Origin of the sequence: Streptomyces amakusaensis (assembly GCF_039532665.1) — a bacterium.
Taxonomy (GTDB): domain Bacteria; phylum Actinomycetota; class Actinomycetes; order Streptomycetales; family Streptomycetaceae; genus Streptomyces; species Streptomyces amakusaensis.
In genome coordinates, this window is sequence record NZ_BAAASB010000001.1 from 57,672 (window position 1) to 171,502 (window position 113,831).

At 72.5% G+C, this 113,831-nt stretch carries 98 protein-coding genes, 2 tRNA genes and 1 riboswitch (2 of these 101 cut by a window edge); of the genes, 40 read left to right on the top strand and 60 right to left on the bottom strand.

Going from position 1 to position 113,831, the window contains the following annotated elements; genetic code table 11:
* Together ABD371_RS00235 and ABD371_RS00240 are read right to left on the bottom strand one after the other, a co-directional pair.
* Positions 1-897, bottom strand: the 5' portion of a protein-coding gene (locus ABD371_RS00235) for a glycosyltransferase family 2 protein (protein ID WP_344471281.1). The gene continues 393 nt to the left of window position 1, outside the view; the window shows 897 of its 1,290 coding nt (coding positions 1-897); it begins with the start codon at positions 895-897; its stop codon lies beyond the left edge, outside the window.
* Positions 898-990: 93 nt separating this feature from the next.
* Entirely contained in the window at positions 991-2,067 is a 1,077-nt protein-coding gene (locus tag ABD371_RS00240) for a GNAT family N-acetyltransferase (RefSeq protein WP_344472127.1), read from the bottom strand.
* Positions 2,068-2,567: 500 nt separating this feature from the next.
* On the opposite strand from ABD371_RS00240, the gene ABD371_RS00245 reads away from it, so the two are divergent.
* The 9 genes from ABD371_RS00245 to ABD371_RS00285 all read left to right on the top strand — a co-directional run bounded on the left by ABD371_RS00245 (position 2,568) and on the right by ABD371_RS00285 (position 11,808).
* Positions 2,568-4,463 carry an ATP-binding protein gene (locus tag ABD371_RS00245; protein ID WP_344471284.1) on the top strand — a complete coding sequence of 632 codons (1,896 nt, stop codon included), beginning with the start codon at positions 2,568-2,570 and terminating at the stop codon, positions 4,461-4,463.
* Positions 4,460-4,906, top strand: a complete 447-nt coding sequence (locus ABD371_RS00250) for a roadblock/LC7 domain-containing protein (RefSeq protein WP_190126973.1) — start codon at positions 4,460-4,462, stop codon at positions 4,904-4,906. Before ABD371_RS00245 ends, ABD371_RS00250 begins: the two co-directional genes overlap by 4 nt.
* Positions 4,903-5,262 (top strand): DUF742 domain-containing protein, encoded by a 360-nt coding sequence (locus ABD371_RS00255; RefSeq protein ID WP_190126972.1) that lies wholly within the window; start codon positions 4,903-4,905, stop codon positions 5,260-5,262. The genes ABD371_RS00250 and ABD371_RS00255 overlap by 4 nt, the downstream gene beginning before the upstream one ends.
* On the top strand, positions 5,240-5,995 hold the full coding sequence (locus ABD371_RS00260; protein ID WP_344471291.1) for a GTP-binding protein: 756 nt from the start codon (positions 5,240-5,242) through the stop codon (positions 5,993-5,995). The genes ABD371_RS00255 and ABD371_RS00260 overlap by 23 nt, the downstream gene beginning before the upstream one ends.
* The gene (locus ABD371_RS00265; protein ID WP_381735133.1) at positions 5,992-7,365 is read left to right on the top strand and encodes a cytochrome P450; all 1,374 of its coding nucleotides are present in this window, start codon (positions 5,992-5,994) and stop codon (positions 7,363-7,365) included. The genes ABD371_RS00260 and ABD371_RS00265 overlap by 4 nt, the downstream gene beginning before the upstream one ends.
* 74 nt (positions 7,366-7,439) lie before the next feature.
* Positions 7,440-8,648: a cytochrome P450 family protein gene (locus ABD371_RS00270; protein WP_344472131.1), complete on the top strand. Its 1,209-nt coding sequence runs from the start codon at positions 7,440-7,442 to the stop codon at positions 8,646-8,648.
* A gap of 110 nt (positions 8,649-8,758) precedes the next feature.
* Complete coding sequence (locus ABD371_RS00275) at positions 8,759-9,877, top strand: glycosyltransferase family 39 protein (RefSeq protein WP_344471294.1); 1,119 nt, start codon at positions 8,759-8,761, stop codon at positions 9,875-9,877.
* 52 nt (positions 9,878-9,929) lie between these two features.
* The gene (locus tag ABD371_RS00280; protein WP_344471297.1) at positions 9,930-10,853 is read left to right on the top strand and encodes a phosphotransferase family protein; all 924 of its coding nucleotides are present in this window, start codon (positions 9,930-9,932) and stop codon (positions 10,851-10,853) included.
* 88 nt (positions 10,854-10,941) lie between these two features.
* Positions 10,942-11,808 carry an SDR family oxidoreductase gene (locus ABD371_RS00285; protein WP_344471300.1) on the top strand — a complete coding sequence of 289 codons (867 nt, stop codon included), beginning with the start codon at positions 10,942-10,944 and terminating at the stop codon, positions 11,806-11,808.
* Between the two features lie 5 nt (positions 11,809-11,813).
* Here the strand turns inward: ABD371_RS00285 and hutI are convergent, their stop codons facing one another.
* The gene (gene hutI / locus ABD371_RS00290) at positions 11,814-12,989 is read right to left on the bottom strand and encodes an imidazolonepropionase (protein WP_344471303.1); all 1,176 of its coding nucleotides are present in this window, start codon (positions 12,987-12,989) and stop codon (positions 11,814-11,816) included.
* 203 nt (positions 12,990-13,192) lie between these two features.
* Between hutI and ABD371_RS00295 the strand changes: the two genes are divergently transcribed.
* On the top strand, positions 13,193-14,326 hold the full coding sequence (locus ABD371_RS00295; protein WP_344471306.1) for a methyltransferase domain-containing protein: 1,134 nt from the start codon (positions 13,193-13,195) through the stop codon (positions 14,324-14,326).
* Here ABD371_RS00295 and ABD371_RS00300 read toward each other — a convergent pair.
* Positions 14,319-14,774, bottom strand: coding sequence for an NUDIX domain-containing protein (locus ABD371_RS00300; protein ID WP_344471308.1), 456 nt, complete (start codon positions 14,772-14,774; stop codon positions 14,319-14,321). The two genes, ABD371_RS00295 and ABD371_RS00300, sit on opposite strands and share 8 nt — an antisense overlap.
* A gap of 125 nt (positions 14,775-14,899) precedes the next feature.
* Here ABD371_RS00300 and ABD371_RS00305 point away from each other — a divergent pair, with 125 nt between their 5' ends.
* A complete protein-coding gene (locus tag ABD371_RS00305) occupies positions 14,900-15,091 on the top strand; it encodes an ATP-binding protein (protein ID WP_344471310.1) in 192 nt (63 codons plus the stop codon).
* 496 nt (positions 15,092-15,587) lie between these two features.
* Here ABD371_RS00305 and ABD371_RS00310 read toward each other — a convergent pair whose 3' ends face one another.
* The 5 genes from ABD371_RS00310 to hutU all read right to left on the bottom strand — a co-directional run bounded on the left by ABD371_RS00310 (position 15,588) and on the right by hutU (position 20,445).
* On the bottom strand, positions 15,588-15,899 hold the full coding sequence (locus ABD371_RS00310) for a hypothetical protein (protein WP_344472133.1): 312 nt from the start codon (positions 15,897-15,899) through the stop codon (positions 15,588-15,590).
* Complete coding sequence (locus ABD371_RS35805; protein WP_381735137.1) at positions 15,892-16,116, bottom strand: hypothetical protein; 225 nt, start codon at positions 16,114-16,116, stop codon at positions 15,892-15,894. The genes ABD371_RS00310 and ABD371_RS35805 overlap by 8 nt, the downstream gene beginning before the upstream one ends.
* Positions 16,117-16,217: 101 nt before the next feature.
* Positions 16,218-17,570, bottom strand: coding sequence for a formimidoylglutamate deiminase (locus ABD371_RS00315; RefSeq protein WP_344471313.1), 1,353 nt, complete (start codon positions 17,568-17,570; stop codon positions 16,218-16,220).
* On the bottom strand, positions 17,561-18,751 hold the full coding sequence (locus tag ABD371_RS00320) for an allantoate amidohydrolase (protein WP_344472135.1): 1,191 nt from the start codon (positions 18,749-18,751) through the stop codon (positions 17,561-17,563). The genes ABD371_RS00315 and ABD371_RS00320 overlap by 10 nt, the downstream gene beginning before the upstream one ends.
* Positions 18,752-18,786: 35 nt before the next feature.
* Entirely contained in the window at positions 18,787-20,445 is a 1,659-nt protein-coding gene (gene hutU, locus ABD371_RS00325; protein WP_344471316.1) for a urocanate hydratase, read from the bottom strand.
* Between the two features lie 121 nt (positions 20,446-20,566).
* On the opposite strand from hutU, the gene ABD371_RS00330 reads away from it, so the two are divergent.
* The 3 genes from ABD371_RS00330 (at position 20,567) to ABD371_RS00340 (ending at position 23,945) form a co-directional block, all read left to right on the top strand.
* A complete protein-coding gene (locus ABD371_RS00330; RefSeq protein ID WP_344471318.1) occupies positions 20,567-21,877 on the top strand; it encodes a type III PLP-dependent enzyme domain-containing protein in 1,311 nt (436 codons plus the stop codon).
* 76 nt (positions 21,878-21,953) lie between these two features.
* Positions 21,954-22,430 carry an SRPBCC family protein gene (locus ABD371_RS00335; protein ID WP_344471320.1) on the top strand — a complete coding sequence of 159 codons (477 nt, stop codon included), beginning with the start codon at positions 21,954-21,956 and terminating at the stop codon, positions 22,428-22,430.
* A gap of 144 nt (positions 22,431-22,574) precedes the next feature.
* Complete coding sequence (locus ABD371_RS00340; RefSeq protein WP_381735140.1) at positions 22,575-23,945, top strand: APC family permease; 1,371 nt, start codon at positions 22,575-22,577, stop codon at positions 23,943-23,945.
* A 9-nt stretch (positions 23,946-23,954) separates the two neighbouring features.
* Here ABD371_RS00340 and ABD371_RS00345 read toward each other — a convergent pair whose 3' ends face one another.
* From ABD371_RS00345 to ABD371_RS00355, 3 genes are all read right to left on the bottom strand, one after another.
* Positions 23,955-24,515, bottom strand: coding sequence for a hypothetical protein (locus tag ABD371_RS00345; protein WP_344471323.1), 561 nt, complete (start codon positions 24,513-24,515; stop codon positions 23,955-23,957).
* A gap of 98 nt (positions 24,516-24,613) precedes the next feature.
* Entirely contained in the window at positions 24,614-26,668 is a 2,055-nt protein-coding gene (locus ABD371_RS00350; protein WP_344471326.1) for a sigma-70 family RNA polymerase sigma factor, read from the bottom strand.
* Positions 26,665-26,994, bottom strand: a complete 330-nt coding sequence (locus tag ABD371_RS00355) for a YciI family protein (protein ID WP_344471328.1) — start codon at positions 26,992-26,994, stop codon at positions 26,665-26,667. The genes ABD371_RS00350 and ABD371_RS00355 overlap by 4 nt, the downstream gene beginning before the upstream one ends.
* A gap of 154 nt (positions 26,995-27,148) precedes the next feature.
* Here ABD371_RS00355 and ABD371_RS00360 point away from each other — a divergent pair, with 154 nt between their 5' ends.
* Positions 27,149-27,829, top strand: coding sequence for a DUF998 domain-containing protein (locus tag ABD371_RS00360; protein WP_344471331.1), 681 nt, complete (start codon positions 27,149-27,151; stop codon positions 27,827-27,829).
* Between the two features lie 45 nt (positions 27,830-27,874).
* Here the strand turns inward: ABD371_RS00360 and ABD371_RS00365 are convergent, their stop codons facing one another.
* Positions 27,875-28,714, bottom strand: coding sequence for a MurR/RpiR family transcriptional regulator (locus ABD371_RS00365; RefSeq protein WP_344471333.1), 840 nt, complete (start codon positions 28,712-28,714; stop codon positions 27,875-27,877).
* A 105-nt stretch (positions 28,715-28,819) separates the two neighbouring features.
* On the opposite strand from ABD371_RS00365, the gene ABD371_RS00370 reads away from it, so the two are divergent.
* Complete coding sequence (locus ABD371_RS00370) at positions 28,820-29,254, top strand: hypothetical protein (protein WP_344471335.1); 435 nt, start codon at positions 28,820-28,822, stop codon at positions 29,252-29,254.
* Positions 29,255-29,590: 336 nt separating this feature from the next.
* Here ABD371_RS00370 and ABD371_RS00375 read toward each other — a convergent pair whose 3' ends face one another.
* On the bottom strand, positions 29,591-30,979 hold the full coding sequence (locus ABD371_RS00375; RefSeq protein ID WP_344471337.1) for a cystathionine beta-synthase: 1,389 nt from the start codon (positions 30,977-30,979) through the stop codon (positions 29,591-29,593).
* Between the two features lie 142 nt (positions 30,980-31,121).
* Between ABD371_RS00375 and ABD371_RS00380 the strand changes: the two genes are divergently transcribed.
* From ABD371_RS00380 to ABD371_RS00390, 3 genes are all read left to right on the top strand, one after another.
* Positions 31,122-32,126: an SGNH/GDSL hydrolase family protein gene (locus ABD371_RS00380; protein WP_344472139.1), complete on the top strand. Its 1,005-nt coding sequence runs from the start codon at positions 31,122-31,124 to the stop codon at positions 32,124-32,126.
* A gap of 109 nt (positions 32,127-32,235) precedes the next feature.
* A complete protein-coding gene (locus tag ABD371_RS00385) occupies positions 32,236-33,456 on the top strand; it encodes an acetyl-CoA C-acetyltransferase (protein ID WP_344471339.1) in 1,221 nt (406 codons plus the stop codon).
* 453 nt (positions 33,457-33,909) lie between these two features.
* Entirely contained in the window at positions 33,910-34,764 is an 855-nt protein-coding gene (locus ABD371_RS00390; protein ID WP_425575797.1) for a hypothetical protein, read from the top strand.
* A gap of 54 nt (positions 34,765-34,818) precedes the next feature.
* Here the strand turns inward: ABD371_RS00390 and ABD371_RS00395 are convergent, their stop codons facing one another.
* Positions 34,819-35,145 carry a hypothetical protein gene (locus ABD371_RS00395; protein WP_190122151.1) on the bottom strand — a complete coding sequence of 109 codons (327 nt, stop codon included), beginning with the start codon at positions 35,143-35,145 and terminating at the stop codon, positions 34,819-34,821.
* 99 nt (positions 35,146-35,244) lie between these two features.
* Here ABD371_RS00395 and ABD371_RS00400 point away from each other — a divergent pair, with 99 nt between their 5' ends.
* Positions 35,245-35,475, top strand: coding sequence for a DUF4287 domain-containing protein (locus ABD371_RS00400; protein WP_190122152.1), 231 nt, complete (start codon positions 35,245-35,247; stop codon positions 35,473-35,475).
* Between the two features lie 82 nt (positions 35,476-35,557).
* On the opposite strand, the gene ABD371_RS00405 is transcribed toward ABD371_RS00400, so the two are convergent.
* The gene (locus ABD371_RS00405) at positions 35,558-36,439 is read right to left on the bottom strand and encodes a Bax inhibitor-1/YccA family protein (RefSeq protein ID WP_344471347.1); all 882 of its coding nucleotides are present in this window, start codon (positions 36,437-36,439) and stop codon (positions 35,558-35,560) included.
* 275 nt (positions 36,440-36,714) lie between these two features.
* A tRNA-Leu gene (locus tag ABD371_RS00410) sits at positions 36,715-36,797 on the bottom strand.
* 548 nt (positions 36,798-37,345) lie between these two features.
* Between ABD371_RS00410 and ABD371_RS00415 the strand changes: the two genes are divergently transcribed.
* On the top strand, positions 37,346-38,116 hold the full coding sequence (locus ABD371_RS00415; RefSeq protein ID WP_344471349.1) for an ABC transporter ATP-binding protein: 771 nt from the start codon (positions 37,346-37,348) through the stop codon (positions 38,114-38,116).
* Between the two features lie 48 nt (positions 38,117-38,164).
* The gene (locus ABD371_RS00420; protein WP_344471351.1) at positions 38,165-40,717 is read left to right on the top strand and encodes an ABC transporter permease; all 2,553 of its coding nucleotides are present in this window, start codon (positions 38,165-38,167) and stop codon (positions 40,715-40,717) included.
* Between the two features lie 79 nt (positions 40,718-40,796).
* Here the strand turns inward: ABD371_RS00420 and ABD371_RS00425 are convergent, their stop codons facing one another.
* The 15 genes from ABD371_RS00425 to ABD371_RS00495 all read right to left on the bottom strand — a co-directional run bounded on the left by ABD371_RS00425 (position 40,797) and on the right by ABD371_RS00495 (position 58,694).
* Entirely contained in the window at positions 40,797-42,074 is a 1,278-nt protein-coding gene (locus ABD371_RS00425; RefSeq protein WP_344471353.1) for a class I SAM-dependent methyltransferase, read from the bottom strand.
* Positions 42,075-42,350: 276 nt separating this feature from the next.
* Positions 42,351-43,733, bottom strand: coding sequence for an NAD(P)/FAD-dependent oxidoreductase (locus ABD371_RS00430; RefSeq protein ID WP_344471355.1), 1,383 nt, complete (start codon positions 43,731-43,733; stop codon positions 42,351-42,353).
* Positions 43,734-44,064: 331 nt separating this feature from the next.
* The gene (locus ABD371_RS00435; RefSeq protein WP_344471357.1) at positions 44,065-44,982 is read right to left on the bottom strand and encodes a Ppx/GppA phosphatase family protein; all 918 of its coding nucleotides are present in this window, start codon (positions 44,980-44,982) and stop codon (positions 44,065-44,067) included.
* 26 nt (positions 44,983-45,008) lie between these two features.
* The gene (locus tag ABD371_RS00440; RefSeq protein WP_190122271.1) at positions 45,009-45,539 is read right to left on the bottom strand and encodes a DUF501 domain-containing protein; all 531 of its coding nucleotides are present in this window, start codon (positions 45,537-45,539) and stop codon (positions 45,009-45,011) included.
* A gap of 76 nt (positions 45,540-45,615) precedes the next feature.
* Positions 45,616-46,086 (bottom strand): FtsB family cell division protein, encoded by a 471-nt coding sequence (locus ABD371_RS00445; RefSeq protein WP_344471360.1) that lies wholly within the window; start codon positions 46,084-46,086, stop codon positions 45,616-45,618.
* A gap of 168 nt (positions 46,087-46,254) precedes the next feature.
* The gene (eno, locus tag ABD371_RS00450; RefSeq protein WP_190122273.1) at positions 46,255-47,535 is read right to left on the bottom strand and encodes a phosphopyruvate hydratase; all 1,281 of its coding nucleotides are present in this window, start codon (positions 47,533-47,535) and stop codon (positions 46,255-46,257) included.
* A 258-nt stretch (positions 47,536-47,793) separates the two neighbouring features.
* Complete coding sequence (locus ABD371_RS00455; protein ID WP_344471362.1) at positions 47,794-48,543, bottom strand: transglycosylase family protein; 750 nt, start codon at positions 48,541-48,543, stop codon at positions 47,794-47,796.
* Positions 48,544-48,546: 3 nt separating this feature from the next.
* Positions 48,547-48,720, bottom strand: a riboswitch (cyclic di-AMP (ydaO/yuaA leader).
* 257 nt (positions 48,721-48,977) lie between these two features.
* Positions 48,978-50,087, bottom strand: a complete 1,110-nt coding sequence (locus ABD371_RS00460; RefSeq protein ID WP_425575798.1) for a transglycosylase family protein — start codon at positions 50,085-50,087, stop codon at positions 48,978-48,980.
* Between the two features lie 128 nt (positions 50,088-50,215).
* Positions 50,216-51,505 (bottom strand): cytochrome P450 family protein, encoded by a 1,290-nt coding sequence (locus tag ABD371_RS00465; RefSeq protein WP_344471366.1) that lies wholly within the window; start codon positions 51,503-51,505, stop codon positions 50,216-50,218.
* Positions 51,506-51,577: 72 nt separating this feature from the next.
* A complete protein-coding gene (locus ABD371_RS00470; protein WP_344471368.1) occupies positions 51,578-52,552 on the bottom strand; it encodes a nucleoside triphosphate pyrophosphohydrolase in 975 nt (324 codons plus the stop codon).
* Positions 52,553-52,821: 269 nt separating this feature from the next.
* Positions 52,822-53,475, bottom strand: coding sequence for a SurA N-terminal domain-containing protein (locus ABD371_RS00475; RefSeq protein ID WP_344471370.1), 654 nt, complete (start codon positions 53,473-53,475; stop codon positions 52,822-52,824).
* Between the two features lie 78 nt (positions 53,476-53,553).
* Positions 53,554-53,994 (bottom strand): GtrA family protein, encoded by a 441-nt coding sequence (locus ABD371_RS00480; protein ID WP_190122278.1) that lies wholly within the window; start codon positions 53,992-53,994, stop codon positions 53,554-53,556.
* Between the two features lie 126 nt (positions 53,995-54,120).
* The gene (locus tag ABD371_RS00485; protein WP_344471373.1) at positions 54,121-55,623 is read right to left on the bottom strand and encodes a protein kinase domain-containing protein; all 1,503 of its coding nucleotides are present in this window, start codon (positions 55,621-55,623) and stop codon (positions 54,121-54,123) included.
* Positions 55,620-56,414, bottom strand: coding sequence for a hypothetical protein (locus ABD371_RS00490; protein ID WP_344471375.1), 795 nt, complete (start codon positions 56,412-56,414; stop codon positions 55,620-55,622). Before ABD371_RS00490 ends, ABD371_RS00485 begins: the two co-directional genes overlap by 4 nt.
* Before the next feature lie 159 nt (positions 56,415-56,573).
* Positions 56,574-58,694 carry an N-6 DNA methylase gene (locus tag ABD371_RS00495; protein WP_344471377.1) on the bottom strand — a complete coding sequence of 707 codons (2,121 nt, stop codon included), beginning with the start codon at positions 58,692-58,694 and terminating at the stop codon, positions 56,574-56,576.
* 213 nt (positions 58,695-58,907) lie between these two features.
* On the opposite strand from ABD371_RS00495, the gene ABD371_RS00500 reads away from it, so the two are divergent.
* Both ABD371_RS00500 and ABD371_RS00505 read left to right on the top strand, forming a co-directional pair.
* The gene (locus ABD371_RS00500) at positions 58,908-59,744 is read left to right on the top strand and encodes a DUF4352 domain-containing protein (protein WP_344471379.1); all 837 of its coding nucleotides are present in this window, start codon (positions 58,908-58,910) and stop codon (positions 59,742-59,744) included.
* Positions 59,745-59,947: 203 nt separating this feature from the next.
* Positions 59,948-60,097 (top strand): hypothetical protein, encoded by a 150-nt coding sequence (locus ABD371_RS00505; protein ID WP_344471381.1) that lies wholly within the window; start codon positions 59,948-59,950, stop codon positions 60,095-60,097.
* Between the two features lie 31 nt (positions 60,098-60,128).
* Here ABD371_RS00505 and ABD371_RS00510 read toward each other — a convergent pair whose 3' ends face one another.
* The 4 genes from ABD371_RS00510 to ABD371_RS00525 form a co-directional block, all read right to left on the bottom strand.
* Positions 60,129-60,845 carry an HNH endonuclease family protein gene (locus ABD371_RS00510; RefSeq protein WP_381735595.1) on the bottom strand — a complete coding sequence of 239 codons (717 nt, stop codon included), beginning with the start codon at positions 60,843-60,845 and terminating at the stop codon, positions 60,129-60,131.
* 137 nt (positions 60,846-60,982) lie between these two features.
* Positions 60,983-64,513, bottom strand: coding sequence for a transcription-repair coupling factor (gene mfd / locus ABD371_RS00515; protein WP_344471383.1), 3,531 nt, complete (start codon positions 64,511-64,513; stop codon positions 60,983-60,985).
* A gap of 219 nt (positions 64,514-64,732) precedes the next feature.
* Complete coding sequence (locus ABD371_RS00520; protein ID WP_344471385.1) at positions 64,733-67,309, bottom strand: ABC transporter permease; 2,577 nt, start codon at positions 67,307-67,309, stop codon at positions 64,733-64,735.
* Entirely contained in the window at positions 67,306-68,094 is a 789-nt protein-coding gene (locus tag ABD371_RS00525; RefSeq protein ID WP_344471387.1) for an ABC transporter ATP-binding protein, read from the bottom strand. The genes ABD371_RS00520 and ABD371_RS00525 overlap by 4 nt, the downstream gene beginning before the upstream one ends.
* A gap of 365 nt (positions 68,095-68,459) precedes the next feature.
* On the opposite strand from ABD371_RS00525, the gene ABD371_RS00530 reads away from it, so the two are divergent.
* Positions 68,460-70,205 carry an MFS transporter gene (locus tag ABD371_RS00530; RefSeq protein ID WP_465270043.1) on the top strand — a complete coding sequence of 582 codons (1,746 nt, stop codon included), beginning with the start codon at positions 68,460-68,462 and terminating at the stop codon, positions 70,203-70,205.
* A 3-nt stretch (positions 70,206-70,208) separates the two neighbouring features.
* On the opposite strand, the gene ABD371_RS00535 is transcribed toward ABD371_RS00530, so the two are convergent.
* The 3 genes from ABD371_RS00535 to ABD371_RS00545 form a co-directional block, all read right to left on the bottom strand.
* A complete protein-coding gene (locus tag ABD371_RS00535) occupies positions 70,209-71,096 on the bottom strand; it encodes a coiled-coil domain-containing protein (RefSeq protein WP_344471389.1) in 888 nt (295 codons plus the stop codon).
* A 187-nt stretch (positions 71,097-71,283) separates the two neighbouring features.
* Positions 71,284-73,674: an SUKH-4 family immunity protein gene (locus tag ABD371_RS00540; RefSeq protein ID WP_344471391.1), complete on the bottom strand. Its 2,391-nt coding sequence runs from the start codon at positions 73,672-73,674 to the stop codon at positions 71,284-71,286.
* A gap of 7 nt (positions 73,675-73,681) precedes the next feature.
* Complete coding sequence (locus ABD371_RS00545; protein WP_344471393.1) at positions 73,682-74,725, bottom strand: SMI1/KNR4 family protein; 1,044 nt, start codon at positions 74,723-74,725, stop codon at positions 73,682-73,684.
* A gap of 239 nt (positions 74,726-74,964) precedes the next feature.
* Between ABD371_RS00545 and ABD371_RS00550 the strand changes: the two genes are divergently transcribed.
* The gene (locus ABD371_RS00550; RefSeq protein WP_344471395.1) at positions 74,965-75,486 is read left to right on the top strand and encodes a YwqJ-related putative deaminase; all 522 of its coding nucleotides are present in this window, start codon (positions 74,965-74,967) and stop codon (positions 75,484-75,486) included.
* Positions 75,487-75,496: 10 nt separating this feature from the next.
* A complete protein-coding gene (locus tag ABD371_RS00555; RefSeq protein WP_344472145.1) occupies positions 75,497-75,991 on the top strand; it encodes an SUKH-3 domain-containing protein in 495 nt (164 codons plus the stop codon).
* Between the two features lie 162 nt (positions 75,992-76,153).
* Here the strand turns inward: ABD371_RS00555 and ABD371_RS00560 are convergent, their stop codons facing one another.
* Positions 76,154-77,473: a sensor histidine kinase gene (locus tag ABD371_RS00560; protein ID WP_344471397.1), complete on the bottom strand. Its 1,320-nt coding sequence runs from the start codon at positions 77,471-77,473 to the stop codon at positions 76,154-76,156.
* Between the two features lie 208 nt (positions 77,474-77,681).
* Here ABD371_RS00560 and ABD371_RS00565 point away from each other — a divergent pair.
* The 6 genes from ABD371_RS00565 to ABD371_RS00590 all read left to right on the top strand — a co-directional run bounded on the left by ABD371_RS00565 (position 77,682) and on the right by ABD371_RS00590 (position 82,437).
* A tRNA-Gln gene (locus ABD371_RS00565) sits at positions 77,682-77,753 on the top strand.
* A 110-nt stretch (positions 77,754-77,863) separates the two neighbouring features.
* Positions 77,864-79,309: a bifunctional UDP-N-acetylglucosamine diphosphorylase/glucosamine-1-phosphate N-acetyltransferase GlmU gene (gene glmU, locus ABD371_RS00570; RefSeq protein ID WP_344471399.1), complete on the top strand. Its 1,446-nt coding sequence runs from the start codon at positions 77,864-77,866 to the stop codon at positions 79,307-79,309.
* Positions 79,310-79,422: 113 nt separating this feature from the next.
* Entirely contained in the window at positions 79,423-80,400 is a 978-nt protein-coding gene (locus ABD371_RS00575; RefSeq protein WP_190122294.1) for a ribose-phosphate diphosphokinase, read from the top strand.
* A 241-nt stretch (positions 80,401-80,641) separates the two neighbouring features.
* The gene (locus tag ABD371_RS00580) at positions 80,642-81,229 is read left to right on the top strand and encodes a 50S ribosomal protein L25/general stress protein Ctc (RefSeq protein WP_344471401.1); all 588 of its coding nucleotides are present in this window, start codon (positions 80,642-80,644) and stop codon (positions 81,227-81,229) included.
* A gap of 88 nt (positions 81,230-81,317) precedes the next feature.
* The gene (gene pth / locus ABD371_RS00585; RefSeq protein WP_344471403.1) at positions 81,318-81,917 is read left to right on the top strand and encodes an aminoacyl-tRNA hydrolase; all 600 of its coding nucleotides are present in this window, start codon (positions 81,318-81,320) and stop codon (positions 81,915-81,917) included.
* Positions 81,918-81,981: 64 nt separating this feature from the next.
* Entirely contained in the window at positions 81,982-82,437 is a 456-nt protein-coding gene (locus ABD371_RS00590; RefSeq protein ID WP_344471405.1) for a hypothetical protein, read from the top strand.
* 105 nt (positions 82,438-82,542) lie between these two features.
* Here the strand turns inward: ABD371_RS00590 and ppc are convergent, their stop codons facing one another.
* Complete coding sequence (gene ppc / locus ABD371_RS00595) at positions 82,543-85,272, bottom strand: phosphoenolpyruvate carboxylase (protein WP_344471407.1); 2,730 nt, start codon at positions 85,270-85,272, stop codon at positions 82,543-82,545.
* A 217-nt stretch (positions 85,273-85,489) separates the two neighbouring features.
* Here ppc and ABD371_RS00600 point away from each other — a divergent pair, with 217 nt between their 5' ends.
* A complete protein-coding gene (locus ABD371_RS00600) occupies positions 85,490-86,485 on the top strand; it encodes an acyl-CoA desaturase (protein ID WP_344471409.1) in 996 nt (331 codons plus the stop codon).
* Positions 86,482-87,168, top strand: a complete 687-nt coding sequence (locus tag ABD371_RS00605; protein ID WP_190122300.1) for a TetR/AcrR family transcriptional regulator — start codon at positions 86,482-86,484, stop codon at positions 87,166-87,168. Before ABD371_RS00600 ends, ABD371_RS00605 begins: the two co-directional genes overlap by 4 nt.
* A gap of 61 nt (positions 87,169-87,229) precedes the next feature.
* Here the strand turns inward: ABD371_RS00605 and ABD371_RS00610 are convergent, their stop codons facing one another.
* Positions 87,230-88,072 (bottom strand): trans-aconitate 2-methyltransferase, encoded by an 843-nt coding sequence (locus tag ABD371_RS00610; RefSeq protein WP_344471413.1) that lies wholly within the window; start codon positions 88,070-88,072, stop codon positions 87,230-87,232.
* 73 nt (positions 88,073-88,145) lie between these two features.
* On the opposite strand from ABD371_RS00610, the gene ABD371_RS00615 reads away from it, so the two are divergent.
* Positions 88,146-88,643 carry a MarR family winged helix-turn-helix transcriptional regulator gene (locus ABD371_RS00615; RefSeq protein WP_190122302.1) on the top strand — a complete coding sequence of 166 codons (498 nt, stop codon included), beginning with the start codon at positions 88,146-88,148 and terminating at the stop codon, positions 88,641-88,643.
* On the opposite strand, the gene ABD371_RS00620 is transcribed toward ABD371_RS00615, so the two are convergent.
* The 9 genes from ABD371_RS00620 to ABD371_RS00660 form a co-directional block, all read right to left on the bottom strand.
* Positions 88,602-89,381 carry a LuxR C-terminal-related transcriptional regulator gene (locus ABD371_RS00620; protein WP_344471415.1) on the bottom strand — a complete coding sequence of 260 codons (780 nt, stop codon included), beginning with the start codon at positions 89,379-89,381 and terminating at the stop codon, positions 88,602-88,604. The genes ABD371_RS00615 and ABD371_RS00620 overlap by 42 nt on opposite strands.
* Before the next feature lie 328 nt (positions 89,382-89,709).
* Positions 89,710-90,816 carry a galactokinase gene (gene galK, locus ABD371_RS00625; RefSeq protein WP_381735307.1) on the bottom strand — a complete coding sequence of 369 codons (1,107 nt, stop codon included), beginning with the start codon at positions 90,814-90,816 and terminating at the stop codon, positions 89,710-89,712.
* Positions 90,813-91,796 (bottom strand): UDP-glucose 4-epimerase GalE, encoded by a 984-nt coding sequence (gene galE, locus ABD371_RS00630; protein WP_344471417.1) that lies wholly within the window; start codon positions 91,794-91,796, stop codon positions 90,813-90,815. The genes galK and galE overlap by 4 nt, the downstream gene beginning before the upstream one ends.
* Complete coding sequence (galT, locus tag ABD371_RS00635) at positions 91,793-92,836, bottom strand: galactose-1-phosphate uridylyltransferase (RefSeq protein WP_344471419.1); 1,044 nt, start codon at positions 92,834-92,836, stop codon at positions 91,793-91,795. The genes galE and galT overlap by 4 nt, the downstream gene beginning before the upstream one ends.
* Before the next feature lie 323 nt (positions 92,837-93,159).
* Entirely contained in the window at positions 93,160-93,834 is a 675-nt protein-coding gene (locus ABD371_RS00640) for a helix-turn-helix transcriptional regulator (protein WP_344471421.1), read from the bottom strand.
* A gap of 262 nt (positions 93,835-94,096) precedes the next feature.
* A complete protein-coding gene (locus ABD371_RS00645; RefSeq protein ID WP_344471423.1) occupies positions 94,097-95,827 on the bottom strand; it encodes an outer membrane protein assembly factor BamB family protein in 1,731 nt (576 codons plus the stop codon).
* Between the two features lie 64 nt (positions 95,828-95,891).
* Positions 95,892-97,886, bottom strand: coding sequence for an outer membrane protein assembly factor BamB family protein (locus ABD371_RS00650; RefSeq protein ID WP_344471425.1), 1,995 nt, complete (start codon positions 97,884-97,886; stop codon positions 95,892-95,894).
* 246 nt (positions 97,887-98,132) lie between these two features.
* Positions 98,133-99,191: a methyltransferase gene (locus tag ABD371_RS00655; protein WP_344471427.1), complete on the bottom strand. Its 1,059-nt coding sequence runs from the start codon at positions 99,189-99,191 to the stop codon at positions 98,133-98,135.
* A gap of 90 nt (positions 99,192-99,281) precedes the next feature.
* On the bottom strand, positions 99,282-100,022 hold the full coding sequence (locus tag ABD371_RS00660; RefSeq protein ID WP_344471429.1) for a TioE family transcriptional regulator: 741 nt from the start codon (positions 100,020-100,022) through the stop codon (positions 99,282-99,284).
* A 78-nt stretch (positions 100,023-100,100) separates the two neighbouring features.
* On the opposite strand from ABD371_RS00660, the gene ABD371_RS00665 reads away from it, so the two are divergent.
* Complete coding sequence (locus tag ABD371_RS00665; RefSeq protein ID WP_344471431.1) at positions 100,101-101,285, top strand: erythromycin esterase family protein; 1,185 nt, start codon at positions 100,101-100,103, stop codon at positions 101,283-101,285.
* 3 nt (positions 101,286-101,288) lie between these two features.
* Here the strand turns inward: ABD371_RS00665 and ABD371_RS00670 are convergent, their stop codons facing one another.
* The gene (locus tag ABD371_RS00670; protein WP_344471433.1) at positions 101,289-101,999 is read right to left on the bottom strand and encodes a maleylpyruvate isomerase N-terminal domain-containing protein; all 711 of its coding nucleotides are present in this window, start codon (positions 101,997-101,999) and stop codon (positions 101,289-101,291) included.
* 108 nt (positions 102,000-102,107) lie between these two features.
* On the opposite strand from ABD371_RS00670, the gene ABD371_RS00675 reads away from it, so the two are divergent.
* On the top strand, positions 102,108-102,647 hold the full coding sequence (locus ABD371_RS00675) for a heme-binding beta-barrel domain-containing protein (RefSeq protein ID WP_344471435.1): 540 nt from the start codon (positions 102,108-102,110) through the stop codon (positions 102,645-102,647).
* Between the two features lie 24 nt (positions 102,648-102,671).
* Here the strand turns inward: ABD371_RS00675 and ABD371_RS00680 are convergent, their stop codons facing one another.
* Positions 102,672-103,274, bottom strand: a complete 603-nt coding sequence (locus ABD371_RS00680; RefSeq protein WP_344471437.1) for an ABATE domain-containing protein — start codon at positions 103,272-103,274, stop codon at positions 102,672-102,674.
* Positions 103,275-103,364: 90 nt separating this feature from the next.
* Between ABD371_RS00680 and ABD371_RS00685 the strand changes: the two genes are divergently transcribed.
* Entirely contained in the window at positions 103,365-104,165 is an 801-nt protein-coding gene (locus ABD371_RS00685) for an MBL fold metallo-hydrolase (protein ID WP_344471439.1), read from the top strand.
* 15 nt (positions 104,166-104,180) lie between these two features.
* Here the strand turns inward: ABD371_RS00685 and ABD371_RS00690 are convergent, their stop codons facing one another.
* Complete coding sequence (locus ABD371_RS00690; protein ID WP_344471442.1) at positions 104,181-104,600, bottom strand: SCO4402 family protein; 420 nt, start codon at positions 104,598-104,600, stop codon at positions 104,181-104,183.
* Positions 104,601-104,866: 266 nt separating this feature from the next.
* On the opposite strand from ABD371_RS00690, the gene alaS reads away from it, so the two are divergent.
* The gene (gene alaS / locus ABD371_RS00695) at positions 104,867-107,530 is read left to right on the top strand and encodes an alanine--tRNA ligase (RefSeq protein WP_344471444.1); all 2,664 of its coding nucleotides are present in this window, start codon (positions 104,867-104,869) and stop codon (positions 107,528-107,530) included.
* A gap of 152 nt (positions 107,531-107,682) precedes the next feature.
* On the opposite strand, the gene ABD371_RS00700 is transcribed toward alaS, so the two are convergent.
* The 6 genes from ABD371_RS00700 to rsmA all read right to left on the bottom strand — a co-directional run.
* Complete coding sequence (locus tag ABD371_RS00700) at positions 107,683-109,494, bottom strand: ABC-F family ATP-binding cassette domain-containing protein (protein ID WP_344471446.1); 1,812 nt, start codon at positions 109,492-109,494, stop codon at positions 107,683-107,685.
* 264 nt (positions 109,495-109,758) lie between these two features.
* Positions 109,759-110,163: an Ig-like domain-containing protein gene (locus ABD371_RS00705; RefSeq protein ID WP_344471448.1), complete on the bottom strand. Its 405-nt coding sequence runs from the start codon at positions 110,161-110,163 to the stop codon at positions 109,759-109,761.
* 199 nt (positions 110,164-110,362) lie between these two features.
* Positions 110,363-110,884 (bottom strand): RICIN domain-containing protein, encoded by a 522-nt coding sequence (locus ABD371_RS00710; protein ID WP_344471450.1) that lies wholly within the window; start codon positions 110,882-110,884, stop codon positions 110,363-110,365.
* A gap of 185 nt (positions 110,885-111,069) precedes the next feature.
* Positions 111,070-112,608, bottom strand: coding sequence for an alpha/beta hydrolase (locus ABD371_RS00715; protein WP_344471452.1), 1,539 nt, complete (start codon positions 112,606-112,608; stop codon positions 111,070-111,072).
* Between the two features lie 245 nt (positions 112,609-112,853).
* Positions 112,854-113,795, bottom strand: coding sequence for a 4-(cytidine 5'-diphospho)-2-C-methyl-D-erythritol kinase (locus ABD371_RS00720; protein ID WP_344471454.1), 942 nt, complete (start codon positions 113,793-113,795; stop codon positions 112,854-112,856).
* Positions 113,792-113,831, bottom strand: partial view of a 16S rRNA (adenine(1518)-N(6)/adenine(1519)-N(6))-dimethyltransferase RsmA gene (gene rsmA / locus ABD371_RS00725; RefSeq protein WP_344471456.1) — the final stretch only. 818 nt of this gene lie beyond the right edge of the window; only the last 40 of its 858 coding nucleotides appear in the window; the start codon falls outside the window, past its right edge; it ends in the stop codon at positions 113,792-113,794. The genes ABD371_RS00720 and rsmA overlap by 4 nt, the downstream gene beginning before the upstream one ends.

The following is a 113,831-nucleotide window of genomic DNA, read 5'->3' on the forward strand; positions in this document are numbered from 1 at the left end:
GCTGACGAAGGCGTAGAGGTCGTCGCCGCCCCGGGCCGGGGTGCCGGTGCCGGTCGCGGGGTCGAAGCCGCCGGTGTCGCGCAGGGCGCGGGCGCGGAAGGCCATGTTCGCCCCGGAGCCGAAGCTGCCGGCGGTGAAGGGGAAGAGGGGTTCGTCGGCGGGCGGGGCGGCCGGGTCGTAGGTCTTGGGGGTGAAGCCCTTGGCGAAGCCGCCGTGGCTCTCCAGCAGGATCTGGGCGGGGGTGCCGAGGCGCGCGGGCAGGATCAGTCCGGTGGCGCAGCCGAGACCGGGGTCGGCCGCGAAGGGTTCGGTGAGCGCGGTGAGCCAGTGCGGGTCGGCGATCACGTCGTCGTCGGTGAAGGCGAGGATCTCGCCGTCGGCGATCGCGATGCCCCGGTTGTGGGCGACGGCGAGGCCGGGGACGTCCTCGCGGACGTAGCGGACGCGGCCCGCGTACTCCTTCTCGACCAGGTCCCTGGTGGCCGTGGTGGTGGGCGCGTTGTCGACGACGACGATCTCGTAGTCGGGGTGGTCCTGGGCGAGCAGCGAGTCGAGCGCCCGGGCGAGCCGCTCGGCGCGTTCGCGGGTGGCGACGACGACGGAGGTACGGGGCGGGGGCGGCGGGGGTACGGCGGAGGCGGGGGCCGCCTCGGGGGTGCGGGCGAGCAGGGCGCGGGCCTCGGCGGCCACGGCGTCCGCCGGGGCGCGGCCGGGCGGGATCCGGCAGACGAGGGTGGCGACGGGCCGGCCCCGCAGCCGTATCAGCGCGTAGACGTCGCCGCCGTCGATCTCCGCGCCGTCCGCCAGGGCGGGGCCGAAGGCGAGGACCGCGCCCTCGGGCCCGTCCAGGTCGAGTTGGGCGACCTGGAGGGGGCCCGGCTTCGGTGGGTTGTCCATGTGATGGTTCCTCGGGTGTGTGAGCGACGCCGGGCGGCCGGTCCCGGCCGGGGGGACGGGACCCGGGGGCCGGAACCCGGGGGACGCCCGCCGTCAGCCGGCGCGGAGTCTGCCGATGTGGTTCAGGGTCCGCCGGGCGTATCCGGCCAGCCTGGGCCGGTCCCGTACGAAGCGGTGGACGCGGCGGGCGGGTTCGCGGCCGGCCCAGTGGAGCGCGGCCCCCACGCCGGGCCGGGTGGCGGAGCCCTCCTGGACGGTGAGCCGTCCGGTGCTGAGCGAGTCCTTGTAGCGGGCCGGGCCCCGGCCCAGGTCGAGGAGGTGGGTACCGGCGGCGGCCGAGGCCTGCGCCATCCGCAGCAGCAGGATCAGCCCCGGCGAGTAGCGGGCGAACTCCGGGTCGTACGCCGGGAACCAGTAGGCGAGCACCGTGCGGGAGCGGAGCCCGAAGTGGGCGGCGACGGGGCGGTCCGCCGCGTACAGCACGGAGAGGACGCCGGAGCAGCCGGGGGCGGTGCTCCCGTGGAGCAGCCGGGCCAGCTCGTTGATCCACCCCTTGGCGAAGCGGTCGCCCCGGCCGGTGCGGCGGTACTGGGCCGACTTCCACTCCATGAGGGTGCGCAGGACGGCGGGGTCGCGCTCGTCGTGGACGAACCGGACCGTGCCGCGCTGTCTTTCGAGCCGGCGCTCCTTGGCGCGGGTGGTGCGCAGAAAGGCGGGCGAGGAGGCGCGCAGGGCCCGCTCGTAGGCCTCGTACCCCTCGCGGAGGTCGAGCACCGGGGAGTCGAAGCTCTCGGCGGCGGCGGGGGCGAAGAGGTCCTGGCCCGCTTCGAGGTGGTCGAACCGCCAGGTCGTCAGCGAGGAGGCGGTGAGCAGCTCGCGGGCGGTGAGGCCGAGGCCGGGGGCGAGGATCGCGCCCTGGCAGTCGGAGACGCCGATGCCGATGGCCCGGCCCCGGCCGAGCGGGCCGCGCTCGTGGGGGAAGTAGCCGACGGGCTCCCCGCCCCGGCGGAGCACGGCGACCCGGGCCTCGGGTCTGACCCGGCCCACGGCGCGGGTGAACTCGGGTTCCATGAAGGGGCTGGCGGGGGCGCCGGAGCGGGCGCGCAGCAGCCGCCAGGCGGTCAGGTCCCGGTCGGCCAGCGCGGCGGGTGCGACCACCTCGACCCGCACTCCGCCCCGGAGCCGGCCGTCGCCGGCGTGCACGCCGCTCACTGTGAACCCCCGACCCCGGTCTTCTCCGAGCCCCGCCCCATTGCCCGGCATTCCCGGTTTCCCCGCTGGCGACGGTACCGGTCCGTACCCCGGCAGGGTAGGGAACCCCGGCCAACTTGTGGCGAATTCATGGAGATCCTGAGACCTGTGGTGCTGATGGTGCAGAAGTGACGGATGGGAATCAGCAGGAACGGCCGGGGAACACAGCACATTCTCAGGCGACTTGGCCATCCCACATTCGAACGAGGTCCGTTGATCGTAGGATTCGGACTGCTCTCCCTTTCCCCCCGGGAGTCCGGCACGACTTCCGATTCCGTGTCCCGTGACCGTGCCCCGAGGGGCTCGGCTGTTCCGCAAGTCCTCGTGAAAGGCTCGGTCTTCGTGGTCGTGGTCTACGTCGTGGTCCCCTCGGACCCCAGGTCGAGCAGGCCCCCTCGACCCGGCGGATCGGGGCCCTCGTGGTGAACGGAAGGGGTGCCGGAGCCGAACCGGGCGACAGAGGCCCCTCCCCCTGGTGGCCGGCGGCGGCCCTGGCCGCCGTCGCCGGAGCGACGGCGCTCGCCGACCAGTACACCCGGGTGGGGCTCCGGCAGATCCTCGCCTGGGCCTGCGCCGCCAGTGCCGTGCTGGCGCTCGGCTGGGCGGTGGCCCTCGCCCGGCAGCTGCGGGCCGAGCGCGCCCGTGGCGCCCGGGACCGCCGCACGGCCCGGGCCCGGGCCGCCGAGGTGACCCGGCTGGCCACCGTGCGGCTGCCCGCGATCGCCGAACTGCGGCGCGCGGGGAAACGACTGGACTCCGCGCCCGGCCCGCTCGCGCCGGCCGCCGACACCGGCGAAGAGTTCGCCCGGGCGCTGGAGACGGTCGTGACGGCGCTCGGCTCGGACGAGGCGGTGCGCAGGGAGCGGGTGCTGCGCGACTCCGTGCAGGCGGCCTTCGAGTCCGTCGCCCGCAATATGCACGCCATGGCCACCGTCCAGCAGCAGGTGCTGGACCGGGTGGAGCGGACCATCGAGGACCCCCGACTGATGGCCGAGGTGATGAAGGCCGACCACGCCGCCGCGCAGATGACCCGCAAGGCGCAGACCCTGCTGGTGATGTGCGGGATCTGGCCCGCCCGGCGGGAGACCCAGCCCGTCTCGCTCTACGACTGCGTCCGGGGCGCCCAGTCCCGGATCGTGGAGTTCAACCGGATCGAGGTGCACGGCGGGCAGACGCTGTACGCGGTGCCGCCCGTCGTCGAGGGGCTGATGCACGCCATCGCCGAACTCCTGGAGAACGCGACCGTCTTCTCCCCCTCGCGCACCCAGGTCGTGGTGACCGTGCGCGAGGTGGGCGCGGGCGCGGTGGTGGAGATCGACGACGCCGGGCTGGGCATGCCCGCCGACGTGCTGCGGCAGTCCACCGCCCGGCTGCGCGACGAACTCGACCTGGCCGAGCTGGGCGCGGTGCCCCGCCTCGGGCTCGCCTGCGTCGGCCGCTGGAGCCGGGAGCTGGGCTTCGGCGTCGAACTGACCGGCACCTCGGCCTACGGCGGCACCCGGGCGGTCGCCTTCGTCCCGTACCGGCTGCTCACCGAGCCGCTCTCGCACTTCTCCGGCTCCGGCCGGCGGCGGAGCGAGCTGCCCGGGCGCACCGCCCGCAAGCGCGCCGCGCCCGGCGGGGACGGACCGGGGTACGCGTACGAGAACTCCGGCGCCGGCTCCGGCGCGCACCGGCTGACGGACGACCGCTCCGGCACCGGCCCGGGTCCCGCCCGGGACACACCGGCCGGAGCCGGTCCGGGTGCGGGTCCGTACCGGGACACCACGGTCACCGTCTCCGGCGGACGCCGGGACGGCGGCGAACGGGACCCCGGGGCGTACGCCGAGGGGTACCGGGGCACGCCCGCGCCGCCCGGGGCCCACTCCGACACACCGCAGCACTCCCTGGCGGACCAGGACCTGGACCAGGATCTGGGTCTGGGTCTGGACCTGGAGCCGGACCAGCGCCGGGAGGCGGAGACCGGGGCCGCCCCCCGGACCGCCGAACGGCAGGGCCCGGCCCAGCACCATCCGGCCCGGCCGCCGGGCGGGGCCGCGCCCGGCGCGCTCCCCCGCAGGCGCAGCCGCCGGGGGGCCGCCGTGGAGGCCGCCGCCCAGACGGCGCTGACCCCCCAGCCGCCCGCCGCGCCGCAGCTCCCCGCCGACCGGCCCGCCTGGACGCCGGAGGCCGCGCGGGCCTCGGTCGCCAGCGTGGTGTCCGGCTCCCGGCGCGGCCGTGCGGCCGTGGCCCACGAGGACCCCGACCCCGACCCCGTACCCGACCGCGCACCCCACACCGACCACACCGACGCGCACCATGGAGGCCGGCCGTGACCGGGACCATCACCAGACTTCCCGACCTGGGCTGGATGCTCCGCCCCCTGACCGAGATCCCCGGCGTCCGGCACGCCGTGGTGGTCTCCGAGGACGGGCTGCGGCTCGGCCACGCCTCCGCCGAGCGGCTCACCGGGCCGGTCTCCTCGCTCAGCGTGGCCGAGGCCGAGGCGCTCTCCGCCGCCTGCGCCGCGATGACCATGACCGGGCGCTCCACCGCCGCGCTGCTCTTCGGCCGGGGCGCGGGCGTACGGCAGCTGATGCTGGAGTCCGAGCACGGCTTCGTCCTCTTCACCCATGCCGGAATCGGCGCGCACCTGGGCGTCGCCACCGACACCGAGGCCGATGTGGGGCTGGTGGCGCAGCAGATGCAGCTGCTGGTGGCGAAGATCGGCGCGCATCTGAGCAGTCAGCCGAGGGATCCGGTGACCGACTCCTCATGACGGACCGTCCGGAGGATCGGACCCCTTCGGCGGTACGCCCGTATGTGATCACCAGAGGGCGCTCGGACACCGGCGGCGAGCCGCTGGCCTGGGAGACCCTGGTGATGGCGACCGACGCGGCGTTCCCGCCGTCCCTCCAGCCGGAACACCACAAGATCCTGACCCACTGTCAGGGCCTGCTGTCGGTAGCCGAGGTGGCGGCGCATCTCGGCCAGCCACCCTCGGTCGTCCAGGTGCTGCTCTCCGACCTCGTCGCATGGGGGCTGATCGTGATCCGTCCGCCCATTCCCCCGGCCGAACACACCGATGTGACCATGCTCAGAAAGGTCCTCCATGGCCTCGAAAGCCGTCTCTGACGACCCGGACCGGGCGTCGGGACAACCGGGCCCGCACACGGGGCGGACCCGGGACACCCCCGGCCCCGGCACCCAGCCGGGGAAGTATGTGAGCGCCGGAGTCGTGGGCGCGGCGAAGATCCTGGTGGTCGGCCCGCTCGGGGTCGGCAAGACGACGCTCATAGGCACCGTCTCGGAGATCAAACCGCTGTCCACCGAGGCGATGATGACGCAGGCGGGGGCCGGGGTGGACACGGTGCTCACCCCGGGCAAGACCACCACCACCGTGGCGCTGGACTTCGGCCGGATCACCATCGACGGCGCGCTGGTGCTCTATCTCTTCGGCACCCCCGGCCAGCAGCGGTTCCTGCCCGCCTGGCGGGATCTGGCCAAGGGCTCGCTCGGGGCGCTGGCGCTGGTCGACACCCGCGATCTGGCCGCGTCCTTCGACGCGCTGGGCAATCTGGAGGATCTCGGGCTGCCGTTCGCCGTCGCGGTCAATGTCTTCCCCGGCAGCCCCCAGTACACCGAGCACGAGCTGCGGGCGGCGCTGGATCTGCTGCCGGACACCCCGCTGGTGGCCTGTGACGCGCGGAATCTGCGCTCCTCGGTGCAGGTGCTGATCGCCCTGCTCGGCCATCTCATCGACATCGCTCCCCCGGAGGCGCACGGCCTCGCGCCCGCCCAGGCCCAGGCCCAGGCGTCCGCTCCGGCTCCCGCACCCGCCGGCTCCACGGCGACGGAGTCGCTGTGACCGGGCCCCCGCACACCGCGCCGCACGCCCCCGGCGCGCCCCGGAACGGCGGCGGCCACCGGCTGGCCCCGACCGCGCTGTACGGGCCGGACCTCGACGGCGACGCCATGCCCGCGCTCTACGAGCGGCTGCGGCGGGCGCACGGCCCGGTGGCCCCCGTCACCATCGCCCCGGGCGTCGGGGCCTGGCTGGTGATCGGCCATCGTGAGCTGCTCCGGCTCACCCGCGACGAGCAGGACTTCTCCCACGACCCGCGCCGCTGGAGCCTGCTGCGCGAGGGCCGGGTGCCGCCCGACTCCCCGATCATGCCGATCATCGGCTGGCGTCCGGCGCTCCTCTTCGCCGACGGACAGCAGCACCGGCGGATGCGCACGGCGGTCTCCGAGGCCCTCGACGAGATCAACGGCCATCAGCTGCGCCGTACCGTACGCGCCGCCGCCGAGGAGCTGATCGCCTCCTTCGCCGGCCGCCGCGAGGCCGACCTCGTCCCGGAGTACGCCCGGAAGCTCCCGGTACGGGTGATCATCGGGCTGCTCGGGCTCGACGAGCCCACCGGACAGCTGCTGGCACAGGCGATCACCGGGATGGTCGTCGCCAACGCCGACTCGGTCAACGCCAGCCGGCGGATGAACGCGATCCTCCAGACCCTGATCCAGCAGAAGCGGCAGCGGCCCGGCGACGACGTCACCTCGGCGCTGCTGCGGCACCCGGCCGCGCTCACCGACGAGGAGGTGCTGCACAACCTGGTGGTGATGTTCGTCGCCGGACAGCAGACCACCGTCAACTGGATCTCCACCACGCTGCGGATCCTCCTCTGCGACCCGGCGTTCCGCTCCTCGCTCGCGGTCGGCCATCTCAGCGTGGACGACGCGCTCGACCTGGTGCTCTGGCGGCATCCGCCGACCCAGAACTTCCCGGCCCGCTACGCCACCCGGGACCTGGACTTCGGCGGCCAGCGCGTCCGCACCGGGGACATGCTGCTGCTGGGGCTCGCCGGGGCCAACCAGGATCCCGCCGTGCTGCCCGAGGACGGCACCCCGGTGATCGGCAACCGTTCGCATCTGGCCTTCGGCGCGGGTCCGCACGCCTGCCCGGCGCAGGACCCGGCCCGGCTGATCACCCGTACCGCCGTGGACACCATCCGCCACCGGCTGCCCGATCTGGAGCTGGCGGTGCCCGAGTCCGAGCTGTCCTGGGTCAAATCGCCCTGGAGCAAGGGGCTCGCCGCGCTGCCGGTGCGCTTCACCCGGCCCCAGCTGCCGCCGCCCGCCCGGCCGGACCTCCTTGTGTCGGGGGAACCGCTCACGGCGGCGAAGTGCCCGGCCGGAGCCGTCTCCCGTCACGACTCACCGCCAGGAGAGCCGAGTTGAGCCAGACCCCGGAGAGTTCCCGCACCACCGCTTCCGCTTCCGCTTCCGCCGCCGCACCGCCGCCACCGCACCGGATGGACCCGGGCGGCGGCTGCCCGCACGCCGCCAACGCCCGGCTGCTCGCCGCCGGGCGCTCCGTCGCCGAGGTGGTGCTGCCGGGCGAGGTCCCGGGCATGGCGGTGCTGGGCCACGAGGCGCTCAAGGACTTCCTCTCCCGGCCCGAGGTCGCCAAGGACCCCCGGCACTTCACCGCGCTGCGGGAGGGGCGGATACCGAAGGGCTGGCCGCTGCACACCTTCGCCACCGTCCCCGGGATGACCACCGCAGACGGCGAGGACCACCGCAGACTGCGCTCACTGGTGACCAAGGCCTTCACCGGCCGCCGGGTGGCGGCCCTGCGCCCGGGCGTCGAGAAGGTCACCGCCGGGCTGCTGGACGGCCTCGCGGCGGCGGCGGAGAACGGGGACGGCGTGGTCGACCTCCGCGAGAACTTCGCGCTGCCGCTGCCGCTGAGCGTGATCTGCGCCCTCCTCGGGGTGGCCGACGCCCATCAGGAACGGCTGCACCATCTCTCCAACCAGGTCGTCAGCACGGTCATAACGCCGAAGGAGGCGATCGCCGCCAACCAGGAGCTGGTGGCACTGCTGAGCGCGATCGCGGCGGACCGCGCCGAGCACCCCGGCGACGATCTGACCAGCGCGCTGATCGCCGCCCGCGAGGAGGACGGCGACCGGCTGAGCCAGCGGGAGCTGATCGGCACCCTGCTGCTGACGATCGTCGCCGGGCACGAGACCACGCTGAATCTGATCGGCAACGCGGTACGGGCGCTCTGCGCCGACCGCGAGCAGCTCGCCGCCGTCCGCTCCGGGCGGGCGGGCTGGGCCGATGTCGTCGAGGAGACGCTGCGCTGGGACAGCCCGGTCAGCTACTTCCCCTTCCGCTACCCCACCGAGGACATCACCGTCGACGGCACGGTGATCCCCCGGGGCACCCCCGTCCTCGCCGGCTACTCGGCGGCCGGCCGGGACCGGGCGGCCCACGGCCCCGACGCCGACCGCTTCAACGTCACCCGGGCCGACGGCCCCCGCCATCTGTCGCTGGGGCACGGCGCGCACTACTGCCTGGGCGCGCCGCTGGCCCGGATGGAGGCGGAGATCGCCCTGGAGAGTCTCTTCACCCGCTTCCCCGAACTGGAGCTGGCGGTCCCCGAGGCCGAGCTGCCCCGGCACGCCAGCTTCGTCGGCAACAGCGTCAGCGAGCTGCCGGTCCGGCTGAGGCCCTGACCCGGCGGGCCCCTCGGCGGCCGGGGAGCGGTCGGTAGGCTTGAGTCTCACGTCTCACGTCTCACGCCCGCGCCCCGGTCACCGCCGGACCCGTACGAGAAGGATCCGGCATGCCGTCGTCCGCTCCGGAGGCGCTCCGGCGCGCCCGTCCCGCGCTCCTCCTCTACCTCGGCGTCCGCGCGCTCTGTCTCGCGGTCCTCTTCCTCTGGTCGTCCCTCGCGGGCCGGGACGCCCGGGTGCTGCTCGCCGAACGCTGGGACTCGCTCTGGTACGTACGCGTGGTCGAGCACGGCTACGACTTCACGCTGACGGCCCCCGACGGCCGGGTCCTCTCGGACATGGCCTTCTTCCCGCTGCTGCCGTGGCTGGAGCGGGGCGTCTCCGCGCTCACCCCGCTCGGCCCGCCCGACGCGGGCCTGCTGGTCAGCGCGGTCGCGGGGCCCCTGGCGGCCTGGGGGATCTTCCGGCTCGTCGCCGAACTCCACGGCGAGCGCCCGGCGCTGTTCACGGTCGCGCTCTGGGCCGCGCTGCCGGTCGGGATCGTGCAGTCCATGGCGTACAGCGAATCCCTCTTCGTCGCGCTCGCGGCGTGGGCGCTGTACGCGACGGTGCGCGGGAACTGGCTCGCCGCCGGGGTGCTCGCCTCGCTCGCCGGGCTGACCCGGCCGGTCGGTCTCGCGGTCGCGGCGGCGGTGTGGGTGACGGCGCTGACGCTGTGGCGGCGCGAGGGCGCGCCGCGCGGCCGGATGGCGCTGGGCATGGCGCTGGCCCCGCTGGGCGCGGCGGGATACATCCTGTGGGTGGGGGCGCGCACCGGGAGTCTCCTCGGCTATCTCGATGTGCAGGCCGAGTGGGGCAACGGCTTCGACGGCGGGCTGGCCTTCGCCCGGTTCGCCGGCGGGCTGCTCGCGGGCCCGGGGTTCCTGGGCGGGGTGGGACTGCTCGCCGGGGTGGCCCTGGTGATCTGGCTGTACGCGAAGGGCGTGGCCCAGCGCCAGCACCTCGCCCTCCTCGTGTACTGCGGGATCGTGGTGGTGCTGGCCCTGGGCGCGTCCGGCTACTTCGGCTCCAAGCCCCGGCTGCTGCTGCCCGCCTTCCCGCTGCTGATCCCGCCCGCCCTCGCCCTGGCGCGGGCGAGGCCCGCCACGGCCCGTGCGGTGATCGGGGGCGCGGCGGCGGTCGCGGCGGTGTACGGGGCGTTCTGGCTGAACGGCTCGGGTCCGCCGTAGTACGTCATCAACTCCGTTGCCGCGGCCCGGCGGGCGGCCTACGGTCCTCACCATGCTGCCTGTGGTGGAGACGGACGCCCAGGGGGACGCGGTGGTCCCCGACGAGAGCGTGATGCGCCCCGGGGCCGAGGAGCTGTGCGCCCGGCTGGGGTTCGCCGGGGCCCGGCTGACGCGTTTCCCCGAGGGGACGCAGCCGGTCTACGCGGTGGGTGAGGCCCATGTGCTCAAGCTCTTCCCCGGGGCGTCGGCCTCCGACGCCGTCACCGAGACCCGCGTACTGGAGCACCTCCAGGGGCGGCTGCCGGTCCCCACCCCTTCGGTGGCCGCCTCCGGGGCGTATGTCAACGGCTGGCGGTACGTGCTGATGTCCCGGCTGCCCGGCACCGGCCTCGCGGCCGTCTGGGAGCGGCTGCCGGCCGTGGACCGGGAGCGGATCACCGCCGAGGCGGGCGAGACCCTCGCGGCGCTGCACGCGCTCGATCCCGAGCCGCTGGCCGACGTTCTCGGCCCCGGCGACTGGGGGGCCTTCCTCGACCGCCGCCGGGCGGCGGCCGTCGAACAGCAGCGCGCCCGGGGGCTGCCCGCCGCGCTGCTGGAGCGGATCCCGGCCTTCCTCGACTCGGTGGCGCTGCCCAGGAGTCCGCGCCGCACGCTGCTGCACACGGAGTTCATGCGCGAGCACTTCCTTCTCGACCCCGGAGCGCGGCGGCTGAGCGGGCTCTTCGACTTCGAGCCCGCGATGATCGGCGACCGGGCGTACGATCTCGTCGCCGTCGGCCTGTTCCTCACCCGGGGCGACCCGGGGCTGCTGCGGCGCTTCCTCTCCGCGTACGGCGAGAGCTTCGAGCCGGCCGTGCTCCTCGCGTACACCCTGCTGCATGTGTACAGCGATCTGCCCTGGTATCTGCGGGAGGTGCCGGTCCCGGCGGGCGCGGACCTCCCCACGATCGCCGAGGTCTGGTTCGGCACCGGTTGACCGGCGGTCCCGGGGCGCGTTCGCGGGGCGGCTGGACGAGACTCTTCCCGTACGCGTGGATCGTCCACCGAGGAGAGCGGAAGCAGCCATGAGCCCAGCCATCGCCGTCACCGGAGCCAGCGGACGGATCGGCGGGCGGATCGCCCGCCGCCTCAGCGCGGCGGGTCTCACGCCCCGGCTGCTGGGCCGGGACCCGAAGCGGCTGCCCCTGATCGAGGGGAGCGCGCTCGCGCCGCCCGCCGCGTACGGGGACGGGGAGGCGATGCGGCGGGCGTGCGACGGTGCGAGCACACTGTTCCTGGTCTCCGCGCGGGAGGCCCCCGAGCGGGTGAGCGATCACCGGACGGCGGTGGACTCGGCCGTCGCGGCGGGGGTGGAGCGGATCGTGTACGTGTCCTTCCTGGGGGCCGCGCCGGACGCGACCTTCACCTTCGCGCGCGACCACTGGCACACCGAGGAGCACATCCGCGCGTCCGGGGCGCGGCACACCTTTCTGCGGGACAGCTTCTATCTCTCCTCGCTGGCCCAGATGGCCGGGGCGGACGGGGTGATCCGGGGCCCGGCGGGGTCGGGCCGGGTCTCCGCCGTGGCGCACGACGACATCGCCGACGCGGCCGTCGCCGTACTCCTCTCCGACGAGCACGACGGCCGCACCCACGATCTGACCGGCCCGGCGGCGCTCACCCTCGCCGAGGCCGCCGCCGAGCTGAGCCGGTTCGCCGGGCGCGAGATCGTCTACCGGCCCGAGACCCGGGACGAGGCGTACGCCTCCCGGGCCGGGTACGGGGCCCCGTCGTGGGAGCTGGCCGGCTGGGTCACCTCGTACGAGGCCGTCGCGACCGGCGAGCTGTCCGCCGTCTCGGACGCCGTGCCGAGGCTCACCGGCCGTCCGGCGACGAGCTTCGGGGACTTTCTGCGCGGGGCCCCGGAGGCGTACGCGCATCTCCTGCCCTGACCGGCTCAGACGGCTCCGCGGCCTCGCCGCCAGACGTCCGTCACCAGGGGGACGCCGGGGCGGTAGGCGAGGTGGACATGGCTGGGCGCGTCCAGCAGCGCCAGGTCCGCCCGGGACCCGGGGGTGAGCCGTCCGATGTCGGTGCGGCGCAGGGCGGCGGCCCCGCCGGCGGTCGCGGACCAGAGGGCCTCGTCGGGGGTCATGCCCATGTCCCGTACGGCGAGCGCGAGACAGAACGGCATGGAGGAGGTGAAGGAGGAGCCCGGGTTGCAGTCCGTGGAGAGCGCGACGGTCACCCCCGCGTCCAGCAGCCGCCGGGCGTCCGGCCACTCGGCGCGCGTGGAGAACTCCGCGCCGGGCAGCAGGGTCGCGACCGTGCTCCCGCTCGCGAGCGCGTCGACGTCGGCGTCGGTGAGATGGGTGCAGTGGTCGGCGCTGGCCGCCTGAAGCTCCACGGCGAGCTGGACCCCGGGCCCGTACCCGAGCTGATTGGCGTGCACGCGCGGCGTCAGCCCCTTCGCCCGGCCGGCGGTGAGAACGGCGCGGGCCTGGTCCCCGTCGAACGCGCCCTTCTCGCAGAAGACGTCGACCCAGCGGGCGTGCGGGGCGCAGGCGTCGAGCATCTCGCCGGTGACGAGGGCGACATAGCCGGCCGGGTCGTCGGCGAAGTCGGGCGGGACGATGTGCGCCCCGAGATAGGTGACCTCCTCCGTGTGACGGGCGGCGATCTCCACGGCGCGGGCCTCGTCGTGGACGGTGAGGCCGTATCCCGACTTGGTCTCGAAGGTGGTGGTGCCCTGGCGCAGCGCCTCGCCGAGATGCCGCAGGAGGTTGGCCTCCAGGGCGGCGTCGGAGGCGGCCCGGGTGGCGGCGACGGTGGTGCGGATGCCGCCGGCCTCGTAACGGCGGCCGGACATCCGGGCGTTGAACTCCTCGGTGCGGTCACCGGCGAAGAGGAGGTGGGAGTGCGAGTCGACGAAGCCGGGGATCGCGGCGCGTCCGCCCGCGTCCCGGACCGTGTCGGCGGCGGGGGCGGACCTGGCGGGGCCGACCCAGGCGACCGTCTCGCCCTCGATCAGCAGGGCGGCGTCGCGGACGAGGCCGAGGGGGGATCCGTCGCCCAGCGCCGGGTCGTTGGTGACGAGAGAGCCGATGTCGGTGATGAGGGTGGTGGTGCTCATGGGTTCCTCTCCGGGGGTCGGCGGGCGGGCCGTCCGCCACACGGTACGGGCGTCCCCGGGGGCTCGGGCGGCCCGGGGCCGGGCCCATCGTGCTCCCGTGTCACCCGGATGGCCGTCTACCCCGCCGGTGTCACCGTGCGCCACCATGTGCTCACAGGCCTCTGTTGAAGGGGAAAGCACATGCGCGAGCACGAGAAGTAGCGGTGGCGGCCCTCTTCGCCGAGCGGCATCGGCGTCTCGCGGAGGCGATGGACCGCTGCGGCGCCTGGCCCGGGCGCTCGCCGTGGGTCCGGGAGGCGATGGACGCCGTGCCCCGCCATCTGTTCGCCCCGGACCGGCTGTGGCGGCCGGACGGCGGCGTGTTCGCGCCGGTCGACCGGGAGGTGGATGTCTGCCGGTGGGCGGAGGCGGTCTACCCGGACCCGGAGACGCCGACCGTCACCCAGGTCGTGGCGGGCCGGGAGGCCGCCGGGCTGCCCTGTCAGGGGGTGGTGGCGGACATGCTCGACGCCCTGGGGCCCAAGCCCGGTCAGCGGGTGCTGGAGCTGGGCACCGGCACGGGCTGGACCGCCGCGCTGCTGGCCCATCGCACCGGCCCGGACCGGGTGACCAGCGTGGAGGTGGACGCCGGGCTGGCCTCGGCGGCCCAGAAGCGGCTGGAGACGGCGGGGGTCCGGGTGGCGGTGGAGCTGGGCGACGGCACCGCCGGGCATCCGCGCTCCGCGCCGTACGACGGGGTGATCGCCGCCTACGCGGTGGACCGCATCCCCTGGGCGTGGGTCGCCCAGACCCGGCCCGGCGGCCGGATCGTCACCCCCTGGGGGCGGCTCGGCCATGTCGCCCTCACCGTCGCCGGGGACGGCCGCTCCGCGAGCGGCTGGGTGCGCGGGCTGGCCCGCTTCCCGCCGGCCCGGGGCACCCGCCCCGCCCTGGAGGACTTCGCCCTCCTCCGCGCCGCCCGCCCGGAGTGCGCCGAACGCTCCTGGGAACGGGATCCGGGCGCGCTGCGCGAGGACCGCCACCTCCGGTTCGCCCTGCGGGTCGCGCTGCCCGACGTACGCATCGCCGCCCGCGCCGACGGCCCCGGCGAGGTCACCGCCCAGCTCCACGACGGACGCTCCTCCTGGGCCACGCTCTCGGTCCGGCCCGGACAGGCCCCGACGGCCCTTCAGGGCGGCCCGCGCCGGCTCGCCGACGAGCTGGAGCAGGCCTGGGACGGCTGGCTGGAGGCCGGGAGCCCGGATCTGCACGAGTTCGGGCTGACCGTGGAGTCCGCCGACTGCCAGTACGCCTGGGCGCTGGACCAGGAGACCGGTCCGCGCTGGCTGCTCAGCTGACGCCTTCTCCCAGAATCAGTCTCCGGTGCGCCTCCTGGAGCCCTTCCGGCAGCTCGTCCGGGGTGAACCACCCCGCCTCCAGGATCTCGAAGGAGTCGATCTCCATCGTCCCCCCGATCAGCTCCGCCTCATAGACCACTTCCATCCGCAGCCTGAACCCGCTGTTGAGCACCACCAGCCCCTTTGTTCGCACGTCCAGCCCCGTCTCCTCCTTCACCTCCCGCACCACCGTCTGCCCGAACTCCTCCCCCTTGTGCGCGTATCCACTCGGCATCCCCCACTCCCGCCCTTCGGGCCACAAGCGGTGCTTGAGCAGCAGCACCCGTCCCTCCCCGTCCCGGACGATCCCGGTCACCCCCACCATGAACGTCGCCTGCGTCAGCCACAGCACCCGCCACTGCCAGACCCCTCGCATCCCCCGCCACGCACGCGCCACCAGCCTCTTCATCCCCGTACCCCTCCCCAAGTCACCCAGGGCTCACGGGAAACCGCCCGGCCCACGGCCACCATGGCCCACGGGCCGCCCGGGGCCCAAACGGGGCTGCTGTCCGGCCTGGGCCGAGTGGGGCGCTCATGGCGGGTGCCCCTTCACCGGCCTTGCGCGCGGCGGCAGGTGAGAGCGAGGTCCACGGCCGGGGACTGATCCTGGTCGACGCGCTCGCCTCCCGGTGGGGCGCCGAACGGGTCGTCACCGGGAAGCGGGTCTGGGCCGAGCTGGACATCCCGCCGAAGAGCCGCGAGCAGCCCGGGCGGCACGTGCTGTGACCGGGACACGGAATCGCCGGGACGACCGGGAGTGGAGCACGGGCATGTGCTGGCTCTACCGCCGCATGTCCGAGATACCCGTGCTGTGGCTCGGGCCGGTCACCGCCGCACCCCACCCGGTCGTCACACGCCTCGGCGAGGACTTCCTCACCCAGACCTACGGCCGCACCTACCGCTTCCTCGGGGAGCGGACCGGCACCGGTCGCCATCCCGTCGTGAACGTGGACGACGCGTGGGAAGTCCGGTCCATCCTGGAACTGACGGCCCCAGGCGTCGAAGCCGGGTACGAGACCAGCGGACGGACGCGCACCGCCTACCTGGTCCACCCCGACGGGTCCTGGGCCAGAGCCTCCGCCGAACGGACCCGTCCGCCCACCGTCCACCAGGGCGGGCCTCAGCGACTGTGGGACACCGTGGAACGCATCCGTACATGGCTGCTCTCCGAGGGCGGACTGCCCCTACTACGGGCGCACCCTAGCTCCGGGGCCGGGGAGTCTCAGGGCGCGTCGGCGAGCGGGGGCGGCGCGGGGAGGACGGCCGGGGTCGCCATGTCGTTGTCCTCCAACTGGATCTCGTCCAGTTCGACGCTACGGACGAGCACCCCGGGCAGGTCCACGAATCGGCTCAGCGCGTCCGCGATGGCCTGAGTCAGGGTCTCGGCCTCGAAGGAGCAGCTGAACCGGGAGTAGCCCGGCCCCTCCACCAGGTTGATGCGCCCGTCGTGGAAGCTGGCCAACTCCGTCAGGGTGTCGTCCTGCTCTTCGGTGAGAGCGTCCTGAAGGACCAGGCTGAAGTACCAGTTACGCACAGTTCTCATGCCTCCGCGTGAATCGATCAATGTCCTTGGCTTCTTCGCTCGGATTCTGCGGGGTGCAGACCACTGTGTACTTGTCGTTGCACGGACAGCACACGACGCATCCCCAGCGGTGCCCCTTCCCTGTATGGATCACCTTGAGCCCCGCCGCCTCCGCCCTCCTCAGCGCCGCTTCCACATCCTTCTTCTGATGCCGATCACCGATTCCCACGACCGTATGTACTACTCGTCACCCGCGAGGAAGGTACGGAGACGAAAGCAGAACCGCCCGATCGAGCTACCGCACGGCGGCGGGTCCCGAACGCGAGGCCCCTACCCCCGCAGCGCGGCGATCGACGCCGCCAGTTCGCCCGGGACGTCCGGGATCAGGGTGTGGACGCCGGAGGAGACGATGCGGCGGCCGGCGACGACGACTTCGCGGATGTCGGGGGCGGAGGCGGCGAAGACGGCGGTTTCGGCGGCGAGGCGGGGGAGGGGGCCGGCAGTGCGGACGGAGGTGAGGGTGAGGGTGGTGAAGTCGGCGGGGGCGCCGGGTTCGAGGCGGCCGGCCTCGGGCCAGCCGAGGGCGGTGTGGCCGGTGGCGGTGGCGGTGCGGAGGAGGGAGGCGGCGGTCCAGTGGCCGCGGGTGCGGGAGCGGAGGCGTTCGTCGAGTTCGAGGGCGCGGGCCTCTTCGAGGAGGTCGATCACGGCGTGGCTGTCGCTGCCGAGGCAGAGCGGGGAGCCGGCGCGCTGGAGCGCGACGGCCGGGCCGATGCCGTCGGCGAGGTCGCGTTCGGTGGTGGGGCACATGCAGACGCCGGTGGCGGAGGAGCCCAGCGCCCGGATGTCCTCGTCGGTGAGATGGGTGGCGTGGACGGCGGTCACGGTCGGCTTCCAGAATCCGGCGCGCGCCAGGAGGCGGGCGGGCGTTGTGCCGTACACGGCCCGGCAGACCTCGTTCTCGGCGGGCTGCTCGGAGAGGTGGACGTGGACCGGCAGTCCGTCGGTGCGCTCGGCGAACCGCTCGTACCCGTCGGCCTCGGCGAAGGCGCGTACGGAGTGGATCGCGGCCCCGATCCGGGCGTGGGGGCGGGGCGTGAGCCGGGAGAAGCGCTCGTACCAGGCGTCGGCCGTCCCGTCGCCGAAGCGGAGCTGGGGGCCTTCGAGGGGCTGGTGGCCGTCGCGGGTGAGGCCGCCGCGGAGGTAGGCGGTGTCGAGGAGGGTGATCCGGATGCCGGCGTCGGCGGCGGCGGCGATCAGGGCCTCGCCCATGGCGTTGGGGTCCTCGTAGGGCACTCCCCGGGGCCCGTGGTGGAGATAGTGGAACTCGCCCACGACCGTGATCCCGGCGAGGGCCATCTCCGCGTACACGGCGCGGGCGAGGCGGTGGTACGAGTCCGGGGTGAGCCGGGACGCGAACTGGTACATGAACTCGCGCCAGGTCCAGAAGGTCCCGGTGCCGACCTGGACGGTTCCGCGCAGGGCCCGGTGGAAGGCGTGCGAGTGGGCGTTGGCGAGGCCGGGGATGGTGAGGCCGCGCAGGATCTCCGCGCCGGGCGGGGGTGTGTCGGTCCCGGTGCGGACGGCCGCGATCAGGCCGTCGCGCACCTCCAGCAGCACCCCGGGCTCGACATGGGTCTCCAGCCAGGCGTGTTCGGCCCAGTACGAGCTTGTCGTCAGCGGCATGCGAGGCCCTCCAGTACGTCGGCGAGCGCGATCACCCCGGCGAGGCAGTCGTCCTCGGCCGCGGACTCGGCCGGGGAGTGCGAGACGCCGGTGGGGTTGCGTACGAACAGCATGGCGGTGGGGACGGCGGCGGAGAGGATTCCGGCGTCGTGTCCCGCGCCGGTGCCCAGGACCGGGACCCGGCCGCCGAGCAGCCGGTTCAGCTCGTCGCGCAGGGCGTGCTCGAACTCGACGACGGGGGTGAAGGACTCGCGTACGACGGTGAGGTCGACGCCGTCGCGGGCGGCGCGGTCCCGGGCGGCGCGCTCGACGGCGGCGACGACGGTGTCGAGGGTGGCCTGGTCGGCGGCGCGGGAGTCCAGCCAGCCCCGGACCAGGGAGGGGATCGCGTTGACCCCGTTGGGTTCGACGGAGACCTTGCCGAAGGTGGCGAGCGCGCCGAGGAGTTCGGCCTCGCGGCGGGCGGCGAGGACGGTCTCGGCGTAGGTGGGCATCGGGTCGCGGCGGTCGGCGAGCCGGGTGGTGCCCGCGTGGTTGGCCTCGCCCGCGAAGTCGAACCGCCAGCGGCCGTGCGGCCAGATCGCGGAGGCGATGCCGACGGCGTCCCCGGAGAGGTCGAGGGCGCGGCCCTGTTCGACGTGGAGTTCGACGAACGCGCCGATCCGGGCGAGCCGCTCGGGGTCGGGGCCGATGGCGTCGGGGTCCTGTCCGGCGGCCTCCATCGCCTGTGGGAGGAGGACCCCGTCGGCGTCGCGGAGGGCGTGCGCCTGCTCCCGCGTGAGCCGGCCCGCCGTGAGCCGGGAGCCGACGCAGGCGACGCCGAAGCGGGCCCCCTCCTCGTCGCCGAAGTTGGAGACCGCGAGCGGGCGGGTGGGGCTCACGCCGCGCCGCCGGAGTTCGTCGAGCGCGGCGAAGGCGGAGACGACCCCGAGCGGCCCGTCGAACGCGCCCCCGTCGGGCACGGAGTCCAGGTGGGATCCGGTGACGACGGCGTCGCCCGCGGCCGGGTCGCCGAGCCAGGCCCACTGGTTGCCGTTGCGGTCGGTCTCGTACGAGAGCCCCCGGGCCAGCGCCTGGTCCCGGAACCAGGCCCGGCAGTCGGCGTCGGGTCCCGACCACGCGTAGCGGCGGTAGCCGCCGGTGGTGGCGTCCCGGCCGACGGGGGCGAGTTCCCGCCACATCTGGTGGAAGGAGGCCCCGGGGAGGCTTTCGGCGTTCACGCGCCCTCCCGCATCGGGATGCGGACGCCGCGCTCGGCCGCCACGGCCTCGGCGGACTCGTATCCGGCGTCGACGTGCCGGATGACGCCCATGCCGGGGTCGTTCGTCAGGACGCGGCGGATCTTCTCCCCGGCCAGCGGGGTGCCGTCGGCGACGGTGACCTGACCGGCGTGGATCGAGCGGCCCATCCCGACGCCGCCGCCGTGGTGGATCGAGACCCAGGAAGCGCCGGAGGCCACGTTGACCATGGCGTTGAGGAGGGGCCAGTCGGCGATCGCGTCGGAGCCGTCGAGCATCGCCTCGGTCTCGCGGTACGGGGAGGCCACCGAGCCGCAGTCGAGGTGGTCGCGGCCGATGGCGAGGGGGGCGGCCAGCTCGCCGGAGGCGACCATGTCGTTGAAGCGCTCGCCCGCGCGGTCGCGCTCGCCGTGGCCGAGCCAGCAGATGCGGGCGGGCAGCCCCTGGAAGCGGACCCGCTCCCCGGCGAGGGTGATCCAGCGGCGCAGCGACTCGTTCTCGGGGAACAGCTCCAGCATGGCGCGGTCGGTCTTGGCGATGTCGGAGGCCTCGCCGGAGAGCGCGGCCCAGCGGAAGGGGCCCCTCCCCTCGCAGAACAGGGGCCGGATGTACGCGGGGACGAAGCCGGGGAAGGCGAACGCCCGCTCGTACCCGGCGAGCTGGGCCTCGCCCCGGATGGAGTTGCCGTAGTCGAAGACCTCGGCCCCGGCGTCCTGGAAGCCGACCATGGCCTCCACATGGCGGGCCATCGACTCGCGCGCCCGCAGGGTGAATTCGGCGGGCTTCTCGGCGGCGAAGGAGGCCATCTCGTCGAAGGCGATGCCCGCGGGGAGGTAGGAGAGCGGGTCGTGGGCGGAGGTCTGGTCGGTGACGATGTCGACGGGTGCGCCCATCTCCAGCAGCCTGGGGAGCAGTTCGGCCGCGTTGCCGAGGACGCCGATGGAGAGCGGGCGGCGGGCGTCGCGGGCCTCGACGGCGAGGGTGAGGGCGTGCTCGGGGGAGTCGGCGCGGACGTCGAGATAGCCGTGCTCGATGCGCCGCTCGATCGCGCGCGGGTCGCAGTCGACACAGACGGCGACGCCGTCGTTCATGGTGACGGCGAGGGGCTGCGCGCCGCCCATGCCGCCGAGTCCCGCGGTGAGGGTGATGGTGCCGGCCAGGGTTCCGCCGAACTTCTTGGCGGCGACGGCGGCGAAGGTCTCGTAGGTGCCCTGAAGGATCCCCTGGGTGCCGATGTAGATCCAGGAACCGGCGGTCATCTGCCCGTACATCGTCAGTCCGAGGGACTCCAGCCGCCGGAACTCCTCCCAGTTGGCCCAGTCGCCGACCAGGTTGGAGTTGGCGATGAGCACGCGCGGGGCCCACTCGTGGGTCTGCATCACGCCGACCGGGCGGCCGGACTGGACGAGCATCGTCTCGTCCTGCTTCAGGGTCCGCAGGGTGCGCACCATCGCGTCGAAGGAGCGCCAGTCGCGGGCCGCCTTACCGGTGCCGCCGTAGACGACCAGCTGGTCGGGGTGTTCGGCGACCTCGGGGTCGAGGTTGTTCTGAAGCATGCGCAGGGCGGCCTCCTGCTGCCATCCCAGGGCGCTCAGTTCCGTACCTCGCGGGGACCGTACGGGGCGGGGTCCTGACATGGGCGATGCCTCCTCGCGGCGGCGCGCCGCCAGTGTTGGGTCAGCTATTCACATCCTGATCGCATGAATACTCCTAGTCAACAGATGCGCCGGGCGCGCCCCGGGTGGTTGGCTGAGGCATATGACTGTCGAACGTCGGAATCAAGCCGTACGAGCCGCTGTCGCACAGGGGCTTCTCACCGAGGAACAGCCGGTCACGGCCCTTCTGGACGTGGCCGGAATCCGGGAGTCCGCCGCCGCGCTGCGGGCGGCCTTCGCCGCCGTCACCGACGCTCCCGTGCTGCACGCCTTCGCCGTGAAGGCGACCCCGCTGGTGCCCGTGCTCGCCCTGCTGAACGCCGAGGGGATCGGCGTCGAGGTGGCGAGCCCCGGTGAACTGGCGCTGGCGCGCGCCGCCGGGGTGCGCCCCGAGCACACCGTCCTCGACTCCCCCGCCAAGACTCCGGCCGAGCTGCGCGAGGCGCTCGCCCTCGGGATCGCCGTCAACGCCGACAACCCGCAGGAACTGGCCCGTATCGACGCCCTGGCGGCGGCCGGGACCGCGTCCCCGATCGGGGTGCGGGTCAATCCGCAGATCGGCGCGGGGTCGATCGGCGCGCTGTCGACGGCGACCGCCACCTCCAAGTTCGGCGTCGCCCTGCGGGACGAGGGCGCGCGCGAGTCGGTCGTACGGATGTTCCTGGAGCGGCCCTGGCTGACCCGGCTGCACACCCACTCCGGCTCCCAGGGCATACCCCTGGCGCGGATGGCCGAGGGCGTCGGCGCGGTGTACGCGCTGGCCGAGGAGATCAACGCGGCGGCCGGGCGGCAGCAGATCGAGACCGTCGACATCGGCGGCGGGCTCCCGGTGAACTTCGCGTCCGAGGAGACGACCCCCACCTTCGAGGAGTACGCCCGGCTGCTGAAGCGGGAGGTCCCGGGGCTGCTGGACGGGCGGTACGGACTGGTCACCGAGTTCGGGCGGTCGCTGCTCGCCAAGCACGGCACGGTCCTGGCCCGGGTCGAGTACGCGAAGGTGTCCGGCTCCCGCCCGATCGCGGTCACCCACGCGGGCGTCCAGGTCGCCACCCGTACCGTGTACGACCCCGTCTCCTGGCCGCTGCGGATCGCCGCGTACGACGCGAAGGGGCGGCCGAAGACGGGGGCCGAGACGGTGCAGGACATCGCGGGGCCCGCCTGCTTCGCGGGCGATCTGCTGGCCGAGGGGCGGTCGCTGCCGCTGCTGGAGCAGGGCGACGTGGTGGCGGCACTGGACACCGGCGCGTACTACTTCACCGCCCACTACGGCTACAACAGCCTGCCGAGGCCGGCGGTGCACGGCTTCGCGGTGAGCGCGGACACGGTTGAGTTCTCGCTGGTGAGAGCCGCGCAGAGCACCGAGGAGATCGTGGCCGAGGCGGGCGGGGACCGGGCGGGCGCGCTGCTGGGGTGAGCGCCGGGGCGGGCCCCGGGGGCTGCGGGGCGGGCTCCGGGGGGCGATTGTCGGACCCGGCTGCTTTCCTGGAGTCATGGCGAACAGAAGCGTGGTCGTCGAGCGGAGGATCGCGGCCCCGGCCGAGCGGGTGTGGAGCGCGCTGACGGATCTGGAGCGCGCCCCGGAGGTGCTGAGCGGCGTGGAGTCGGTCGAGCTGCTCTCGTCGCCGGGGGCCTTCGGCGTCGGCACCCGCTGGCGCGAGACCCGGCGGATGCTGGGCACGTCGGCCACCGAGGAGATGTGGGTGACGGCGAGCGAGCCGCCGCTCGGCTATGTGGTCGAGGCCGAGTCGCGGGGCGCGCGCTATGTCTCGGACTTCGCCCTGCGCCCGGCCGGTCCCGAGGCGACGGACGTCCGGATGACCTTCACGGCCCGGCCGCCGGGCGGCGCGGCCGGGCTGCTGGCGAAGGTCTTCGGCGCGCTGGGCGCGCGGGCGGTGGCGAAGGCGATCGCCCGGGACCTGGCGGACGTGGCGGCGGCCGTCGAGGGGCGGTCCCCGCCGGCCCGATAAGGCCGGGCGGGCCGGAGTCCCGGGCCGGATGTGTACAGAACGGCCGCATTACCCGCACATCCTGCCGGGCATCACCCCGGGCCGTCCGGGCAGTCTCCTCCTCCTGTACCGCGGTATGCGCCGCAGCCGACCAGGGAGAGCCTTTTGACCGCCACCACCACCGCCGACCGCACCTCGGACGAGCCCGAGGGGGACGGGCCGCTCAGCCGGGCCATCGGGCCCAAGCTGCTGATCCTCTTCGTCATCGGCGACATCCTGGGCACCGGCATCTACGCCACCACCGGCAAGGTCGCGGGCAAGGTGGGCGGCGCGCTGTGGCTGCCGTTCGTCATCGGCTTCCTGGTGGCGATCCTGACCGCCGCCTCCTATGTGGAGCTGGTCGGCAAGTACCCCAGGGCCGCCGGGGCCGCGCTCTACACCCAGAAGGCGTTCAAGGTCCCCTTTCTGACCTTCATCGTCGCGTTCATGGTGATGTGCTCGGGGCTGGCGTCCGCGAGCGCCGCCGCCCGCGCCTTCAGCGGTGACTACTTCCTGGAGTTCACCGACGCCGTCCCGTCGACCCTGATCGCGGTCCTCTTCATCGTCGCCCTCGCCGCGCTCAATCTGCGCGGGGTCTCGGAGTCGGTGAAGACCAATGTGGTGCTCACGATCGTCGAGCTGACCGGACTCGCGATCATTCTGTCGATCGGCGCGTGGGCGGTGCTCTCCGGCGGCGGCGACACCTCCCGGCTCACCCAGTTCGAGGCCGAGGGCACCGGATACGCGCTCTTCACCAGCGTGCTGGGCGCCACCGCGCTGGGGTTCTTCGCCTTCGTCGGCTTCGAGGACTCGGTGAACATGGCCGAGGAGACCAAGGATCCGGTGCGCACCTTCCCCCGGGCGATCTTCATCGGTGTCGCCGTCACCGGGACGATCTACGTACTGGTCGCCCTGGTGTCGTCGATGCTGGTCGACCACCGGACGCTGGAGAGTTCCAGCGGACCGCTCCTGGAGGTCGTCAAGGCGGGCGGCGTCGGCTTCCCGCCCCAGCTCTTCGCGCTGATCGCGCTGTTCGCGGTCACCAACTCCGCGCTGATCAACATCATGATGGCCTCCCGGCTCTGCTACGGCATGGCCAATGAGCGCATCCTGCCCAAAGCCATGGGCCGGGTGCTGCCCAAGCGGTGCACCCCGGTCGTCGGGATCGTCTTCGTCTCGGTGCTCGCCATCGGGCTGGTGCTGACCGGCGAGATCGAGGGGCTCGGCGACACCACCGCGTTCCTGCTGCTCTGTGTGTTCGCCGTGGTCAACATCGCCGTGCTGGTGCTGCGCCGGGACCCGGTGGCGCACCGTCACTTCCGTACGCCCACCGCCCTGCCCGTCCTCGGCGCGATCACAGCGCTGGTGCTGGCCAGCCCGCTCGCCGAGCGGGACGCCGAGGTCTACATCCGGGCGGGGGTGCTGATCGCCATCGGCGTCGGGCTGTGGGCGGTCAACAAGGCGGTGATGAAGGCGCGCGGGGAGGAGACCGCCTGACGACAGACCCTAGCGGCGGCGGGCCCCGCCGGGGGCGGCGTCGCCCGCCGCGATGCCGGTGGTGACGAAGGCCTCGACCGCCGGGCCGACCGGGCCGGCGGAGAGCCGGTCGGCGCTCACCCAGAGGAGCTTCTCCGTGTCCCGCTCCCGGTGGCCGAGCCGGACCGCCTTGGCCCAGAGCCCGGCCCCGGCCCCCGCGAGCAGCATCCCGCCGGCGGCGGGCAGCGCGAAGGAGGAGGCCACGGCGGCCAGGAAGGCGATCAGATAGTGCCAGCGGCGGGCCCGCCGCCGGGTGTTCAGGGTGACCTTGCGGTCCTGGAGGAAGTCGCCGCGCCCGGCGCGGACGGCCCCCTCGGCGAGCCGGGTGTAGCGGCCGTGCCGTGCCAGCGCCGTGACGACGGCCGTCACCAGCAGCAGCGCCGCCCCGGTCAGCACACCGATGCGGCGTCCGGTGAGCCCCGGCAGCAGCACCCCGATCCCGGCGGCCACCACTCCGAGCCACCACAGGGGCGCGGCCCCGGCTCGTACCACCACCGCCACCCGCGCCAGCGAACGCGCACCGCGAACCATGTGCGTACTCCCTCTCCGTACTCCGTGCTCCATGGACGGACTCCACGACCGGACTCCATGACTGGACTCCCTACCGGTCTGTCCCGTCGCGGGCGAGGTTATCCGCGCTTTCTGAATGCCGTCTGAGTCCGGTGGGACCCGGTGCCGAGCCGGCGGAGGGTCCAGCCCTCTCCGGCCGGGTCGAGTGGGCCGGTGGTGTGCTTGAAGAGGTACTCGGCGCGCTCGTAGGAGAGGCGGCCTCGGCCGGTGTCCGGGCAGAGGTCGCGGCTGTCCGGGCGGCGGGCCGGGCCGGGGCGGCGGTCGGTGAGGAAGAGCGGGCCCCGGGTGCGGTCCGCGATCAGCCGCGGCAGCAGAAGGGCCGTGGCCGCGCGCCAGTTCACCCACCCGGATGCCGTACGGGCCCGGCGGTCGGTGAGGTCCAGATCCCCGATGTCGAGGGCGAGGACCGTGGTGATCGGGGCGCCCGATTCGTGGAGCAGCCGCCACAGGGTGTGCTCCCGCAGCGGGAGTCCGGGCCGGGACCAGAGGCTTTCGAGCAGCTCGGAGGGGATCGGGCGGGCCCGGGACGGGGTCTCGGCGCGGCGCTCCAGCCCCGCCGCGAGGTCGCCGAGCGAGGCCTGGGCGGCGAAGGAGCGGACGGCCGAGCGGTGGCGGTTCCAGGTGGTGGCCGCCGCGCCGCCCCAGGCCAGGGCGAAGACACCGGCGATGTCGTCGGCGGTGATGCCGGAGACGGGACGCCGGTCGCCGAGCGCGGTGCGCAGCCTGCGCAGCGTCTGGCCGTAGGAGCGGGCCGTGGCCGGGTCCATCGTGTCCTGGGCGAGGAAGGCGTCCGCCGCCTCGGCGAGGGTGGGGCCCTGTGGGGCGGCCGTCTCCAGGGCCGCCGCGCGGCCCAGCAGGAAGGCGCGTTCGGCGGTGTTGTGGGTGAGGGCTGCCGCGCGCTCGAACTCGGGACGGGCCTCGGCGTACCGGCCCAGCTTCATGAGCAGGTCGCCCCGGGCGGCGGGAAGCAGGTGGTAGTCGCGCAGCGCCGGGTCGGTGGTGAGGGTGTCCATGAGCGCGAGACCGGCCTCGGGGCCCTGGGCCATGGAGAGGGCGACGGCGCGGTTGAGGCGTACGACGGCGGTGGGAAGTTGCGCCTCCAGCGTCTCGTAGAGGGCGGCGATCTGCTGCCAGTCGGTGTCCTGGGCGGTGGCGGCGCGGGCGTGGGTGACGGCGATGGCGGCCTGGAGGAGGTACGGGCCCGGCGGGCGGCCCCGCTGGGTGTCGCGGGCGCGGAGCATCGCGGCGAAGCCCCGGCGGATCAGGAGCGGGTCCCAGCGGCCCCTGTTCTGTTCATGGAGCCGGACCGGTTCGCCCGAGGGGCCGGTGCGGGCCGCCGAGCGGGACTCCTGGATCTCCAGCAGGGCGACCAGGGCGTGGGCTTCGGGCTCCTCGGGGGCGAGTGCGGCGAGGAGGCGGCCCAGGCGCAGGGCCTCCAGGGTGAGGCCGGGGCGCAGCAGGTCGTCCCCGGAGGTGGCCGAGTACCCCTCGTTGAAGATCAGGTAGATGACTTCGAGGACGGAGGAGAGGCGTTCGGTCAGTTCCGCGCCGTCCTCGGGGAGTTCGAAGGGGACGCGGGCCTCGGCGAGGGTGCGTTTGGCCTCGGCGATGCGGCGGGTGATCGCGGTCTCGGGGAGGAGGAAGGCGCGGGCGATCTCACCGGCGGTCAGACCGCCGACGAGCCGGAGGGTGAGGGCCACCCGGGCCGCGGTGGGCAGCACCGGGTGGCAGGAGAGGAACATCAGCCGCAGGGCGTCGTCCTGCTCCGGTTCCAACCGGTCGGGTTCCGGCCGGTCCGGGGGGTGCCGGTGCTGTTCCTGGGCGATTTGGTGCTGTTTCTCGTCCAGGCGGCGGGCTCGGCGGATGTGGTCGACGGCGCGGCGTTTGGCGACGGCGGTCAGCCAGGCGCCCGGGTTCTCCGGGACGCCTGAGCCGGGCCACTGTTCGAGGGCGGTGACGAGTGCGTCCTGTGCCAGTTCTTCGGCGAGGCCGACGTCGTGGACCATCCGGGTGAGTGCGCCGATGATCGTGGCGGACTCCTGTTTCCAGACGGCGTCGACGGTGCGGTGCGGGTCGCTCCGGCGGGGCCCGTTGGACGTACTCGCACCGGTCACGGGCCGAAGACCTGCTGGATCACGCTCTCGCCGTCGCCGACGATCCGGCGGAAGCGGCGGGCCAGTTCGACGGCCTCCTCCTCCGAGCGGACCTCGACCAGGGCGAACCCGGCGACCGCTTCCTTGGCCTCGGTGAAGGGGCCGTCGGTGACGGTGATCTCGCCGCCGGAGGAGATCAGGCGCACTCCGAAGGGGGCGAGTCCGCCGGTGGCCAGCAGGACGCCGGAGGCGGTGAGCTCCTCCACGAACGCGCCCATCTCGGCGAAGAGCTTCTCGTCGGGGGCGGCGGCGTTGTCGGTGGCCTTGGTCGTCATCAGGTAGCGCATGGGGTTCTCCGTCTGCTCGGTGGGTGACTGCCTGCTCTGCCCACACGTCGAACAGCCTATGTGACAGGGAATGGCGGCGTTCCCTGTCACATCGCCCGTTCGATGTGAGGGCGAGAGCAGGCAAGCCCCCCGAGCCGAAGAGGAACCGATCGACATGACCACCGCCACCGCCACCGCCACACACGCCGCCGCCACCGCCCCGGCCGCTCGGGTCTCGACCCGCACGCTGCTGGGGCTCTCCGCCGCCGCCGGGCCCCTGTGGGCCGTGGTCTCCCTCACCCAGGCCGCGGCCCGGGAGGGGTTCGACATCACCCGCCATCCGCTGAGCGCCCTGAGCAACGGCTCGCTCGGCTGGCTTCAGATCGGAAACTTCCTGCTGGCCGGGGTGTTGACCGTCCTCGGGTCGATCGGGCTCCGCCGGGTGCTGCGGGGCACCCCCGGAGGGATCTGGGCACCGCGGCTGGTCCTGCTCAGCGGCATCGGCCTGATGGCGGCCGGGGCCTTCGTGATGGACCCGGCGGACGGTTTCCCGGCCGGTGCGCCGGAGGGGATGCCGACCGCGATGACCTGGCCGAGCTATGCGCACATGGCCGCCGGGACGCTCACCTTCACCTCGCTGATCGCCGCCAACTACGTCCTCGGCCGGCACTTCTCCCGGGCCGGGGAGCGGGGACGGGCGATCGCCTCACGGGTCGCCGGGACCGCGCTGCTCCTCGGCAACGGGTGGGCGATGAGCGGAGGGACGGCCGGGACGCTGACGCTGGCGATCGGCGCGATCACCGCGATGGTGTGGGTGTCGGCGGTGGCCGCGCGCCACCGGTCGCGGGAGGTCTGACCCGTACCGGCTCCGGCACGGAACACGGCGGCCCGGGACCTCTCGTCAGTCGGCGAAGAGGCCCCGGGCCGCCGCCGCCGCGTCGAACTCCTCCAGCCGGGCCTGGGCGTCCGGCAGTTCGTCGCACATGGCCTCCAGCAGCACCCGCCCCAGCAGCATCGGCGCGCACACGGTGTCGAAGGAGAGCCCGGTGCCGACGGCCGCCGGGATCAGCAGATCGCTCTCGCCCGCGACCGGGGCGAACGCCGAGTCCGCGACCGTCACGACGGTCAGCCCGGCGGTACGGGCGTACGCCAGCGCCTCCACGACCTCCTTGGGGTGCCGGGGCAGCGCGAAGCAGAGCAGCGCGCTCGCGCCCGCGCGCCGGGCGGCGTCGATGCGGTCGGCGAGCAGGGTGCCGCCCTCGTCCAGCAGCCGTACGTCCGGGTGGACCTTGGCCGCGAAGTAGGCGAAGCCCCGGGCCTGGGCGGCGGCGGCGCGCAGCCCGAGGACCGGCAGCGGGCGGGAGGCGGCGAGCAGCCGGCCGGCGCGTTCCACCGGGGCGGGGTCGGCGAGCAGCTCGGCGAGCCGGCGCAGATTCTCGATCTCGGCGCGCACCGCCTGCTGGTACTCGTTGGGGATGTGCTCGGCGGGCTCGGCGGCGGCGGGCGGCGCGAGCTCGCGGAGGTGGCGGCGCAGGGCGGGGTAGCCGTCGAAGCCGAGCGCGACGGCGAAGCGGGTGACGGAGGGCTGGCTGACCCCGGCGACCTCGGCGAGTTCGACGCTGGAGAGGAAGGGGACGTCGGCCGCCCGGCGCACCATGCTGTGGGCGATCCGGCGCTGGGTGGGGGTCAGCCGGTGCCCCTCGAACAACTGTTGCAGTCGTGCGGCAGGGCTGTCGCTCACGCCGTCCACCTCGTCCTTCTCCTCTCCCGGAGGGTGGGGCCAGCCGCCCCGGACCGGGGGGCTACCCCTACTGACGCCCGCGCCGGGCGGACGTAGCGTACCCGTATGGAAGCCCGTGACCAGGAGCTGAAGAAGGAATTGGACGCCACCCTGCATGCCCGGCGCGAACTGGGCGAAGAGTACGAGTCGGCTCTCGTGGAGTCCTTTCTGAGCAAGGTGGAGCAGCGGATCGACGGCGTGGTGGACCGGCGGACCCGCCGTCAGCTCGCCGAGAACCGGACGGCGGTGGCCCGGGGGACGCGCTCGCCCCGGCAGCCCGCCGGCTCCGACTCCGGCTTCGGCGAACGTTTCGGCTTCGGCGTGGTCTCGCTGATCCTGGCCGTGCCGCTCTCGGCGATCGGCGTGGTGAACGCCGGGCTGCCGGGGCTGATCGTCACCTGGGCGGGGATCGTCGGGGTGAACGTGGCGCACTCCTCGGGAGGGCTGTCCCGGCTGTTCCGCAAGGAGGAGCGGAGGGACTCCGACTCCTGGATGGACTGAGCCGCCCGGCCGGAGGCGGGTGACGCGGGGACCGCCGCACCCCCGGCCGATGGCCGAAGGGCGGGACGGCGGCGGTCCCCGCGTGGGACGCGCTCCCGGGTCAGGACCGGTCGCCACGTCCGAGACGCCCAGGGGACCGGGAGCCGCTCCGGAGATCCAGGACGCCGTTCAGGGCGTCGGGCGAGGGCCCCCGCCAGGGCCCCCAACCGACACCCATCACTCTGCCGACCTCGTGTTAAGCCCGTGCTGCGCCCGCATGACATGCGCGTACCGATCGCGCGAAGCGCGTCCGGCACGGGAACGGGAACGGGGCCAGGGCCGGTGCCGGTGCCGGTGCTACTTGCCGCTGTTCGCGAGGAACGCCAGCAGGTCCTGGCGGCTCACCACGCCCTTGGGCTTGCCCTCCACCAGCACGATCGCCGCGTCGGCGGTGCCGAGGACGTTCATCAGATCGCCGACCGGCTCGCCGGAGCCGACCTGCGGCAGCGGGGCGCACATGTGCTTCTCCAGCGGGTCGCCGAGCGAGGCGCGCTGGGTGTAGAGGGCGTCCAGCAGCTCCCGCTCGACGACCGAGCCGATGACCTCGGCGGCCATCACATCGGGGTGTCCCGCGCCGGGCTTGACGATCGGCATCTGGGAGACGCCGTACTCGCGCAGCACCGCGATCGCGTCGCCGACGGTCTCCTCCGGGTGCATGTGCACCAGGCTGGGGATCGCGCCGCCCTCCTTGTGGCTCAGGACGTCGGCGACGGAGGCGGACGGGCCGGAGTCGGAGAGGAAGCCGTAGTCCGCCATCCACTCGTCGTTGAAGATCTTGCTGAGGTATCCGCGCCCGCTGTCCGGGAGCAGGACGACGACCACGTCGTCGGGCCCGAGCGGCTCGGCCACCCGCAGCGCGGCGACCACGGCCATCCCGCAGGAGCCGCCGACGAGCAGGCCCTCCTCCTTGGCGAGCCGGCGGGTCATCTGGAAGGAGTCCTTGTCGGAGACGGCCACGATCTCATCCGTCACCGTCCGGTCGTACGCCGTCGGCCAGAAGTCCTCGCCGACGCCCTCGACCAGATACGGCCGGCCGGAGCCCCCGCTGTAGACGGAGCCCTCGGGGTCCGCGCCGATCACCTTCACCGCGCCGTCGCTGACCTCCTTGAGGTAGCGCCCGGTCCCGGAGATGGTGCCGCCGGTGCCCACGCCCGCGACGAAATGGGTGATCTTTCCCTCGGTCTGGTCCCACAGTTCGGGACCGGTGGTCTCGTAGTGCGAGCGGGGGTTGTTCGGGTTGGAGTACTGGTCCGGCTTCCAGGCCCCGGGGATCTCACGGACCAGCCGGTCGGAGACGTTGTAGTACGAGTCGGGGTGCTCGGGGTCGACCGCCGTGGGGCAGACGACGACCTCGGCCCCGTAGGCCCGCAGCACATTGATCTTGTCGGTGGAGACCTTGTCGGGGCAGACGAAGACGCACTTGTACCCCTTCTGCTGGGCCACGATCGCCAGGCCCACGCCCGTATTGCCGCTGGTCGGCTCCACGATCGTGCCGCCGGGCAGGAGCGCTCCGCTCTCCTCGGCCGCCTCGATCATGCGCAGGGCGATGCGGTCCTTGACCGAGCCGCCGGGGTTGAAGTACTCGACCTTGGCCAGGACGGTGGCCTGGATGCCGGCGGTCACGCTGTTGAGTTTCAGCAGCGGGGTGTTGCCGACCAGACTGATCATCGAGTCATGAATGCGCACAATGTCTCCGGGGTCTCCGTAGTGAATGCGGTCAGAGTATGCGGAGCCGGGCGGGATTGGGCGACGGTCGTAGCGGGGCAGTTAGCTGGGAGACCGGCTTGGTCGGCGAGGAGAGGAGGTCCGGACGGTGTCGAGGGCGAGAGTGGCGCGTCGCATCGCCGCCGGCGCGGCCTACGGCGGCGGAAGTATCGGCCTGCTCGGGGCGGCGACCGTGGGGGTCGTGATCGCGGAGGTCCAGCTGGCGAAGCGCTCGGTGGGCGGCGGTGTGGCACCCCTGCCGCCGCGCGCGGACGGACTGTACGGACTGGCGTTCGGACGGAGTGATCCGCTGCTGCTGGGGATGCTCGGCGACTCCACGGCGGCCGGCCAGGGGGTGCGGCGGGCCGGTCAGACGCCCGGGGCGCTGCTGGCTTCGGGGCTGGCGGCGGTGGCGGAGCGGCCGGTGGAGATGAGCAATGTGGCGCTGCCGGGGGCGCAGTCCGACGATCTGGCGCGACAGGTGACGCTGCTGCTCTCGGACGTCTCCCGGCGGCCGGACATCTGCGTGATCATGGTCGGTGCCAACGATGTCACCCATCGGATGCCGCCCACGCGATCGGTGCGCCATCTGGCCGCGGCGGTGCGCAGGCTGCGTACGGCGGGGGCCGAGGTGGTGGTGGGCACCTGCCCCGATCTGGGCACGATCGAGCCGGTCTACCAGCCGCTGCGGTGGCTCGCCCGGCGGGTGTCTCGGCAGCTGGCGGCGGCGCAGACGATCGTGGCGGTGGAGCAGGGCGGCCGGACGGTCTCCCTGGGGGATCTGCTGGGGCCCGAGTTCGCGGCGAACCCGAGGGAGATGTTCGGGGCGGACAACTACCACCCCTCCGCCGAGGGGTACGCCACGGCGGCGATGGCGCTGCTGCCGACGGTGTGCGCGGCGCTGGGCGTGTGGCCGGAGTCGGACCGGCCGGAGGCGGCGCGGGACGAGGGGATGCTGCCGGTGGCGCAGGCCGCCGTGACGGCCGCGCGGGAGGCGGGCACCGAGGTGACGGGGGCGCGCGCGCCCTGGGCGCTGCTGAAGCACCGCCGCCGCCGGCGGCTGCCCGACTCCGCCGACGCCCCACCGGCCTCTCCCACCCCTCCAACCACCGAGATTACCCCAAAGTGAGCGCTCGCTTAGAATTGAGGCCTGTGTCACACCGCGCGGCTGGTGACCCCGTCCCTACCTACCGGTAGCTTCCCATCGAGTCCTCCGTCCTCACCCTCCTGGAGCCGTGATGCCCGAAGCCGTCATCGTTTCCGCCGCCCGCTCCCCCATCGGCCGGGCCTTCAAGGGCTCCCTCAAGGAGCTGCGCGCCGACGATCTGACCGCGTTCATCGTGCGGACCGCCCTCGACAAGCTCCCCGGACTCGACCCCCGGGACATCGACGACCTCATGCTCGGCTGCGGGCTCCCGGGCGGGGAGCAGGGCTTCAACCTGGGGCGGATCGTCGCCGTACAGCTGGGGATGGACCATCTCCCCGGCTGCACGATCACCCGTTACTGTTCCTCCTCGCTCCAGACCTCCCGGATGGCCATGCACGCCATCAAGGCCGGCGAGGGCGATGTCTTCATCTCGGCCGGGGTGGAGATGGTCTCCCGGTTCGCCAAGGGCTCCTCCGACAGTTCGCCCGACACCCAGAACCCGCTCTTCGCCGAGGCCCAGGCCCGTACCGCGAAGGTCGCCGAGGGCGGGGCGGACTCCTGGCGCGACCCGCGCGAGGAGGGGCTGCTGCCGGACGCCTACATCGCCATGGGGCAGACGGCGGAGAACCTCGCCCGGCTGAAGGGTGTGAGCCGCCGCGAGATGGACGAGTTCGGCGTACGGTCGCAGAACCTCGCCGAGCAGGCCGTCGCCAACGGCTTCTGGGAGCGGGAGATCACCCCGGTCACCACGCCCGACGGCACCGTCGTCACGGCGGACGACGGGCCGCGCGCTGGTGTCACCCTGGAGGGCGTGGAGGGGCTGAAGCCCGTCTTCCGGCCGGACGGCCTGGTGACGGCGGGGAACTGCTGCCCCCTCAACGACGGCGCGGCCGCCCTGGTGATCATGAGCGACACCAAGGCCCGTGAGCTGGGCCTGACCCCGCTCGCCCGGATCGTCTCCACCGGGGTCTCCGCCCTCTCCCCCGAGATCATGGGCTACGGACCGGTCGAGGCCTCCCGCCAGGCCCTCTCCCGCGCCGGGCTGACCATCGGCGACATCGACCTGGTCGAGATCAACGAGGCCTTCGCCGCCCAGGTCATCCCCTCCTACCGGGATCTCGGCGTCGACCTCGACAAGCTCAACGTCAACGGCGGCGCGATCGCGGTCGGCCACCCGTACGGCATGACCGGCGCACGGATCACCGGCACCCTGATCAACAGCCTCCAGTTCCACGACAAGCAGTTCGGCCTGGAGACCATGTGCGTAGGGGGCGGCCAGGGGATGGCGATGGTGATCGAGCGGCTGAGCTGAGACGCGGCTGGGGTTGGGGGTGGCCCGAGGAACGAGGGGCGCACCCGGCCGCAGCGGTGTCGAAACTCAGCGCGACCACCAGCACGAGCGGCTGAGCTGAGACGCGGCTGGGGTTGGGGGTGGCCCGAGGAACGAGGGGCGCACCCGGCCGCAGCGGTGTCGAAACTCAGCGCGACCACCAGCACGAGCGGCTGAGCTGAGACGCGGCCGAGCTGGGCTTCCAGTCGCCCGGAGACCCGAAAACCCAACTCGTGACCGAAACTCCCCCAGGATGTGATCTCTCTCCTGGGGGAGTGCCGTTTCCCCAGGTCAAACCCCTGCTCCGGTAAACAGCAGGCCAAAAGTCCTGTCCCTTTCATGACGTAATGCACTGCCGGGAGAAGTCGGCTCCCCACAAGCTGATGTAGGAAGTCGGAGGTGTCGAATGAAACCGGGAGTACGTCAGTGAGCGCCATGTCTCTTGCCCTGCTGCTGACCACCGCCGCGGCCACGGTGGTGGGAGCCGCCGCCCTGCACGCCGCGTACGGACTCCGCAAGCAGGTCACGGCCCTGCGCACCGAGCTGTCCGCCGCGACCGCCGCCGGGGTCCGCCCCGCCGTCGCCGCCGTGCCGCAGGCCCGTCCCACTCCCGCCGGGGAGATACGCGCGGCCGTCGCCGAGGCCCTCGCCGAGGAGCGGGAGCGCGAGCTGGCGGAGGCGCGCGCCTTCTGGGCCGCGCAGGAGACCCGGGACGCCGCCGACGCCGCCGCCCGGCCGGGCGGGGAGGTCCCGCTGCCGCTGCTGGGCGGCGGCGCGGGCGCTCCCAGTGACGAGCTGCCGTTCTATGTGCCGAGGCAGAGCGACTTCCTGGGGCTGGAGGCGATGGACCTGGACGCGATCGAGGCGCTGGACGAGCCGGCCGACCTCCCGGAGACGACCGGGTTCGCGGAGGACTCCGCCGAGCTGGCCGCCGCCCGCCGCCGGCACCCCTCGCACCCGGACTTCGTCCCCGTGCGGACCTCGGTCGTCACCGACCACGAGCGCACGGTCAGCCGGCTGGAGGAGCTGGCCCTCGCCCACACCGAGCTGACCGATGTGCGGCCGGGCCCGCTGGGCACGCTCGACGTCTATGTCTTCGCGGACGGGACCACGCTCTGCCTGACCCCGGGCCACCGGGAGACCGCCGAGCGGCTCGCCGAGTCGCTGCGCTCCGGTGACGCCCCGGTGCTGCTGGGCGGCTCCAGTGTCTCCGGCGCGTACGCCCTGACCTTCGTCTGCGGCGACGAGGCCGTCTACATCCTCGCGGACCGGGTCATCGCCTCGTTCTGACGCCGCTCCGGGCGCGCTCCGGCGGCCCGCCCGCGCGCTCCGGTGCGCCACCGGCTACAGCCCCGCGCGCTCCGCCGCCGTGCGTACGAGAAGCGCTGCCTCGTCCACCTCCGTCTGCCGGGGGGCCGGGGCCGTTCTCAGCGCTTCGGCCAGATCCGCCGCCGCCACGGTCAGCTGGTCGGCGACGGCGAACACCCCCGCGTCGGGCATGGTCCTGGGCGGCCGGTCCGGGGTCTCGACCCGCTGGGCGCGCAGCGCCAATTCCCTGGCCAGCGCCAGGGCCTCGGCCGCCGCGCCCCGCTGGAGGCGGCTCTGCGGGGCGGCGCGCAGCCGGTCGGCGAAGCGTTCCACTGCCGCGGTGAGATCGGTCGTATCAAGCACACCGCGACCCTATGCGCACCCCGGGGAGTGTTGCCAACGGACGAACGCTCGGGCACGGTGGCGTGAAGGAGCACACGCGCGAAGCGTCCGGAGGCGCCGATGTCCCCAGTCTTCTCCGAAGAGACCCACCGAAATCTGCTCTCCCGAATCCCCCAGTGCACCGGTCGTGAGATCTCCGACTGGCTCCGCGCCGTCGAGGACGGCCCGTCCCTTCTCCGTCTGGAGGAGAAGATCAGCTGGCTCCGGAGCGAGTACAGCCTGTCGTACGGCCACGCCAAGGCGATCGTCCACGAGTACGACCTGCGGCGGGCCGCGCGCAAACTGCTGTAGGCCCGCGCCCCGGGACCCGGGAACGCCGAAGGGCCCGCAGGCGGTGCGCCTGCGGGCCCTTCGTCACTTCAGCCGGTCACCGCTAGTCGTTGCCGGTGATCAGAGACACCAGTCGCAGCATCTCCAGGTAGATCCAGACGAGGGTCATGGTGAGGCCGAAGGCGGCCATCCAGGACTCCTCGCGCGGAGCGCCGTAGGTCAGCCCGTCCTCGACCTGCTTGAAGTCGAGGGCGAGGAAGCAGGCGCCCAGGATGACGCCGATGACGCCGAAGAGGATGCCGAGACCGCCGCTGCGGAAGCCGAGGCCGTCGCCGCCGCCGATCACGGCGAAGAGCAGGTTGACCGCCATCAGCAGCACGAAGCCGAGGCCGGCCGCCATCACGAAGCCGTAGAAGCGGCGGTTGACGCGGATCCAGCGCATCTTGTACGCGATGAGCACACCGGCGAAGACCGCCATGGTGCCCAGGACCGCCTGCGGAACCGCGCCCGCGCTGACGTAGGTGGTGACCGCGCTGGAGATGACCCCGAGGAAGATGCCCTCGAAGGCCGCGTACGCCAGGATCAGCGCCGGAACCGGCTTGCTCTTGAACGCCTGGACCAGCGAAAGGACGATGGCGATCAGCGCGGCGCCGATCGCGATGCCGTACGACTTGCCGATGTTCGCGCTGTCGACGGGCAGCAGGACCCACGAGAGCACAGCGGTGAGGACGACGGTGCCGAGCGTGATCGCGGTACGCGACACGACATCGTCGATCGTCATCACATTGGCGCGCGCGGGGGCCTCGGGGCCCGTGCCGAGCTGGGCCTCGGGCGCGTAAGGGTTGGTCGCGTACGGGTTCGCGGCACCCTGGGCGTAGGGGTTTCCTGCGACGGGTCCCCCGGCCTGCGGCTGCGCGTTGAAGCCCGCGGAACCGTTGTCGCGGCTGAACCCCCGTCGCGAGAAGACCGGGTTGCTGCTCCTCATCTCACTCCTCCATGGCCACCTTGCGCGGCCTTGCGTCAAGAGTAATGCGGGAGCAAAGCAAGCACCCTAGTGCCTGGGGAGGATCTTTCCGGATTGTGACCTGGGATCACGGTTTCGGGTGAAGCCCGTGTGAGGGACCCGACGCCCCGCACCACCCTCCCGGGCGACGGGAAGGCCGGGGGTCCGCCCCGGAGAGGCCGCCGGCCCGGCCCCGGCGAGGAGAGCGCCGTGGTCACCGGTTCGTTCCCGCGGGTGACGCTGCGTATCGATGGTCGTGCCCGGAGCCGGACTCGAACCGGCACGGCCATGAAGGCCAGCGAGGTTTAAGCTCGCCGTGTCTGCATTCCACCATCCGGGCCAGGTGCGTGGCTCCGCGTAAGCACATGACCCTATCCGGGTGATCGCCAGGCCAGTCGGCCGCTGGCCCGATGTTGTCTTATTTTATTGCCGCCTGAAGTGACGTCAGCCCAGGTGACAGAACACCCGGAGGGGGCTGTCCCAGCAGGTGGGCGGTCACGCCGTCAGCCGTGATTGACGGAAATTCGTCGCACCGCGAGTGCGCCGGCCGGTGTGGCGGGGCCGGGCGGGCTGGTCGTCCGCCCTCTATCGCGGTCGCGACCGGGTGCTACCCGGCGCACACCGGGAGCTATCGAAGGCGCACAGAACCCTCACGTGATCTTCGCTGGCTGATCACAGTCTGTTGCCGGTATCCCGTGATCCGGGCCACCGGGCGCGGTGGGCGACTCAGGGGTGCCGTCATACCAAAGGAGGACGGTCGGGCCCGCCGATGCGACCAGAGAGGGCCCCGGGAACGGGCACGCGGGCTGACGATCGGGAGCCGGGGCGCGGCCAGGATGGAGTCAGTCCCCGCACCTCACCCCACCGTGAAAACAGGAGTGCCCCCTCGTGACCACCACGCCCCTCGCACACCGAGCCACCACCGCGGCAGCGCGCGCCACGGATCTGTCCAAGGTGTACGGACAGGGCGAGACCCAGGTGGTCGCCCTGGACCGGGTCAGCGTCGACTTCCGGCAGTCGGAGTTCACCGCGATCATGGGGCCGTCCGGCTCCGGCAAGTCCACGCTGATGCACTGCGTCGCCGGACTGGACACCTTCAGCTCCGGCTCGGTCCGCATCGGCGAGACCGAACTCGGCACGCTGAAGGACAAGCAGCTCACCCAGTTGCGCCGGGACAAGATCGGCTTCATCTTCCAGGCGTTCAATCTGCTCCCCACGCTCACCGCGCTGGAGAACATCACGCTCCCGATGGACATCGCGGGCCGCAAGCCGGACCAGCAGTGGCTCCAGACCGTCATCGACATGGTCGGTCTGCGCGACCGGCTCAGCCACCGCCCCACCCAGCTCTCCGGCGGCCAGCAGCAGCGGGTGGCCGTGGCGCGCGCCCTGGCCTCCCGGCCGGAGATCATCTTCGGTGACGAGCCCACCGGAAACCTGGACTCGCGCTCCGGCGCGGAGGTGCTCGGCTTCCTCCGCAACTCCGTGCGCGAGCTGGGCCAGACCGTGGTCATGGTGACCCACGACCCCGTCGCCGCCTCCTACGCCGACCGGGTGATCTTCCTCGCCGACGGCCGGATCGTGAACGAGATGCTGCACCCCACCGCCGACGGCGTCCTCGACCAGATGAAGGCCTTCGACGCCAAGGGCCGGACCAGCTGATCCCCACCGCCCAGCAGACTTCCGGCTCTCACCCCAGGACTCACTGACATGTTCCGTACCGCCCTGCGCAATGTGCTCGCGCACAAAGCCAGGCTGCTGATGACCGTCCTCGCCGTCGTGCTCGGCGTCGCCTTCGTCTCCGGCACCCTGGTCTTCACCGACACCCTCGGCAACGCCTTCCGCAAACAGACGGCCAAGAGCTTCGACGGCACCGCCGTGGTCATCTCCAGCCCCACCAGCAACAGCGGTGGCGGGATGAGCCAGGACGGCCTCGCCGACGCCACCCTGAAGAAGATCCAGGGCGCGGAGGGCGTCGCCGGAGCCGTCGGACGGGTCTCCGGGTTCGCCGGGGTCGCCGACCAGAAGGGCAAGCTGATCGGCAGCAGCTGGTCCAACACCGGGGCGAACTTCGCCCCCGGCAAGGACGGCGAGGACACCTCGTACGACTTCACCAGGGGCGAGGGCCCGGTGAAGGCCGACCAGATAGCCCTGGACCGGAAGACCGCCGAGAAGGGCGAGTACGAGGTCGGCGACACGGTACGGGTCTCCACCAGCGGACCGGTGCGGGAGTTCACCCTCTCCGGCGTCTTCACCACCGAGGACGGACAGGTCAACGCGGGCGGCAGCCTGGTCCTGTTCGACACCGCCGTGGCGCAGAAGCTCTATCTGAAGCCCGGCCACTTCAGCGAGATCAATGTCGCCGCCGCCCAAGGCGTCTCCGACCAGAAGGTGCTGACCGAGGTCAAGGAGCTGCTGCCCAAGGGCGCCAAGGCCAAGACCGGTGAGGCGATCGCCGATCAGCAGGCCGAGGACATCGAGTCCGGCCTCAAGAATCTGAACACCATGCTGCTGGTGTTCGCGGGCATCGCGCTCTTCGTCGGTATCTTCCTGATCGCCAACACCTTCACCATGCTGGTCGCCCAGCGCACCAAGGAACTGGCGCTGATGCGCGCCATCGGCGCCTCCCGCCGGCAGGTCAAAAGCTCGGTGATCATGGAAGCGACGGTGGTCGGCACGATCGCCTCCGCCCTCGGCTTCCTGCTGGGCCTCGGGCTCGCGGTCGGGCTGCGCTCCGCGCTGAGCAGCTTCGGCGCGGAGCTGCCCGCCGGTGCGCTGATCGTCGCCCCCGGCTCGGTGCTGGCCGCCTTCGTGGTCGGTGTGCTGATCACCGTCCTCGCCGCCTGGCTGCCCGCCCGCCGGGCCGCCCGGATCGCCCCCATGGCCGCGATGGGCAGCGCCCACGCGGTCGCCACCGCCAAGTCCCTGCTGGTGCGGAACACCATCGGCGGCGTCATCACGCTGGCCGGCGCCATCGGGATCGTCTCGGGCGCGGCCACCGGCGGCGGCCAGGGCCGGATGCTGATCGGCGGCGGGGCCTTCCTCGCCCTGATCGGTGTGATCGTGCTGATCCCGCTGCTCTCCCGCCCGGTGATCGCCCTGGTGCGCCCCTCGCTGAGCCGGCTGTTCGGAGTCTCCGGCAAGCTCGCCGCGCAGAACGCGGTCCGTAACCCCCGCCGTACCGGAGCGACTGCCTCCGCGCTGGCGATCGGACTCACCCTGGTCACCGGTCTGACGGTCATCGGCGTCACCCTGAGCCACGCCATCGACAAGGCGACCACGGACAACGTCCGCGCCGACTACATGGTCACGATGGCCAGCGGCAACACCATGGACGCCTCGGTGCTCGCCGCGCTGGAGAAGGCCGAGGGCGTCAAGGCCGTCTCCGGCCAGCAGGCCTTCTTCCTGAAGATCGACGGCGAGGAGCGGATCGTCTCCGCCGTCGACGCCGCCGACGCCCCCGAGGTCTTCCGGCTCGACACGGTCTCCGGCTCGCTCGCCACCCTCGGCGAGGGCCGGATCGCCGTCGCCGAGAAGACCGCGAAGGAGAACGGCTGGAAGACCGGCGACACCCTGCCGGTCACCTTCCACCAGGACGGCGACGACCGTAAGGCCGAGAAGAAGAAGCTGACGATCGGCGCGGTCTACGAGGAGAACGAGTTCATCTCCCCGTTCGTCCTCTCCGCCTCCGTCGTCGCCCCGTACGACTCGACCCCGGACATCCAGGAAGTCTGGCTGACCATGGACGGCGGCGAGAGCGCCGCCAATGAGCAGGCCCTGGTGAAGGCGCTGGGCAATGACCCCGGCATGAACATCATGGACAAGCAGGAGCTGCGCAACTCCTTCGGCGGCATGATCAACCAGATGCTGAACATCATGTACGGCCTGCTGGGCATGGCGCTGATCATCGCGGTGCTCGGAGTCGTCAACACCCTGGCGATGTCGGTCTTCGAGCGTCAGCAGGAGATCGGCATGCTGCGGGCGATCGGCCTGGACCGGGCCAGGGTCAAGCGCATGATCCGCCTGGAGGCGGTGGTGATCTCGGTCTTCGGCGCGCTGATCGGCATCGGGCTCGGCACCTTCCTCGGCTGGGCCATCGGCGAGACCCTGAAGAGCTCCATCCCGGACTACGCCCTGGTCATCCCCTGGGCCCGGATCGGACTCTTCCTGCTGCTCGCCGCGGCGGTCGGAGTGCTGGCCGCCATGTGGCCGGCCCGCAGCGCCGCCCGGCTGAACATGCTGACGGCCATCAAGACGGAGTAGCCGCGGCACCGCGTCGCCCGGGCCCCGCCGGAGAGAGCCGACCGCTCTCCCCGGCGGGGCCTTTCGGTGTGCCGGTGGATCAGTTCCAGGTACGGGCGCGCAGCGGCAGCCCGGCGGCCCCGGTCTCCGGGGTCTTGACGGCCAGGATCTGGTTGACGCCGATCCGGTTGTGTTCGAAGGCGAGCGCGCTGGCGGCCATGTACAGCCGCCAGACGCGGGCCCGCCCGAAGGAGGTGAGACGTACGGACTGCTCCCAGCCCGCCTCCAGATTGGCGACCCAGCGGCGCAGGGTCAGGGCGTAGTGCTCGCGGATCGACTCGACGTCCCGGGCCTCGAAGCCCGCCTCCTCCAGCAGGGAGACGGTGCGGCCGAGGGGGGAGAGCTCTCCGTCGGGGAAGACATAGCGGTCGATGAAGGGGTCCACCCGGTAGGCGTCCTCGTCCTTCTCGGGGCGGCGGGCGATCTGGTGGTTGAGCAGCCGGCCGCCGGGCTTCAGCAGCGCGTGGAGCTGGTGGGCGTACTCCAGATAGCGGACGGCTCCGACGTGTTCCGCCATCCCGATGGAGGAGATGGCGTCATAAGGGCCGTCCTTGACGTCCCGGTAGTCCTGAACACGGATCTCGATCCGGTCGGTGAGCCCGGCCTCGGCGATGCGCTTGCGGGCGTACGCGGCCTGCTCGCGGGAGATGGTGACTCCGGTGACGCTGACGCCGTACTCACGGGCGGCGTGCATCGCCATCGAGCCCCAGCCGCAGCCGACGTCGAGCAGGCGTTCGCCCTCGGTGAGGCCGAGCTTGCGACAGACGAGATCGAGCTTGGCGGCCTGGGCCTCCTCCAGCGAGGTGGTCTCGTCCCAGTAGGCGCAGGAGTAGACCATGGACGGGCCGAGGACCAGCTCGTAGAAGGGGTTGCCCACGTCGTAGTGGTGGCTGATGGACTGCCGGTCGCGCCATTTGGTGTGCAGACCGCCGGTACGGCGCCGGGCCTCCTCCACGGGCGGCCGGGGCGGGGGCAGCGCGCCGCCCAGTCCGATCAGCGTGCGGGCCGCGGTGAGAAGCCGGGGGTCCCGGAGCGGAATAGCACCGTCCGCCCGTTCCCAGATGATGCCGGCGAGCCGGTCCAGGGCGGTGTAGAGGTCCCCTTCCACATCGATGTCCCCGGCGACCCAGCCCCGGGCGAGTCCCAGCTCACCCGGCTGCCACAACAGCCTCCGCAGCGCCCGCCGGCGCCGGAGGATCAGCACCGGCCCGTCCGCCGGTCCCGCCTCGGAGCCGTCCCAGGCGCGCAGACGGACCGGGAAAGGGGTGTTGAGCAGTTCTTCGGCTAAGGTCGCCAGCCGCAGTGCGGCGTCGGCCATGACGCACACCTCCGTGATGATGATTCGCTGCCTCGGGGTCCTGTGCTCCGGTGCCCCGCTCACCGGGGACAACAAGCCGACCACTGTGCGTGCTTCCCGTCTGGACGCGATCTCGCACAGAATTCTGAGCGAGCCCCTCGCACGGCGGTGGCATCCGCGACCGGCCGGGGGGAACGGGCGACGGTTTCAGGACAGGCCCCGGCCCTCGTCGGACATGCCGAAGGGCCGCCCGCACCACGGATGGCGGACGGCCCTTCGAACAGGGTGTCTTGCAGGTCAGGAAGTTTTGGCCTTCTCCGGAGCGGGAGTGGAGACCGGGGCCGGGGCGGGCTTGGCCGCCTCGTAGAACTCCTCGCGCGGCGACTCGATCGCGCCGAGCGAGACGACCTCGCGCTTGAGGAACATCTGAAGAGTCCAGTCGGCGAAGACGCGGATCTTCCGGTTCCAGGTCGGCATCGCCATGCCGTGGTAGCCACGGTGCATGTACCAGGCCAGCCGACCGCGGAGCTTGATCTTCATCTTGCCCATGACGATCATCGCGACGCCCTTGTGGACACCGAGACCGGCGACCGCGCCCTTGTTGGCGTGGCTGTAGTCCTTCTGCGGGAAGCCGCGCATCCCGGAGATGACGTTGTCGCCGAGGAGCTTGGCCTGGCGCAGCGCGTGCTGGGCGTTCGGCGGGCACCAGGCGTTCTCGACACCGGCCTTGCGGGCGGCGAGGTCCGGGACCTGGGCGTTGTCGCCGGCGGCCCAGACGTAGTCGGTGCCCTGGACCTGAAGGGTGGTGGCGGTGTCCACATGGCCGCGGGGGCCGAGCGGGAGACCGTAGCGGGCGAGCGCCGGGTTGGGCTTCACACCGGCGGTCCACACGATGGTGCTGGAGTCGACCTCAAGGCCGTTCTTCAGCACGACATGGCCGTCCACGCAGGAGTCCATCGAGGTCGAGAGGTAGATCTCGACGCCGCGGCTCTCCAGGTGCTCCTTGCCGTACGCGCCGAGCTTCGGCCCGACCTCGGGAAGGATCTTGTCGGCCGCGTCGACCAGGATGAAGCGCATGTCCTCGCGCTTCACATTGTTGTAGTACTTGGCCGCGTCCCGGGCCAGGTCCTCGACCTCGCCGATGGTCTCCGCACCGGCGAAGCCGCCGCCCACGAAGACGAAGGTGAGCGCCTTGCGGCGGACGTCCTCATCGGTGGTGGAGTCGGCCTTGTCCAGCTGCTCCAGCACATGGTTGCGCAGGCCGATGGCCTCTTCGATGCCCTTCATGCCGATGCCCTGCTCGGCGAGGCCGGGGATCGGGAAGGTCCGGGAGATCGCGCCGAGGGCGACCACCAGATAGTCGAAGGGCAGCTCGTACGCGTCGCCGACCAGGGGGGCGACGGTGGCCACCTTGCGGTCCTGGTCGATGGTGGTGACCCTGCCGGTGAGCACCTCGGCCTTGGGCAGCACGCGTCGCAGCGGTACGACGACGTGCCGCGGCGAGATGCTGCCGGCGGCGGCTTCGGGGAGGAACGGCTGGTACGTCATGTACGAGCGCGGGTCGACGACCGTGACGGTCGCTTCGCCGTACCGCATCTTCTTCAGAATGCGGCGCGCCGCGTACAGGCCTACGTACCCACCGCCTACGACGAGGATCCTGGGACGCTCCGTGGTGCTCATGCCATCGAGTATCCACCCCCCTGACAGGGGGTGCTCGTGAGCCCCTTCACAAGAAGTTGGGTACCCCCTGCTACACTACGCGGCCCGCGTGACCGGGATCATGCTTCCGCGAAGGAACCAAAACCCCCGCCACGGGCCGCCGAACCCCCTGTGAGCTGGCCTTTAACCCTTCCTTACAAATGGACCACCGGCCGGGTTCACACCGCCGAAATGTCCCTCGGGCCACTCGGCCCGTCCCGGAGGGGGCCGAATGGCCCACGCGAGGGGGGCTTTCGGCCTCCCACAGCGCCCATCAGGGCTCTTTTCCTTGTGAAGAAGTTCACGAACTTCTTCACCGAGCGATGGACCAGGCGATCCCGTCGAGGATGTCGTGCTCGCTGACGACCACCTCGGACGCACCGGTCCGGTCCATGATCGCGAGGAGGACGAGAGCGCCGGAGACGATGACGTCGACGCGGCCCGGGTGCATGACCGGGATCGCGGCGCGCTCGGCGTGGGTGGCGGTGGTGAGCGCGTGGGTGATCTCGGCGATCCGGGCGCGAGGGATCCGGGCCCGGTGGATCGCGGCCGAGTCGTAGGCGTCGAGACCGAGGGCGATGCCCGCGAGGGTGGTGACCGATCCGGCGAGCCCGACGAGGGTCCGGTCCCCGGTGAGGGGGACGGTCCCGGCGGCGAGATCGAGGGCGGCCCCGATGTCGGCGCGGACGGCGTCCAGCTCGGCGGCGGCGGGCGGGTCGCTGCGGATGTGGCGCTCGGTGAGCCGTACGCAGCCGATGTCCACGGAGCGGGCCGCCTCGACGTGCTCACGGCCGAGCACGAACTCGGTGGAGCCGCCGCCGATGTCCACGACCAGGCGCTCCTCGTCCCCCGCCAGCTCCTTGGTGGCCCCGGTGAAGGAGAACTCGGCCTCCTGGTCACCGGTGATCACCTCGGGCTCGACACCGAGGATGTCCAGGACGCCCCCGACGAACTCCGCGCGGTTCTCGGCGTCCCGGGAGGCGGAGGTGGCGACGAAGCGGAGCCGGTCCGCGCCGTGCTCCTCGATGACCGCCGCGTACTCACGGCAGGCCGCGAAGGTCCGCTCCAGGGCCTCGGGGGCCAGCCGGCCGGTGCGGTCGACGCCCTGGCCGAGCCGGACGATGGTCATCCGGCGGTCGAGCTCGGTCAGGCTCCCCGTCGCGGGGTCGACGTCGGCGACGAGCAGCCGGATGGAGTTGGTACCGCAGTCGATGGCGGCGACCCTGGTCATGCGCGCTCCTTGGGAGGGGTGGCGGATCAGGCTTCGGCGGGCGCGCACGGCGAGACGCACGGCCCCTTGCGCCACCACTCGGGCAGCATCGCGATCGCCTCGTCGCCCAGCGGGTTGACCCCGGGGCCGGCCGCCAGCGAGTGGCCGACCAGGACATGGAGGCACTTCACCCGGTCCGGCATGCCGCCGGCGCTGGGGAAGCCCTGGAGCACGTCGATCTCGTCGCGGCGCGCGATGTAGTCCTCGTGCGCGGCGCGGTAGGCGGCCGCCAGCTCGGGGTCGGTCGCCAGGCGCTCGGTCATCTCCTTCATGACCCCGTTCGCCTCCAGCGTGCCGATCGCCGACGCGGCCCGGGGGCAGGTCAGGTAGTACAGCGTGGGGAAGGGGGTGCCGTCGGGCAGCCGGGGCGCGGTCTCGACGACGTCCGGCAGACCGCAGGGGCAGCGGTGCGCGATGGAGCGCAGCCCGCGCGGCGGGCGGCCGAGCTGTTCCTTGAACGCCGCGATGTCCGCGTCGGTGGGAACGGTGGATTCGGTGTGGGGAGGAGGGGTTTCCATGCCTGCCTTGGCTCTAACAGTCTCTGTGGTTCTGCCCGGCGGTCCGCCGGAGGTGCTGGGGCCGGGTGCCGCGTCGTCAGCGGCGGTCCGCGTCGTCGACGCCGTCCCATACGTTGGAGTACCAGGGGCGGTCGGCCGAACCGTCCTCGGTGCGCCGCTGTTCCGCGACCTCCGGATCGATCATCGTGTATCCGGTCTCGCCGGGGAGCACGTAGTGCAGATGCTCCCGGGCCAGCCGACGGACGTAGAGGTCGTCCTGGAGTCTGGCCTTCTCGTCCCGGAGGCGTTCGACCTGCTCTCTCGCCTCCGCCATCCGGTCGCGCTGCTCGGCCATGTCGCCGCGCTGGGAGACGTACTGCCGCATGGGGTACGCGAGGGCGACCACCAGCGAGCAGACGACGAGGGCGAGGAAGGCCGCGCGTCCGGTGAGCCGGGAGCGGCGGGCCTGCCGCCGGGTCTGGGAGCGGTAGACACGGGCGGCGGTCTGCTCGCCGAGCAGCCGCAGCCTGGTCGCGGTGGAGAACCGGTCTCGGCTCTTCCCGGCCATGTCTTCCGCCTCCCCTGCTCCGCCGCTCCGTCGCTCCGGATGCGGAGCCTCACGTACATACGTCCCCGGACACGGTACGGGACCGCGGCCGGGGACGTGCGTACGACGGGGCGCGGATCGGCTCCCGGAGCGGATCGGCTCGGGTGCGGACCGGGCCCCTGGTGCGGATCAGCCCTTGAAGCGGGGGAACGCGCTCCGGCCGGCGTAGACCGCGGCGTCGTCGAGGATCTCCTCAATGCGCAGCAGCTGGTTGTACTTGGCGACGCGCTCGGAGCGGGCCGGGGCGCCGGTCTTGATCTGGCCGCAGTTGGTGGCGACGGCCAGGTCGGCGATGGTGACGTCCTCGGTCTCGCCGGAGCGGTGGGACATCATGCACTTGAAGCCGTTGCGCTGGGCCAGCTCGACGGCGTCCAGGGTCTCGGTCAGTGAACCGATCTGGTTGACCTTGACGAGGAGGGCGTTGGCCGCGTTCTCCTCGATGCCGCGGCCGAGGCGCTCCGGGTTGGTGACGAAGAGGTCGTCGCCGACGATCTGGACCTTCGCGCCCAGCTTCTCGGTGAGGGCCTTCCAGCCGTCCCAGTCGTCCTCGAACAGCGGGTCCTCGATGGAGACCAGCGGGTAGGCGTCGACCAGCTCCGCGTAGTACTCGGTCATCTCGGCGGCGGTGCGGGACTTGCCCTCGAAGGAGTAGACGCCGTCCTTGTAGAACTCGGAGGCGGCGACGTCGAGCGCGAGCGCGATGTCCTGGCCGGGGGTGTAACCGGCCTCCTTGATCGCCTCGAGGATGAGGTCGAGCGCGGCCCGGTTGGAGTCGAGGTTCGGCGCGAAGCCGCCCTCGTCGCCGAGGCCGGTGGAGAGGCCCTTCTGCTTCAGGACCTTCTTGAGGGTGTGGTAGACCTCCGCGCCCCAGCGCAGCGCCTCGGAGAAGGACTCCGCGCCGATCGGGGCGATCATGAACTCCTGGATGTCCACGTTGGAGTCGGCGTGCGAGCCGCCGTTCAGGATGTTCATCATCGGAACGGGCAGCAGGTGCGCGTTCGGGCCGCCGAGGTAGCGGAAGAGCGGCAGGTCGGAGGCCTCGGAGGCGGCGTGCGCCACGGCGAGGGAGACGCCGAGGATGGCGTTGGCGCCGAGCGAGCCCTTGTTGTCGGTGGCGTCCAGGTCGAACATGGCCTGGTCGATCAGGCGCTGCTCGGTGGCGTCGTAGCCGACCAGCTCGGGGCCGATCTGCTCGATGACGGCGAGGACGGCCTTCTCGACGCCCTTGCCGAGGTAGCGGTTCTGGTCGCCGTCACGAAGCTCGATGGCTTCGAAGGCTCCGGTGGAAGCACCGGAGGGAACGGCAGCACGGCCGGTGCTGCCGTCGTCGAGGCCAACCTCGACCTCGACCGTGGGGTTGCCTCGGGAGTCCAGGATTTCCCGGGCTACGACGACGTCGATGGACGGCACGAGCATCTCCTTATGGGATGTGACGCATGGAATGCAGGGTCTCATTGGCCTTGCGACAAGAGCCTAACCGTCCAGCGGGTCACACCCGGCGGATGCCCGCCCCCCGAGACGGAAGAACCCGCTTTTACCGACTGGTAACGAGACCCTCGACGAATAGCACCCCGGCCCGGCGCGTTCGGGGGAAGCGCGCCGGACCGGGGTGGTCCACTGCCCGGAGAGCGCCTTTTCCCAAAGACGCTCCACAAAGGGAGGGGCGGATCAGCTCAGGTCGAGCAGCTGGCCCGGGTAGATGACATCGGCGTCCTGGACGATGTCCTTGTTCAGCTGGAACAGCTCGCCCCAGCCGCCGTCGACCTTCTCGGCCGCGGCGATGGTGCTGAGGGTGTCGCCGGCCTTGACCTCGTACTCGCCGTCGCCCTTCTGGAAGCCCTGGACCTTGGCGGCGGGCTTCGACTGGGGCTGCGCGGCCTGCGGGGCCGGGGCGGGGGCCTGGGCGCGCTCGGAGCGGGTGGTCGGGACCTCGGCGCGCTGCTGCTGGGGCTGGGCCTGCTGCTGCGGCGCCTGCTGCTGGGGCTGGGCCTGCTGCTTGGGGGCCTGCTTGACCGGGGCCGGGGCCGGGGTGGTGCCGGTGTACGGGGTGTTGGAGAGGCCGACGCCACAGCTCGGCCACGCGCCCTTGCCCTGGCCGGCGAGGACCTTCTCGGCGGTCTGGATCTGCTGGGCCTTGGTCGCCTTGTCGGCGGTGGGGGCGTAGGCGGTGCCGCCGTACGCGGCCCAGGTGGAGGCCGAGAACTGGAGGCCGCCGTAGTAACCGTTGCCGGTGTTGATGGACCAGTTGCCGCCGGACTCGCACTGGGCGACCTTGTCCCACTCGGCGGCGGTGGCCGCGGACGCGGTGCTCGCGCCGATCAGCGGGGCGGCGACGGCCGCGCCGGTGACACCGGCGAACGTGACGACGCGGACAGCCTTGGACGGGCGACGGTGCTTGCCCTTGCCGGAAAACAGCATGGAACTTCTCCTCACCGACGCCTGCGAGGTGAGCTGTCGGGTTCGGGCCAAGTGAGTTGCCCGGCCGCGCGTCCTAGCGCGCGGCTTCACCCCAAGCCGGTTCCCGCCGTCGTCTCCAACGGCCGGTGCCCGGCGCCTACCTGGGTCCCCCGCTCCTGCCTTCGGCGCACTCAAGCGTCGATTCCCTTCGACCGACGGCAGGATTCGGCGTGACGGTCGACGGGGCCCGCGGTGGCGAGCGGTTCGAACCGTAGACGCAGCTCTCCCTGTTGTTCAAAGGAGCACAACGGGGAGAAATCGCCCATCCCATCACTCCGGTACCTGGCGTTTCCGCAGGTCGGGGATGGAATGAGCGATTCCACTTAGCGTTTCGCATCCAATGCGACAAAGAGATGCTTGTCTCATTCGAGCAAACTAGGACAGAAGCGCCCTAACTACCCCTGCTGTGCGGCGAGGTCGAGGCTCTGGCCGGGGTGGATGAGGTCGGGGTCGCCGCCCACCGTCTCCTTGTTCTCCTCGTAGAGGGCGTTCCAGCCGCCGTCGAGCTTCTGTGCCTGCGCGATGGCCCAGAGGCTGTCGCCGGGCCGGACGGTGTACGCGCCGTCCTTCCCCTCTCCGGCCTTCCCGCCCGCCTTCTCCTCCGCCTTCTCTCCCGTGCCGGGCGTCCGGGTGACGCCGTCGCGGGCCGGGGAGTCGCCGCGGGAGACATGGCCGGGGTCGGCCTCGCGCTCGGCGACCGGGTCGCCGGAGGCGTCCGTCCCCTCCGAGGCCGGCTCGCCCTGACCGGCCCGTGCGCCCTGCTCGCCCTGATCGCCCTGCTCGCCTTGTTCGTCGGCGCGGGGCGGGCCGCCCGCGGCCGAACCGGCGTCCCCGCCGGCCCGCTCGCCGGAGTCGGCGGTCCGCTGCGGGGCGGCCGGCTCCTTCGCGGGCTCGCCGCGGTGCTTGCCGGGGCCCTTCTCCTTGTCCTGGCCCTTGGCCGCGTCCTTGACGGCCTCGGCGGCGTCCTTGGCCTTCTCCCGGTCCGCGCCGGGGCCGGTGCCGCCTGCGCGGTCCGCGCCGCTGCCCACGCCCTGGGTCTCGGCGGGGGCCGGAGCGGCGGACTCCGTGGCGGAGCGCTCGGCCTTCTTCGGCTCGGCCGGGGCTGCGGACGGCTCCGAGCCGCCGCCGGCCTTGGTGGTGAGCCCGGCCATCTCGGCGCAGGAGGCCCACGCCTTCGCGCCCTGCGCGGCGAGGACCTTCTCCGCCACGGCTATCTGCTGCGAGCGGCTGGCGAGGTCGGCGCGGGAGGCGTAGTCCGTACCGCCGAACGCCTCCCAGGTGGCCTGCGAGAACTGGAGTCCGCCGTAGTAGCCGTTGCCGGTGTCGGCGCTCCACGCGCCGCCGCTCTCGCACTCCGCGACCCGGTCCCATGTCGTGGACTCGGCCGCGGTGGCCGATCCCGCGCCGAGCAGCGGGATCGCGATGGCGGAGCCCGTCACCCCTGCCGCGACAACGAGGGCCGGGACCTGACGGGGTCGGCGATGTCGCCCATTACCGGAGAGCATGCGGTTGCCTTTCGCCTGACTGCTTGAGACGGGGTGAACGTAGCCGCACTCGAACATGAGTCACAAGTCGATGCAGCGGAGATCACGCGAAAGTCACAATGATGACGGAGTGTCAGTTCAGTGCCGTTTCAACGGCTCCCGAACTCCACCGGCAGGGTGCGCAATCCACGCATAATCAGCCCGCCGCGCCACCTCAAATCGGCCGGATCGGCGGCCAGACGGAGGTCCGGCAACCTTCTGAGCAGGGTCGCGATGGCGGTTTGTCCCTCCAGCCTGGCGAGCGGCGCACCGAGGCAGTAGTGGATGCCGTGGCCGTATCCCAAGTGCTGATTGTCACGCCGGGAAAGGTCGAGAACGTCCGGTTCGTCAAACCGGTCGGGATCCCGGTCGGCGGCGGCCAGCACCACGAGCACGGGGTCGCCCGCCGCGATCCGCTCGCCGCCGATGACGAGATCCTCCGTGGCGAACCGCCAGGTGGCCACCTCCACCGGACCGTCGTGGCGCAGCAGTTCCTCGACACCGGTCTCCAGCAGTCCTGTCTCGCCCGCCGCCAGGGACGCCTGGAGGCGCTCCCGCTCCCCCGGATTGCGGAGCAGTGAGTAGACGCCGTTGCCGATGAGATTGACGGTGGTCTCGAAACCGGCGAAGAGAAGAATGAAGGCCATCGCGGCGGCCTCGTTCTCGGTGAGATGCTCGCCGTGGTCACTGGCCCGGATCAGCCCGGAGATCAGATCGTCTCCGAGGTTCTCGCGTTTGCGGTGAATCAGCTCGACGAGATAGCCGCGCATTTTCTTCACCGAGCGGGCCACACCGCCCCGGGGGCCGCCGCCGTGACGAATCATCATTCCCGCCCAGTCGCGGAAGTCGTCCTGGTCTTCGCGGGGAACGCCCAGCAGGTCACAGATGGCGTAAATGGGCAGCGGAAAAGCGAACTCATGGATCAGATCGGCCTCGCCCCGCTCCAGGAAACCGTCGATGAGCTGATCGGTCAGTTCTTGCACCCGGGGGGCGAATTCGGCCACCGTGCGCGGGGTGAAGGCCTTGGACACCAGCCGCCGCAGCCGGGTGTGGTCCGGCGGGTCGATATTGAGCAGATGAGTCATCAGCTCGGCCTTGCGCTCCCCCGGAATACCGGTTTTCCCCTTGGCGTGCGCGGGCTCGTCGTGGTGCGCCGGATTCTTCGACAGCCGCTGGTCGGCGAGGGCCTGCCGGGCGTCGGCGTAGCGGGTGACGAGCCAGGCCTCGACGCCGCTGGGGAGTTCGGTGCGATGGACCGGGGCGTGCTCGCGGAGCCAGGCGTAGGCCGGGTAGGGGTCGGTGGCGAACTCCCAGCTGAAGAGTTCGGGGACGGGTCCGGGGGCGGGGGCGGATCCGGGGGAGGAGGTGGGGGTGGTGCCGGGGGCGGGGGTGCTGCTCACTCCCCGACGGTATCCGCAGGGCGGGGCCCGGGCCCGCCCGGCCTCCGCCGGGCCGGGCGGGGTGTGTGTGTTCTACCGGGTCGGCTGTCCCTCGGCCGCCCGGATCGCGTCGCGGTAGGCGCGGCCGGCCGCGCGCAGCGCCGTCTCCGGGTCGGTGCCGGACTCCTCCGCGCGTACGGCGAGGGCGAGCAGCTCGTACCCGATGCCCTCACCGGCGGGCGGCGGGACCGTGAGGCCCGCCTTGCGCGCCCGGAAGGCGAGCTTGGCCGCCAGCGCCAGACCGGGCTGGCCCAGCGGGACGCCGTCGGTGACCGAGTCGCGGTCCTTCTCGGCGGCCTTCGTCCGCAGCCAGTGCGCCTGGACCTCCTCGGGGGTCTCGGCACGGGCGTCGCCGAAGACATGGGGGTGCCGGTGGATCAGCTTCTCCACGAGCGTCCCGGCCACGTCGTCCACGGAGAAGGGCTCCTCGCCGTCCTCCTCCGCGATCCGCGCGTGGAAGACGACCTGGAGGAGTACGTCCCCCAGCTCCTCGCGCAGTTCGTCGCGGTCGCCCTCCTCGATCGCCTCGACCAGTTCGTACGCCTCCTCGATGCCGTACTTGGCGAGGCCCTGGTGGGTCTGCTCGGAGGCCCAGGGGCACTCGGCGCGGATCCGGTCCATGATCTGTACGAGGTCGAGAAGCCGGGCTCCGGGGAGGTCGTACGAGCCGGGGAGCAGCTCCAGATCGGGCATGGACTCCCGGCCCGAGCCCGCGAGGCGGGCGAGGCCGTCGGTGAGCGCCCGGTCGCCCTCTCCGGCGGCGAGGACGACGACGGTCGCGCCCCGGGCGCAGGCGTCGACCAGCTCCCGGGCGGTGGGCGCGGCGATCTCGACCTCGACGCCCGCCTCCCGGAGGTAGGGCAGCTGGGGGTGGGCGGCGTCGGCGCACAGCACCCGCCCGGCCGTGCGCAGGGTCTGCCACGCGGGCCAGGACAGCAGTCCCGGGGCGACGCGGTGGCTGGCGGTGAGCAGGACGATGCGGCCGGTGGCGGGGTGTTCTGTGGTCACCCCTCGAACCTACCTCGCGCCCGGCCCCCGGAAGGCCGGGGAGGTGGGGGCGGCTGTGGCCCCCGGCCTGGACGACGGGCGGTCGTGAGGTGGGTTCGGGACGGCCGCTGGGGCCTGTCTGACGGATCAGGCTGGATCAGTGAGCGGGGTCTGGTGCGTGCGATCGCAAGGCGGAGGAAGGAGCCCACGCGGAGCGTAGGCGACTGACGACAACGCGGCGAGCGTGCGTGCCAGGCCCCGCGAGCCCAGCAAGATCCGTAAGAGACGGCCTAGGCGCCGCTCGGCTCGGCGGGCTGGGGCTGCTTGGTGACCTGGGTGATCCAGGGGGCCTTGTAGTCGCCGAGTTCGAGCTTCTGGTCGTTCCAGCTGCCGAAGCGGGGGTTGACGTCGATGTCGAGCGTCTTGGCGGCGGCGGTGAAGGCCGCGTTCAGCCGCTGCTGGCCGTCGGGGCTGCTGGCCGCCCCGATGGACTCGGCGAGCTTGCCGACGAGGATGTCCCGGCGGACCGCTTCGTCGACCTGGCCCGGGGCCACCCCGCGCTGCTGGAGATAGACCGCGGTGAGCTGCTGCTCGCCGCCCGCCTGCTGGGCGAGGACGACCCGGCCGTCCGCGACCTCCTTGCGGGTGGCGGCCACCCCGGCGTCGGCGGCGGCGCGCTCGATCACCCGGCCGACGATGAGGTCGTAGAGCTTGGCGCGGCTGAGCTGTCCGCTGTCCTTGATGAGCTGGGCCGCCTGCGGGGAGTCCTGCTGCGCGGCGCGGACGTCCTTCACCTTCGACTGGACGGCGGAGACCTCGATCCGCTCCCCGCCGACGACGGCGGCGGCACCGGGGTGCGCCTGGTTGCCGCAGGCGGTGAGCAGGGGCGCGGCGGCGAGCAGCGCGGCGGAGACGGTGATCACAGTGCGACGGCGGCGGTGCAAAGGAGCCTCCCGGCGTGATTGTGCTGCGCTTCACAAGCCTGCGGAGTTGATGTTAGGCAGTCCGGGCGGCGCGGGCCACTACTTCGCCGCCACTGATTCGGCCGATACCGGCTCCGCCCGCTCCGGCTCGGCGCTCCGCCGTCGGCCGGGCTCCGGCCGGAGCATGATCGTCCGGGAGAGGAGGAAGGTGATCGGGATCGCGGCGGCGGAGGCGATCAGCGGGGCGTAGCGGCTGCCGAGGCCGAGCACGTCCACCAGGAGGTAGACGCCGGCCGTGGTCACGGCGAAGTTGGCGGCGTTGGTGAGCGGGAAGAGCAGGAACTTCCGCCAGGTCGGACGGGTCCGATAGGTGAAGTACGAGGTCATGAAGAAGGAGCCGACCATGCTCAGCCCGAAGGCGGCGACATGCGCCGCCACATAGGGCAGCCAGTTCAGCAGAAGCAGGTACAGGCCGTAGTACGTTCCCGTGTTCACGGCTCCGACCAGGGCGAATCTCAGCAGCTGACCCCGGACTGTCATCGTCTTGCCAACTCCCCCGTGCGGTTTCCGTGTGTGTGCGTGTGCGGGACGGTCTCCAGCAGCGTGCCACACGCGCCGCCGCCGGGGTGCGGGCCGCGGTGATGCCGTGGTGATCACGGGCTGTGATCACGGGCTGTGGAACTGCCGCTGCCGCTCCAGCTGGCGGCGCACCTCGGCGGCGAGCGGGTGGTAGGGGCCGTACGCCCGCTCCGCGTCGTACAGCAGCGCCTGGTACTGCCGGCCGGCGGCGGCGTGGTCGCCGACGGCGAGGAGCAGCCCGGCGATCCGGCGGCGTACATCGAAGGCGCGGGCCGGGTCGGGGCCGCTCTCGTGGTACGGCAGCAGGGCGCGGTACTCGGCGAGCGCCTCGGCCGGCTCGCCGAGCTGTTCCAGGCACTGGGCCGCGTCGTAGCGGAACTGGAGCGTCTGCGGATCGCCGGGGCCGGCCTCCGCGGTCCGGTCGTCGGCGAGTCTGCGCAGCTCGGGCAGGGCCCGGCGGTACTGGCCGTCGTCCATCAGGGTGGTGGCGTACTGCTTGCGCAGGATTCTGACGACCGGGGAGTGCTCGCCGTGCTCGGCCGCGGCTGCGGGGAGTATGCCGCCGAGGATGTCCACGGCCTGGGTGACTCCGCCCTCGCCGAGCAGACGCTTGACCTCGTCGACGGCGGCGGCGACATCGAGGCGGGGGGTGGCCGGCGGCCGGGCGGGCGGGGGCGCGGCGGCGCGGTCGGGCCAGGGGGCGAAGGGCCGCAGAAAGGGCCGGGTGGGGTCGAGCGGTCCGCCTGCCGCGCCGCGCGCGGGCAGCATCGGGGTGAGCGCCTCGTACACCTCCTGCGCGTCGGCCGGGCGGTGCTGGGGGTCCTTGGCGAGCAGCCGGAGCACCAGCGCTTCCAGCGGCTCGGGTATCTCGGGGCGGAGTCTGCGGACCGGGAGCGGGGGTTCGTAGAGATGGCGGTGGAGGACGCCGAGGGCGGTGGAGCCGGCGAAGGGCACCGTGCCGCTGAGGAGTTCGTGCATCAGCACGCCGAGCGCGTAGAGGTCGGTGTACGGGCCGACCGCGCCGCCCATCGCCTGCTCGGGGGCCATGTAGGCGGGGCTGCCGATGGGCGAGCCGGTGTGGGTGAGACGGGTGGTGTCGGTGTCGATCACGGAGGCGACGCCGAGGTCGAGGACGACGACCGTGCCTTCGGGGGTGACCATCACATTGCGGGGCTTGAGGTCGCGGTGGACGATCGGGACGGCGTGCACGGCGGCGAGCACCGCGCAGAGCTGGGCGGCGACGGAGACCGCCCACTGCCAGGGGTAGGGCTCGTGCTCGGCGAGATGGTCGGCGAGGTCCGCGCCCTCGACGTACTGCATCACGAGATAGAGGTCGTCGCCGTCCTTGCCCGCGTCGTGGACGGTGACCAGCCCGGGGTGGGTGACCTGGGCGGTCACCCGGCATTCGCGGACGAAGCGGCGGCGGATCTCGTCGGCCCCGGTGGCGGCGGCCATCCGGTCGGGGCGCAGCAGCTTGACGGCGACGCGCCGGTCGAGCCGTCCGTCGTAGGCGGTCCACACCTGGCCCATGCCGCCCTGGCCTATGACGGTGGAGAGTTCGTATCTGTCCGCGATGACGCGTCCGTTCACCGCCCCTGCTCCTTGCGGAGGTAGTCGCTCAGCTCGTCGAGTTCGGCGCGGACCTGGTCGATCCGGGGGGTGCCCGCCACCGGCGGCGGGGTGGGCTGCCGCTGGGGAGGGGCGGTGTACGGGGAGGGGGCCGCCGGGATCGGGGGCGGTGTGGCGGCGGTGTACGGGGACGGGGCGGGGGGCGTGGGACGGGCCGGGGGCAGGACCGGGGGCCGGGGCGGCGGGCTCTCGGGGGCGGGCCGGTTCGGCGGGTAGCCGTAGGCGGGGGGCTGGGCGGGCGGATAGCCGTAGCCGGGAGCGGGGGCGGCCGGTCCCGGGGGCGGGTAGCCGTAGCCGGCGGGCGGGTGCGGCGGGGTGGACAGCCCGTGGATCGGGGCGGTCACGGAGTACGGCGAGGGCTGCCCTGCGGCCGCCGGAAACGGCCGCTGGTAGTGGCGGATGTCCGCCACCAGGTAGTGCACCGACACCCCGATCGCCAGGGCGATCATCGTCAGCGCGGCGACGATGTCGAGGGGCGTCATCTCGGCCGGCTCCCCGGACTTCGAGGGTTCGGAGGTGTTCTCCGACTCGCCCAGGACCACGATGATCGCGATCGCCATCACGAAGGTGATTCCGAACAGCACCCAGTCGAGCCGCCGCCCGCGCACGATCGCGAGCCTGAGCATGGCGGCCCAGGAGAGCATGCCGAAGCCGACCAGGGAGAGCGCCACGAAGACCACGCGGAACGTGATGAGAACCGCGGTGCCCGGTCGTCTGTCGGGGGGCTGCGGGGCATAGCCGGGGCCGTGCATTCCTGCTCCTGATGGCCTGGGGACGAGGCTGAGTAGGTGACGAGCGTATACACCGGCGGGGCCAAGGGCCCGTGGTCATAGGGGTCCGATGTCCGGCGTGGCATGTCCCGACTTCCGCCGAGCCGGGGCAGGTCGGCCCCGGCCCCGGCCCGGCGGGGCTCAGCCGGGGCGCACGGTGCCGTCCGCGAGGCCGTCGTAGAGGCCCTGCACCAGCTGCTCGCCGAGTCGGCCGGCGAGGCGCAGCGCGTCCTCGAAGGCGGCGAGTGTCCGGAAGTGCTCGCCGTAGCGGCGCTGTTCGGACGGCGGCAGCCGGGGCAGCTGCAGTCTGCGGACGTCGAGCCGGGTCGCGCTGGAGGCGTAGCTGCTGGCCTGGCGGGTGTTGGCGGTGCCGCGCAGGAATCCGGCGAGGAACCAGACGTCGAGCGCGGCCGGGTCGGGGCGCAGCAGATGGAGGTTGCGGCCGAGGACCGCGCCGGCGGTCGCCTCGTCGATGACGCGGACGACGGAGCCGCCGCCGAGCACGGGGACGACGGCATCGCCGGACTCGACGCGGACGAGTTCGTCCTCGGGTCCTTCGGCGGGGGCTCCGGAGGGGGCCGTGCCGGTGAGGACGTCCTGCTCGGTGAGGACGGCCCCGGGGCCGCTGTGGCCGCCGGCGGCCGGGTGGGCCGTGCCCGCGCGGATCAGCAGGGCGCCTGTCCTGGCCAGTTCACCGACGGTGGTGGCGGGCCAGGGCGCGGGCTGCGCGGGGGCGGGCGGCGGCGGGGTCAGCTCGCCGGCGAGCCGGATGGTGTCGGTGAGCCGCTCGCGGACCCGGAGGAGTTCGTCCGCGCCGACGGCGGAGTCCGGCGACGGGACATGGCGGGCGGGGGCGAGATCCACGTCGTCGTCGAGGAGTTCGAGCACGGGGACGGCGAGGGCGGGTCCGCGGCTCGTCCCTGTGCCGGGGCTGTCGCCGGGCCCGGTGTCCGGGTCGCCGGTCGGGGTGCCGCCCGTGTCGAAGGCGCGCCAGGCGTCGAGCACGGTCTGTTGGAGCGCGGGCCAGTCGAGCCGGTCCCGGCCGCCGGCCGCCGCGGCCAGCTCGGCGGTCTCCACCAGCAGCAGTTCGGGTGCCGGGGCCTGTCCCTGCTCGGGTTTGCGCAGGACCCAGAGGTGGAGCGGGATGCCGTACGGCGGGGCCGCGCCGGCGGGCAGGGCGATGACGGCCCGCAGCGCGCCCCGGCGGAGCAGTCCGGCGCGGACACGGCGGCCGGAGCGGCGGGATGCGGCGGCGGGCGGCATCAGCAGAACGGCGGTGCCGCCGGGGCGCAGCCGGGCGAGGGCGTGCTGCACCCAGGCCAGCTCGGATTCGGTGCGGGCGGGGAAGCCGTACTCCCAGCGGGGGTCGTAGGCGAGTTCGTCGTGGCCCCAGTTGCGCTCGTTGAAGGGCGGATGGCACAGGACGGCGTCGGCGGCCGTGCCGGGGAAGGCGTCGGCGCGCAGGGTGTCGCCGGAGCGGGCGCGGACGTCCGCGTCGGAGCGCAGCGCCAGGCGCAGCGCGGTGAGCGCGGTGAGGTCGGGGTCGGTGTCCTGGGCGTACAGCGCGGCGGGCCGGTCGACCGCGCCGAGCAGGGCCCCGGCCCCGGCGGCCGGATCGAGGACGGTCGCGCCCCCGTGGGGTGCGGCGAGCGCGGCCATGAGGGCGGCGGGTCCCGGCGGAGTGAGGGTGTACTGCCGGAGGTTGGCGTCGAGGAAGCGGCCGAGCAGGAACTCGAAGGTCTGGCGGGGGCCGAGTTCGGCGGCGAGTTCGGCGGCGGAGCGCAGTACGGCGGTGGAGCCGGGTGCCTTGGCGGCCGATCCGGGGGTGGCGCGGGGGAAAGCGGCGTGGAAGAGCCGCGCGCGGTCGTCGCCGAAGCGGGCGGCGAGCACCGCTTCCAGCGCGGTCGGCAGCAGCTGGGCCGTCTCCTCGTCGGGGGCCGCCGCCAGCTCCTGCCAGAGGGCGGGCCTCTCGCGCACGAGCAGCAGGACGCAGCCGGTGCGGATGAGCGCGGTCGCGGTGGTCGCGGGGTGGTCGGCGAGCTGCTGCCAGACGCGTTCGCGGAGTGGGACCTCGGCGAGTTTGCCCTGGTCGCGCAGCCACTGCTCGACCTTGGTGAGGGGGAAGGAGGGGCTGGTCTCGGTGCCGCCGACGGGTTTGGGGAAGTCGGGGTGCCTGCGCCGCCAGTTACTGACGGCGGCCCGTCCGACTCCTGCCAACCGGGCGATCCCGGCGGCGGTCACCTCGCTTGCGTTCTCCGGCATATGGCCGCCTCCGTCATCCGTCGCCGCTGGTCAGAATCCCTTTGTTGTGTCATCGAGCATACCCGTCACACATCGATCCACGACTTCACAGCACACGATTCACTCATTCTTGTGAACCGTGTTGACTCGGTTCACAGCCTCTGTTCTTATTGACCTGTCACCACGGGGGCTCCCCACAGGGCCCGATCACCCGCCATGTCCGGGAGGACACTCATGTCACACGCCGCGCCGCAGCCCCAGTACGACGGAAGCCAGCCCTACGGGCAGCACCCGCAGCAGTACGGACACCACGCCCCGGCCCCCCGGCCGATGCGCAACGGCCTCGGCACGGCCGCGCTGATCCTGGGCATCCTCGGCGTCATCACCGGCCCGATCCCCCTGATCTTCTGGCTGGGCGGCACCCTCGGCCTGATCGCCCTGATCCTCGGACTGGTCGGCCGGGGCCGGGTGAAGCGCGGCGAGGCGAACAACAAGGGAGTGACCACCATCGGCGCGATACTCGGACTCCTCGCGATGATCGGCGCGACCATCGGCGCGGTGATCACCTTCAAAGCCGTGGACGACGCGGTCAACGAACTGGACAACTCCATGAGCGCGAGCAAGGAGCCCGCGTCCGGCTCCGACGGCAAGGACAAGAAGAAGGGGAAGGGGAGCAAGTCCGGAGCCCTCACCGCCGGGGAGACCGCCGTCTACAAGAACGGCCTCAAAATCACCGTCTCCGCCGCGAAGAGCTACTCCCCCAGCGAGTACGCCGCCGGGCACACCGCCGGCAACAAGGCGTACGAGGTCTCCGTGACCCTGGAGAACACCGGCGGCGAGAAGTTCGAGACCGGCCTGCTGACGACCGACGGCCGGGCCGGCGCGGACGGCGTCACCGCCGAGCAGATCTTCGACGACAAGGTCGGCTCCGGCGTCACCGGCACCATTCTCCCCGGCAAGAAGTCCACCGGCCGGTACGCCTTCTCCGCCCCGGCCGGCACCAAGAGCCTCTCGGTCGAGGTCAGCCCGGGCATCCTGCTCGACGCGTCGGTGTGGGAGCTGTCGGTCTGACGACCGCGCCCGGCGAAGGACAGCGCCACCGCGAGGAAGTCCGGCGGGCGGTGACCGACCGAGGGGCCGGTGCACCGCGTCCGGGGCGACGCGAAGATCCTTGACGTCCAGGTCAGACCGGTTTTCCCGCTTGCGCCACCGTGCGGGCCCCACGGTCCGGCAGACCGCCCGTCGCTCAGTCCCCCCGTTCCATGGAGAATCCGATGCCCGTCAGAGCCCTCCTTCCGTCCCGCCGCCGCGAAAACGCGAAGGACGCCGAAGAGCCGAAGAGGGCGGCGGAGCCGGGGAAGAGCCCCGAGCGGATGGAAGCCGATCTGAAGCTGCCCGCCGGGGAAGCGACGCGGCGCGGCTGACCGCCGGCCGCCCGGCGGCGACCGCCGCCCGCTACTCGCACTGGGCGAGCATCGCCCTCTTGTCCGCCGGTGTCACCGGCAGCTCGTAGGCGAGTGCCACCTGAGAGATCCGCACCGCGTAGGAACAGCGGATCTTCTTGTTCGGCGGCAGCCAGGACGCCGGCCCCGAATCGCCCTTGGAGCTGTTGGACGGACCGTCCACCGGCAGCAGATTCAGCGGGTCGTTGGCGATCCGCCGCCGCTTCTCCGCGGACCAGCGAGCCGCACCCATCTGCCAGCTGTACGAGAGGGGAACGACATGATCTATCTGAACCGCGGCGGCCTTCCGCTTGCGCCACTTGATGGAGGTCCCGGTATAGGGGTCGTCCAGGGTCAGTGCGACGACCACGCAGTCGGAGCCGGAGCGGTAAGACAGCCCCCGGCCGTCCCGCGCGAGCAGGTCGTTGCGGGTGTCGCAGCCGTTGCGGGCCAGCGGCACCCCGTCGGCGGTGTCCATCCAGGCATGGCCGAAGCGGGAGCGCTCATACCCCGTCCTCGGTCCGCGTCCCTTGGTCGCCACCTTCTCGATCAGCCGGCGGGCGGCGGCCCGGTCCGTGCCGGAGGTCAGGGGCGCGAGCCCCGGACCGGTGCCCCTGGGGTTGGCGAGCGGGCTGGTGCCGGCCGAGGTGGAGCCCCCGGCCGAGGGGCCGTCGGTCTCGCATCCCACGAGAGCCGCCGCCGTGGTCAGTGCCAGCAGGCAGCCGATGATCGTACGGGGTCGTGGGATCCGGGCTTCGTTCACCTCCGCAGCCTACTGACCAGCGCTCAGAACAGCCGCCACCAGGGCTGATCGAGTACTTCTCCCCGGCCGTCGCGGCGGCCGGGGAGAGCCCGGCGGGCCGCCGGTCAGGATCCGAGGATCGTGGTCAGGAACTCCCCGGTCCAGCCGAGCAGCTCCCGCCCCACCACCGGCTTGCCGCCGATCTTCCCCGTGGTGGGGCGGGGCACCAGCACCTGCTTCGCGGCGGGCTTGATGACCGTGCGCGGGTGGAGCCGCTTGAGCCGCAGCTCCTGAGACTCGCGCAGCTCCACCGGAGCGAACCGGATATTGCTGCCCTGGAGCACGATCTCGCCGACCCCGCAGGCCCTGGCCAGCATCCGCAGCCCCGCCACCAGCAGCAGATTCTCCACCGGCTCCGGCAGCTTCCCGTAGCGGTCGACCAGCTCGTCGCGGACCGCCTTGATGTCCTCCTCGGTGTTCGCGGAGGCGATCGCCCGGTACGCCTGGAGCCGCAGCCGCTCGCCGGGGGCGTAGTCGTGCGGGACATGCGCGTCCACCGGAAGCTCGATCTTGACCTCCAGCGGCGCTTCCTCCTCCACCCCGCCCTCCAGCGAGGCCCGGTAGTCGGCGACCGCCTCGCCGACCATCCGGACGTACAGATCGAATCCGACGCCCGCGATATGGCCCGACTGCTCGCCGCCGAGGAGATTGCCCGCGCCCCGGATCTCCAGGTCCTTCATGGCGACGTACATGCCCGCGCCCATCTCGGTGTGCTGGGCGATCGTCGCGAGCCGCTCGTGCGCGGTCTCGGTGAGCGGCTTCTCCGGCGGGTAGAGGAAGTAGGCGTAGCCGCGCTCACGGCCACGGCCGACCCGGCCGCGCAGCTGGTGCAGCTGGGAGAGACCGAAGTTGTCGCCGCGCTCCACGATCAGCGTATTGGCGTTGGAGATGTCGATGCCGGACTCGACGATCGTCGTGGAGACCAGCACATCGAACTTCTTCTCCCAGAAGTCCACCACGACCTGTTCGAGCGCCGACTCCGACATCTGGCCGTGCGCGGTGGCGATCCTCGCCTCGGGGACGATCCCGCGCAGCCGGGCGGCGGCCCGGTCGATGGACTCGACCCGGTTGTGGATGTAGAAGACCTGGCCCTCACGGAGGAGTTCACGGCGGATGGCCGCGCCGATCTGCTTCTCCTCGTACGGTCCGACGAAGGTCAGCACCGGGTGGCGCTCCTCCGGCGGGGTGGTGATGGTGGACATCTCGCGGATGCCGGTCACCGCCATCTCCAGCGTCCGGGGGATGGGGGTGGCGGACATGGTCAGCACATCGACATTGGCGCGCAGCTTCTTCAGCTGCTCCTTGTGCTCGACGCCGAAGCGCTGCTCCTCGTCGACGATGACCAGGCCCAGGTCCTTGAACTTCGTCTCGGACGAGAAGAGCCGGTGGGTGCCGATGACGATGTCGACCGCGCCGTCCCGCAGCCCTTCGAGGGTCGCCTTCGACTCGGTGTCGGACTGGAAGCGGGAGAGTGCCCGCACTTTGACGGGGAACTGGGAGTACCGCTCGGAGAAGGTGCCGAAGTGCTGCTGCACCAGAAGGGTGGTGGGAACGAGGACGGCGACCTGCTTGCCGTCCTGGACCGCCTTGAAGGCGGCCCGCACCGCGATCTCGGTCTTGCCGTAGCCGACGTCGCCGCAGATCAGCCGGTCCATCGGGACCGTCTTCTCCATGTCCTCCTTGACCTCGGCGATCGTGGAGAGCTGGTCGGGCGTCTCCACGTAGGGGAAGGCGTCCTCCAGCTCGCGCTGCCAGGGGGTGTCCGGGCCGAAGGCGTGCCCGGGGGCGGCCATCCGGGCCGAGTACAGCTTGATCAGGTCGGCGGCGATCTCCTTGACCGCCTTCTTCGCGCGTGCCTTGGTCTTGGTCCAGTCCGCGCCGCCGAGCCGGTGCATCGTGGGGGCCTCGCCGCCCACGTACTTGGTGATCTGCTCCAGCTGGTCGGTGGGGATGTAGAGCCGGTCGCCGGGCTGGCCGCGCTTGGCCGGGGCGTACTCCACGACCAGATACTCGCGGGTCGCGCCCTGGACGGTGCGCTGCACCATCTCGACATAGCGGCCCACGCCGTGCTGCTCGTGGACGATGTAGTCGCCCGTCTCCAGGGTCAGCGGGTCGATCGTCTTGCGGCGGCGGGTCGGCATCCGCTGGCCGTCCTTGCCGGCCGCCTTCTGGCCGGAGAGGTCGGTCTCGGTGAGCACCGCGAGCCTGAGGCCGGGATCGATGAAGCCGAAGTCGATGGAGCCCCGGGAGACATGGACGACGGCCGGGTCGATGGCGGTGAGGCTGGGGGCGAGCCGGGCGGGTACGCCCTCGCCGCTGAGGACTTCGACGGTGCGGGCGGCCGGGCCCTGGGCCTCGGTGACGAAGACCGTGCGCCAGCCGTCGGCGAGCCAGCCCTTGGTGTCGGCGAGCGCCCGCGCCGTGTCGCCGCGGTAGGACTCGGGGGCGTGCATGCCCAGCTTGATCGTGTCGCCCGACAGCTCCTCGTCGGCGGCGAACGGGGAGATGGACCACCACATCATGTCCAGCTCACGGGCCCGGTCCCGGACGTCCGCGATCCCCCGCAGAGAGGCCGCGCCGACGTCGATGGGGGCCTCGCCGCCCCCCGCCGTCGCCGCCCAGGACGCGTGCAGGAACTCCTGGCTGGTCGCGACCAGGTCGGCCGCCCTGGTGCGCACCCGCTCCGGGTCGCAGACCACCGCCATCGAGCCCTTGGGCAGCACGTCCAGCAGCAGTTCCATCTCGTCCACCAGCACCGGAGCGAGGGATTCCATCCCCTCGACCGCGATCCCCTCGGCGATCTTGCCCAGGAGTTCGCCCAGCTCGGGATGGGCTTCGGCCAGCACCGCCGCCCGCCGCCTGACCTCGTCGGTGAGCAGCAGCTCCCGGCACGGCGGGGCCCACAGCCCGTGCTCGGCGACCTCCAGGGAACGCTGATCCGCGATCTTGAAGTAGCGGATCTCCTCGATGTCGTCGCCCCAGAACTCCACCCGCAGGGGGTGCTCCTCCGTCGGCGGGAAGACATCCAGGATCCCGCCGCGCACGGCGAACTCACCGCGCTTCTCGACCAGCTCCACCCGGGAGTAGGCGGCAGCCGCCAGCGCGTCCACGACCTCGTTGAGATCAGCCTGCTGCCCCGTGCGCAGCGCGACGGGCTCCAGTTCGCCCAAGCCCTTCACCTGCGGTTGCAGTACGGAGCGGATCGGCGCGACGACCACCGACACCGGCCCGGCCGCCGGATCGTCCGCCGAGGGGTGCGCCAGCCTGCGCAGCACCGCGAGCCGGCGGCCCACCGTGTCCGAGCGCGGCGAGAGCCGCTCGTGCGGCAGGGTCTCCCAGGAGGGGTACTCGACGATGCCCTCCTCGGGCAGCAGCGAGCGCAGCGCCGCCGCGAGATCCTCGGCCTCCCGCCCGGTCGCGGTCACCGCGAGCACCGGGCGTCCGCCGTCCCGCGCCAGCGCGGCGACCGCGAAGGGCCGCGCCGCGGGCGGCCCGACCAGATCCACATGGGCACGGCCCGCGCCCCGGGCGGCCCGCACCGCTTCGGCGAGCGCGGGGTCGTTGACGACGGCATCGAGCAGACCGTGCAGGCTCATGAAAGGGTTTCCCTCCCGGGAAGGCAGAGCGAGGGGCAACGCGAAGGGCCCGACACGTCTCACGGGCCGGGGTCCTCCAGCGTACGCCCGCCCCCGGACCCCCCGCCCGCCGAACCACACCCGCCGCACCCACCCGAGAAGCTCCGGGAAGCTCGTGGTGAGCTTCCCGGAGCCGGAGCCGGAGCCGGAGCCGGAGCCTCCGTATCCCCTCGGCGGGGGCTATTCGGTGGCGATCGCGTTCAGGACGTTCATGCGGCCGGCGCGGAAGGCCGGGACGAGGGCGGCGAGGAGGCCGACGAAGGCGGAGGCGATGAAGACGGTGGCGATGGTGGGCCAGGGGATTTCGAGGAGTTTGAGGCCTTCGAGGGCGAGGAGCTGTTGGGCGGCGGTGCCCCAGCCGAGGCCGAGGGCGAGGCCGAGGAGGGCGCCGAAGAGGGCGATGACGACGGATTCGAGGCGGATCATGCGGCGGAGCTGGCGGCGGGAGAGGCCGATGGCGCGCATGAGGCCGATTTCGCGGGTGCGTTCGACGACGGAGAGGGCGAGGGTGTTCACGACGCCGAGGACGGCGACGATGATGGCGAGGGCGAGAAGGCCGTAGATGATGTTGAGGAGCTGGTCGATCTGCTCCTGGAGGCCTTCCTTGTAGTCGGTCTGGTCGCGGACCTTGTACTGGGGGTAGTCCGCGAGGGAGGCCTTGAGGGAGGCCTGGGCCTGCTCGGTCTGGCCGTCCTTCGCGGTGGCGAGAAGCATGTAGTCCCGGGGCATGTGCTCGGCGGGGATGTACTTCTCGGCGGTGGCGATGGAGATGTATTTGACGCCCTGGTCCATGGAGCCGCCGTCGGAGGTGATGGCGGTGACCTTGAGCCTGGCGGTGCGGCCCTTCTCGAAGGCGAGGGTGAGGGTGTCGCCGACCTCGACCTTGTGGCGGGTGGCGTAGTCCTCGCCGACGGATATGGAGTCGGCGCGGTAGGCGTCGGCCTGCTCGCCCTCGACCATCTCGCGGCGCAGATCACGCGCGTAGCTGGGGTCGGTGGCGACGATGCTCTCCAGGGCGGTGCTGCCGTCGCCGGTGCTGACCTTGGCGAGGACGTCGCGGGAGCGGGTGATGTGGTCGATGCCGTCGGCCTGGCGCAGGGCCTTCTCGGCCTGGGGCACGATCCGCTGTCCGCTGTCCGACTGGACGATGAAGTCCGCGCCGACGCTGCGGTCCAGCTCGTCGGTGGCGGAGGCGACCATGGACGCGCCGACGACGGAGAGGCAGGCGACCAGGGCGAGGCCGATCATGAGGGCGGCGCCGGTGGCTCCGGTGCGGCGGGGGTTGCGCAGGGCGTTGCGTTCGGCCATCCGGCCGACGGGACCGAACGCACGCAGCACGAGCGCGCCGAGTGCCCGGACGACGAAGCCGGCGAGCAGCGGGCCGATGACGATGAAGCCGAGGAGGCTCAGCAGCACTCCGACGCCCAGGTAGAGGGAGCCTTCGGCGGCCTTCTCGGTCTGGGAGGTGGCGAGCAGGGCGGCGGCTCCCGCGCCGGTCAGCAGGAGGCCGAGGGCGGCCCGTACCCAGCCGGGCTTTCCGTCGGCGGGGGTGCCGGCGTCGCGCAGGGCGGCCATCGGGGAGACCCGGCCGGCCCGGCGGGCGGGCACATAGGCGGCGAGGACGGTGACGACGACGCCGAGGGCGAGCCCGACGGCCGGGGTCGTCCACTTCACCGTCAGATCGTCGGTGGACAGCTCCATGCCGATGGAGCCCATGATCTTCATCAGTCCGACCGCGAGGCCGACGCCGGCCGCGACTCCGGTGAGGGAGCCGACGACGCCGAGGAAGAGGGCCTCGACCAGGACGGACCGGTTGACCTGCTTGCGGCTGGAGCCGATGGCCCGCATCAGGCCGATCTCGCGGGTGCGCTGGGCGACCAGCATGGAGAAGGTGTTGACGATGAGGAAGATGCCGACCAGGAAGGCGATCCCGGCGAAGCCGAGCATGGCGTACTTGAGGACGTCGAGGGACTTGCCGATCTCGTCGCGGCCCTCCTCGGTGGCCTCTTCGGCGGTCTTGATGGTGAGCTTGCCGCCGCCGAGCGCGTCGGCGACGTTCTTCTTGAGGGTCTCGTTGCTCACCCCGTCGGCGGCGGTGATCCCGAGATAGGAGAACCGGCCCTCGGCCCCGAGCAGCGCCCGCTGGGCGGTGGGGGTGTCGAGGTGGAAGATGGCCGCGCCGGGGTTGGTGACCTTGAAGGAGGCGATGCCGCTGATCCTGGTCCTGACGTCGCCGTTGGGAGTGATGGCGCGCAGTTCGTCGCCGAGCTCCAGCTTGTGCTTCTCGGCGGTGTCGGCGTCGACCATGATCTCGGTGGGGCCCCGGGGCGCGTTGCCCGAGGTGATCTCCATGGACTTGAGGTCGTTCTCCGTCCAGTTGCCCACGATGGTGGGCGGGCCGCCGGACGGGCCCACGTCCTTGTTGTCGGCGTTGACGACGGTGACGGCCATGCTGTTGACCGCGCCCTCGGCGAACTTCACGCCCTCGGCCGACTTGGCCTTCTCCAGGGCGGCGGCGGGCAGTGTCGCGGGCTTGCCGCTCCGCTCGGCCGCCTCGTCGCCGTCGCTCTCGGCGGGCCGGACGGTGACATCGGTCGCGGTGACGGCGAAGAGCTTGTCGAAGGTGGTGTTCATCGTGTCGGTGAAGACGAGCGTCCCGGACACGAAGGCCACGGACAGCAGCACCGCCACGGCCGAGAGGGCCATGCGGCCCTTGTGCGCGAAGAAGTTGCGCAGGGAGGTCTTGAAGACGGTCACGAGGTACGCCCCCGGGCGTCGAAGTCCTTCATGCGGTCGAGCACGGCCTCGGCGGTGGGACGGAACATCTCGTCCACGATCCGGCCGTCGGCGAGGTACAGGACGCGGTCCGCGTAGGAGGCGGCGACCGGGTCGTGGGTGACCATGACGATGGTCTGGCCCAGCTCGTCGACGGAGCGGCGGAGGAAGCCGAGCACCTCGGCCCCGGCGCGGGAGTCCAGGTTCCCGGTGGGCTCGTCGCCGAAGATGATCTCGGGCTGGGCGGCGAGCGCCCGGGCGACGGCGACGCGCTGCTGCTGGCCGCCGGAGAGCTGGGTCGGCCGGTGCTTGAGCCGCTCGGAGAGACCGACCGTCGACACGACGCGGTTGAGCCAGGCCGCGTCGGGCTTGCGGCCCGCGATGTCCATGGGGAGCGTGATGTTCTCCAGGGCGTTGAGCGTGGGCAGCAGATTGAACGCCTGGAAGATGAAGCCGACCCGGTCCCTGCGGAGCTGGGTGAGCTTCTTGTCCTTGAGCCCGGTTATCTCGGTGTCGTCCAGGTGGATGGTGCCGGAGGTGACGGTGTCGAGCCCGGCGAGGCAGTGCATCAGGGTGGACTTGCCGGAGCCGGAAGGCCCCATGATCGCGGTGAACTGCCCCCGGGTGATGTCGACGTCGACATGGTCGAGGGCCACGACCCGGGTCTCCCCCGCGCCGTACGCCTTGACGACCTGGCGTCCACGCGCGGCGACGGCCGTGCGCCCTCCGGTGTCCCCGTGCCGGGGAATGCTCACAGCCGTTGTCACGAGATGTCTCCTATTTTCGTTGCCTGTAAGGGTGTTGCCGCGTGCCACTCGAGTCTGCCGACGGGGGCGCTCCGGCGCGCTGGTGCCCGGCGCAGTCTTGAACCGGGGGTTTTCCCCACCCCCCGGTGGTGCGGCCCGTACCCCCGTACACCGCACAGGAACAACGTAAGGAGCCCGCCCCGCCCGGCACGTCGTCCCTCGGGACGAACGCGCCCCGGCCGTTCGCGGGGGGCGCCCCCTAGGGGCTGCGGGCTTCAGGAGGCGTCTTTCCTCGGGGTTCACGCCCTGCCGTCGCGCCGACCTCAAGTGAGAGGGTGTCCCCGGCAGGAATAGGTGCAGGGGGAAAGGGAATTGGCGTGGGGGAGATACCGAAGCTGTCCGTGCCCGGGCCGGCGGCCACCGGGGCGGCGGACGCGGACCGCTCGCGCAAGGCGGTGGTCGCCGCGCTGATGACGACGATGGCGCTGGCCTCGCTCGACGGCACGGTCGTGTCGACCGCCGTCCCGCAGATCGTCGGCGACCTCGGCGGCTTCTCCGTCTTCTCCTGGCTCTTCGCCGGCTATCTGCTCGCCGTCACCGTGACGCTGCCGGTGTACGGGAAGCTCTCCGACACCTTCGGGCGCAAGCCGGTCCTGATCGCCGGCATCGTCCTCTTCCTCATCGGCTCGCTGCTCTCCGCGCTCGCCTGGAACATGGCCTCGCTGATCGCGTTCCGGATCGTCCAGGGGCTGGGCGGCGGGGCGCTCCAGGGCACGGTCCAGACGATCGCGGCGGATCTGTATCCGCTGAAGGAGCGGCCGAAGATCCAGGCCCGGCTCTCCACCGTGTGGGCGGTGTCGGCGGTGGCCGGCCCGGCGGTCGGCGGGCTGCTCGCCACCTACGCCGACTGGCGCTGGATCTTTCTGATCAACCTTCCGGTGGGCGCGGTCGCGCTGTGGCTGATCACCCGCCATCTGCGGGAGCCCGGCCGCGACCGGGCGCGCGCCCGCGCGGCGGCGGCCCTCGCGAAGGAGAGTCGCGCACCCGCCGATAAGCCCTCCGGCACGGAGGTGATCCGCGCGGAGGGTACGAGGGGCCCCGGCGACAGCAGGGGCCCGGGCGGTACGAGCCGCCCCGGGGGTACGAGCCGCCCCGGCGGCACGACGGGGCCCCGCCGTCGTACGCACCGGTCCCGGGCCTCGCAGGCCTCCCAAGTCGACTGGCCCGGCGCGCTGACGATCTTCGGCGCGGGCGCGGCGCTGCTCACCGCGCTCGTCCAGGGCGGCATCGCCTGGCCCTGGTTCTCCGCGCCCTCGCTCGCGCTGCTGGGCGGCGGGGCCGTGCTGGCCGTGGCCGTCGTCCTCGTCGAACGGCGCGCCGCAGAACCGATTCTGCCCGGCTGGGTCTGGCGGCGGCCGGCCATCGCCTCGGTCAATCTGGCGCTCGGCGCGCTCGGGCTGCTGATGATCGCCCCGATGGTCTTCCTGCCGCTGTACGCCCAGTCGGTGCTGGGTCTGGGCCCGGTGGCGGCGGGGTTCGTGCTGTCGGTGATGACCCTCAGCTGGCCCATCACGGCGGCCCTCTCCAGCCGGGTGTCGGACCGGATCGGCGTCCGCCGGACCGCTGTGACCGGCATCTTTCTGGCCGCGCTCTGTCTGGCGGCCTTCCCGCTGCTCCCGCACCCCGCCGCCCCCTGGCAGCCGGCCCTGCTGATGCTGCTGCTGGGCGGGGCGCTGGGGATCTTCCAACTCCCGCTGATCGTCGGGGTCCAGGGAGCGGTCGGCTGGTCGGAGCGGGGCACGGCGACCGCGTCCATACTCTTCTACCGCCAGATCGGGCAGAGCGTCGGCGCGGCGCTCTTCGGCGCGGTGGCCAACGCGGTGCTGGCCTCCCGGCTGGGCGGCGCGGGGGACCTGGAGTCGGTCTCGCGCTCCCTGGAGGACCCGGCCTCCCTCACCGCCGAGGCCGCCGAACGGCTGCGGCTCGCGGTGGACGCGGCGGTCGACCATGTCTATGCCGGGGCGGCGGCCGCCGCCGTCGCCGCCCTTCTCGTCCTGCTGTTCATGGCCCCGCGCCACTTCCCGGTGGCGGCCGACGAGCCGGATCCGGACCCGGCCCCCCGGCCCGCCTGAGCGCTACTCCCCGGCGGGGGCCCGGCCGGTCAGAGCGGCGAGGCTGTCGCTGATGTGGGCCATGTGCGCGTTCATCTCGTCCCGCGCCTCCTCGTGCTCGCGCAGCAGCCGTTCCGTCTCACGGACCGTGCGCTCCTCGCTCATCCGCGCCTGGGCGAGCAGCTCCGCCGCCCGGGCCTCCGCGTCCTCCTGGCCGTGGCGGGCCTGCTCGCGCGCCTCGGAGAGCGCGCGTGCGGCCTCCTCGACGGCCGTCTCTGCGAGGGTGGTCAGCTCGGCGTGGCGGATGTCCAGCTCCGCCTCACGGGCGGCCAGCTCGCGCTCCTGCGACTCCCAGCGCTCGGCCTGCCCCGACTCCAGATCGGCGAGCAGCCCCTCCGCCCGCAGCCGGGTCTCCTGCCACACGGAGAGCGCGTCGGCGCGCCGGACCTCCGCCTCGGAGCGGGCCTGGCCGAGCCGTTCGGCCGCCGCCTCCCCGGCCGTCCCGAGGATCTCCTCCGCGCGCGCGTCGGCGGCGGCCCGGACCCCGTCGGCCTCCTCGCGCGCCGCGTCCCGCAGCCGCCGGCCGTCCTCCTTGGCCGCCTCCAGCGCCGCCAGCGCGTCCCCGCGCGCCGCCGACCGGACCTCGGACGCCTCGTCCTCCGTCAGCGCCAGCAGCTCCCTGGCCCGATCGCTCAGCAACTCGTAGGTCTGCGGCCTCAGCGCGCCGACCACCTCGCGGAGCCGGGCCGCCTCCGCCTCCATCTCCTTGGCGAGCACGGTCAGCCGGGCGGCCCTCTCCCAGGCGTCGTCGCGGTCCTTGGAGACGGCGCTGACATGGGCGTCGGCCGTCTCCATGCGGTAGCCGCGGCGTACGACGGCGAAGCCGTGAGGCGATACCGATTCAGCGCTCATCCTTGGAGTCCCTTTCCAGATCCACAACGATGCATTACGCGATTGTGCTCATATCCTTCCGGATACAAAACAAACGCTCATAACGCGACACTGTGGCATCAGGCAAAAGAAGAAAGCGAACGGGGCGTCCGGTCCACCGTGGTCGTGGACCGGACGCCCCGTGGCGTGTCCGAGGCGGGGCGGCGGGCTACAGCAGGCCGTCCCACATCTGTTCCAGCAGCACAGACCACCAGTTGTCCGGCGAGGACAGCGCCGCCGGGTCCAGCGCCGCCAGCTGCGCCTGGAAGTCGACGGTCCAGCGACCGGCCTGCTCGGGGTTGAGGCCGTAGCGGAACCGCCACATCCGGCCGAGCAGCGCCATGCAGCGCACAAACTCCGGCAGCCCGCTGTTCACGAACTGCGGCGGGGTGGGACGCCCGCCGGGAGCGGCCTCCACCGGCACCGCGACGATGTGCGCGGTCCCGTACTGCACACAGATGGCCCGGCCGAAGTCATTGCCCACGACCAGGTACGAACCCGCGTCGATGGCGGCCTGGACCTGCCGCTGAGCCGCCAGCTCGGCCAGCGTCGGCACCACCGGATGGGCCGGCTGCGCCCAGAAGAAGGGGTTGAAGTCGGCCGGCAGCCCCGCCCACACCAGCGTCGCCGCGACGGTGTCCGGCACCCCCTGACGGGACACGGCCCGCTGGTCGAACCGGAGGATCCCCTGCGGCCCGAACGCCGACACCAGCTCCTGCGCCACCGCCTGCGGCGGGACCGGCGGAGCCTGCTGGACCTGCGGCAGCGGCGCGCGCACCGGGGCGGGGCGCGCCGGGCCGTCGGCGACCTGATGCAATTCACCCTGGTGGGTGATGAGTTGACGCATGCCCTGTTGCCGGCTCGTGTGGTCCGTGCCGTACGGGGCGATGCTGGTGATCCGCGCCTGGGGCCAGGTCTCGCCGATCATGCGGGCGCAGTAGCCGCCGGGCAGCAGACAGGACTCCAGTTCGGTGTGGAGTTCCAGCACCTGCTGCGGCGGCACGTTCATCGCGCGCAGCTCGTGCAGGATCTGCCACTCCGGGTGCGGGGTGCCGGGCGCGGATCTGCGGATGATCTGCGCCTCCGAGCCGTCGGGCGCGCGATAGCGCAGCACGGCCTGGTAGCCGGGGCCGACGGTCGGCACCCCGGGCTGCGGATAGCCGTACGAGGGGGGCATGCCGCCCTGCGACGGCGGCGGCGGCGGCACGGCTCCGGGCACCGGGCCCGGCGGGCCGGGGCGGGGCGGGACCACGGGTCCGCCGGGGCCCGGCCGGACGGGGTCGGCGAAGACCGTCGCCGCCTGGTGCACCCCGCCCGCAGGCGGCGGCCCCGGGGGCGAGGGCGGGGCCGGGGGCGCTCCGGGCGGCTCCGGCGGCGGGCCCGGCGGCCGTCCGGGCTCGGCGGGCAGCTGAGGGCTCAGCTGGGTCGGCTGGTATCCGGCGGCGGGCGCGCCGGGGGCCTCGGGGCCGCTCGGCGGCGGGGTCGCCCCCGGGCGGGCGGGGGGCGCGCCGGGCCCGCCCGGCGGCGGCCCGGGCGGCGGCGGGGTCGTCGGGCCGCCGCGCCGGGGCCGCTGGGCCCTGCTGGTCGCCGCCTCGGCTATGTCGGCCGCCCCGCCGGGGGCGGTCCCGGGCACCGTCTCCTTGAGCGTCGGACGGACCGCCGTGGGCGGCAGTTGACTGCCGCCGGGCATCAGCGCGGTCGGGACGTCCGCGTCCACCGCCGGCTCGGACGGATCGCCGTCGCCCCGGCCGGGCACGGGCGGGGAGAACACGGTGTCCGGCAGGGGTACGGAGACGTCGTCCGCCGCCGCCTCGCTGGTGTCCGTCCAGGACGTCTCCGCACCGGTACGGGGTCCTCCGCCGGGGGCTCCGGAGCCGTCGTCGCCCTCGGCCGGAACCGGAACGGAACCAGAAGTCGCGGACGCGTCAGGCGTCTCGGGGACATCGGGCACCTCGGGCACATCAGGAACAGGCGCAACGGGCGCGTCGGGAACGGGCACACCCGCCGCCGGCGACGGCAGCTCGGCACCCGGGGATCCGGAACCGGAAGAGGCCGGCAGCCCCGCCCCCAGGGAGTCGGACCAGGCCGAGTCGCCGCCGCGCGAGCCGCCGCCCGCCTGGGAGGCGTTGCGCGTCGGCCCGGCCAGCGGCCAGTCGTCCTCCTGCGGCTTGGCCGCCTTCTCGCGTCCGGGCCGGTTCGCCGCCTCCTGGAGCCACTCGGGCGGGGTCAGCAGGAACGACGTCTGATTCTGGTCGATCCGCTGCGGCGGCTCGGCCGGGGCCGCACCCGCCGGGGCGGCCGGAGCGCCGTACTCCTCCTCGTACCGCCTGATCACCTCGCCCACCGGCAGCCCGGGCCACAGCGAGGCCTCGCCGCTGTCCCGTGCTATCACCAGGCGCTGTTCACCGCCGTCCGAGCGGACCCCGCTCTCGCGGTCCTCCGCCCAGACGACGAAGCCGAGGCCGAACTCCCGTACCCGCACCTCGCGGTGCTGATACGGGGGAACGTCGCCGTTGACCCACTCTTCCGCGCGCTCCTGCGCCTGCGCGAAGGTCACCATTGGAGCGTCACTCCTCGCCAGAGACCGGGACGGCGCGCGCGAAGCCGCCGTCCACCATCAGATTCGCCACGGTCTCCAGCTCCGGCGGATTGCCCGCCAGCCGCCGGAGGAAGCCGTCGAAGTCGTCGCCGCACGGCAGCAGCAGCTGATCCACGCGCTGCTGCACATGGAGACCGTCGCGGTCGCGCGCGTCGTCGTAGGCGCAGAACCAGACCGAGCCGATCGCCGCGCCCCTCGCCTTGACCGCCAGGATGCCGCCCTGGACGAACGCGACGCCCAGGTAGTCCTTGGTCAGATGGTCGCGCAGGCACTTGTTGACGTACACCAGATCATTGACGGCCGCCTCGTCGCGGATCGTCAGGAACGGCTGGTCCACCAGCAGCCCCAGCTCCGCGTCGAGCGCCGCGCCGACGGGGGCGCAGCCGCCCGCCGCCTTGAGGAAGGAGCGGTACGCGCCGGGCAGCCGGTAGCCCAACTCCTCCTCCGCGCCGAGCAGCTGCTGCTCGGTGACGGAGAGCGCGCCCTTGGGGAGCCCGAAGTGGACGGGCCGGATCTCCTGGAGCGGGCGGGTGCCGCGCTTGTCGTGGTCGACCTCGGTGGTGGCGAGGCCCGCGTGGTGCCGGAGCAGCGCCTTCACCTCGACCGGGACCAGTTCGAGCCGGCGGGTGCCGCGCACATGGTGCCAGGTCCAGCCGTGCGGGGTGGCGACGGCCGGGATGGTGTCCCACAGCTCGTGCCCGGCGGCGTGCAGCGCCGCGTTGGCCGACACATAGTCGGTGAGGCGCAGTTCGTCGACGCCGAAGCCGGCCGGGGGCTCGGCGATCTCGGCGGCGGCCCGGGCGTACGGCGAGAAGTCCGGGTGGCCGTCGGCGTCCACGCGGACGCCCCGGGGGTGGCGGGAGGCCCGTACCGGGTCCGGGAAGTGCACGGTCTGACCGGCGTAGGCCGCGTTGGGCGGTTTCACGGGTCCGTCCGGCGATATGGGATGTCCCCCGGATCCCGGGGACCGGGGACCGGGAGGCGTCCCCAGGCCTTGCCGATCTGTCGTCATGGCGATCCGCCCCCTGCTGGCTACTGACTGTCCGGGACAGCCTAAGCGGTGGGGCCCCTGGGAGCGCGGGTCATGGGCCGTCCCCGGGCGGGCCCGGCCCGGCGGTCACCAACTGTCACAAACGGGTGACCGAACGCCGACGGCGCGACACGTTTCAGTGACCCAGCTACCGCACACTGCGTCGCATTTGGCAGGCTGTTCATTCACTTCGGGGGAGTGCGGGGAGGGACAAAAGCACCATGCACACAGCGCAAGCAGGTACTCCGGCCACGACGGGTGATCCTCGTCTCAGCTGGAGGGGCGGCGAGGAGGCCGGTCCGCCCACGCTCAGCCACCGGCGGGACGGCATCCTGCCGGCGATCGCGGCGGCGCTCTCCGTACGCGGCGAGACGCTCAAGTCGACCGCCGGGAAGGGGGACCGGGCACCGGTGCTCCACCCTCTCGTACAGGACTTCCTGGACCGGCTCGGCAGCGGCCGGCGGGAGCGTTTCACCGGGCGGTGCCCGGAGGCGATCCTGCTGTCCCGCCATCTCACGGCGGCGGAGGCGGGCCGCTCCAAACGGGCGCGGCGCAAGCCGCTGGCCCTCAGCGAGGCGAAGCGCGCGCTGCGGCAGTCGAAGCTGACGGCGCGCAGAATCCGTGAGGACGGTGACCCGCTGCACGGCAGTTACGCACCGCCCTGCCGTTCCTGTACGGCGATGCTCGACCACTTCGGGGTCCGCGCAGTGGACCCGGCCGCGACGGACCTCACGAATGGCTGAACCAGCAGCGATGCCCGAAAACCTCAGCACCACCCGGTTCCCGGTCGCCGTCGACGCGGCGCTTCAGGAGGCGGGGTGGCGGCCCGGCCGCTGGGACATCAAGCTCGCCGAGCACTGGGCCGACACCCTCCGCGCCTTCGAGTCGCCCGCCGGGCACCGGCACGCGGTCTTCCCGGCGGCGGTGGAGGCCTGGGCCGAGTTCGGGGGGCTGCGGATCGTCGCGCTGGGGCCGGGCCGGCAGACGGCTCCCCCGGTGGTGCGGGTGGATCCGCTGGCGGGGCTGCATCTGGCGAGGACGCTGGCGGATCTGGGGAGGGCGCTGGGGACGGAGGTGGCTCCGCTGGGGGTGGAGGGGGAGGATCAGGCGGTGCTGGCGGTGGACGCCGAGGGGCGTGTCTACAGCATCGACCACACCGGCGACTGGTACCTCGGCCCCGACATCGACCACGCCCTCACCACCCTCGTCACGGGCCTCCAGCCCGTCCGGCTGACCACGGGGGCCTGAGCACAAAGGGTTGAGCCGGCTCCCAGCTCGTTCGGGACTGGTGCCGGACCAGGACAAGGGGTCCAGTCCAGCCCGTTGGGGGCACCCCCTCCCGGGCGAAGCCCAGGGGAGCTTGGGGACGGACCCCCAGCCCACACGGACCCGCGCCCCGCAGGGCCTCCCCTACCCCGTGGGAAGCACCGCCGAGACGCGGAAGCCGCCCGTGTCGGTGGGGCCGGAGACGAAGACGCCGCCGAGGGCGAGGACGCGTTCGCGCATGCCGAGGAGGCCGTTGCCGCCGCTGGGGAGGGCGGGGGAGGCGGGGTCGGGCCGGCCGGGGGCGCAGTTTTCGACCTGCATGGCGACTTCGGCGTCGCGGTGGGCGAGGCGGATGGTGACTTTGGCGCCGGCGGCGTGTTTGTGGACGTTGGTGAGGGCTTCCTGGACGACGCGGTAGGCGGTCTGCTCGACCTCGGGGGCGTACGCGCGGGGGTCGCCCTGGACGGCCAGCTCGACGACCATGCCGGTCTGGCGGGACTGCCCGACGAGGTCCTCCACATCGGCTATGCAGGGCCCCGCCCCGCCTCCCCCGTCCCCGCCCCGGGCGGCGGCAGCGGCGGCGGCGGCCCCGACGGAGGCGAGCGGGACGGGCGCGCCGGTGCGGCGCTCGCCGTCGCCGGTGCGCAGGACGCCGAGCATCTCGCGGAGCTCGGTGAGGGCCTGGCGGCCCATGTCGCCGACGAGCGCGGCGTTCTTGACGGCCTTCTGGGGGTCCTTGGGCGCGACCGCCTGGAGCGCCGCCGCGTGGACGACCATGAGGCTCACCCGGTGGGCGACCACGTCGTGCATCTCGCGGGCGATACGGGTGCGTTCCTCGGTGCGCGCCCACTGGGCGCGCTGCTCGGCGCGGTCGGCGAGCAGCAGCAGCTCCTGCTCCAGGCTGTCGGCGCGCTCGCGCAGGCTCTCCATGAGCCGGCGGCGGGCCCCGATGTAGAGGCCGAAGAGGACGGGCGGGAGGACGACGCCGACCGCGATGAAGCTGGCCATGAGCGGTACGTACCAGTCGCCGGGCTCGGCGAGGTCGGAGGCCCGGACGTCCTGGCCGACCCGCACGAAGCTCACGATGAGGGTGGCGGTCAGCGACATCCCGGCGAGGGTGGCGATGATCCGGCGCGGCACGTCGGAGGCGGCGAGCGAGTAGAGGCCGACGAGGCCCATGAGGTAGCCCATCTCGGCGGGCGTGACCGCCACCGAGACGAGGACGACGGCGATCGGCCAGCGCCGCCGTACGACAAGGACGGACCCCGCGAAGAGTCCGAACAGCACTCCGAGCGGAACGGGCGTCGCGGTCTCGTCCGCGAACCACGCACCCTCGGCAGCGCACTCCAAGGCGGAGAACAGCGCGAGTCCCACGTCCAGCGCGGCACTGCGTCGGCGTCCCCACCACAGCCAGGCCCGGGTGGTCGAACCCGTGGCCTCCCGGTGTGCCCCCGTTGTGGTCATGCGTCTCAGCCTACGGGCGGGCGCGAGTGGTTTTCCCGGTCGCCGCCCGGTCGCCGCCCGCCCGCCGGGGCGGTGTCCCGGGGAGCGCGGGGAAGGCCGCGGGGAAAGACCATGGACAAGTACCGTCGCGAGAGAGGCGGGTGGTACGGCATAGTGTGGGTTGCTGGTCGGAGAGCCAGGTCACCACGACCGGCCCGTCGGCCCGCTGTCCCCCGTGGTGTAATCGGCAGCACAGTGGCTTTTGGTGCCATTTGTCCGGGTTCGAGTCCTGGCGGGGGAGCCCTCGCCCCTCGGCAGTCCTGCCCGGATGCCCGGCCCGCCCTTTATTTCCTCCGGTAAGCACCCCGGTATCCTTCGGATGTCCACCACCCGAAGCCGAAGGGCATTCCCGTGAGCGCCAACCGCCCGGCAGCCGTCGTCGTCCTCGCAGCGGGTGAGGGCACCCGTATGAAGTCGAGGACCCCCAAGGTTCTGCACGACATCTGCGGGCGTTCGCTCGTCGGACATGTCGTGTCAGCCGCCCGTGAGCTGGACCCCCGGCATCTGGTCGTCGTCGTCGGGCACGCGGGCGACCAGGTCACGGCCCATCTCGCCGAGCGTCACCCCGGGATCCGCACCGCCCACCAGGCCGAGCAGCGCGGCACCGGACACGCCGTCCGGACCGCCCTCACGGCGCTGGACGAGGACCTCTCGGGCACCGTCGTCGTCGTCTGCGGAGACACCCCGCTGCTCTCCGGCGACGCCCTCACCGCGCTCGCCGCCACGCACAACGCCGACGGCAACGCTGTCACGGTGCTGACCGCCGAGGTCCCCGACGCCACCGGCTACGGCCGGATCGTGCGGGACGGCGGCGGGGCCGTCACCGCGATCGTCGAGCACAAGGACGCCACCCCCGCGCAGCACGCCATCCGGGAGATCAACTCCGGGGTCTTCGCCTTCGACGGAGAGCTGCTCACCGAGGCCCTCGGCAAGGTGCGCACCGACAACAGCCAGGGCGAGGAGTACCTCACCGACGTCCTGGGGATACTGCGTGAGGCCGGTCACCGGGTCGGCGCTTCCGTGGCCGGCGACCACCGTGAGATCCTGGGCATCAACAACCGCGTACAGCTCGCGGAGGCCCGCAGACTGCTCAACGAGCGACTCCTGGAGCAGGCCATGCTCGCCGGGGTCACCGTCGTCGACCCGGCGTCGGTCCTGATCGACGTCACCGTCACTTTCGAGCCCGATGCCATCGTCCACCCCGGCACCCAGCTCCTGGGCGCCACCCACCTCGGCGAGGGCGCCGAGGTCGGCCCCAACACCCGTCTGAAGGACACCACCGTGGGCGACGGCGCCCGCGTGGACAACTCGGTCGCCGAGTCCGCCGAAGTCGGCGACGGAGCCTCCGTCGGCCCGTACGCCTATCTCCGTCCCGGCACCCGCCTCGGCAGGAAGGCCAAGGCGGGGACCTATGTCGAGATGAAGAACGCCACGATCGGCGAGGGCTCCAAGGTCCCCCATCTGTCGTACGTGGGGGACGCGACGGTCGGCGACCACACGAACATCGGCGCGGCCAGCGTGTTCGTGAACTACGACGGAGAGGTCAAGCACCACACGGTGATCGGCTCCCACTGCCGGACCGGAGCGGACAACATGTTTGTGGCACCGGTCACGGTCGGGGACGGCGTCTACACCGCCGCCGGCTCCGTCATCACCAAGGACGTACCGGCCGGTTCACTCGCCGTGGCCCGGGGCCAGCAGCGGAATATCGAGGGCTGGGTCGCCCGGAAGCGGCCCGGCAGCGCCGCCGCGCAGGCCGCCGAAGCGGTATCCGAACGGGCCACCGGAGAGAACTGACCGGAAACAGGTATGCCGAACTCGGCGTACCGTGATACATGCACACAAATTCGGCTGGCTCGCGTCCCCATCACCCGCGCGGCCAGAGAACACCCCTCTGAGGAGACAGTGCTGTGACCGGGATCAAGACGACCGGCGAGAAGAAGCTGATGCTCTTCTCCGGCCGCGCCCACCCCGAGCTGGCCGAGGAAGTCGCACATCAACTGGGCGTCACCCTGGTGCCGACCAAGGCCTTCGACTTCGCGAACGGCGAGATCTACGTCCGTTTCCAGGAGTCCGCCCGCGGCGCCGACTGCTTCCTGATGCAGAGCCACACGGCTCCCATCAATAAGTGGATCATGGAGCAGCTGATCATGATCGACGCTCTGAAGCGGGCCTCCGCCCGGAGCATCACCGTGATCGTGCCGTTCTACGGGTACGCCCGCCAGGACAAGAAGCACCGCGGTCGCGAGCCCATCTCCGCCCGCCTCGTCGCCGATCTGATGAAGACGGCCGGCGCGGACCGGATCCTCACCGTGGACCTCCACACCGACCAGATCCAGGGCTTCTTCGACGGCCCGGTCGACCACCTCTTCGCGCTGCCGATCCTCGCGGACTACGTCGCCGCGAAGGTCGACCGGAGCAAGCTCACCGTCGTCTCCCCGGACGCCGGCCGTGTGCGCGTCGCCGACCGCTGGTGCGACCGCCTGGGCGCGCCGCTGGCCATCGTCCACAAGCGCCGGGACAAGGACGTCGCCAACCAGGTGACCGTCCACGAGGTCGTCGGCAATGTCGAGGGCCGGATCTGTGTCCTGGTCGACGACATGATCGACACCGGTGGCACCATCTGCGCCGCCGCCGACGCCCTCTTCGCCAACGGCGCGGAGGACGTGATCGTGACGGCCACCCACGGAGTCCTCTCCGGCCCGGCCGCCGACCGCCTGAAAAACTCGAAGGTCAGCGAGTTCGTCCTGACGAACACCCTGCCGACCCCGAGCGAGCTGGAGCTCGACAAGATCACGGTGCTCTCGATGGCCCCGACGATCGCCCGCGCGGTGCGCGAGGTCTTCGAGGACGGCTCGGTCACCAGCCTCTTCGACGAGCAGTTCTGATCCACGTGCCGAAGGGCCGTGTCCCCCGCCCGGGGGCACGGCCCTTCGGCCTGTCCGGGGCGGGCGTCCGTGATCGATTGGGTGCGCGGGGGCGGGCCCGGCTAGACTGTCCGGGTTGCTCGGCGAGGGAGGTCGCACATCAGGTGCGGCGGTCCGTTATCGACGCGCTCTTCGCAGCAGGCGTAGCAGGCCATTCATGGCCGGGTGACCATCAGATCCGTCTGTCTTACGAGGAGTGCACATGTCCGAGGTAAAGCTCGCCGCAGAGGTCCGCAGCGATTTCGGCAAGGGCGCGTCCCGCCGTGTCCGCCGTGACAACAAGGTCCCCGGCGTTCTCTACGGCCACGGTGGCACCCCCGTCCACGTGATCCTGCCGGGCCACGAGCTGCTGCTCGCGCTCCGCACCCCGAACGTGCTGATCGCCCTGGACGTCGAGGGTCGCACCGAGCTGGCCATCCCGAAGGCCGTCCAGCGTGACGCCATCCGCGGCAGCCTGGTCCACGTCGACCTGCTGGTCGTCAAGCGCGGCGAGAAGGTCACCGTCGAGATCCCCGTCCACACCGAGGGCGAGCTGGCCCCGGGCAGCTTCCTGCTCGAGCACGTGCTGAACACGCTGCCGGTCGAGGCCGAGGCCACCCACATCCCCGAGGCCGTCACGGTCTCCATCGCGGGCCTCGAGGCCGGCGCGTCCATCCTCGCCAAGGACATCCCGCTGCCCGCGGGCTCCACCCTGGCCATCGACGAGGACGCCGTCGTCCTCCAGGTCCTGGCCGCCCAGGCCGAGGAGCCGGCCGCCGACTCCGAGGGCACCGAGGGCTCCGAGGCCTGATCCTCGCCCGCTGGAACCTTCTCTTCGGCCGCCGCCCGACACCACACCGTGTCGGGCGGCGGCCGAGTGTCCGGATGGAGACGCTCCGATGACCACCACCGACGTGAACGCCCCCTGGCTGATCGTGGGCCTCGGCAACCCCGGCCCCGACTACGCGGCGAACCGGCACAATGTCGGCTTCATGGTCGCCGACCTGCTCGCGGACCGCGTCGGCGGTACGTTCAAGCGCGCCCCGAAGGCCCAGGCCCAGGTGGTGGAGGCGCGGATCGGCCCGCCCGGACCGGCGAGCCGCCGGGTGGTGCTGGTGAAGCCCATGTCGTACATGAACCTCTCCGGCGGTCCCGTCACCGCGCTGCGGGACTTCTACAAGGTCCCCACCGCGAACATCGTGGCGGTCCACGACGAGCTGGACATCGACTACGGCACCCTGCGGCTGAAGCTCGGCGGCGGGGACAACGGGCACAACGGCCTCAAGTCGATGACCAAGTCCATGGGCCCCGACTACCACCGGGTGCGGTTCGGCATCGGCCGCCCGCCCGGCCGGATGCAGGTCGCGGATTTCGTCCTGAAGGACTTCTCCTCGACCGAGCGCAAAGAGCTGGACTACTGCGTGGACCGCGCCGCCGACGCGGTGGAGGCCCTGATCTCCGAGGGCCTGGAGCGGGCCCAGGGCACGTACAACTCCTGACAACCGAGGCAAGTCCCCGCGACGGGTTGACCGGGCGCACCCCGATGCCCAAGGATCGCGCCCCATGAGTCGCATGCTCCTCCACAGCCGCCGCGCTGCCATGAGTCTGGTCGCGCTGCTGCTGCTGGTCGCGGGCGGCTGGGCCTCGTGGGGCACCGCCCAGCACGTCATGCTCGCGAAGGGCCGTGAGCACGGCACCATCACCGTCGACGGCTGCGGCGAGGAGACCTGCTCGGGCCGGTTCGCCCCGGACTCCGCGGCGGCCTCCCGCCCCGGGCTGACCATCGGCAAGTCGGTCGCCGTGAAGAAGGGCGCGAAGCTCTCCGTCGTGGTGAAACCCGGCACCGACGAGGTCGTGCGCCGGGGCGCCGGCGGGATCTTCCACGCCTGGCTGCCGCTGGGCGGCGCGCTGCTGCTCGCGGCGGTGATCATCGGCGGCGGGGTGGGGCTGCCGAGAGTCGCGTGGACGAGCGCCGGGATCGGCGGCGTGGTCCTGGTGGGCACCTTCGTCACCCTCTGAGCCCCGAGTGCCCCGTACCCCCGTACACGCCACTGCCCGGCGCTCACACACGCGTGAGCACCGGGCAGGGACGGCAGAACAGGGCCGCGCGTAAGGGCTGGGGACTCAGCCGGTGTTGCGCAGACCGGCCGCGACACCGTTGACGGTCAGCAGCAGCGCCCTCGCCAGCAGCGGGTCCGGGCTCTCACCGCGGGACGCCGCGCCGCGCTGGCGGGCCAGCAGCGAGACCTGGAGGTAGGAGATCGGGTCCAGATAGGCGTCCCGGATCGCGAACGTCTGCTGGAGCGCCGGGTTGGCCTCCAGCAGGGTCGCGCCGCCGGTGACCTTCAGGACCTCGCTCACCGTCAGCGCGTGCTCCGCCTCGATCGTGGCGAAGACGTGCTTCAGCTCCTCGGGGACGAGGGTGTCCACATAGTGCCGGGCGATCCGCAGATCCGTCTTCGCCAGCGTCATCTCGACATTGGCGATGAAGTTGCGGAAGAAGTGCCAGCGCTCGTGCATCTCCGCGAGGGAATCGCCGTGCCCGGCCTCCCGCAGCGCCTTGAGACCCGAGCCGACCCCGAACCACCCCGGCACGATCTGCCGGGACTGGGTCCAGCCGAACACCCACGGGATGGCCCGCAGGCCGTCGAGTCCCGCGCCGCTGTCCGGGCGGCGCGAGGGGCGCGAGCCCAGGTGCAGATCGGCGAGCTGGTCCACCGGGGTCGAGGCGAAGAAGTACGCCGGGAGGTCCGGGTCGTCCACCAGGGCCCGGTAGGCGGCGTGCGCCGCGTCCGAGACGGTGTCCATCGCCGCGTCCCAGCCCGCCAGCGCCTCCACCGACTGGCGGGGCGAGGTGTGCAGGGCCGAGGCCTGGAGCGTGGCGGCGACCGTCAGCTCCAGATTCTCCCTGGCCAGCGAGGGGATCAGATACTTGTCGGAGATGACCTCGCCCTGCTCGGTCACCTTGATCTCGCCCTCCAGCGTGCCCCACGGCTGCGCCAGGATGGCGTCGTGCGAGGGGCCGCCGCCACGGCCGACGGTGCCGCCGCGGCCGTGGAAGAGCCGCAGCCGCACCCCGTGGCGGTGGGCCACGTCGCGCAGCCGGCGCTGCGCCCGGTGGATCTCCCACTGCGAGGTGGTGATGCCGCCGAACTTGGAGGAGTCCGAGTAGCCCAGCATGACCTCCTGGACATCGCCCCGGAGCGAGACGAGCCGGCGGTACGAGGGGTCCGCGAGCATTCCGTCGAGGATGACGTCCGCCGCGCGCAGCTCGTCGGTGGTCTCCAGGAGCGGCACGATGCCGATCTTGGCCCAGCCGGCGTGGAGGTCGATCAGTCCGGCCTCGCGGGCGAGGACGGCGGCCGCGAAGACGTCGTCCGCGCCCTGGCACATCGAGATGATGTACGACTCGATGACCTCGGGGCCGAAGCGCTCGAAGGCCTCCTTGACGGTGAGGAAGACCCCGAGGGTCTTCTGTCCGGCCGCGTCCAGGGGCGCGGGGGACGGCGCGAGGGGGCGGCGCGAGCGCAGCTCCTTGGCGAGCAGCTTCTGCCGGTACTCGCGCGGCATGTCGGAGTAGCGCCAGGACTCCTCGCCGAGCCGGTCGAAGAGCTGGCCCAGCGCGTGGTGGTGGGCGTCCGCGTGCTCGCGGACGTCCATGGTGGCGAGCTGGAGGCCGAAGGCGGCGATGGTGCGGATGGTGCGGTCCATGCGGCCGTCGGCGAGGAGGCCGCCCCGGTGCTCGCGCAGCGAGGTCTGGATCAGGGTGAGGTCGGCCAGCAGCTCGGCGGTGCCGAGGTAGTCGCGGCCGGGCTCGTGCGGGGTGTTGCGGGCGAGCCGCTCCCGGGTGTTGACAAGCTTCTGCTGGATGCAGGTGGCCTTGAGCCGGTAGGGCTCCTCGGCGTTGAGCCGCTTGTAGCGGGGGCTGATCTCGGGGAGCCGCTCCAGGTCGGTCTGGAGCGAGGTGAGCAGCTCCTCGGTGGCCCCGGTGTAGCGGATGGAGTTGGAGAGCTGTCCGCGCAGGGAGTCGATCTGCTCCAGCGCGTCGGTGATGCCGTGCTCGTGCTGGAGGATCAGCACCTCGCGGGTGACGGCGGGGGTGACGTTGGGGTTGCCGTCGCGGTCGCCGCCGATCCAGGTGCCGAAGGTGAGCGGGCGGGTGCCGGCGGGCAGTTCGACGCCGACGCGCTCCAGCTCGGCGGCGAGGTCCTCCAGGACGTCGCCGACCGCGCCCGCGTGCAGCTCGTCCAGGTAGTAGATCGCGTTGCGCGCCTCGTCGGCCGGTTCGGGCCGCACCACGCGCAGTTCGTCGGTCTGCCAGATGAGGTCGATGTTCTCGGCGAGCCGCAGGTCGTAGCGCCTGCGGTCGGCGGCGGCGGCCGGCGCGTCGAGCAGGGCGGCGATCCGGCGCAGCTTGTTGAGCACCGAGCGGCGGGCGGCCTCGGTGGGGTGGGCGGTGAAGACGGGCCGGACGTTGAGGTTCCGCACGGTCTCGCGCAGATGCTCGGGGTCGGCGTCCTTGAGCCGGTCGGCGGTGCGGGCGAGCAGGCTGCCCTCGGCGGCCCGGCGCTCGCGCATCTCATGGCCTCGGTGCACCTGCTCGGTGACGTTGGCGAGGTGGAAGTAGGTGGAGAACGCGCGCACCAGCTTGGCGGCGGTCTCCAGATCGGTGTCGCCGAGCAGCTGTGCTGCTGCCTCGCCGTCGCTGCGGGTGAGGGCGCGCACACGCTCGACGAGGTCGAGCAGTTCGGCGCCTTCCTGGCGGACGATGGTCTCGCCCAGGAGGTCGCCCAGTCGGCGGATGTCGGCCCGGAGTTCGGCGCTGGCCGTCGGGGTCTGGTCGGCACTGCTCACAGGTGCGGCTCCTTGCAGTGTTTGAGCACGTCTGGAGGGGTACTGGAGGCTGCGGACCGCGCTGTCCGACGTGACCCAGGATAGGGGCCCGACTCTCCGGGGTTATCCACAGGGCCCTTGCCGTGGGGCGGCGCGCTGACATACTTACGAAGCCGTAGGTTACGGATCCGTAGCCTGGGCGTGGTCATCTCTCTCTCACCCCACAGGGGACCCCACTATGACAACAAGTCCCGAGTTGAAGGACGACGTCCCGGAGTCGGGGGTCGCCGAGCCGGGTGCGGGCGATCTTCCCTTGGCGACGCTCGGCGGTGACAGCAAGCGGTCGATCGAGCAGATCGCCCTGGTGCTGTTCATCGCGGTGCCCTTTCTCGCCCTGATCGCGGCGGTGCCGCTGGCCTGGGGCTGGGGGGTGAGCTGGCTGGACATCGGCCTGCTGGTGGTCATGTATTACATCGGCTGCCACGGAATCACCATCGGTTTCCACCGGTATTTCACGCACGGCTCCTTCAAGGCGAAGCGGCCACTGCGGATCGCGCTCGCCGTCGCCGGGTCGCTGGCGGTGGAGGGTCCGCTGGTGCGCTGGGTGGCCGACCACCGCAAGCACCACAAGTTCTCGGACGCCGAGGGCGACCCGCACTCGCCGTGGCGGTTCGGCGAGACGGTGCCCGCGCTGATGAAGGGCCTGTGGTGGGCCCACATCGGCTGGATGTTCGACGAGGAGCAGACGCCGCAGCACAAGTACGCCCCGGACCTGATCAAGGACCCGGCGATCCGCCGGATCTCCCGCGACTTCATCTGGTGGACGATGCTGTCGCTGTCGATCCCGCCGATCGTCGGCGGTCTGGTGACGATGTCCTGGTGGGGCGCGTTCACCGCGTTCTTCTGGGGCTCGCTGGTGCGGGTGGCGCTGCTGCACCATGTGACCTGGTCGATCAATTCGATCTGTCACGCGGTCGGCAAGCGGCCCTTCAAGTCGCGGGACCGCTCGGGCAATGTGTGGTGGCTGGCGGTGCTCTCCTGCGGTGAGTCCTGGCACAACCTGCACCACGCGGACCCGACCAGCGCGCGGCACGGTGTGCTGCGCGGCCAGGTGGACTCCAGCGCCCGGCTGATCCGCTGGTTCGAGCAGCTGGGATGGGCCTCTGACGTGCGCTGGCCCAGCTCTTCGAGGATCGAAGCCCGTCGCAGTACCACATCAGCCGACACGGCATGATGGAAGACGTGGCGACCGACGGCAGCAGCAGTAATGGCACGGAGAAGAACCGGACGGGCCGGCGGGCCCGCCGGGTGCGGATGACGGGCGCGCAGCGCCGGGAACAGCTGCTGGACATCGGTCGGGCGCTCTTCGCCGACAAGGGTTTCGAGGGCACCTCGGTGGAGGAGATCGCCGCCAGGGCGGGGGTCTCCAAGCCGGTGGTGTACGAGCACTTCGGCGGCAAGGAGGGGCTCTACGCGGTGGTGGTCGACCGCGAGATGCGCCAGCTGCTGGACATGGTGACGGGCGCGCTCACGGCGGGCCATCCCCGGGGGCTGCTGGAGCAGGCGGCGTTCGCGCTGCTGGACTACATCGAGCGGTATACGGACGGGTTCCGCATTCTGGTCCGGGACTCCCCCGTCGCGCAGTCCACGGGCACCTTCGCCTCGCTGATCAGCGATATCGCCACCCAGGTCGAGGACATCCTCGGCATGGAGTTCAAGAACCGGGGCTTCGACCAGAAGCTGGCCCCGCTGTACGCGCAGGCGCTGGTGGGGATGGTGGCGCTGACCGGCCAGTGGTGGCTGGACGCCCGGCAGCCGAAGAAGGCCGAGGTGGCCGCGCATCTGGTCAATCTCGCCTGGAACGGTCTGGACGGTCTGGAGCCCAAGCCCCGGCTGATAGGCCACCGCAAGAGCTGACGGCCGCCCACCGGCCGGGGCCGGGGCCGCCGGAACCGGCCGGGACCGGTCCCGGGATCGGTCAGACGGCCTTCCTGGCCACGGCGAAGATCCGGCGGAACGGGAAGACCGTGCCGTGCGGGCCCGGCGGATAGGCATCCCTCAGCAGGGCGCGGTACTCCCCGAGGAACGCCTCCAGCGCGGCCGGGTCGCTCTCCAGCACGGTGAGCACCGGCCGCAGGGTGGTCCCCTTGATCCAGTCCAGTACCGGGTCCTCGCCGGTCAGCAGCTGGAGATAGGTGGTCTCCCAGACGTCGACCTCGCCGATCCCGCCGTCGGCCCCGGCCCCGAGCCCGGTCAGCCGGTCCAGATAGACGGCCGGCCGCTCGGTGTACGAGCGGCCCTGGTCGCCGCCGAGGCGGTCCCGCCAGCGCGGGGACGCGCACAGCTCCGCGAGGAGGGTGTGGCTGGGGGCGTCGAAGTTCCCCGGGACCTGGAAGGCGAAGGTCCCGCCGGGGGCGAGGCCGTCGACCCAGCGGGCGAAGGAGTCGAGGTGGCCGGGCACCCAGTGGAAGAGCGCGTTGGAGACGATCACGTCGTACGGCTCGGCCGGGCTCCAGTGGACGGCGTCCGCCGTCTGGAAGCCGAGGCTGCCGCCGCCCGGGGTGGGGCCCGCGTACTGCTTCCCGGCGCGGGCGAGCATCTCCAGGGAGTTGTCGAAGCCGGTGATCAGGGCCGCCGGCCAGCGGTCCGCGAGCAGCGCGGTGACATTGCCCGCGCCACAGCCGAGATCGGCGATCCGCAGCCGCCGCCCCTCCGGGGCCGGCGGATCGGGGATCCGGGCCAGCAGATCGAGGAACGGGCGGGTGCGGTGTCCGGCATGGCGCAGATACTGCTGCGGATCCCAGATGGGTGTGGAGGGCATGCGGTCATCGTGGAGGAAGAAGTATCTTGACGTCAAGAGACTTCATGTCGAGGGACCCTCTACACTGATCGTCATGGAGGACGAGGTCGATCGACTGGTCGCAGCTTGGCGCCGCGAGCGCCCGGACCTCGACGTGGAACCACTCGAAGTGCTCAGCCGGGTCTCCCGGCTGGCCCGGCATCTGGACCGGGCACGGCGGCTCGCCTTCTCCGAGCACCAGCTGGAACCATGGGAGTTCGACGTGCTGACCTCGCTGAGGCGCGCGGGCGACCCCTATCAGCTCTCCCCCGGCCAGCTGCTCACGCAGACGCTGGTCACCTCCGGCACCATGACCAACCGGATCGACCGGCTCGCCAAGAAGGGCCTGGTCGAGCGGCTGCCCGACCCCAGCGACCGGCGCGGAGTGCTGGTACGGCTGACGGCCGAGGGCCAGGACCGCGCGGACCAGGCCCTGGCGGGCCTGCTCTACCAGGAGCGGGCGATCCTCTCGGAGCTGTCCCGGGCCCAGCGCGCCGAGCTGGCCGCCCTGCTACGCCAGCTGACCGCCCCGTTCGACAACACTCCCGGTTAGATCGACCGGGCCGACGCCCGCCCGTCTCGCCAGCGCCACCGCCGCCAGTGTGGAGTGCACCCCCAGCTTGCCCAGCACATTCTGCATATGGGTGCGGACCGTGTGCGGGGAGAGGAAGAGGCGCTCGGCGACCGCCTTGCGCCCCAGGCCCGCCACCATGCACCGCAGCACCTCCCGCTCGCGCGGGGTGAGCGACTCCACCAGCCGTTCGCTCTCGGTGCGGTGCTTGCGCGCGGCCGTCAGCTCCCGCAGTACGCCGGTGAGCAGCGCGGGCGGCAGATGCGTCTCGTCCCGCAGCACACCCCGGATGACGGCGAGCAGCCGTTGCAGCGAACAGTCCTTGGCGACCCAGCCGGAGGCCCCGGCCTGGAGCGCCAGGGCGGCCCGGCGCGGATCGTCCTTCTCGGCGAGCACCACCGTACGGACGCCCGGCTGGCTCGATCTGACCCCCGCGACCAGGGATATCCCGTCGACGACCGGGTCCTCCCCGTCGTCGGAGACGGCGCGGGCGACCGGCGCGCGGGCGCCCGGCGGTGCCGCGTTGCCGCCGAGGTCGGCGTCGACGAGCATGACGTCGAAGTTGCGCCCCTCGGCGATCCCCCGCTCCAGACATCGCACGGCGGCGGGACCGCTGCCGGCCGCCGCCACATCGACGTCGGGCTCGGCCGCGAGAGCGGCGGCGAGCGATTCGGCGAAGATTCGGTGGTCGTCCACCACCAGGACCCGGATACGGACCACAGACACCCCCTGGCTCGGAGAGCGGACCGACGCGGGTACGCCGCCCGGGAGAAGGGAGAACGCCGTTCGTCCGGCCGCCGCCGCACTGTGGCTGAACAACCCGCCCCGGGCGTCGTACCCGATGGTTCTCGCCCCCTGATCAACACCGGCCCCCACCGGTGCTGAGCATCAGCGTACGGGCGGTGGACGGGAGGGGAAGCCTATTTGCAGAACTGATGGCTCACGGTGTTCACGGTGTGCCAAAAGTTTCACAGTGAGACGGAAATCGACATTGATCGACGGCTCCGAACACGGCGCACCGCCTCGCCGCAGGGGGAACGGCCGCCGGTCAGGAGAGCCGGCGCGCTCCGGCGGCCGGTGCGGCGGCGAAGATTTCCGGTCTGCGAAAACTCGCCTCCGCAAACGCGCGCTCCACCGATCCGGCCACCCGCTCCCGCGCGGACGCCTCCACGAGCGCGATCGCGGAGCCGCCGAACCCCCCGCCGGTCATCCGCGCCCCGAGCGCCCCGGCGGCCAGCGCGGCACGGACCGCGAGATCCAGTTCCGGGCAGGAGACCGCGAAGTCGTCGCGGAGCGAGGCATGGCCCTCGGTGAGCAGCGGGCCGATCGCCCGCGCCCGCCCCGCCTCCAGCGCCGCCCGCACCCGCTCCACCCGGCCGTTCTCGGTGACCACGTGCCGGGTCAGGGCGCGCTGTACGGGGTCGGTCAGCCGGGCCAGGGCCCCGGGCAGCTCCTCCGGGGGTATCTCCCGCAGCGAGCCGAGGCCCAGCGCCGCCGCCGCCGACTCGCAGCCGGCCCGGCGCTCCCCGTACGCGCCCGCGCTGTGGGCGTGGGTGACGCCGGTGTCGATCAGCAGCAGGACGAGTCCGTGCGCCGCCGGGTCGAAGGGGATCTGACGGCGGGAGAGATCACGGGTGTCGAGATACAGGGCGTGTCCCTCGGCGCAGCAGGCGGAGGCCGTCTGGTCCATGATCCCGGTGGGCGCGCCCGCGTACGCGTTCTCGGCGCGACGGCAGATCAGGGCCATCTCCTGCCGTCCCAGCCCCACCCCGTACAGCTCGGTGACCGCGAGCGCGGTGACGACCTCCAGCGCGGCGGAGGAGGAGAGTCCGGCTCCGGCCGGGAGGGTGGACTCGTAGTGGAGGTCCGCGCCGCCCACCCGGTGGCCGGCCTCCCGCAGCGCCCACAGGACGCCGGCCGGGTAGTCGGTCCAGCCGCGCGGGCCCCGGCCGGGGGCGAGGGCGTCGATCCGCAGCTCGACCGGGCCGCCCGGGGCGTCGGCGGAGTGCAGCCGGAGGATCCCGTCGTCCCGCCGGGCGGCCGTCGCGACCACGGTCCGCGACAGGGCGAAGGGCATCACGAGCCCGTCGTTGTAGTCGGTGTGCTCGCCGATCAGATTGACCCGGCCGGGGGCCTCCCAGACGCCCTCGGTCACCGGGGGATCCCGGCGCTCCGGGCGCTCCGCGCGCTTCGGGCGAACTCCCAGGCGTCGGCGACGATCCGGGTCAGCTCCGGCCGCCGGGGCCGCCAGCCCAGCCGGTCGCTCGCGGCCTGGGCGGCGGCGACCAGCACCGCAGGGTCGCCCGGACGGCGGGGGGCGAGCGCCTGCGGCAGGGGGTGGCCGGTGACGTCCCGCACGGTCTCGATGACCTCGCGCACCGAGAAGCCCTGGCCGTTGCCGAGGTTGCAGATCAGATGCTCGCCGGTCCTCGCCGCCGCCAGCGCCAGCAGATGCGCCTCGGCGAGGTCGGCGACATGGATGTAGTCGCGTACGCAGGTGCCGTCGGGCGTCGGATAGTCGTCGCCGTAGACCGAGATCGACTCGCGCAGGCCGAGGGCGACCTCGAAGAGGAGCGGGATGAGGTGCGACTCGGGCTGGTGGCGTTCGCCCTGGCCGCCGTAGGCCCCGGCCACATTGAAGTAGCGCAGCGAGATCGCGGCCAGTCCGTGGGCCGCCGCCTCCCCGGTGAGCATGTGGTCGACGGCGAGCTTGGTCGCCCCGTAGGGGTTGGTCGGCACGGTCGGGGCGGACTCGGTGACGGGGGCCCGGTCGGGTTCGCCGTAGGTCGCGGCCGTGGAGGAGAAGACCAGGGTGCGCACCTCCGCGTCGCGCATCGCGGCGAGGAGCGCGAGGCTGCCGCCGACATTGTTCTCCCAGTATTTCTCGGGGCGCGCGACGGACTCGCCGACCTGCGAGAACGCGGCGAAGTGCAGGACCGCGTCATAGCTCGGGCAGAGCCATTTCGAGGCGTCGCGCACATCGCCCTCGATGAACTCGGCGGCGGCCGGGACGGACTCGCGGAAACCGGTGGAGAGATTGTCCAGGACGGTGACCCGGTGGCCCGCCTCCAGCAGATGGAGCGCCACCACACCGCCGATGTATCCGGCCCCGCCGGTCACCAGGTATTTGCTCATTCGCTCGCTGCCTCTCGCAGTCGGGCCGCCGCCGCCTCGGGCGGCACATCGTTGATGAACACGCTCATGCCGGACTCGGAACCCGCGAGAAACTTCAGCTTGCCGGGAGTGCGGCGAATGGTGAAGAGCTCGAGATGGAGGGCGAAGTCCTCCCGTCCGGCCGCCCGGAACGGGGCCTGGTGCCAGGCCGAGACATACGGGGTGGGCGGGGTGTCCGCGCCGAATATCCGGTCGAAGCGGCGCAGCAGCTCCAGATAGATCCCGGGGAACTCCTCGCGGGCGGCCGTGTCGAGCGCGCGCAGGTCCGGCACCCGCCGCCGGGGGTGGAGATGGACCTCGTACGGCCAGTGCGCGGCGTACGGCACGAAGGCGACCCAGTGGGCGGTGGTGAGGACGATCCGCTCGCCCTCGGCGAGTTCGCGTGCCACGACGTCGTCGAAGAGATTGCGGCCGGTGCGCTCGCGGTGCGCGGCGCCGGTGCGCAGCATCAGCTCGACGCGCGGGGCGACGAAGGGGTACGCGTAGATCTGGCCGTGCGGATGGCCGAGGGTGACGCCGATCTCGGCCCCCCGGTTCTCGAAGCAGAAGACCTGCTCGACCTGGGGCAGCCCGGCGAGCGCGGCGGTCCGGTCGGTCCAGGCGTCGAGCACGAGCGCGGCTCTCTCCTCGCCGAGGTCGGCGAAGGAGGCGTGGTGGTCGGAGGTGAAGGAGACGACCTCGCAGCGGCCGGAGTCCCCGGCGAGGGAGGGGAAGCGGTTCTCGAAGACGACGACGTCGTAGTCGGCGGCCGGGATCTCGGAGAGACGCCCCTCGCGGGAGGGGCAGAGCGGGCACTCCCCGGCCGGCGGCCGGTAGGTGCGGTCCTGGCGGTGGGCGGCGACGGCTACCGCGTCGCCGAGCAGCGGGTCGCGGCGGATCTCGGGTCTGGTGTCGACCGGTGGGAGGGTGCGGCGGTCGACGGCGTCGCGCACGGTGTCGTCGCGGGAGTCGTAGTAGAGCAGTTCGCGTCCGTCGGCCAGCCGGGTCGACGTCTTCTTCACGGTGAAGCCCCCTCACCATCCCCAACACAATCAAACACAACAAAGCATGATCCAACAGGAAGCGTCAATGGTCGCAACACATGCGCTTACCTATGACATTCACTCGCATATCCACTGAAAGTGGGGGATTGAGGGGTGCGTAAAGGCGCGCGTCGGCGAAAGGGGGCTCGCGCGGCGGGGCTCGGCCGGGCGCGGGTGCCTCCGGGGTCTCGAAGCCCAGGGGTGAGTCCGGGGCAGCACCCCGCGTCCGAGGGCGGCGGGGGAGAGCGTGCGCGCCGGGGCGGGGCGGGGCGGGGCGGACGACGCTACTTTGAAGACACGGTCTAGCGCACGGCGACGGTCGCCCGGTCGAGGAGGCCGGTGCGGGCGGCGAGGGCGGCGGCTTCGAGGCGGGAGCCGACGGAGAGCTTCATCAGGACTCGCTGGACATGGGTGCGGGCGGTGCTGGGGGCGATGCCCATGCCCGCCGCGATCAGGCGGGTGTCCTCGCCCTCGGCGACCCGTACCAGCACCTCGACCTCGCGCGGGGTGAGCAGTTGCAGCAGCCGCTGGCCCTCGTCGTCGGGCTGGGCCACCGGGTTGAGCAGTTCCGCGAACGCGCCCTGGAGCAGGGCGGGGGCCACCACGGCCTCACCGGCCCGCGCCTTCATCATGGCGCGCTCGACACCCTCGATGCGCTCGTCGTGGCGGACATAGCCGGAAGCGCCGGCGGCGAAGGCCGCCGCGATCCCCCGGGGGCTGGGCACCGGGCCCAGCACCACGACGGCGACCTGGGGCCGCTCCCGCTTGATCTTCACCACCGGGTCGAAGGCCCCCGGTTCGGCCGGGGCGGCCGTGCCCAGCAGACATACCTCCGGCGCTCTGCTGACCACCAGATCGGCCGCGCCCGCGGCCGGCGCGGCCGCGGCGAGCACTCGGTGCCCGCGCAGCTTCAGGGCCGAGGCGAGCGCCTCGGCGAGCAATCGGTGATCGTCGACCACCATGAGCCGTACGCCCATTGAGCAACCCCCATCCCCCGGCAGCGGTGAACCCCGGACCTGCCCCGGCAAGTTACACGCTTGTTCGACTGCGCGCGTCAATATCTCGGCAGAAGTCCCCCACAGTGCCGAATTCTTAGCTGAACAGAGTCCCTTATGACTCGACCATGACCAACACATGACCATGGCCCGGCCTTTCCGCGCGGGGAAAGGCCGGGCCTGGTCGATGCAGTCGAGATTCGGCCGATTCAGCTGAATCCATCGGTTGGGGCGGGCGTTCGATTCAGCCGGTCCGGTAGCCGAGGATCAGAGTCCGGTCGCCGTAGGTATGTTCGCTGATCAGGGATCCGCTCAGAAACAGCCGTCCGTCCGCGAATCGCATCTCGTCGCCGTCGGCGGTGAAACTCCGCTCCCGGTCGCTCGACTCCTTGTCCCCCGGGTTCTTCATCAGCACCGTCTGCCGGAAGGTGCCGCCGTCGATACTGATCACCTGTCCGCCGGTGTCATATGCCGCCGTCTTGTAGGCGATCAGATTTCCGCCGTCCATCCGCATCGGCAGCAGCAGATGCCGGGCGCCGGCCTCAGTGCGGTCACTGGTCGGCTTGCCGGTGGCGAGATCGAAGGAGACGATCTCATTGGTGTCCTGGAATCCCGAGGAACTCTCCCGCGCGGCCGTCGGCAGATAGACCCGGCCGTTGCCCACCACGATCTTCTTGCAGTTCTCGACCTCGGTCACCCGGCACTTGGCCTCATAGGCGTCCCGCGCGGCCGGGATCCTGGCGCGCAGCCCGCCCTTCCCGTCCAGCGAGAAGAGGTCGGAGAAGCCGGAGGACCCGGCGGTGTCGCCGACGTCGGCCGCCACCACCAGGGGTTCGGTCGAGACGACGCTCGCGTACTTCACCGTCTCGGGCATCTTGTACGTGAAGAGGGGCCGGCCGTCCTTCGGGTCCAGCCCCTGGACGGTGACCTGGGGCTCGCCGATCCGGCCGCACTGGCGGACCGCGACGAGCGCGGGCCCGCCCGCGTACCCCCGGTCGTGACAGCCGTCGGCGGAGGCCTTCGGCTTCCAGCGCACCTTGCCGCTGTTCAGGTCGAAGGCCGCGCCGCCGTTCAGACCGCCCGCGGCGACCGTCGAGCCGCTCTGGGTGACTTCGGCGAAGACGACCTTGGCGTCGCCGCCGGTGGCGCTGGTGACCGAGGTGCGCCAGAGCAGCTTGCCGCTTGCGAGGTCGACCACGCCGACCTCGGTGCACGGCTGGAAGTAGCGCGGCCCGGTGCGCTTGGCGGCCTCGAAGAGGATCGCGGCCTTGCCGTCGGCGGACTGGTGGAGGGAGGAGGCGCAGATCTGGCCGGGGAGCGAGAGCGTCCAGGAGACCGTGCCCCGGTCCGCGTCATGGCCGACGATCGAGTTGAGGCCGGGCTTGACGAAGGTCTTCCCGGCGATCCAGGAGCCCTTGACCGAGGTGATGCTCTTGACCTCGGGCTCGGGCCGGTGGAAGGCCAGCTCGGCGACGGGGTCGGCCGGGGCCGTCTCCGCGCCGGGGCCGTCGGCGGCGCTGCCGCCGCCCTCCTTCCCCGCTTCCTCCTTCCCGCTCTTCCCGCCGTCGTCCTTCTTGTTCCCGCCCGCGCTCGGTCCGGGGCGGGCGGGTTCGTCCCGGTCCCCGAAGGCCGCGTAGGCGAGCCCGCCGCCGCCGATCAGCAGCAGCGCACCGGCCACCGCGAGGATCGTCCGGGTCCGTTTGCCGGGCTTCCTGGCACCGCCGCCTCCGCCGCCGGGGCCGGGGTGGGGCATGGGTTGCACGGGCTGCGTCGGATACCCGTACTGCTGCGGCTGCTGGTACTGCTGATGCTGCTGCGGGTACTGCTGCTGCGGTTGCCCGTAGCCGGGCGGCGGCGGCTGTACGGGCGGGCCGAAGCCTCCCGCGAAACCGGGCGGGGGCTCCTGCGGCGGCCCGAAACCGGGCGGCGGCTGATGCGGGGGCTGGTTCGGCGGGGGCGGGGGCGGTTGCGTCATGGCGTGCGTACCTCGGGGCGGTTCGGAACGGGTGGGGACGAGCAGGATTCGGTCTCCGCCGTGATCACTTGGTGAAGGCCATCATCGTCCTCGTCCGCAACTCCTCCGCGTCGTTGCGGGCGCTGACCCGGCCGCTGGCGATGAAGAACCGGCCGCCGTCGTAGACCATCCGCGAGGAGTAGAAGGTGCTCTCCTCCTGCGCGGTCGCGTCCTGGAGCTTCAGCAGCGGCTTCGGCGCGCCGCCCGACGGCGCGACGGTGGCGAGCATTCCGCCCTTGTCCCAGGTCGGTTCGCGGTAGGCGAGGACGTTCCCGCCCTCCATCCGCAGCGGCATGATGGTGCTGTCACCGCCGGACGGTGTGCGCCAGGCGGGCCGGCCGCTGTCGAGGTCGAAGGCGACGATCTCGTTGGCCCCGCCGGGGCGGGCCGACTGGGTGGCCATGTAGAGGGAGTCGGCGTCGGCCGCGACCCCGATGCAGCCCTCCAGGTTCTCGCCCAGGACGACGAACGATCCGCCGCACCTCGGCTGGAACTTGTCCTTGCCGCCCTGGATCCGCGAGCGCTCGGTGCCGTTCGCGTTGAGCGCGACGACACCCCACTTCTTCTCCTTGGACTGCTTGAGCGAGACGACGATCGGATCGGCCGAGAAGACCTTCTCGACCTCCCAGCCCTCGGGGGCCTTGTAGGTCCACTTCGCCCTGCCGGTGGCGGGGTCGATCTCCTGGAGCTGGTGCTTGGGCTTGTTCCAGTCCGTGGTGGGGCACTGGGTCGCGGCGAGCAGCTTGGGACCGCCCGCGAAGGCGAACGGCTTGCAGCCGCTGACCGGCCCCTTGAAGAGCTGCTCGCCGTCGGCCATCGAGAAGCCGAAGGAGTTGCCGAGCCCTGCGGCTCCGAGGGTGTCGCCGCTGATGGTGAGCGTGAAGTCGGTGAGCGCGTTGAAGCCCTCGCCGGTGCGGAGGGTCTTCTTCCAGCCCGGCTTGCCGGTCTTCAGGTCGATCATCCGGAGGTCGAGGCACTCGGCCTTCTCGGTGTGGCCGTCCTTCACCCCGACGACGATCTTTCCGTCGGGGGAGGGCTCCAGGGTCGCCGAGCAGATCTCGGTGTCGACCGGCACGGTCCACTTCTTCTTGCCGTCGGCGGCGGAGTAGCCGACGATCTGCTTGTACATGGCCCGTACGACGGTGTCCCCGGCGATCCACGGGCCGAAGGCGTCGACGCCGTTGCGCGGCAGGTCGACATCGTTGGTGGTGACGAACGCGATCCTCGCCTCGCCCTTCTGGCGGCCGGCGTTCAGCTCGCCGTCGCCGTCCGGCCGTTCACCGGCCTCGGCACCGGGGTCCTCCGCGCCCGCCTCGGCGTCCGTGCCGGGGGCCGGTGCCTCGGATGCGGGGTCGGCGGGCCCCGGGCCGTCGCTCTTGCTGACGTTCTTCTCGCGGCTCGCCCCGCTGTCGCCCTCGCTGACGACGAAGTAGGTCCCGGCCCCGATGACCAGCAGCGCGGCGGTGGCCGCCCCGATCACCACGGCCGGCTTCCGCTTGAAGAACCCGCCACCGCCGCCGGTGCCGCCGCCGGGCGGGGTGCCGTACGGAGGCTGCCCCTGGTCCTGCCACTGGTAGCCGAGCTGCGGGGCGGGGGGCTGCTGACCGTACGGACCGGGCTGCTGCTGCGGGTACTGCTGCTGATACCCGTACCCGGGCTGTGGCTGCTGCTGCTGCTGCTGCGGATAGCCGTACCCCGGCGGCGGCCCCTGCGGCGGGGCGGGCGGGGTCTGCGGGTACTGCTGCGGCTGCTGCGGCTGCTGCGGTCCCTGATACGGGGGCATCGCCGGCGGGCGCGCGTCCTGCGGCGGTATGTGCGGGCCGCCGTACCGGGGGTCGGCCGGCTGCTCGGGAGCGGGAGCGGCCGTCCAGGGGTTCTGCCGGGGGTCCTGAGCACCGTGCCACGCGTCCTGCGGCTGGTCCGGCTGCCGGTCCTGCGGCGGCCACTGGCGCGGATCCGGCTGCCGGTCCTGGGGAGCCCCGAAGCCTCCCGGCGGTTGCTGGCTGGGCGGCTGAGACATCGCGCGTCCCCTTTCCTACGGCCCCCGCCCGAACCGGTCTCCCCCGCGTTCAGGCGGGCACCTCGGAGCGGGTGCCACGGCCCGGAAAGGAGCGTTTTCGGACAGGGTCCCGTGTATTCACGACACTGAGCGGGGCTTCTTTCTATCACCCGAACGGCCCCCGCCCCGGCCCGGTCCACGGCTGTGCCCAAGGGCGAACCGAGCCGTCATCCCCCTGTTACGAGAGTGCTCACCGTGCGAATCCGGTCAGGCGGCGACCGCTTCGACCACGCTGAGCACGGCCGGAGTGGGCACGACACGGGTCAGCCGCAGCCCGGCCCCGGCGAAGATCTCACGGAACTCGTCCCGGGTGCGTTCCCGGCCGGTCAGCGACGCCATCATCAGCAGATCCAGGGTCTTCCCCTGGTGCGGCCTCCCGTCGGGCACCAGCACGGCGTCGACCACCAGGACCCGTCCGCCCGGCGCGAGGGCGCGGCGGCAGTTGCTCAGCACCCGCACGCACTCGTCGTCGCTCCAGTCGTGCAGGATGCGCTTGAGGACGAGGAAGTCGCCGGACGGCACCTCCTCGAAGAAGTCGCCCTCCCGGGTGCTCCAGCGTCCCGTGAGGTCCGGGTGCGCGCCGAGACCATGGCCCGCGAGGACGTGTCCTCGGTCGTAGAGGGTGCCGGTCAGGCCCGTGCCGCAGCGCAGCGCGGCGGCGAGGAACCCGCCCTGGCCGCCGCCGATGTCCACGACGGCACCGGGGCCGGTTTCGGGGAAGCCGTAGGCGTCGGCGATCGGCCGGTCCTCGGCCGAGGACATGGCGGCCATGCCGTCGTGGAAGACGGCCGCCGTCGCGGCGTCCTGGGCGAAGTGGTCGAAGAAGGACCGGCCGAAGACGTCCGTGAACGCCGACCCGCCGGTCCTCAGACAGTGGTCGAGCCGCCCGGCCGGCTCCCAGAAGGTGCGGTCGGTGAGCATCAGCACGGCGTCGCGCAGCGACCCCGGGACATCGCCGCGCAGCATGCCGCCCGCCTCGGTCAGGGCGAACCGGCCCTCGGGGTCCTCGGTGAACACCTCGCGGGTGGCGAGGAGCCGCAGCACCCGGTAGAGGCTGCCCTCGTCCAGGCCGGTGGCGGCGGCCAGTTCACCGGCGGTGCGCGGCCCGTGCGCGAGACGGTCGGCCACTCCGCACGCGGCGACGGCGCGCAGCGCGGCCGGCACCGCGTAACCGAGCACCTCGTCGATCAGGCGTGCCCCGGCCGCGGCCCGCCGCCCGCCATGCCCGCCGTACCCGTCCTGCCCGCCGTACCCGTCCTGTCCCATCGAACCTCCCGAGTCTCGTGCCGGCTTCCGCACCCAGGTATTCCACGACCGGCCTCGGGGCACTCCGCGCTCCCGGAGCATGACGCGAAATCAGTACGCCGGTTCACGGCCGGGCGTCGGGGCCGGGGCCTGTCCCAGACAGGCGTCGAGCGCACCCGCGCCCGCCAGCATCGCCAGGCCGCGCGCCGTCAGCCGGTCGCGCCACTCGCACAGCGCCGACCGCAGCGGCTCCGGCCCGCCCGCCGTCCGTACCCGCTCCAGCACCAGGGCGATCCGCTCCAGCCCGTACCCGCCCCGGCGCAGCTGGTGGGCGAGGAGCACATCGCGGACATCGGCGGAGGTGTAGACGCGGTAGCCGGTGCGCGGATCGCGCCGGGGTACGACCAGCCCGGCCCGCTCCCAGGTGCGCAGGGTCGCGGGGCGGAGGCCGAGCCGGTGCGCGAGCGGGCCGATGAACACCGCCGCGCCGGGCTCCGGTTCGTCCGGCTCCGGCCGTCCGTCCGCCGGTTCGAGGGCGCGCAGCGCCTCCTCCACGGCCGCGAGCGTGTCACGGTCGCCGGCCAGCTGTGCGTGGCTCTCGTCGATGAGCCGCAGCGCGTCCTCGACAGCGCCGCCGTTCACGGCCCGCATGACCGCCGAGGCGGTCGCATGGCCGTGGGCGGGGATCAGCGCCAGAAAGGCCCGCAGGGCCGTCGCGTGGCGCGGGCCGTAGACGCGGTAGCCGCTCGGGGTGCGCTCGGCGGGCGGCAGGATCCCCGCCTCCTCGTAGTTGCGCACCGCCTGGGTGGACAGGCCGTGCTCGCGCGCCAGATCGATGGGCCTCAACCGCATTTTGAAGGTTCACTCCCACTCAACAGCCATAGAAGGCGAAAAAGTTTACACCGAGGCTTCAACGATACGGTTGACGTCATGACGGACCTGCTCCAGGACGCCGCCCTTCCCTTCACCGGCGACGCCCTCACCTCGCTCCTGTCCCCCTCCCTCCGGCTGCTCGGCCTCGGCGAACCCACCCATGGCGTCGAAGCCTTCCCCGAACTGCGCAACGAGCTGTTCCGCCACCTCGTGGAGCACGAGGGCTACCGCTCGATCGCCATCGAGAGCGACTGTCTGTCGGCCCTGACCGCCGACGCGTACGTCACCGACGGCACCGGGACCCTCGACGCGGCGATGGGCGGCGGTTTCAGCCACGGCTTCGGCTCCTCCCCCGCCAACCGCGAACTCCTGCGCTGGATGCGCGCCCACAACGAGGGGCGTCCCGCCCACGAGCGGCTCCGCTTCTACGGCGTCGACGGCCCCCTGGAGACAGCCGGCGCCGCGAGCCCCCGCCTTTCGCTGACCGCGCTGTACGGCTACCTCGCCGACCGTCTCGCACTGCCCTGGAGCCGTGAGCGCCTCGACGAGCTGCTCGGCCCCGACGACCGCTGGACCAGTCCGGCCGCCATGTACGACCCCGCCCACTCCGTCGGCCGTACCCCCGAGGCCCGGGAACTGCGCCTGATCGCCGACGACCTGGGCGCGCTGCTCACCGCCCACACTCCCCTGCTGACAGCCACCGCCGCCCCGGACGACTTCTGGCGCGCCGGGCTCCATGCCCGCACCGCCGCCGGGCTGCTGCGCTATCACGCCGCGATGGCCGATGCCACGCCCACCCGCTTCGACGCTCTCCTCGCACTGCGCGACTCGATGATGGCCGACAACCTCGACGCGATCGTCCGCCGCGAGGCCCGCCGGGGTCCCACCCTCGCCTTCACGCACAACACCCATCTCCAGCGCGACATCAGCGGGATGCGGTTCGGCGGCCGGCCGGTCCGGTGGTGGAGCGCCGGTGCGATCATCAGCGCCCGCCTCGGCGACCAGTACGCCTTCGCCGCCTCCGCCTTCGGCACCCGGGGCACCGACGTCCCCGCCCCCGACACCCTCGAAGGCCTCCTCTCGGCCCTCCCCCACCCCCGTACCGTCATCGCCCCCGACCGTCTGCGCCCCGCCCTCACCCGAGCGCCGGTCCCCCGGGTCCCGGCCGACCACACCTACTTCTCCCTCGACCCGGCCACTGTCGACCGGCTCGACGCGATCGTCTTCGTCAGGGAGATCTGAACGCTACGCGCGGGGGTTGCCGTCCCAGCGCCAGGTGGTCAGACGGGCGCGGCCGGGCAGTTCGGCGCGGCCGGTGGCCCACAGCAGGGTGGTCCAGGGGTCCGTGCGGTCCGGGAGGCCCTTCGGGTCCGAGGCGTCCGGGGCGTCCGAGGTGTCCGGGGCGTCCGGGAAGAGCCGGGTGAGCACCCGCGCGCACAGGTCGGCGGGCGGGTTCCAGGCGAGTTCGAGCCCCTGGGCCAGGTCGTGGGTGTGCACCAGTGCCTCCACGATGCCCATCGCGGCGAAACCCTCGGCGTCGGAGGCACCGAAGAGGTGATGGGCGCGGACCTGCGGGGGTGTGGTGCGGACCATCGCGACCAGCAGCGCGCCGCTCGCCTCCAGCACCCGCAGCAGCCCGGCGGGGCCCGCCGCGCGGTCCGCGCGAATCGCCCGGGAGGGGCCGCCGGGCCGGTGGCGTTCGAACACGAAGGGCACATCGCCGTCCATGGGCGGTTTTCTGGGGCCCAGTTGCACGGCGTAGGCGAAGAAGTCGTCGCCGAGGTGCTCGACGGTCTCCCAGCGGTCCCACTCCAGCGTCCCCGCCTTGGCGTCCCACGCGGCCGGGGGCACCTCGCGGAGGGCGGTCAGGGCCAGTTGTACGGCGAGGTCGAGGTCGTCAGCGGTGACGGGGGAGGCGGGGGCGGAGGAGGGGCCGGGCTCGGCTGATCGGGACATGGCAGGACCGTATCCCGGCGGGGGCGGTCCGGCTCCGGCTCGGCCCCGGCTCGTGATCGCGGCAGTAGCCTGCCGTCTGACACCGGCCCCGACCCAGGAGCGCGCACCGTGTTCGAACCGCCCGAGACACCTCCGTACCCCGATGCCTTCCGGCCGGACGAGGCCCCGGCTCCCCACCCCCTGCTCGCGCCGGTGGCCGGGCTTCTCGGCTTCTGGTCCGGCCGGGGGCGGGGCGAGTACCCCACGCTCGACGAGGAGTTCGCCTACGCCCAGCAGGTCACCTTCAGCCATGACGGGCGGCCCTTCCTCCACTACGAGGCCCGCGCCTGGCTGCTCGGCCCGGACGGCGCGGCGCTGCGGCCGTCGGCCCGGGAGAGCGGGTGGTGGCGGTTGCAGCCCGACGGGCGGGTGGAGGCCCTGATCACGCAGCCCACCGGGATCGCGGAGATCTCGGTCGGCCGCGCCGCCGACGGCGTGGTCGACCTCGCCACCCATGAGGTGGCTCTCGCCCCCACCGCCAAGAAGGTCGACGCCACCCGCCGCCGCTACACCCTGGCCGACGGGGACACGCTCGACTTCGTCCACGACCTCGCGGCCGTCGGCCAACCGCTGCTGCACCATCTCTCGGCGCGGCTGACGCGCGGCTAGGCGCGGGGACGGAGTCGTACCCGTTCAGTCCGTTTCGGCCTGGGCCGTACGCCGGGCGTAGGCGCGGGCGGCCCGGGCCCGGTCGCCGCAGCGGGTCGAGCACCAGTGGCGGCGGCCGTGGCGCAGGAGGTAACGGCCGCAGGGGGCGGAGCCGCAGGCGGTGAGGCGTTCGGCGTCGGGGCCGGTGAGCAGGTCGGCGGCGTCGGCGGCGAGCACGGCGGAGGCGTGGGCCACGATCTGGGTGGTGGGGTGGGAGGCCGCGCGGTACAGACCGCGCGTGGGGTCCCAGTGCAGCAGGGCTGCCGCCGGAGCGCCGGTGAGCGCCTCATTGACGGCGGCGAGGGCCGGGGCCGGGGCGGGCAGGCCGTCGGCCCGGGAGGCGAGCAGCGCCCTGATCTGTTCGCGCAGCGACCGCAGTTGCGCGGTGCACATCTCCAGGAGTTCCAACTCGGCCGGGGCGAGGTCCCGTTCGATCAGCCACCGCCGGGCGGCGGCCGGGGTGCCCAGCAGATCGGCGAACTGGCCGCCGGGCAGTACGACGGCGCTGTTGGCGAAGTCGAGCGCGAGGTGCTGCTCCGCGCCGGGCGCGGGTGCCAGGACGGGATCGGCGGTCACAGTCTCCTTCATATGTCTCACGGTACAGCTTGCTTCCATCCATGAGAAATGAGGTAACGTCTCTCACGGATGAACCGCCCCCTATCCGTGAGGTGAATTTCCATGGCCGACTTCGGCATGCCCGGCGAGCCCGGCGAGCAGATCCCCGTCCGCGTCTTCGGCGGCCCCACCGCCCTCTTCGAATACGGCGGCCTGCGCTTCCTCACCGACCCCACCTTCGACGCCCCCCGCGAGTACCCGGTCCCGGGCGGCGTGCTCCTGACCAAGACCGCGCCCCCCTCCGGCACCCCCGCCGACCTCGGCCGGATCGACGCGGTCCTGCTCTCGCACGACGAGCACCCCGACAACCTCGACATCTCGGGCCGCGCCCTCCTCGCCGGCATACCGCTCACCCTCACCACCACCGGCGGCGGAGAGCGCCTCGGCGAGCGGGCCACCGGGCTCGCCGACTGGGAATCCGTCGACCTCGACCGCCCCGGCGGCGGCACGGTCACCGTGACGGCCGTGCCCGCCGTCCACGGCCCCGGGCCGCGCGAAGCCGTCGAACCGGTCCTCGGCCAGGTCATCGGCTTCATCCTGACCGGAGACGGTCTGCCCACCCTCTACGTCAGCGGCGACAACGCCTCGCTCGACTCCGTCGGACACATCGCCGACCGCTTCGGCCCCGTGGACACCGCCGTCCTCTTCGCCGGCGCCCCTCGCGACCCCCTCATCTTCGACGGCGCCCTCCTCGTCCTCGACAGCGCCCAGGCCGCCGAAGCCGCCCGAATCCTCGACGCCCGCCGCGTGGTCCCCCTCCACTACGACAGCTGGGCCCACTTCACCGAAGGCCGCACCGCCCTCGTCTCCGCCTTCACCGCCGCCGGCCTCGCCGACCGGCTGGACCTGGGCACCCGGGGCTGACCCGCCGCCGGCGGTTCACCGCGAGGCCGTGCCGGCGGCTCCCGCCTCATGGAGCGCGACCAGTTCGCCCAGGTCGTTCGCGACCATCGCCGCCGCCAGCCGCCCGGCGGCGGCCACGACCTCCGGCCAGCCGCCCGCCCGCAGATACTCCTCGTCGGTGTCGTTCGGGGCCTCCGCCCGTACGGCCGTCAGCGCGACACCGAGACGGCGCATGAGCGCCACCTCTTCCCCGGTCCGCAGGCTGACGCCGAGGAAACGCTCCGGATCGTCCGCGTCGCAGAAGTCGTCGAACAGCACATGGACGATGTGATCCACGTTCTCGAACGCCGACGGGTCGAGCCACACCTCCCGCTGCCGGGCCGGATGGGCCAGCGCCAGTACCGCCGGTACGAGATTCACCCGGAAGTTCGCCATGCGGCGGGCGTCGTCGCTCATGGTCAGAAGCCTAGGCGGCGGCGAAACGCCGAGCGGGGGTGACGCCGGAACCGTTAGAGTCGACGGTGTGGCGGCCTCGGACCGTGGGGGTCCGCCCGTGTCGACCGATGCGATCGATGGATCTGGAGTCATGGTGCACACCGTGGGGGCGCGAGCTATCTGCGTCGAGCCGGAGAACTGAGAACTTCCTCAGTCCCTGTTCTCGGCCCGGCTCGGCGTGTGATCGACCTCCACCTTCCATGACTCCGCAGTGAGGCCGTGCAGCCATGCGCTCGACGCAGATCCGTCAGACCTTCACCGACTTCTTCGTCTCCCGGGGGCATCAGCCCGTCCCGTCCAGCTCGCTGGTCCCGGACGATCCCACCCTGTTGCTGGCGAATGCCGGGATGAACCAGTTCAAGCCCTATCTCCTGGGGGAGACCGCCCCGCCCTTCCGCCGGGCCACCAGCATTCAGAAATGCGCGCGGACCTCGGACATCGACCTTGTCGGCCGTACGCACCGGCATGCGACGTTCTTCGAGATGATGGGGAACTTCTCCTTCGGCGACTACTTCAAGGAGGACGCCGCCGCCTTCGCCTGGGAGCTCATGACCCGGGGGTACGGGCTGGAGAAGGAGAGGCTCTGGATCACCGTTTTCGAGGACGACGACGAGGCCGAGCGGATCTGGCGGCGGATCGGTGTCCCGGCGGGGAGGATCCAGCGGCTGGGGATGGAGGACAACTACTGGTCGATGGGGGTCCCGGGGCCGAGTGGGCCGTCCTCGGAGATCAGTTACGACCGGGGGCCGGCCTTCGGGGAGGAGGGCGGCCCGGCCGTCGACGGCGAGCGGTACATCGAGCTGTGGAACCTGGTCTTCATGCAGACCGTGCGGGGCGAGGGACCGGCGAAGAAGGACTATCCGATCGTCGGGGAGCTGCCGAGCAGGAGTATCGACACGGGGCTCGGGCTGGACCGGCTGGCCGCGATCCTCCAGGGGGCCGAGAACGTCTGCACGACGGATCTGCTGCTGCCCACCCTGAACACGGTTCAGGAGCTGGCCGGCCGGGAGTACCCCGGCGAGGGGGAGGAGAAGGTGTCCTTCCAGGTGGTCGCCGAGCATGCCCGCTCCGCCGCCTTCCTCATCGCGGACGGTGTGCTCCCGGCCAAGGACGGGCGGGGGTACGTCCTGCGGCGGCTGATGCGGCGGGCGGTCCGCCATGCCCGGCTGCTCGGCATCACCGGCCCGGTGCTGCCCGCCGCGACCGCCAGTGTGGTCGCCAATCTGGGGGACGTCTGGCCGGAGCTGGCCGGGCGGGCCGGGCTGATCGAGCAGGTGGTGACCGCCGAGGAGGAGTCGTTCGCCCGGACCCTGGCCCAGGGCACCCGGCTGCTGGACGCCGCGATCACGCGCACCCGCGAGGGCCGGTCGGCGACTCTGGCCGGTGAGACGGCCTTCGAGCTGGCCGACACCTACGGCTTCCCGCTGGAGCTGACGGTCGAGGCCGCCCGGGACGCCGGTCTCACGGTCGACGAGGACCGCTTCGGGACGCTGCTCGACGAGCAGAAGCGCCGGGCGAAGACGGGCGGGAAGGCGAAGACGGCCGAGGCTCTCAAGAGACTGGAGGCCTACCGCGAGCTGGCCGCCCGGGTCCCCCGGACCGAGTTCGTCGGGTACGACAGCCTGATCGCCGAGACCACCGTCACCGGGCTCATCACGGGTGGCGTCCCGGGCACCGTCGCCGCCGAGGGGGACGAGGTGGGGCTCGTACTGGACCGCTCGCCGTTCTACGCCGAGGCCGGGGGCCAGATCGGCGACACCGGGACCCTGACCCTCGGCGACGGGACCGTCGTCCAGGTCACGGACACCCGCTACGGTCTGGAGGGCTTCCGTGTCCACACCGCGCGCGTCCTCCAGGGGGAGGTCCGCGCCGGGGCGGTCGGCGAGGCCCGGGTGGACGCCGGACGCCGGGCCGCTCTGGCGCGTTCCCACTCCGCCACCCACATCCTGCACGCCGTCGTGCTGGCCACCCTCGGCGACCACGCCCGCCAGCAGGGCTCTCTCGTCGAGCCCGACCGGCTCCGCTTCGACTTCGCGCACTTCGCCGCCCTCACCCCGGACCAGCTCGCCCGGATCGAGTCGGCGGTCAACGGGCATGTCCTGGACGACCCGGAGGTGCGGGCCTGGCACGCCGGCCGGGCCGAGGCCGAAGCCGCCGGGGCGATCGCCCTGTTCGGGGAGAAGTACGGGGAGACCGTACGGATCGTCGACATCGGCGACTTCTCCCGTGAGCTGTGCGGCGGCACCCATGTCGCCCACGGCTCCCAGGTGGGCGCCTTCCGGCTGCTCGGCGAGTCGTCCATCGGTGCCAACCTCCGCCGCGTCGAGGCGCTCACCGGCCACAGCGCGCTGCGGTACCAGGACACCGAGCGCCGGCTGCTGAACGAACTGGCGCAGCTGGTCGGAGTCCGCCCGGCCGAAGCCCCCGGGGCCCTGCGCAAGCGCCTCGACGCCCTCGCCGACGCCCAGCGGCAGCTGGCCCTGCACCGGGCCGAGGAGCTGCGGGAGCAGGCCGGACGGCTCGCGGGCCGGGCCCGTACCGCCGGTCACGGACAGCTGGTCGTCCAGCGGGTCACCGGCGTCACCCAGGACGAACTGCGCGCTCTGGCCTCCGACGCCCTCACCCGCCTCGGCGACGGCCCGGCCGCCGTGGTCCTGGGAGCCGAACACGACGGCAAGGCCCTCCTCGCCGCCGCGATCTCCCCCGGCCTCCACCGGTCCGGCACACAGGCCGCCCGGATCCTCACCGGCGCGGCCCGCGCCGTCGGCGGCGGCTCCGGCGGGCGCGGCCCGCTGGCCGCCGCCGGAGGCCGCCGTCCCGAGGGACTCGCCGAGGCGCTGGAACTCGCCGCGCGGGAAGCCACCCGGCAGCTCGGCGGCAGCGGCAGCTGACCGGCCGGTGCCCCGCCGCGCGGAGAACCCGATGACCCCCGGCCCGGCCTGGCCGCCGTTCGTGGAGGTCCCCGGTGCCGGTGCACCGCGAACCCGGGCGGGGGTACGCGGTGCGCGCGGAGCCGGATGTCCGGGTCCGCCACACCCTGTGATCAGGAGTCTTCGGCCAGCTCCAGCCAGCGCATCTCCAGCTCCTCGCGCTCGGTGATCAGGCCGCGCAGCTCCGCGTCGAGCTTCGCGACCCTGGCGAAGTCGGTGGCGTTCTCGGCGATCTGGTCGTGGAGCCTGGTCTCCTTGGTGGAGATCTTGTCGAGCTGGCGCTCGATGCGGGACAGCTCCTTCTGCGCGGCACGGGACTCGCCGGCGGACTTGGTCCTGGTCGCCCCGGTCGGCTCGGCCGGCTTGGCGGGGGCCGGGGCGGCCGACTCGATCATGGTGCGGCGGCGTTCGAGGTACTCGTCGATGCCGCGCGGGAGCATACGGAGGGTGGAGTCGCCGAGGAGGGCGAAGGTGCGGTCCGTGGTGCGCTCGATGAAGAAGCGGTCGTGGGAGATGACCACCATGGAGCCGGGCCAGCCGTCGAGGAGGTCCTCGAGCTGGGTGAGGGTCTCGATGTCGAGGTCGTTGGTGGGCTCGTCGAGGAAGAGGACATTGGGCTCGTCCATCAGCAGCCGCAGGATCTGAAGGCGGCGGCGCTCACCGCCGGAGAGGTCGGAGAGCGGGGTCCACTGCTTCTCCTTGCCGAAGCCGAACTGCTCGCAGAGCTGGCCCGCGGTCATCTCGCGGCCCTTGCCGAGGTCGACGCGGTCGCGGATCTGCTGGACGGCCTCCAGGACGCGGAGGGAGCCGGGCAGCTCGGTGACGTCCTGCGAGAGGTAGGCGAGCCTGACCGTCTTGCCGACGACGATCCGTCCGGCGGCGGGCTGGCTCTCGCCGCCGGTGCGGGCGGCCTCGGCGAGGGCGCGGAGCAGGGAGGTCTTGCCCGCGCCGTTGACGCCGACGAGGCCGATGCGGTCGCCGGGGCCGAGCTGCCAGGTGAGGTGCTTGAGGAGGACCTTGGGCCCGGCCTGGACGGTGACGTCCTCGGCGTCGAAGACGGTCTTGCCGAGGCGGGCGTTGGCGAACTTCATCAGCTCGCTGGTGTCGCGCGGCGGCGGCACGTCGGCGATCAGCTCGTTGGCCGCCTCGATGCGGTAACGGGGCTTGGAGGTACGGGCGGGAGCGCCGCGCCGGAGCCAGGCCAGCTCCTTGCGCATGAGGTTCTGGCGCTTGGCCTCCTCGGTGGCCGCGATGCGCTCGCGCTCGGCGCGGGCGAAGACGTAGTCGCTGTAGCCGCCCTCGTACTCGTAGACCGAACCGCGCTGGACGTCCCACATACGGGTGCAGACCTGGTCCAGGAACCACCGGTCGTGGGTGACGCAGACGAGCGCGGAGCGGCGGGACCGCAGATGGTCGGCGAGCCAGGCGATGCCCTCGACGTCGAGGTGGTTGGTGGGCTCGTCCAGGACGATCAGGTCCTGGTCGGCGATGAGGAGCTTGGCGAGGGCGATACGGCGGCGCTCGCCGCCGGAGAGCGGCGCGATCACGGTGTCCAGCCCCTGCGGGAAGCCCGGGAGGTCCAGCCCGCCGAAGAGGCCGGTCAGCACGTCGCGGATCTTGGCGTTGCCCGCCCACTCGTGGTCCGCGAGATCGCCGATCACCTCGTGGCGGACGGTCGCCTCGGGGTCGAGCGAGTCGTGCTGGGTGAGGACGCCCAGGTGCAGGCCGCTGTTCTGGGTGACACGGCCCGTGTCGGGGTCCTCCAGCTTCGCCAGCATCCGGATCAGGGTGGTCTTGCCGTCGCCGTTGCGGCCGACCACGCCGATGCGGTCCCCCTCGGAGACGCCGAGGGATACGCCGTCGAGCAGTGCACGGGTCCCGTACACCTTGCTGACAGCCTCGACATTGACCAGATTGACGGCCATTTTTCTCCTGCTCCGGGGGATCGCGGTTCCGGAGGCCAGCGTACGGCGGTGGCGCGCCGTGTGACTCCGGCGACCGAAACCGCTGGTGGGAGCCCGGACATACGCACACGCTCCGGGAGCGCGCGGGTACACAGGGTGGATCTCCTGAGCCTCCACCGGCCGGGGACCCCAGGCCGGGAGACTTTCAGCCGGAGCACTCCACGGCCGCGGCCCCCGCCCGGCTCGGTGCCGGACGGGGGCCGCGGCCGGCCGGAGCGGAGGGGCTCAGGTGGTGACGTTGAAGCTGCCGATGGCCTTCGCGCCGTCGTAGTTGGCGGAACCCTTGTACTCGGCCACGTAACCGGAGACCGCCGCCGTGATCATCAGCTGGGGGTCGCTGATGTGCTGGCCGGTGTCCCACTCCGCGACGCCCTCGCGGTCGGTCTTCACGGTGCCGAAGGTCTGGCCGCCCGTGCGGACGTAGAAGCGGATCGCCTGCCCCTTGAGCGGCTCGTTGTTCTCATCGGTGAGCGTGGCCCTGAGCTTGGCCCGCGCCTTGCCCTGGAGGACGCTGCCCGCCACCGTCTCCACCTCGATGTAGGACGCCTCGCGGCGCTCCCCCAGCTCGGGGTTGCGCTTCTTCTGCGGCTCGTCGGAGGTGTCGGCACCCGGGTACTGGATCTGCGACATGGGGCGTGCTCCTTGTGCGTATGCGGGGGTGGGAATGGCCCGGACCGCCGCGCTGGACGAAGCCGGGCCGGGCTGCCGCCCCAGGGTGCCGGTCAAAGGGATTCATACCGGCCAAAAACGCCGACTCCTTGTCGCAATCACCACAACGAATGACTCTTGCCCCTTGCCGAGGTGGGGAGTTGACGATGCCCCGGCCCGGTCAGATCCGGTTGATGGACCACCAGTTCTTCGCGATGTTGCTGTCGGACTCCAGGACGACGACCTCACCGGGCTCCCGGCCGTAGTAGGGCGAGAGCACCTTGTTCGTCGAGCGGGAGAGCAGCTTGTAGGTGTCGCCCAGGACGTTCGCCTTGTCCAGCCAGTGGTACTCGTAGGTGTCGTTGCAACTGCCCTGGGTCACCGAGGTCTTGAAGTGGAAGTCGCCGCCGGGCTTGAGGCACTTGCCCGTCCTGACATTGCGGATGAGGAGGTACCCGGAGGGGGTCCGCTCCAGGTTCCACTGCTCCCCGCCCCGGGTGTCGTAGTCGTGCCAGGCGTACATGAGGATGTCGTCCGAGGAGTTGCCCCCGAAGTCCTGGGGGATGAGGGTGCCGCCGGTGGCGTTGTTGGTGATCCGGAAGTTGTCGCCGGGGGCGGCGTTCGCGGTGGCGGTGGTCAGTCCGATCAGCAGGGCCGTGAGGACGGTGAAGACCAGCGTCAGCCGGTTGAAGACATGGGACATGAGGGTGCTTCTCTCCTGGGGAGCCTCCGTGCCGCTCCCGCCGGCCCGCACAGCCGGCGTCCGCCGCCACGAAGATCACTGAATGAACGAGACCTTCGTAGCGGCTGGCACGACACCGCGTCGAACCGCGCGGGCCGCCCCCCGCCCATCGGAGTGATAAGTCGGACCGCTTGGGATGCTTGGGATCAGCCGATGGTCACCGGGAGGAGCGGGGACCGCGGGAGGACGGGCAGGACGGCGGCCGACTTGCCCTTGCCCTCGCGCGGGTTGGGCGCGCAGGTGACGTTCCCGGCGGGGAGTTCGCCGGTGGCCAGGTAGGCGTCGACGGCGCGGTCGGCGCAGGCGCTGCGGTTGAGCAGATAGACGGCGTGGCCCTCGCCGCCCTTCACCGTGACCATCTTGGAGCCCTTCATCGCCCGGTGCATGCCGAGGGCGGCGGAGAGCGGGGTCTGCGAGTCCCACTCGCTCTGCACGATCAGCGCGCCGACCTTGTTGTCGACCTTGGTCTTGGGCTCGACGGCCCTGTCCCAGAAGGCGCAGGGCGTGATGTTGGAGACATGGTCGCCGACGAGCGGGTGGCGGGCCGCGTCGCGGCGGGAGTCCTCGCGGTAGGTGAAGGGGTTTCGGGGCCAGGTGGTGTCACCGCACAGCACGGACCACTGGGACGAGATGATCGCGTCGGGCACCGGCTCGGCGGCGGGCGGCTGCGGGACGGGCTTCCCGTCGACGAGGTCCTTGAAGATCACGACGGACTCGGCCGCGTGACGGGCGTCGAAGACGGCGGGCCGCATCGCGCCCCGCAGGAGAGCGCCGTCGAAGGCGATCCCGCCGTAGACGATGGGCTCCCGGTCGGCGTGGGCGACCAGGTCCCAGAAGGACCGGGAGACCTTGGCGGGGGTGTCGCCCAGCCGGTACGTCGCCGAGCGCTCGGCGGTCCACTCCGTCCACCGCTTGAAGGCCGACTCGGCCTCGGGGCCCCAGTCGCGGACCATCTCCCGCCATGCCTTCCCCGGGTCGGTCGCGCTGTCGAGGACGAACCGGTCGGCGCGCTTCGGGAACATCTGGGTGTACACGGACCCGAGGTAGGTGCCGTAGGAGTAGCCGAGGTAGGAGATCTTCTTCTCGCCGAGGACGGCGCGGATGACGTCCATGTCCCGGGCGGTGTTGCGGGTGGTGATGTGCGGGAGGATGTCGCCGTGCCGCGCACGGCACTTGTCGGCGACCGACTTGGCCCACTGCACGTCCTTGGCGAAGGTCTTCGCCTTGTGCGGGCGCGGCCAGGGCCGCTCGTCGGGGGTCAGTCCGCAGACCACGGGGGTGCTGCGCCCGGTGCCCCGGGGGTCGAAGCCGATGAGGTCGTACCGCTCGCGCACGGCGGCGGGCAGCATGGCGTCCAGCTCCGCCGGGAGGCCGAGCCCGGGGCCGCCGGGGCCGCCGGGGTTGGAGAGGAGCACGCCGTGGCGCTCGGCCGGGTTCGCGGCCTTGAACCGGGATATCGCGATGTCGATCTTCTTGCCGCCGGGCTTCGCGTAGTCGAGCGGCACTTTGATCGTCGCGCACTGGAAGTCGGCGGGCAGGGCGGTGTGACACCTCTTCCAGTCCGGGGTCTGCCCGGTGTACTGGGCCGGCGGGGCCACGGCGGGGGCCGCCGGAGGGGCCGGGGCCGCCGGGGCCGCCGTCGCGGCGGAGGCGAGGCCGGGGGTCAGGGTGGCGAGAAGGCTCACCGCGATCAGGGGCACTAACCGTCGGCTGCGCACAAGGAGGATCCTTCCGGTCGGCGTACGTACAGGGCTCGCACAGGGTGCGCACAGGGCCCGTACAGATGTACGGCCAACCCTTTCGCGTATCGCCGCCGGAGGAATCATCCCTTGGGGCATGAACCGTCAACCCAGGTCGGACATGAGGCGGTTGACGTCTACTGCGGTGGTTGTAGAGAACACCTGAACCGCGTGGCCGAGCGGCGTCGGCCCTACTGGACGGTCGCGCCCGGGGCCGGGGAGGAGGCGGTGCGGGCGGTGCGGCAGGTGCCGGAGGCGGTGAGGGCGGCGGCCACCGAGGCGGCGGACGCGGCGTCCTCGACCAGGAAGGCGGTGGTGGGGCCGGAGCCGGAGACGAGGGCGGCGAGCGCGCCCGCCGCGATCCCCGCGTCGAGGACAGCGGTCAGGGAGGGCCGCAGCGAGACGGCGGCGGGCTGGAGGTCGTTGGTGAGGGCGGCGGCGAGGGCGGCCGGGTCGCCGGTGCGCAGGGCGGCGAGCAGGGCGGGGGACGCCGCCGGCTCGGGGACCTCGGTGCCCGCGGTGAGGCGGTCGAACTCGCCGTACACCGCCGGGGTGGAGAGTCCGCCGTCGGCGACGGCGAACACCCAGTGAAAGTCTCCGCCGACGTCCAGCGCGGTGAGCCGCTCGCCCCGGCCGGTGCCGAGCGCGGCACCGCCGACCAGGCTGAACGGCACGTCGCTGCCGAGTTCGGCGCAGATGTCGAGCAGCTCTTCGCGGGTGGAGCCCAGGCCCCACAGGGCGTCGCAGGCGAGGAGCGCTGCCGCGCCGTCGGCGCTGCCGCCCGCCATGCCGCCCGCGACGGGGATGTCCTTGACGATGTGGAGATGGACGTCGGGGGTGCGGCCGTGGCGCTCGGCGAGGAGGATCGCCGCGCGGGCCGCGAGGTTGGTGGCGTCCAGCGGGACCCGCGCCGCGTCGGGGCCCTCGCAGGTGACGGTGAGGGCGGCGGCGGGGCGGGCGGTCACCTCGTCGAAGAGGGAGACCGCGAGGAAGACATTGGCCAGGTCGTGGAAGCCGTCGGGGCGGGCGGCCCCCACGGCGAGCTGGACGTTGACCTTCGCGGGGACGCGGACGGTGACGGCGCTCGGGGCCGCCGGGCTCGCACCGCTGACGGCCGGACTCGTACCGCTCACGGCTTGGCCTCCGCGATCCGGGCGAACTCCTCGACG

What these genes read in the sequence shown, in the direction of transcription:
- ABD371_RS00545 (WP_344471393.1), bottom strand. Translation starts at nt 74,725, where the DNA reads ATGACGACAGATCGGCAAGGCCTGGGGACGCCTCCCGGTCCCCGGTCC.
- ABD371_RS00345 (WP_344471323.1), bottom strand. Translation starts at nt 24,515, where the DNA reads ATGGTTCGCGGTGCGCGTTCGCTGGCGCGGGTGGCGGTGGTGGTACGA.
- ABD371_RS00355 (WP_344471328.1), bottom strand. Translation starts at nt 26,994, where the DNA reads ATGCGCTACCTGATGACGACCAAGGCCACCGACAACGCCGCCGCCCCC.
- ABD371_RS00655 (WP_344471427.1), bottom strand. Translation starts at nt 99,191, where the DNA reads ATGGGACAGGACGGGTACGGCGGGCAGGACGGGTACGGCGGGCATGGC.
- ABD371_RS00645 (WP_344471423.1), bottom strand. Translation starts at nt 95,827, where the DNA reads ATGACGCAACCGCCCCCGCCCCCGCCGAACCAGCCCCCGCATCAGCCG.
- mfd (WP_344471383.1), bottom strand. Translation starts at nt 64,513, where the DNA reads ATGAGCCTGCACGGTCTGCTCGATGCCGTCGTCAACGACCCCGCGCTC.
- ABD371_RS00420 (WP_344471351.1), top strand. Translation starts at nt 38,165, where the DNA reads ATGTTCCGTACCGCCCTGCGCAATGTGCTCGCGCACAAAGCCAGGCTG.
- ABD371_RS00460 (WP_425575798.1), bottom strand. Translation starts at nt 50,087, where the DNA reads ATGCTCTCCGGTAATGGGCGACATCGCCGACCCCGTCAGGTCCCGGCC.
- ABD371_RS00605 (WP_190122300.1), top strand. Translation starts at nt 86,482, where the DNA reads ATGATGGAAGACGTGGCGACCGACGGCAGCAGCAGTAATGGCACGGAG.
- ABD371_RS00690 (WP_344471442.1), bottom strand. Translation starts at nt 104,600, where the DNA reads ATGAGCGACGACGCCCGCCGCATGGCGAACTTCCGGGTGAATCTCGTA.
- ABD371_RS00685 (WP_344471439.1), top strand. Translation starts at nt 103,365, where the DNA reads ATGGCCGACTTCGGCATGCCCGGCGAGCCCGGCGAGCAGATCCCCGTC.
- ABD371_RS00440 (WP_190122271.1), bottom strand. Translation starts at nt 45,539, where the DNA reads ATGGAAACCCCTCCTCCCCACACCGAATCCACCGTTCCCACCGACGCG.
- ABD371_RS00600 (WP_344471409.1), top strand. Translation starts at nt 85,490, where the DNA reads ATGACAACAAGTCCCGAGTTGAAGGACGACGTCCCGGAGTCGGGGGTC.
- ABD371_RS00560 (WP_344471397.1), bottom strand. Translation starts at nt 77,473, where the DNA reads ATGACCACAACGGGGGCACACCGGGAGGCCACGGGTTCGACCACCCGG.
- ABD371_RS00260 (WP_344471291.1), top strand. Translation starts at nt 5,240, where the DNA reads ATGGCCTCGAAAGCCGTCTCTGACGACCCGGACCGGGCGTCGGGACAA.
- ABD371_RS00385 (WP_344471339.1), top strand. Translation starts at nt 32,236, where the DNA reads ATGCCCGAAGCCGTCATCGTTTCCGCCGCCCGCTCCCCCATCGGCCGG.
- ABD371_RS00320 (WP_344472135.1), bottom strand. Translation starts at nt 18,751, where the DNA reads ATGTGGCGGGAACTCGCCCCCGTCGGCCGGGACGCCACCACCGGCGGC.
- ABD371_RS00275 (WP_344471294.1), top strand. Translation starts at nt 8,759, where the DNA reads ATGCCGTCGTCCGCTCCGGAGGCGCTCCGGCGCGCCCGTCCCGCGCTC.
- ABD371_RS00665 (WP_344471431.1), top strand. Translation starts at nt 100,101, where the DNA reads ATGACGGACCTGCTCCAGGACGCCGCCCTTCCCTTCACCGGCGACGCC.
- ABD371_RS00280 (WP_344471297.1), top strand. Translation starts at nt 9,930, where the DNA reads ATGCTGCCTGTGGTGGAGACGGACGCCCAGGGGGACGCGGTGGTCCCC.
- ABD371_RS00305 (WP_344471310.1), top strand. Translation starts at nt 14,900, where the DNA reads ATGGCGGGTGCCCCTTCACCGGCCTTGCGCGCGGCGGCAGGTGAGAGC.
- ABD371_RS00660 (WP_344471429.1), bottom strand. Translation starts at nt 100,022, where the DNA reads ATGCGGTTGAGGCCCATCGATCTGGCGCGCGAGCACGGCCTGTCCACC.
- ABD371_RS00425 (WP_344471353.1), bottom strand. Translation starts at nt 42,074, where the DNA reads ATGGCCGACGCCGCACTGCGGCTGGCGACCTTAGCCGAAGAACTGCTC.
- ABD371_RS00670 (WP_344471433.1), bottom strand. Translation starts at nt 101,999, where the DNA reads ATGTCCCGATCAGCCGAGCCCGGCCCCTCCTCCGCCCCCGCCTCCCCC.
- ABD371_RS00490 (WP_344471375.1), bottom strand. Translation starts at nt 56,414, where the DNA reads ATGCACGGCCCCGGCTATGCCCCGCAGCCCCCCGACAGACGACCGGGC.
- ABD371_RS00700 (WP_344471446.1), bottom strand. Translation starts at nt 109,494, where the DNA reads ATGGCCGTCAATCTGGTCAATGTCGAGGCTGTCAGCAAGGTGTACGGG.
- ABD371_RS00360 (WP_344471331.1), top strand. Translation starts at nt 27,149, where the DNA reads ATGACCACCGCCACCGCCACCGCCACACACGCCGCCGCCACCGCCCCG.
- ABD371_RS00615 (WP_190122302.1), top strand. Translation starts at nt 88,146, where the DNA reads ATGGAGGACGAGGTCGATCGACTGGTCGCAGCTTGGCGCCGCGAGCGC.
- ABD371_RS00455 (WP_344471362.1), bottom strand. Translation starts at nt 48,543, where the DNA reads ATGCTGTTTTCCGGCAAGGGCAAGCACCGTCGCCCGTCCAAGGCTGTC.
- ABD371_RS00555 (WP_344472145.1), top strand. Translation starts at nt 75,497, where the DNA reads ATGCCCGAAAACCTCAGCACCACCCGGTTCCCGGTCGCCGTCGACGCG.
- ABD371_RS00610 (WP_344471413.1), bottom strand. Translation starts at nt 88,072, where the DNA reads ATGCCCTCCACACCCATCTGGGATCCGCAGCAGTATCTGCGCCATGCC.
- ABD371_RS00330 (WP_344471318.1), top strand. Translation starts at nt 20,567, where the DNA reads ATGACTGTCGAACGTCGGAATCAAGCCGTACGAGCCGCTGTCGCACAG.
- ABD371_RS00445 (WP_344471360.1), bottom strand. Translation starts at nt 46,086, where the DNA reads ATGGCCGGGAAGAGCCGAGACCGGTTCTCCACCGCGACCAGGCTGCGG.
- ABD371_RS00710 (WP_344471450.1), bottom strand. Translation starts at nt 110,884, where the DNA reads ATGTCCCATGTCTTCAACCGGCTGACGCTGGTCTTCACCGTCCTCACG.
- galE (WP_344471417.1), bottom strand. Translation starts at nt 91,796, where the DNA reads ATGAGCAAATACCTGGTGACCGGCGGGGCCGGATACATCGGCGGTGTG.
- ABD371_RS00270 (WP_344472131.1), top strand. Translation starts at nt 7,440, where the DNA reads ATGGACCCGGGCGGCGGCTGCCCGCACGCCGCCAACGCCCGGCTGCTC.
- ABD371_RS00640 (WP_344471421.1), bottom strand. Translation starts at nt 93,834, where the DNA reads ATGGGCGTACGGCTCATGGTGGTCGACGATCACCGATTGCTCGCCGAG.
- ABD371_RS00500 (WP_344471379.1), top strand. Translation starts at nt 58,908, where the DNA reads ATGTCACACGCCGCGCCGCAGCCCCAGTACGACGGAAGCCAGCCCTAC.
- ABD371_RS00285 (WP_344471300.1), top strand. Translation starts at nt 10,942, where the DNA reads ATGAGCCCAGCCATCGCCGTCACCGGAGCCAGCGGACGGATCGGCGGG.
- ABD371_RS00430 (WP_344471355.1), bottom strand. Translation starts at nt 43,733, where the DNA reads ATGAGCACCACGGAGCGTCCCAGGATCCTCGTCGTAGGCGGTGGGTAC.
- ABD371_RS00590 (WP_344471405.1), top strand. Translation starts at nt 81,982, where the DNA reads ATGAGTCGCATGCTCCTCCACAGCCGCCGCGCTGCCATGAGTCTGGTC.
- ABD371_RS00400 (WP_190122152.1), top strand. Translation starts at nt 35,245, where the DNA reads ATGTCCCCAGTCTTCTCCGAAGAGACCCACCGAAATCTGCTCTCCCGA.
- ABD371_RS00705 (WP_344471448.1), bottom strand. Translation starts at nt 110,163, where the DNA reads ATGTCGCAGATCCAGTACCCGGGTGCCGACACCTCCGACGAGCCGCAG.
- ABD371_RS00435 (WP_344471357.1), bottom strand. Translation starts at nt 44,982, where the DNA reads ATGACCAGGGTCGCCGCCATCGACTGCGGTACCAACTCCATCCGGCTG.
- ABD371_RS00390 (WP_425575797.1), top strand. Translation starts at nt 33,910, where the DNA reads ATGTCTCTTGCCCTGCTGCTGACCACCGCCGCGGCCACGGTGGTGGGA.
- ABD371_RS00580 (WP_344471401.1), top strand. Translation starts at nt 80,642, where the DNA reads ATGTCCGAGGTAAAGCTCGCCGCAGAGGTCCGCAGCGATTTCGGCAAG.
- ABD371_RS00335 (WP_344471320.1), top strand. Translation starts at nt 21,954, where the DNA reads ATGGCGAACAGAAGCGTGGTCGTCGAGCGGAGGATCGCGGCCCCGGCC.
- ABD371_RS00680 (WP_344471437.1), bottom strand. Translation starts at nt 103,274, where the DNA reads ATGAAGGAGACTGTGACCGCCGATCCCGTCCTGGCACCCGCGCCCGGC.
- ABD371_RS00370 (WP_344471335.1), top strand. Translation starts at nt 28,820, where the DNA reads ATGGAAGCCCGTGACCAGGAGCTGAAGAAGGAATTGGACGCCACCCTG.
- ABD371_RS00550 (WP_344471395.1), top strand. Translation starts at nt 74,965, where the DNA reads ATGCACACAGCGCAAGCAGGTACTCCGGCCACGACGGGTGATCCTCGT.
- hutI (WP_344471303.1), bottom strand. Translation starts at nt 12,989, where the DNA reads ATGAGCACCACCACCCTCATCACCGACATCGGCTCTCTCGTCACCAAC.
- ABD371_RS00535 (WP_344471389.1), bottom strand. Translation starts at nt 71,096, where the DNA reads ATGAGCGCTGAATCGGTATCGCCTCACGGCTTCGCCGTCGTACGCCGC.
- pth (WP_344471403.1), top strand. Translation starts at nt 81,318, where the DNA reads ATGACCACCACCGACGTGAACGCCCCCTGGCTGATCGTGGGCCTCGGC.
- ABD371_RS00300 (WP_344471308.1), bottom strand. Translation starts at nt 14,774, where the DNA reads ATGAAGAGGCTGGTGGCGCGTGCGTGGCGGGGGATGCGAGGGGTCTGG.
- ABD371_RS00540 (WP_344471391.1), bottom strand. Translation starts at nt 73,674, where the DNA reads ATGGTGACCTTCGCGCAGGCGCAGGAGCGCGCGGAAGAGTGGGTCAAC.
- ABD371_RS00495 (WP_344471377.1), bottom strand. Translation starts at nt 58,694, where the DNA reads ATGCCGGAGAACGCAAGCGAGGTGACCGCCGCCGGGATCGCCCGGTTG.
- ABD371_RS00405 (WP_344471347.1), bottom strand. Translation starts at nt 36,439, where the DNA reads ATGAGGAGCAGCAACCCGGTCTTCTCGCGACGGGGGTTCAGCCGCGAC.
- ABD371_RS00480 (WP_190122278.1), bottom strand. Translation starts at nt 53,994, where the DNA reads ATGACAGTCCGGGGTCAGCTGCTGAGATTCGCCCTGGTCGGAGCCGTG.
- ABD371_RS00255 (WP_190126972.1), top strand. Translation starts at nt 4,903, where the DNA reads ATGACGGACCGTCCGGAGGATCGGACCCCTTCGGCGGTACGCCCGTAT.
- ABD371_RS00650 (WP_344471425.1), bottom strand. Translation starts at nt 97,886, where the DNA reads ATGTCTCAGCCGCCCAGCCAGCAACCGCCGGGAGGCTTCGGGGCTCCC.
- hutU (WP_344471316.1), bottom strand. Translation starts at nt 20,445, where the DNA reads ATGTCAGGACCCCGCCCCGTACGGTCCCCGCGAGGTACGGAACTGAGC.
- ABD371_RS00315 (WP_344471313.1), bottom strand. Translation starts at nt 17,570, where the DNA reads ATGCCGCTGACGACAAGCTCGTACTGGGCCGAACACGCCTGGCTGGAG.
- alaS (WP_344471444.1), top strand. Translation starts at nt 104,867, where the DNA reads ATGCGCTCGACGCAGATCCGTCAGACCTTCACCGACTTCTTCGTCTCC.
- ABD371_RS00505 (WP_344471381.1), top strand. Translation starts at nt 59,948, where the DNA reads ATGCCCGTCAGAGCCCTCCTTCCGTCCCGCCGCCGCGAAAACGCGAAG.